This window comes from Haloplanus ruber, from assembly GCF_024494725.1.
GTDB classification, from domain to species: domain Archaea; phylum Halobacteriota; class Halobacteria; order Halobacteriales; family Haloferacaceae; genus Haloplanus; species Haloplanus ruber.
Genome location: NZ_JANHDK010000002.1, coordinates 221,901 through 337,243, shown reverse-complemented (window position 1 = coordinate 337,243; position 115,343 = coordinate 221,901). Strand labels below are relative to the sequence as shown.

The window sequence follows — 115,343 nt, the reverse complement described above, 5'->3', positions numbered from 1 at the left end:
GGTGTCCCCATCTCGTCCTGATATTGGGGTGCGGTCGTCAAAGTCATTCCGACGGTTGACGGGCCGTGACCACCCGTTTCGCCGGGGCGTGTTAGCCGTCCGTCTCGTCCAGGGCACGGCCCGGCCTGTCCCCGTCGGTCTCCGTCGGCTCGATCCCGCGGCGGCGGGCGTCGAGCGACGACAGGCCGTACACCAGGCCGGTGAGCGTGACGACGCCAACCGGAAGCAAGAGCCACGGGTTCACGCGGGTGACGCCCCAGACGAGCAACAGGGCCGCCGCGACGATGACGACGGTAACGGCGTAGTACAGTTGTGTGCGGACGTGATCCACCAGATCGGCCCCGGTGAAGGTCGCCGAGAGGACGGTCGTATCGGAGATGGGCGAGGCGTGATCGCCGAAGATGGCGCCGGAGAAGACGCTGCCGACGACTGCCGCCACCATGGCGTGGCCGCCGGTCAGGTCCCAGGCGACGGGGACGGCGATGGGCGTCACGATGCCCATCGTCCCCCAGGAACTCCCGGTCGAGAAGGCGATGAACGCGCCGGTGAAGAGTACGACGACGGGCAGAAGCGCGGGGTCGAGCACCTGTCCTGCGATCCGACCGACGTACTCCCCGGTGCCGAGTGCCTCGACGACGTTGCCGATGGACCACGCGAGCACGAGGATGGTCACCGCGGTGAGCATGAGACCGAACCCGTCGATGGTGGTGTCGACGCTCTCGCCGAGCGAGAGCCGACCGGTCGTGATCCCGATCCCGTACGTCGAAGCGACCATGCCGAAGGAGCCGAAGATGAGCGCCACCGCGTAGTCCGCGTCGACGATGGTGTCGTAGAGCGAAGCATCGGGGCTGTACCCGGTGTACAGTGCCGTCCCCAGCGTGACGGCGATCAACACGCCGATGGGGAGAAAGAAGGCGAGCAGCTTCGGGTTCTCGACGTTCGGCTCGCCGAGTTCGGCGGCGACATCCTGCATCGGCCGGGCGTCCTCACGGGTGACCTCCCCCGTCGTCGTCGCACGGCGCTCGGCGGTGAGCATCTCGCCGTAGTCTCGGCCGCTCAGGACGACGATGCCGACCATCGCCACCGCGAGGATGGCGTAGGTGTTGTACGGAATCGACCGGAGGAAGACGGCGAAGGCGTCGGGCACCTCGCTCGCCGCGAGGCCGGTCGCCTCGTAGCCCGACTCGATCATCGACAGTTGGAAGGCAACCCACGAGGAGATGCCGAGGGTCGCCACCGGGGCCGCCGTCGAGTCGACGAGATAGGAGAGTTTCTCCCGCGAGATGCGCAAGTGGTCGGAGACGTCACGCATCGTGCTCCCGACGACTGCCGTGTTGGCGTAGTCGTCGAAAAAGAGGAGTATCCCGAGCAGCCAGGTCACAATCCCGACCTTCCGCCGGGTGTCGAGGCGGGCGATGGCCCAGTCACGCACCGCGTGTGAGCCGCCGAGCTGCCAGATCATCGCCACCGCCGATCCAAGCAGGAGCGTGAAGATGAGAATCTGCGCGTGGAAGGTACTCTCGCCCACCGCGGCGGCGATCCAGTCGAAGGTCTGTCCCAGTCCCACGCCACCGGTGTAGATGACGCCGCCGGACCACACCCCGAGGAACAGCGACAGCACCGCCTTTCGTGTGATGATCGCTAGCCCGATGGCAAACAGCGGGGGAACGAGCGAGAGCGCGCCGAACTCGGCCATACTATCCGCTATGGCGGCACCCTGTTAGTAGTATACGGATCGGGATCGTTCTCCCCGCGCCCGTTCGTGGTTGGATTTATACCGGCAGCGGCCGTATCACAGGGTATGGTTTCTTCCGGCGACACCGCACCCACCTTCACGGCGACGCTCGGCACGGCCGATCACGAACCGTTCGACCTCGCGGACCACCTCGGCGACGGGCCTGTCGTTCTCGCCTTCTTCCCCGGGGCCTTCACGCCGCCCTGTCGTAACGAGCTGCTCGGCTTCCAGGAGCGTCTCGGTGACTTCCACGACGCCGGCGCCACCGTCCTCGGCGTGAGCGCCGACTCGCCGTTCTCACAGGGAGCGTTCCGCGAGGAGCACGGCCTGGAGTTCGACCTCGTGAGCGACATGGCCGGCGACGCCATCCGGGCGTACGACCTGGAGATGTCGATCCCTGATCTCGGCCTCCACGGCATCGCCAACCGCGCCGTGTTCGTCCTCGACGACGACGGCGCCGTCACCTTCAGCTGGGTGGCCGACGATCCGACGAACGAACCCGACTACGATGCCGTCCTCGACGCGGTCGAGGCGGCCTAAGCCAGCCGACTCACTCTGCCGACTGTTCGGACCGCGCGAGCACTCGCTGTGTCATCGCTAGCCCACCGACGACGGTCCCCTCCTCGTCCCGGACGGGGGCGACGTGGGCCTCGAACCGCCGTTCTCCGTACTCGAAGCCAAAACTCGTCTCCTCGCCGTCGAGTGCCGCCCGGTAGTGATCCAGAAACCGCTGTCTGAACGTCGCGGAGTGGGCCTCGGCGAGCGCCTCCCCTTCCAGCGCCGCCGGCGAAATGTCCAGGTCCTCGAACACCGCGCCGCCGACGACCGTATACCGAAGGTCGGTATCGAACAGTGCCACCGCGCCGTTAGGGAGCGCCTCCGCGAGCGTTCGGTAGTAGTGTTCCTTGCGCCGGCGGTCGGCCGCCTCGCGACTCTCCAGTCGCCGTTTGGTGTCGGCCGCGCCGAGGGCGCTGCTCGTCGTCTCGCCGAGCTCCGCGAGGACCGTCCGCTCTACCTCGCCGAAGGCGTCCGGCCGGTCGGCGTAGATGGCCAGTACCCCTCGGTCCCCGTCGCCGTATCCGAGCGGGACGACTGCCATCGACTCGAAGCCGTAGCGCTCGGCGGCGTCGTGCCAGGGTTCGATGTCGGGGTTCGAGACCAGATGCTGGACGACCTGGAGTTCGCCCGTACGGAGCGCCTCCCCAACCGGCCTCGCGCCCCCCGGCCGCTCGTCACATCGGACGGTCACCTCGTCGAGGTAGGCCGCGGCGTCGCCCGCCGAGGTCCGTGCCGTCACCGTCGACCCGTCCGGCTTGCCGATCCACGCGAAGCAGTAGGGATCGGCGTCGGTCAGCGACCCACAGACCGCGCGTTCGACCGCTGTGGTCGTCTCGGCCGCCACGAGCCGCCGGTTGACCTCCCTGATCAGCGTGTTGATGCGCTCCTGTCTGATTGCTCGCGCTCGCGCCCGCGAAGCCTCGACTGCGTTCTCGATCCGATTTGCCAGAATGGTGTAGCCGTCGGCACCCGCCCGCTTCCGGACATAGTCGGTGACGCCTGCGGAGATGGCCTCGCTCGCCACCTCCTCGCTCCCCTTGCCCGTAAACAGAATGAACGGAAGGTCGCCGTGTCGCTCGCGGACGGTCTCGAGGAATTCGACGCCATCCCGGCCGGGCATGTCGTAATCGGAGACGACACAGTCGATTTCGGTGGCGGCCAGTCGCTCTAACCCCTGGGCGGCCCCCATCGCCGTCTCCACGTCTAGTCGCTCCGACTCCCGTTCGAGAAACGTCGACGCCAGCGATAGGAAATCGGAGTCGTCGTCGACGTGTAACACCCGAATCGGGTTGGTCGTGGCACTCATCGAAGCTTCTACCCCTCTCTGGGGGGGTGGACGTATAAGTGTTTGACTGACTTGACCGTAGCAACAGTCATCGCTTCACGGCCGCCCGAAGCGTTCCGAGCAGCGTCGTTTCGGTTGGTTCGAACGCTCGGAGCTGGGCGGCGTCGGTGAACGCCGAGCGGGCGAGGAGGAGGCTCGTCGTCATGCTGGTCAGCCCGCCCGCGGCGAAGATCATCCCCATGATGACAAACTGGTACTCGGCGGCGTAGATCGGGTTGGCGCCGCCGAGGATCATCCCAGACATCATCCCGGGGATGTACACCAGGCCGAGCGTCCGCATCGCGTCGACGACGGGGATGAGAGAGGCCCGCACCGACTCCGTGACGAACTCGGAGATGGCCCGTTCCGGGGGCACCCCGAGCGCGAGGACGGCCTCGATTTCGGCGCGATTCGACGCCACCTCGCCCTGGAACCGATCCAGCGTCAGCGAGTTGGTCTTCATCGCGTTGGCGATGATCATGCCTCCCACGGGGACGAGATTGCGCACCGTCCGCTCGATGGCGCCCGCCGCGACCATCGTCACGATGACGACCGAGGAGCCGAGCGCGAGCGAGACCACGGAGATGCGGAAGGCGTTGGGAACGCCGTCGCCGCGCTTGCGCGACTCCCAGGCGGCATAACAGACCATCGCCGCGAGCAGGAGCGCGGAGTACGAGAGTGGGACCGCAAAGAGTGCGCCGATGAGGACGCCCATCGCGAGCACCTGGATGAACCCGCGGACGAACGAGCCGCCGAGTTCCCGTTCTAAGTCCAGATTTCGGAGCGAGGAGACGGCGACGACGACGGCCGCGAGCGCCGTCGCGGCGGCGACTTGGACGAGGCCGCGCACGACCACCGGATCGGTCACCCGGTCGGGGACGGCGATCACGCGATCACCTCCCGTGGGGTGCCCACGTCGACGATCCGTCCGTCGGCGACGCGGGCCACCCGGTCGGCCAGTCGCGCCGCCTGTCGCTCGTCGTGGGTGACGAGAATCGCCGTCCGCTTTCCGGCGGCGAGGAGGTCGGTCAGCAGCCGCTCGATGGCGGCTTCGGCCTCGCTATCGAGGCTCGCCGTCGGCTCGTCGAGCAGGAGCACGTCGGGGTCGTTGGCGACGGTCCGTGCGATGGCGACCCGCTGAGCCTCGCCGCCCGACAGGTCGCTCACGTCGCGGTCCGCGTAGCCGGCCAGCCCCACGTCGGCCAGCAACTCGGTGACTCGCTCCTCGGCGACGGACTCGCCGCGGAGCCGCGGCCCGATGGTCACGTTCTCGCGGACGGTGCCGTCCCGGAGTGCCGGCTGTTGGGGCACCAGTCCCACCCGCTTCCGGAGCGTCCCTGGGTCGAGGCTCCGGTAGTCGGTGCCATCGAGGGACACCGTCCCGCCAGTCGGCTCGTTGAGCCGGTTGAGCAGGCGGAGCAACGAGGATTTTCCGGCACCCGAGGGGCCGACCACGGCCACCGTCTCCCCGGCGTCGACGGCGAGGGAGACGCCGTCGAGGATGGTGTCGCCGTCGACTTCGTACCGTAGTTCGTCGGCGCGGAGTTTCGTCATTGGTGGATCGGCGCTGTATCGGAGTTATACGACACCGTCGCGCATGAACGTTCGGCCTCCCCCGACGGTCGAGTCCTGGGAGCGTCACCTGCCGGGAGCGGAACGATAACAAGCCGGAGGGTCCACGGGGTCTACGTGCTGGATCTCGACGAAGACCGCGGGCTGGCGCTGGTTCCGTGGCGGTCGAGTACGCTCTATGTCGTTCTCGCGTGTTCGCTGATGGGGGTGATGGGCGTCTCCCTCGTCAGCCCGGCCCTCCCGGATCTGCGTTCGGTGTTCGGCGTCTCTGACGCCCGGATCGGCCTGGTCATCACCGCCTACACCCTCCCCGGCGTCGTCGTCACACCTTTCGTCGGCCTCGTCGCCGACCGGTTCGGCCGTCGCCGGGTGGTCATCCCTCTTCTCTTCCTGTTTGCCGTCGCGGGGACGGGTGTCGCCTTCGCCCGCACCTTCACCGAGGTGGTGGCTCTCCGTCTGCTCCAAGGCGTGGGCGCGAGCGCGCTCGTCACGCTCGCCGTGACGCTGATCGGTGACGTCTACGACGGCCGCCGTCGTGACGCCGTCATGGGCCTGAACGGGAGCACCGTCGGCACCGGCGCCGCGTTCTACCCGCTTCTCGGGGGCGTGCTCGCGGGGATCCGCTGGAACGCCCCGTTTCTCTTTTTCGGCGTCGGTGCCCTCGTCGGCCTCCTCGCCCTCGTGGCGCTGACCGAGCCGACGAGGACGCCTGCGACCGACGTGCGCACCTACCTCGCCCGCCTGCGAACCGTCGCGGTCCTCCCGCGGGCGCTCGCCATCTTCGCCGCGCTCTTTGCTGCCTTCTTCATTTTCTACGGCGCCGTCCTCACCGTCCTGCCGCTGCTCCTGAGCGACGCGTTCGGCCTCGGAGCCGGTCGCATCGGTGCCACGCTGGCGGCCGTCGCGGCCGCGAGCGCCGCCGTCTCCTCGCAGTACGGCCGACTCGCCGAGTGGCGGTCGCCGCCGGAACTCGTCGCGCTCGGCTTCGTCGCCTACGGCGTGGGACTGCTCGCCGTCCGCCTCTCCCCCTCACCGCTGGCCGTCGGAGCGTCACTGCTGGTCTTTGGCGTCGGCTTCGGCGTCGTCATGCCCTCCGTCGACACCGCCGTCGTTACGCTCGTCGACGACGACCTCCGTGCCGGCGTCATGGGGATGCGGACCAGCGTGTTACGGCTCGGACAGACGCTCGGCCCCGTCGGCTTCACCGCCACCGCGGGGGTCGCCTTCGACTCGCCGCTTCGTGGCTACCGCGTCCTGCTTCTCGCCGCCGGCGTCGCCGCCGCCCTCGCCGGTACGGGCATCTACCTGTCTCTGCGACGCTGATCAGGCCTCGGCCCGCCGCTTCTGCTCGACGGTCACGACCGGCACCTCCGCGTTCGAGAGAATCAGCTTCGAGACGCTTCCGAGCAGAATCTTCCCCAACCCCGTGCGCTTGCGCGACCCGATGACGATGTAATCCGGGTCGATGTCCTCGGCCACCTGCAGGATGTGGTTCGCCGTCCGCCCGGTGGGCAGGTCACGGCGCGTTTGCTCGGGCATGATCCGGAGGTCGACCCCCTCTAGGTCACCGATGACAGAGCGGACGATGTCGCTCACCTCTTCGCGGGCCCCCTCCTCGTCACCGTCCTCGGGGACCACGTGGAGGATCACTAGCTCCATGTCCATGCTCGTCGCCAGGTCGTGTGCCGTCTCCACGACGCCCTTACACCCGGGATCTCTGTCTATCGCCGCCAGTATCACCATACCAACAGTAATTCCTCACAATAATTAAATCACTTTCGACCGCGTCATTCGTTACTACGCCCCAGCCCGTTGCCGGTTCGTGGTATCTCCCGTTCAACGGCGGCCGTCGACGCGCTGTCGGCCGATTCCGTCGGCCGCGCTGGATGGTTATATGACCTTAAGGAATATGGCTTTCATGATAAATCATGCAAAAAGTGCGCCATTCCGCGTTTATACTACCTTCACTATCTTTCATCGGATCGAACATGGGTCAGCGAGTTCATCGAGTTATCCGCGCGTCGACATGCGTCGACGCGTCCCGAGGCATCGACCGTCAGCGGCCCCGACTCCACCTCGACGCGGACGCCCCGACGGGGGGTGTGTGGCGGTGAGTACCGGGTCCGTGGACGCGGCGACGGAGTCGCGTATCTCCGAACCGCCGTCCACGCTGAAGGAGTTTCTGAGCTACATGGGACCGGCGTGGGTGTTCACCGCGTCACAGATCGGCGGCGGCGAGGTGCTGAGCGTCCCGCTCGGCGGCGCCTACCTCGGCATGGAAGGCATCTGGCTCATTCCCCTCATCACGTTCACGAAGATTTTCGGCCAGTACTACCTCGTCCGCTACGGCGTCATGACGGGCGATACGTTCCTCGACGCCCTCTACGAGAAGAGTTGGGCACTGAAGTGGATCTTCTACTACGTGTTCCTGGGCGGCCTGATCTACGCTATCGGGCTCTCGGGCCACCTCGGCGAGACGGCGGGTGCGTTCTTCGAACTGTACCCGGCCATCTCGACGAACCTGTGGATGGTGCTGACGGTGCTAGCCGGCCTCGGCATCGTCATGACGCGGTCCTACGATCTGATCGAGAAGATTGCCACCTCGCTTCTGTGGATCTTCCTCGTGTTGATCGCCTTTGTCTCGCTCAGCACCGCCAACCAGTGGATGAGTGGCCTCGCGGGCGGCCTCATTCCCTCGGTTCCCGGGCAGGTCTCCGGTCTCGGCGTCGGCGGCATGGCTTTCGTCCTCACGATGTTCGGCTGGATCGGTGCCGGCTTCGGCCCGACCGTCTCCTACGTCTGGTTCGCGAAGGACAAGGTGATGGGGATGTTCGAACCCATCGACGACGGCCACGATATCGACAAGTACGACCTCTCCGACGAGGAGATCGACCGTCTCAAGGGCTGGGGCGACATCGTCCTCTGGCAGAACCTACTCTCCTCGGTCATCCTGGCGGTCTTCTCCTTTTTCATGTGGACGGCCGCCGCCGCAACGCTGCACACCCAAGGGATCCAGCCAAGCGGCTTCACCGTCATCCCCGAGATGGCGGCTATCTTCACGACGCAGTTTGGCCAGTGGTCGGCGACCCTCTTCCTGCTGACGACCGTCGCCGCCCTGTTCTCGACGCTCATCGGCCCGCTCTACGGCATGTCGCGGCTCTGGGAGGACGCCTTCGCGCTCCACGGTCTCTTCGACAACTTCGATATCACCCGTGACACCGTCTTCCGCGGGACGGTCCTGCTGTTTGCGGCCATCCCGCTCTCGCTCAACCTGTTGTTCGAGGCGCCGCTCATCCTCTTTGCCCTCTCCGGTGCGCTGTTCGCCCCGGTCATCGGCCTCATGTACCTCTCGGTGATGTACATGTCGTTCGACATCGACATCGACTCGCTCTCGCCGACGCGGCGCTGGGCCGTCGCCCTCGCCATCTTCGCCGGCGTCGTCATGATCGTCTCCGGCGTCTGGGAGGCCCGCGGCTCCATCCAGACGCTGCTCGGACTCTAAGCCGTCTGGCGTCTCGTCGACTGCGCCCACGCGGGTCGGCAACTTTTACGGCATCGGTGGAATATCGTGCGCCATGCGCCAGTCCCCACCGAGTCGCCGACGCCTGTGGCTACGAGACGCGGGTCGACCGCCTCGCCGACGGAGGGCCCGATGACCGACCGCCGCCGGACGCCGGCCACCGAGTTTCGCGCCGACACCGAGGGGGCGGGCGTCGAGATGGCCTACGCCGGACACAACACGTTTCTCAAGGGCGATCCGCAAGATGTCGACGACCTCGCCGCAGACGTGGGCGTCCTCGGCGCCCCCTATGACGGCGCCCTGAGCAACCGCCCCGGCGCCCGGTACGGTCCCGAAGCCCTCCGGCGGGCGAGCGCCTGGTGGGCCTACCTCTCGAACTACAAGGGGGGGCTCACGAACGTCAACACCGGGGCCCAGGTGGACTTCTCCGATTTCTCGGTCGCCGACTGCGGCGACGTTCCCGTCTTTCCCATGGACCGCGAGCGGACGGCGGCGAGCATCGAGGCTCACGTCGCGACGGTGGCCGAGCGGGCGTTCCCGGTGTTGCTCGGCGGCGATCACTACTGCACCTACCCCGCCGTCCGTGGCTTCGCCGAGGGCGCCGGCCACGACACCGTCGGTCTCGTCCAGATCGATGCCCACAGCGACACCGTGACCGAGAGTCCCGTCTTCGGCCAGCACTACCACGGGTCGAGCACGCGACTCGTCGCCGAGAGTCCGTGGTGCGACTACGACCACGTCAGCCAGGTGGGTATCCGCGGCTACGAGGGTCCGAACTTTGCCGAGTTCGTCGCCGAGTCGGGGATCGACTGCTATACGATGCGTGACGTCCACGAACGCGGGATCGAGGACGTGATTACGGACGCCGTCGAGGCTGCCGCCGCGGACGCCGACGCGGTCTATGTCACCTTCGACATCGACGCTGTCGACCCGGGCGTCGCGCCGGGCACCGGCACGCCGGAACCCGACGGCCTCAGCGCCCACCAGGCGCTCCGGACGATGGAGGTCCTCGGCACCCACGACGCCGTCGGTGCCGCCGATCTGATGGAGGTCTCACCGACCCACGATCCGACCGAGGTGACCGGCATCCTCGGTGCCTTCCTCCTCGTGACGCTCCTCGAACGGCAGTTCGCCGAGGGTTAGTCGGCCGCCGCGCGCCGCGCACAGACCGCGGCGAAGTTGGTGATCGTCGCCGTCGCGTTCGCGTCCGCGAAGTCGTACTCGCCCCGCGCCCAGTCGCTCGGGTTGTCCTCGACGCGTTCGGTGAACTCCGGATGATACTGGACCGTCCAGATCGGCGCCGACTCGTGGCGGGTACAGAAGTAGTCGTTGTAGTCGGTCGTCGCGATTGGCTCCATTCCCCGGCCGGGTTCGACGACGAGATCGGCATGCAGGACGGGCACGACGCGCCCGACGCCGTCGAGGACCGGATCGTTCGGTGCCGTCACGTCCATCTCGACGAACGTCGCCCGCCGGTGGTCTTCGATCACTCGCCCGCCGAGGGCGTCGTTGACGAGTTGGTGGCCGAAACAGATTCCCAACAGCGGCACTCCGGCGTCGAGACACGCCGTCACCAGGTCGTGCTGTCGGTCGATGAACGGGTGCCCCTCCTCGTAGACGCTGGCGGTACTCCCGCTGATGATGACCCCGTCGTAGGCGTCCAGGTCGGGAGTCATCGGGTCTTCGGCGTACACGTGATACTCGCCGTCCGGGGTGAGACGGTCGATTTCCGGCCCGAGATACCGGTAATCCGGCTGTACCTCGTCGTCGAGGACGAGTATCGTCATCGTGGGATTCAGGACCCCCGGTATAATAAAGCGTTCCGTGATCGGCTCGTGTTCGAATCGAGCGCGGTACGTTGGACCTCCTCCACGCCGTGAGGAACATTCAAATACTCCGCGTCGCACACGGACAACGATGCAGGCTCATCGAGGGACCCATGACCGGTGACGACGGGACAGAGATGGAGCGGCGCATCGAGTCGGCGGACGTCGACCACGTGTTCGTCGAGTTCGGGGACATCAACGGCCTCTCCCGCTCGAAACAGATCCGGGCGGACTACTTCCTCGACAACTGGCGAGACGGCTTCCCGATGAACATGCTGCTGTTGGTCCAGACCCCCCGGAGCGAGGTGCCGACGGACAGCGGCTTCGGGAGCGAAATCGACTACGGCGACGGCACCGTCCACCCCGACCCCTCGACGTTCCGGCTCCTTCCGTGGCGAGACGACGCCGCCCGCGTTATCTGTGACCTCCACTACGACGGCGCCCCCGCCGCGGCGGCGCCGCGGACGGTCCTCGACACCGTCGTCTCGCGACTCGAAGACGCCTTCGACTACCGGTGGTATCTCGGGAGCGAACTGGAGTTTTACCTACTGAACCCGGCCGAGGGCGGCTACGAACCCGCGACCGACCACAAACACGAGTGTCTCACCTGGGCCACCGAGTCGGTCGCCCCCTTCTACGACCGACTGACCGACTACGCCGACGACTACGGCGTCGATCTGACCTCGCTTCAGCACGAACACGGTCCCGGGCAACTGGAGGTGCTCTTCGACTACGGTCGCCCCCTCGCTCAGGCCGATACCACCTTCGACTTCAAGCGACTGGTGAAACAGACCGCACGCCTCGTCGACCAGCGGGCAACGTTCATGGCGAAACCGTTCGGCGACTGTGAGGGGAGCGGCTACCATATTCACGTCTCCGCGTTCGACGGCGACGAGAACGCCTTCGCCTCCGACGACGGCGCCCTCTCGACGTTCGGCCGACAGTTCGTCGGCGGCATCCTCGAACACGCCGATGCCCTCACCGCGGTCGGGACGCCGACGCTCAACGCGTTCAAGCGGTTCGACCCGGACGGGTTCGCCCCGTACACGGCGTCCTGGGGAGCGGACAACCGCATGACCGGGGTGCGAGTCCCCCAGGGCACCCCGCGAATCGAGAACCGGATGCCGAGCGCCGGCGCGAACCCGTATCTCGTCGCCGCGGCGACCCTCGCGGCCGGCTACGACGGCCTGCGTCGCGAACTCGATCCGGGTGACCCCATCGCGGGCGACCCCATCGGCGAGGCGCCGCGACTGCCGCAGTCACCCGGGGCGGCCCTGCGTGCCCTCGAGACCGATGCGACGCTCACAGAACTGCTCGGCGAGGAACTCGTTCGGGCCTACACGGCGAGCAAGCGGCGAGAACTGGAATCCTTCCGCGAGACGGTGACCGACTGGGAGCGGACTCAGTACGTCGAGACGCTCTAATCCTGTTCTTCGGCGAGTCGCGGTGCGATCTCCTTGAACGCCTCCAGATGCTCGTCGATGTGGCGTTTCTCGTGTTGGACCGATATCGTCCACTGTTGGGACGCGTCGTGCGGGTGGGGGACGACCCCCTGATTGAGCATTCCGAACCAGAAGTTCTCGTGGAACTCCACGTCGACGTGATCGAGGAAGTCGCGGTAGTTCTCGATCCGGCGGTCGGTGAAGGAGACGATCCCCTGAGAGTTGACGTTCTCTACGTGGCCGGTGATGCCGGCGTCTGCCATGATGTCCTCGTAGCCCGCGACGAGTCGCTCCCCGAGGTCGTTGACGTGGTGGTAGGCGTCCTCGGTGAGGACGTCTTGGAGGACCGTCTTGACGACGCGTGCGACCAGCGGGTTCCCGTTGTAGGTGCCGTAGTGGGCGGTGTGATCCTCGATGACCGACATGACCTCCTCGCGGCCACCGAACGCACCCACGGGGAAGTTGCCGCCGATGCCCTTGGCCATCGTCACGAGGTCGGGGTCGACGTCGTAATACTCCGCGGCGCCGCCGGGGGCGATCTTCACGCCCGTCTTGACCTCGTCGAAGATGTAGACGACGCCGTACTCGTCACAGAGTTCCCGGAGACCCTGCAGGAACCCGTCGTACGGCTGCGTGACGCCCTTCGCGAGGACGACCGGTTCGACGATCAACGCTCCGATCTCGTTGACGTGTTCCTCGAGAATCTCCTCGACGGCGTCGAGGTCGTTGAATGGGGCGACCTCGACGGTCTCCGCGATTTCGTCGGGGACCCCGTCGCTCTCGACGACCTTGTTCGGGCGCTTCGGGTGACCGACCTGCCCCGCCGGGGTGGACTTGCTGATGAGGGCGTAGTCGTGGACACCGTGGTAGGCGCCCTCGATCTTCAGGAGTTTGTCCCGCCCAGAGTAGGCGCGAGCGACCCGGATGGCGTGCATCGTGCTCTCGGTGCCGCTGTTCGTGAACCGAACCTTATCCACCATCGACCACCGCTTTTTCAACTCCGCCGCGGCCTCGCCGAGGAGTTCGTGGGGGTGGGTGTACAGCGTGCCATCCGAGAGTTGATCGGCCGCGGCCTCGGTCACCGCAGGGTGGGCGTGGCCGACCATGCCGGCCCCGTTGTTCATATCGAAGTCGACGTAGGCGTTACCGTCGACGTCGTGGAGGTGGACGCCCTCGGCCCGGTCGACGACGAAGGGGTACGGGTCCCAGGCGCGGTAGGTACTCGCCACGCCCGCGGGGACGTCCTCTTTGAGGCGCTCGTAGGCCCTCTCGCTCTCGGCGGTCCGCTCGCGATACCGCGCCTCGTAGTCGCTCCAGAGATCCATACGTTCGGCTAGACCGCTCGAAATTTAAAATTTTGTATCGTGTACTATCTTCAGAGATATTATAGAACTCAGTACATTACTCGATCCGATAGTCGTACGCTGTGTAGAGAGGGCGTCAGTCGGTGAAGTAGTAGCTGACGAGCACCAGCGAGATGCTAAACAGGAGCACGAGGGTACTGATGGCGTTGATGACCGGACTCGTGCCGTGCTGGATCTTCGACCAGATGTAGATGGGGAGGGTGTTTTTCACGCCGCTGGTGAAAAACGCGATGAGGAAGTCGTCGAACGAGAGGGTAAAGGCAAAGAGCGCGCCGCTGACGATGCCGGGCATGAGGATCGGGAGGGTGACACGGCGGTACGTCTGCCACCGACTCGCGCCGAGGTCGCGTGCCGCCTCCTCCATCGCGGGATCGAACCCACGGAGCCGCGAGGTGACGGTAATGAGGACGAAGGGCGTAACGAACACCAACTGTCCGATCATGACCGTCTTCAGCGACGTCGAGATGCCGATGTAGTTGAACCAGTTGAGTAGCGCCACCCCGAGGATGAGACCGGGGATCGTCATCGGGGCGACCACGAGCAACCGATAGAGGCTCTTAAGTCGGAAGTCGTACCGGACGAGGGTAACGGCACCGAGGGTGCCGAGCACCGTCGCGACTGTCGTGACGACCGCCCCGACGTAGAGGCTGTTCACTGCGGCGTCGAGGAGTCGGCTGTTGGCCACAAGCTGACGGTACCACTGAAGCGTGAAGCCGTCCCAGGGGACCGTCGAGAAGTTCCCCTGTTCGAAGGAGAAGACGATGAGGACGACGATGGGCGCATAGAGGAACAGAAAGACCAGCGCCGACCAGGCGCGGATCCAGTTTCGTTCGACGAACCGGACGACCGACGCGACGGAGAACGAGGTTCCCCGCTCGTGTTCCGATTGGGTACTCATTGGAACATCTCCTCCAGGTTGACGTAGCCGAGCAGCGACCACAGGACCCCCACGACGACGATCATCAGAACGCTCCCGAGTGCGGCGCCCATCGGCCAGTCACCGCCGATGCCGAACTCGTAGGCGATCCGCGTCCCCATGAACAGTTCGCCGCCGCCGAGCATCGCGGGGACGATGTACGCCCCCATGCTGAAGATAAACACGAAGATGAAGCCGCCGACGAGCCCCGACAGCGACAGCGGAAGGACGATCCGGCGAAACACGGCGTACCGCGAGGCGCCCAAGTCGTAGGCGGCCTCGATGATCTCGCCGTCGATCTTTTCGAGACTGGAGTACAGCGGGAGGATCATAAATGGCAACCAGAGATACGTCAGCCCGAGCCAGATGGAGAAACTGGAGTTGATGATCCACTCGATGGGCTGGTTTACGACCCCGAGCGCCATCAGCGCGGAGTTGAGGACCCCCTGGGAGCCGAGGATGATCTTCCAGCCGTAGACGCGGACGATGAAGTTCGTCCAGAAGGGGATCATCACCAGCACCGCGAGTTGGTTCTTGTACCGGCCGCCGAACCGGGCGATGTAGTACGCGAGCGGATACGCGATGACGGCCGCCGTCACCGTCGTCAACACCGCGAGCGTCGTCGTGTTCACGAACGCGGTCCGGTTGACGAACTCCGTGAACACCGACAGGAAGTTCCCGATGCCGTAGTTCGGGATCAACACCAGGTCCTCCATGCGCATCGTCGCGATGTAGAACATGATGAGCACCGGGCCGATGAAAAAGAGCAACTCCAGCAACACTAGCGGCCCTGCGGTCACAAGGAGGTCCCGGGAGACCGGAGAGGATTCGAACAGAGACCAACCTCCCCCTGGTTCTTGAGACGTTTGTTCTGACATGGCTCAGGTTAGTGATACTCTGTCCAATATATGTTGTGGTGGCTTCCGACTGTTTGTCCTTCGAGGCCGCCGGTCGTGGTTCCGTCGGCGGCGGCGGCCGAAAGTAGACACGTGGTACGGTGAAACGAACAATACGTGGACTTCATTCATAATTCAGGTATATAATCAGATCTTGTCCGAAACAAGGAGTAAGTATAAGTCGTTAGATTTTGCAGTGTGTGTGTATGACGAACTCCCGGCGGAACACGGGCGAGGGTGATGCATCGAACAGATCGGGTCGTCGTGCCTTTCTGGTTGCGGCGGGTAGCGTCGGAGCCGCGGGGCTTGCCGGCTGTGCCGGGCGGCGAGACGTCGGCGGCAGCGACGGTGGCGACGGCGGCGAGAGCAGCGGTGACGGCGGCGAGGGCGGTTCCACGGGGACGACGACCGGGAACGCCTCCGGGGACGGAAACACGCTGAACATCCTGACCTGGGAGGGGTACGGCACCGACCAAATCGTCAGCGAGTTCGAGAGCGAACACGACGCGACGGTCAACATCAAACTCCTCTCGAGTGACCCCGAGGGGTTCAATACGCTCCAAAGCGGGGGGACCGACACCTTCGACCTCCTGACGCTGAACAACACGTGGGCACAGCGCCACGCACAAGCGGGCACCATCGAACCGCTCGACCCCGCCGACTACCCCGAGCGAGAGAACTTCCTGGAGCGGTTCCAGGAGCCGTTCAGTTCGTTCCGACACGACGGGGAGATGTACGCCCTCCCGACCCGGTGGGGCTGGGACACGCTCACGGTGAACACGGATCAGGTCCCCGAGGAGCATTACCAGTCGTACGAGACTCTCTGGACGGGCGGACCGAACGGGGAGTACGAGGGGAAAATCGGGATTATGGACTGGCCGACGTGGAATATCCCGAAGATTGCGCTCTCGCTCGGCTACCCCGCCTTCGAGCAGACCGAATCCCAGATCGAGGACATCCGGTCGAAGCTCGTCGACATGTTCTCGAATATGAACGCCGTCTACTCGGGAACCAGCGCCATCCGGCAGGCGTTCCTGCAGGAGGACATCGTGATGGCGCCCGTCGGTAACTTCGCGATGAGTCAGCTTCGCGCCGAGGGCAACGATTGGGTCAACGTCGTCATTCCGGAGCAAGGCGGGATGCAGTGGACCGAGGGCCTCTGTATCGTCAAGAACCCGTCCAACCGGGAGCTTGCCGTCGAGTTCCAGCGGAAGATCATCTCCGCGCAGGGACAGTACAACGTCTCTTGGAAGCCTTCCGCGAAGAGTCCGCCGGTCAACACCGACTCCTTCGACATGTTCGACGATAGCCAGCAGCAGGCGCTCATGTTCAACGAGGAAGGGTTCGACGCGGCCGCGGAGATTTCCCAGAACACGACGCCCTACGAGTTCTCACCGATCACCGACACGTGGACCGACCTCTGGACCGAGGCGAAAGCCCGGGCCGGAATCTGAGCGCGGAACCGAACGATCCATGAGTTCACCACAACTATCGGGCGATAGTGAGATGACCGAGGGTACTGTCCAGGGGACCGGCCGAATACAGCTCGAAGGGCTGCGAAAGGAGTACGGCGACGTCCTCGCAGTCGAGGGCATCGACCTCGAGATCAGGGCCGGGGAGTTCCTGACCCTGCTTGGACCGTCGGGGTGTGGCAAGTCGACGACGCTCCGCATGATCGCGGGCCTGGAGACGCCGACCGACGGCGACGTGTTCATCAGCGGGAACCGCTCGACCCCGCTCTCCGCGAACGAGCGCGACACCAGCATGGTGTTCCAGGAGTGGGCGCTGTTCCCGCACATGACCGTCAAGGAAAACGTCGCGTTCGGTCTCGAGATGGACGGCGTCCCGGCCGACGAGCGCGACCAGCGCATCGACGACATCCTCGAACTCGTCGAACTCCCGGACTACCACGACCGGCGGGCGACGGAGCTTTCGGGCGGCCAGAAACAGCGCGTGGCCATGGCTCGGGCGCTCGTCCGTGAACCCGACGTGCTCCTTCTCGACGAGCCGTTGGCGAGTCTCGACCGGAAGCTCCGCCAGCACATGGAGGTCGAACTGAAGAAGATCCAGGAGCAACTCGGCATCACCTTCCTCTATGTGACCCACGATCAGGAGGAGGCGCTGACGATGAGCGACCGGATCGCGGTCATGAACGACGGGCAAATCGAGCAGGTGGGCGAGGCCAGCGAGGTGTACGAACACCCTCAGACGACGTTCGTGGCGAACTTCCTCGGCGAGACGAACCTCTTCGAGGGAACCTACGAGGCCGGCGACGACACCGGCATCATCAGGACCGACGGCCTCGACGTCACGGTTACGGCTGCCGCCGACGCGGACGGCCGGTCTGCGGCGGTCGCCGTCCGTCCCGAACGGGTCCAGTTGGCCGACGGCGCCGAGACGCTGAACACGGTCAACGAGTGGACCGGCACCATCGAGGACGCCATCTACAAGGGGTCGATCCAGCAGTACCACGTCGACGTCGGTCCCCTCGAACTCCACGTCGAGCGACAGATCAACGAGACGACCCGTGCCTTCGACGAGGGTGAGACGGTAACCGTCGGCTTCCCCGCCACTTCCGGGGAACTCATCTTCGAATAAACGTCGTCTCACTCAGCCGCCGAAGGATGAACCTCGTCCAAGAATTGGAAACCTTGATGTCGGGAGGGGTCGATGTCGATTTCAGACGGACTGCGGTGAACGTGACGACGCCTCTTCGACAATGGACGAGAAAGACATTCGTATTCTGAAGACGGTGGCGGCGGAGGGCATCACGAGCCCGGATCGTATCCAAGAACACACGGGAATTCCGAAATCGACGGTTCACTACCGCCTCGACCAACTTCGCGAGCGGGGCGTCCTAGAAAATGACCTCGGCGACATGGATCTCTCGGAGCTTGGTCTCGATATCACGGTCATCAGTGAGGTGTACGCCGAGTTCGACGAGGGATACCACACGATTGTCGGCGAGAAACTCTCCGAAATCGAAGGGGTAAATCAGGTGTATTTCACCATGGGCGACACCGACTTCATCGTCGTCTCCCACGTCACGAGTCGGGAGATGGTCGAGACGCTGATCGAGGAGTACGAGGCCATCGACGCGATCCGACGAACGAGTTCGCGGTTCGTCATCGCGACGGTCAAACGCGAGCCGTATCCGATCAACGACTTCGGGACCGAGGCGCTGGTCGACACGCTTGTCGACGACTAATTGTATTTTGTTCTAACATCCGAACGTAATCTGAATAGCCTCCGTATCGGAAGCCTTCGAGGGGACACACAACAACATTTATTGATAGCACAGAACAGTCTCCAACCATGATACACGACACCGGCCCGCTACTGACGCTCGATGTCGGGGCACGCGAGACGACGACGGCCGACATCGACACGGTCCAAGAGCGGTACATCGGCGGTCGTGGCGTCGGGACGCGACTGGCTCACGAGCGCATCCCCTTCGACGTCGACCCACTCGGCCCGGAGAACCGACTCGTGTTCACCACGGGACCGATGCAGGCCTCGACGATGAGTTTCACCGGCCGGATGAACTGCACTGGCGTCTCGCCGCTGACTGACGGTCTGCTGTCGAGCAACGCCGGCGGGTTCATGTCGCGGAACTTCACGGCCACGGGCTACGGCGCCATCGAGATTGCGGGGGCGAGCGACGAACTGTTGGCGATTCACGTCCGTGACGACGGCGTCGAGTTCGAACCCGTCCCCGGTCTCGCGGGGGCGACCGTTCCGGAGACGGTCGACTATCTCGAAACCGAACACGGGATCACCGCCGATCAGACGGCGGTCATCGGCCCGGCGGGCGAACACGAGGTTCGCTTTGCGTCCATCATGACCTCCGAGGAACGCGCCTTCGGCCGCGGCGGTCTCGGTGCCGTCATGGGAGCGAAAAACGTCAAGGCGATCACCGTCGACGGCGACGCGAAACGAGACATCGACATCGACGCGACCCAAAACGAGGTACACCGCGAGGCGGCGACGGCCGACGACATCATGAAACGGCAGGGTACCGTCGCGGTGATGGAGTTGGCCAACGAAGTCGAGGGACTGCCCTCCTACTACTTCTCCGAGCGGCAGTTCGAGGGCGTCGACGGAATCGACGGCGCGGCCGTCGAGTCGAAAAAGTACAAGAAAGGAACCTGTTCGGCCTGTGCGTTCGCCTGCAAGCTCCCGACGAAAGACGAGGCACGCGGCGTCGAGACGGAAGGCCCGGAGTTCGAGGTGGCCATGGCCTTCGGGTCGAACTCCGGCGTCGACGACATCGTCGACGTGATGAAATCCAACGAGCTCTGTGACCGGTACGGATTGGACGCCATCTCCGCGGGCAACACGGTTGCGGCCTATCTGGCGGCGAACGACGCGTTCGGCGACACTGAGTTGATCCACGACACCGTCGAACAGATTGCCTACCGCGAGGGCGTCGGAGACACGCTCGCGGAGGGCATCGACCGGGTCCACGACGACCTGGGCGTCGAGAACTGGTCGGTCAAGGGGATGGACTTCGCCGCCCACGAAGGGCGCGTCCTCAACGGTCAGGGACTCTCCTACGCCGTCGCCAACCGCGGCGCCGACCACATGTACGCGACGTTTTACTCGGTGGAGTACCCGCTCGTCGACGAGGATCAGGCTCTGGAGCCGTCGGGGACGCTCGGCAAGGCCGACACGCTCGTCCACCGTGAGAACCTCATGGCGCTCAACGACAGCGGCGTCGTCTGTAAGTTCTCCCGGCAGTACATGAACCCCGACCGCTACGAACGGCTGTTCGACGCCGACTTCGCGGACCTCCTCGCGGTCGGGGGCCGCGTGGTCACCCTCGAACGTCACTTCAACAACCAGCGAGGGTTCGACCGCGAAGACGACCAACTCCCCTACGAACTGCCCGAGTTCGACCGGGCGCTCGACGAGTACTACGACCGCCGCGGGTGGGAAGATGGGATCGTTCCCGAGGAGGCGCTCCCGGCGGACTATCGCGCGACGACCGCCGAGGCCTGAACGCGAACAGGTTCGTACACGGTCCACTTTCGATCCGAATATTGGCGTAATATTCGAGAAAGTTTAATTTAGTAGGAAAGAGTTCACATAGGCACGGGTAACGAATGTCACAGGACTACACATCGAGGGCCACCAACGCGACGGTCCAAGCGCAGTACGAGGAGTACCTGATGCCGATCTGGAAGGAACTGAACGTTCCGATCCGGCGGGCGGACGACTGTACCGTCGAGGACTTCGACGGCAACGAGTATCTGGACGTCTTCTCGGGTATCTCCGTGACCAACGTCGGCCACGGCAACGACGCGGTCGTCGAGGCTGCCAAGGAGCAACTCGACGAGTTCGTCCACGGCTGTACGTACGTCCATCCCCACCAGCCGGCGGCGGACCTCGCCGAGAAACTCGCCGAGGTGACGCCGGGAGACCTTCAGAAGTCCTTTTTCTGTAACTCCGGGACCGAGGCCGTCGAGGGGGCGATCAAACTCGCTCGCAAGTACACGGGTAACAAGGAGGTGTTGGCCCTGGAGATGTCGTTCCACGGCCGGACCCTCGGGAGCCTCGCGCTGACCGGCAACAAGGCCTACAAGTCCGACATGGCGCCGACGATCAACGACGTCGCTCACGTCGCACCCCCCTACGCCTACCGGTGCCAGCTCTGTGACGGCGGCCCCTGTTCCTGTGCCTGTGCCGAGGACGTCGAGCGTGTCATCAACACTCACACTGCCGACAACCTCGCGGCGGTCGTCGTCGAGCCGGTGATGGGCGAGGGTGGCATCATCGTCCCGCCGGAGGGATGGCTCTCCCGCGTGCAGGAAATCGCCCACGACCACGGCGCCTTGCTGATCGTCGACGAGGTTCAGTCGGGCTACGGCCGCACCGGCGAACTGTGGGCGTCGGACCACTTCGATGTGGTCCCTGACATCATGCCCCAGGCAAAGGGAATCGCCAACGGCCTGCCGCTGGGGGCTTTCACTGCCCGCCCGGAGGTCGCGGACGCCTTCGAGTCCGGCGATCACCTCTCGACGTTCGGCGGCAACCCCGTCGCCTGCGCGGCGGCGCTCGCGACCATTGAGGAGCTACAGGACGGCATCGTCGACGACACCCGTGACCGAGGGGCGTGGCTGAGCGACCGCCTCGCGGATCTGGAAGCGTACGACGTCGTCGGCGAGACCCGCGGCCTCGGACTGATGCAGGGGGTCGAACTCATCGACCCCGCCGAGACCGGGCCGATGGACGTCGCCCCCGCGCCCGACCCAAAACTCGCGAAACACGTCGGCCACCACCTCCGTGAGTCGGGCATCGTCATCGGCGTCGGCGGCTTCCACTCCAACGTCCTCCGATTCCAGCCGCCGCTGACCATCCCACGCGACGACCTCGAACGCACCGTCACCGCCATCGAGGACGCCCTCGACGACTGGGACGGGCACTGACCGGTCTACACCGCCTCCTCGGTCGCCACGTAGACCGCCCCCAACACGGCGCCGTAGACAGCGTGCCACAGGAGCGACGGCAGCGCGAAGTTGGGGAACGGTGGCGACGCGGGCGATCCGACCGCACGTAGCCAGAGGGGCATGAGGAGGGCCGCGAAGCCCACCCACGCCGCGACACCCCACGCGATTCCCAGCCCCACCTGTGTTGTCGGCGTCCGCACGCCGCTCACGCCGACGAGCGCCGCGAAGACCACGCCCAGCACCGCCCCGTGAGAGACGTGGACGACCATCCCCAGCCCGAGGGTCGGGGGCGGTGCCAGCGCATACAGCGACGGAATGGCCACCGCCAGCGTCGGAGCGTTCATCGCCACGACGAGCGCTCCCATCACCAGTCCACCGGCGATACCGCCGAGAGTCCCCGCTCGCCAGTTGCCGTCCAGCTTGCCCGTTTCGGCCGCAGTTTGTGTTGACATACCACACCACACGACGAGTGGGAACAACCCCGTTCGGGAATCTGACGCCCGAGACACACGCCGCCGCCGGAGTTATACGGTCACATGCCTCAGTATAAGAGTTGGATCGTCGATTGCTGTGCGGGCGAGTCGGCGCGAGACCGACGGTCGCCGGTCAGTCGAGCAGTTCGACCAGCAGGCCGGCCTGGGCGTGCAGGCGGTTCTCCGCCTGTTGCCAGATCAACTCGCGGTCGCTCTCGATGACGTCGTCGGTGATTTCCTCCCCGCGGTGGGCGGGCAGGCAGTGCATCACCTTGGCGTCGCTCCCGTCAAGCAGGTCGGCGTTCACCTGGTAGCCCTCGAAGGCGGCCAGTTTCTCCTCGCGCACGTCTTCCTCGCCCATCGACACCCACACGTCGGTGTAGACCACGTCGGCGTCGCCGACGGCGTCGTGAGGGTCGTCGACCACGGTGGGTGCGGGCCCGAGTTCGGCCGCGCGGTCCATCACCGCCGGGTCGACGCCGTAGGACGGCGGGGTCGTGACCGTACACTCGAGGTCGGCGAGCGCCGCCCCGAGGACGAACGACTGCGCGACGTTGTTGCCGTCGCCGACCCACGCGACGGTCACGTCGTCGAAGCCGTCGAACGCCTCGCGGATCGTCAGCAGGTCCGCGAGCGTCTGACAGGGGTGGGCGTCGTCGGTCAGGCCGTTGACGACGGGGACGTCGGCGTACGCGGCCAACTCCTCGACGTCCGCGTGGTCGAACAGCCGCGCCATAACCGCGTCGGCGTATCCCGCGAGCGCGCGCGCAGTATCTTTCACCGGCTCTCCACGTCCGAGGTGGATATCGTCCGGGCCGAGGAAGATGGCGTGGCCGCCGAGCTGTGTCATCGCCGTCTCGAAGGAGGTGCGGGTGCGTGTGCTCGGCTTCTCGAACACCATCGCGAGCGTCTGTCGGTCGAGGTCGGTGTCGTCCTCGCCGGCTTTGATCGCTGCCGCGCGGTCGAGCACTGCCTCCAGTTCGGCGGCTGTGAGGTCGTCCACGTCCAGCAGGTCGGTCGTCTCGACGCTCATCCGTCCACCTCCGTGAGCCGCTCGCAGACGTCGGTCAACACGTTGATCGACCGGTCGTACTCGGTGAGCGGGAGGTGTTCGTCGGGGGCGTGATCCAAGTCGGAGTCGCCGGGGCCGTAGGTGACCATGGGGCAGTCCCACGCCGACGCGAAGACGTTCATGTCGGCCGTCCCGGTCTTGCGCAGGAGCCGCGGGTCGCCGCCGGCCTCCCGGATGGCCGCCCGGAACGCCCGCGCCGCGGCCGTCCGCGGACTCTCCATGACCGGCGGCACCCGGTCGTACCAGTGGACGGTGCCCGCATCGAGTTGGCCGTCGGCCACCTCGCGGACGTCCTCGACGGTGTATTTCGGGGGGACCCGGAGCTGTACCTCCATCGTCGCCTCGACGGAGAGACCGTCGACGCTACTGCCGCCCTCGAACGACGTGGGCTTGCAGGTGACCCGCTCGAAGACGGGGAGATACTCGTCGGGGTCGAACTCCGCTTCGACTCGCGACCACCAGTCCATCGCGTCCTGGATCGCGTTGTTCTCCGGACGCGAGGTGTGGCCCGACTCGCTGGTGGCGACGTACGTCCCCGCCAGAAGGCCACGGTAGCCGAGTGTGATGCCCGTCCACCCGCTCGGCTCGCCGTTGACGACGGCGCCGGGTTCGGCCCGGTCGCTCTCGATCACGTGTCGGGCGCCACGCGAGTCGACCTCCTCGCCGACGACGCCGAGGAAGCTCACGCCCGTCTCGACGGCCGCGACGGCCATCGCCGCCAGCGATCCGGTCGCGTCGACGCTTCCCCGACCCCACAGCGCCGGCTCGCCATCGGTCGATTCGATCTCGACCGGGATGTCGCCCGGCACCGTGTCCATGTGGGAGGTCAGGAGGACGGCGTCGTCGCCCGGCGCGTGGACGTTGCCCACCTCGTCGATCCAAGCCTCGCGGTCGTGGGTCTCGAAGAAGTCGACGAGGCGGTCGGCCGCGGCCCCCTCCTCGCCCGACGGCGACGGAATCTCGACCAGATCGACGAGGAGTCGACGGGCCTCGTTCAGTTCGCTTTCGGCCGTCTCCGCCGTCTCCTCGGACTCGCTCACCGTCACAGTACCGCCTCCAGTGCCTCCACCACGCGGTCGGCGTCGGCCTCGTCGACGATCAGCGGCGGCAACAGGCGAAGGACGGTCCGCCCGGCCGGTAACGCGAGAATCCCCTCTTCGAGCGCCAAGTCCCGCAGGAGGCGGTTCGACCCTCGCTTCACCTCGACGCCGATCATCAGTCCCTGGCCCCTGACGTCGCGGATCGGGAGGTCCGCGGCCTCAATCGACTCCATCAGGTAGTTGCCAACGTCCGCGGCGTGGGTCGGGAGGTCCTCCTCGACGATGACGTCGAGCGTGGCGTTGGCGGCCGCACAGACGACGGGACTCCCGCTGAACGTCGATCCGTGTTCCGGGTCGGCGTCGGCGATCCAGTCCGCACAGACGGTCGCGCCGAGTGGCAGGCCGCTGGCGATGCCCTTCGCGGTCGTGAGGATGTCGGGCGAGACGTCCGCGCGTTCGCAGGCCCACAGCGTCCCGGTGCGCCCGACGCCGGTCTGAATCTCGTCGAAGACCAGGGCCGCCCCCGCCTTCCGGGTGAGCGCGCGTGCCTCGTGGAGGTACGCGTCGTCGGCGGGGTGGATGCCGCCCTCGCCTTGGATGGGTTCGAGAAAGACCGCGGCCGTCTCCTCGTCGACCGCCTCGGCGAGTTCCTCGCTATCGCCGTAGGAGACGAACTCGATGCCGCCCGCAAGTGGCTCGAACGACTTCTTGTACTTGTCCTTCCACGTCATCGCGAGGGCGCCGAGCGTCCGGCCGTGGAACCCTCGGCGGGTGGCGACAATCTTCGACCGGCCGGTGGCGTTGCGTGCGAACTTCATCGCCGCTTCGTTGGCCTCGGTCCCCGAGTTACACAGCCAGACGTTGTCGAGGCCGGGTGGCGACACCGTCGCCAGTTTCTCGTACAGCGTCGTCCGCGCTTCGACGGGGTAGGACGCCTGGACGTACATGAGGTCCTCAGCCTGTGACTGCACGGCGTCGACCACCCGCGGGTGGCTGTGTCCTACGGCCGCGACGGCGTAACTCGCGCCGAAATCGAGGTATTCGGTTCCATCGTCGGCGTAGAGGGTCGCCCCCTCGCCGCGTTCGATCTGTATCGGCTTCTCTGAAAAGACGAATCCGCTCATGTGTCCTCCAGTGCGCTCGCGTGGATATGTGTACCGTCGTCGCCGAGCGCGTCCGTCACGGGCGCGTCGGCGTTGGCGTCGGCGACGACCACCTCGGACGCCCCCGACTCGAGGGCTTCCGTCGCGGCCATCACCTTCTTTGTCATGAATCCCTCCGCGGCGTCGGTCAGCGCGTCGTACTCCGCGGGGGTCGTTACCGAGTCGATCAGCGTCGACGGGTCGTCGGGGTCGGCGTACACGCCCGCCACGTCGGTGAGGACGACCAGCCGGGCGCCGAGCGCGCCCGCGACGGCCGCGGCCGCCCGGTCGGCGTCCGTGTTGACCGGTGTCCCGTCGTCGGCCAGCATCGGCGGCCCCGTGACGGGCACGTAGCCGTCTTCCAACAGCGTCTCCAGCAACTCGGCGTTCACCGACTCGAGCTTCCCCGAGTGGTCGCCGCGTTTGATCTTCTTCTTGCCGTCCTCGACCACCCGCACCGCGGACTTCCGGGCGCCCGTGAGCAGGCCGCCATCGACCCCCGAGAGGCCGACGGCGTCGACGCCAGCCCTGCGGAACGCCGCGACCAGATCCGTGTTGACCGTTCCCATCGCCATCGTGAACGCCTCCATCGTCGCCTCGTCGGTGAAGCGCCCGACCACGCCGCCCGGTGTCTCGACGTACGTCGGGTCGATGCCGAGCCGATCCAGTAGGTCGTCGACCGCCGTGGAGCCACCGTGGACGACGACGACGGGTTCGCCCGCCGCGACCAGATCGGCCACGTCGCCGACGGCGCCGGCTGGATCGACCGCCTTCGCGCCCCCAATCTTGACGACGACCGTCACCCGAGACACCTCCCGTGGCTCGCCAGACGCTGGCGGCCCGCGGCAAGCCCCTGCGTCCCCGTGCAGGAACGGCGTTCCGACGTCATCTCAGGGTGCCCCCACCGGGTGTAGCCCCTGGAACGAGAGGCCGGCCGTCTCCTTGACGCCGAGCGCGACGTTCGCGGCGTGGACTGCCTGTCCCGCCGAGCCTTTCATCATGTTGTCGATGGCGGAGAACACCACTACCCGCTCGTTTCCGGGGTCGATGTCGAACCCAACCTCGCCGTAGTTGGTGCCCGCGACCGCCTTCGGCTCGGGATAACGGTAGACACCGCCGCCGCCGGCGACGGTCCGCATGAACGGCTCGTCGTCGTAGCTCTCGCGGTAGGCGCTCCACATGTCCTTCTTTCCCACCGGGCCGTCCGGGAAGACGTGACAGGTCGCGGCCGCCCCACGCGTCATGTCGACCGCGTGGACGGTAAACGAGACTGAGAGGCCGAGGAACTCCTCGATCTCTGCCTCGTGGCGGTGGCCCGTCGGGGCGTAGGGACGGACGATTCCCGAGCGCTCGGGGTGGGAGGAGGCCGCGCCGCCGCCGGCGCCACCCTCCGAAGAGCCGACTTTCACGTCCACGACGACGTCCTCGTCGCCCGAGAGGATGCCGGCGTCGAAGAGGGGCTTCAGGCCCAGGATGGTCGCCGTCGCGTTACAGCCGCCGGAGGCGATCAGGTCGGCGCCGGCGAGATTCTCGCGGTTGAGCTCCGGCAGGGCGTACTCGGCGTCGGCGAGCAGTTCCGGCCGGTCGTGGCCGTCGTACCACTCGTCGTACTGCGCCTCGCTCCCCAGCCGGAAGTCCGCGCTCAGGTCGACGACCGTCTCGGCCGCCGCCTGGAAGGCGTCGATGCGCTCCATCGAGACGCCGTGTGGCGTCGCCGCGAAGAGCACGTCGACGGGTTCGAGTTCCGCCGGATCGGTAAAGCGGAGGTCCATCCCCCGCAGATTGGGGTGTTGGTGGCCCACGGTCTTGCGCTCGTAGCTCCGGCTGGTCGCCTGGACCACCTCGAACTCGGGGTGACCGTCGAGCAGGCGGAGGAGTTCCCCGCCGGTGAAGCCGCTGCCGCCGACGACGCTTGCGGTGTAGGTCACGCCGTCGCCTCCTGCCGGGCCTTCCCTTCGAGCCAGTCGACGATGGCCGCGGGGACGTCGAAGTCGACACAGGAGTCGAGCGCCTTGAACTCCACCGTGTGATTCACCTCGTGGACGGTGTAGGAGTCGCCCGTCTCCATGAGGTCGACGCCCAGTAACCCGCCGCCGACGGCGTCGGAGGCCCGTTCCACCAGGGACGCCACCTCGTCGTCGACCGGGAACTGATCCACCTCGCCGCCCTTCGCGGCGTTGGTCAGCCAGTGGTCGGAGCTACGGGTCATCGCCGCGACGGGGTCGCCGTCGGTGGCGACGACGCGGATGTCCCGTCCCGGCTTCTCGACGAACTCCTGGATGTAGAACACCTTGTGCTCGTAGTGACCGAGCGTGGCCTTGTGTTCGAGGATTGCCTCGGCGGCGCTCCGGGAGTCGACCTTGGCCATCAGCCGGCCCCACGAGCCGATGACGGGTTTGAGCACGCAGGGGTAGCCAAAGGCCTCGATGGATTCGAGGGCGCTGTCGGTGGTGAACGCAACGTCGGTGTTGGGCGTCGGCACGCCCGCGGCCTCCAGAGCGAGGCTATTTTTCACCTTATCGGCACACAACTCTGCGGTGTCGGCCGTGTTGACCACGGGCACGTCGTAGGCGTCGAGAAAGCGCGTCACGTAGCGACTCCGACTCGTCGCCAGACACCGGTCGACCGCGATGTCGATGTCCTCGAAGACGTCGGCGGTCTCACCGATGTTGAACCGCTCTTTCCGGACGTCGATTTTCGTCACCTCGTGGTCGCGGTCCCGAAGCTCCGAGAGCAGGAGCTTCTCGTCCCGCCTGATCCGCGAGTACAGCAGTCCGACGTGCATCACTCCTCGCTCCAGTCCGCGCCGTCGGTCACCGCTTCGGGTTCGTCACCCTTGACCTTCGCCAGTACCGTCGCGGCCATGCGCTCTTGGAACCCGTGGTATTTCGCCACGCCCGTCGCGTCCGCCTGCGTAATCGACCCCACGTCCTCGGTGTTGAACGAGGCGAAGGACTCGTCGTAGACGGCGTACTCGCTGTCACGGCCGACCGGACGGGCCTGCCCGCCCTCGAACCGAATCGTCACCGTGCCCGTGACGCGGGTCTGGGTCTCGTCGATGAAGCCCTCCAGCGCGCCCATCAGGGGGGCGTCGACCAGCCCCTCGTACCCCTTCTGGGACCACTCGTCGTCGACGAGTTTCTTGAAGTCCCGCTCCTCTTTCGTCAGCACCAGGCTCTCCAGCGTCTCGTGGGCGTTCAACAGCGCCGTCGCCGCCGGGTGCTCGTAGTTCTCGCGCACCTTCAGCCCGAGCATCCGGTCTTCCATCATGTCGGTACGGCCGACGCCGTACTCGCCGGCCACCTCGTTGAGGTGGTCGATGAGCGCGACAGGCGCCATCTCCTCGCCGTCGACGGCGACGGGGTAGCCGTCCTCGAAGGTGATCTCGATTTCCTCGCTGTCGCCCGCCGGCGAGCGGGTCCAGTCGTAAATCTCCTCGCCCGGGACGTGGCCGGGCTGTTCGAGGTCGCCACCTTCGATGGACCGACTCCAGAGGTTCGTGTCGATGCTCCAGACGCCCTCGTTGCCGCCCTCGACCGGCAGGTCCTGCTCGTCTGCGTACTCTATCTCCCACTCGCGGGTCAGGCCGAGTTCGCGCACGGGCGCGATGACCTCTAAGTCGGAGCTACGCCAGACGGCCTCGAAGCGCAACTGGTCGTTGCCCTTCCCCGTACAGCCGTGGGCAACGGCGTCACAGTCGTGTTCTTGGGCCACGTCGAGGATGGCCTCGGCGATGACCGGCCGCGCGAGCGCCGTCCCGAGCGGGTAGCCTTGGTACGTGGCGTTGGCCCGAACGGAGTCGAAACACAGCGACGCGAACTCCGCCTTGGCGTCGACGACGTGATGTTCCAGATCGAGCGCCTCGGCCGTCTCCGCGGCCTCGGCGAACTCCGATTCGGGCTGCCCGACGTCGACCGTGACGCCGACGACTTCGTCGTATCCCCACTCCTCCTCGAGGAGCGGAACGCATACTGTCGTGTCGAGTCCGCCGGAGAACGCGAGTGCCACACGTGTCATTACCGGCGACTTCGCCCTTGTCGGACTTATATTCTACGTTTTTATTATCGAAATTAAATTAGAAACGGGACGCTCACGGACACAAAAGCGGGAAATCGGCACGTGGAACTGGAGAAGTGTAGTAGGTGGGCCTAACGGCCCAGTCGTCGCGGTCGGCGGACTACGGGCATCGGTGAGACGAGTGCGGACGAGCGGAACACCGTCCGGTCCATTATCGGAATACAGCCCGTCTCGGTACTAATATCTTGCGAACCGCTGGCGTCACTCCGTCGGCACAGCCGGGTCGTCGGCTCCACCCGGGGGCCGCGCGGTACCGGCCGCCCGCAAGGCGTCGGCCACCCGGTCGCGGACCGACACCACGTCGCCGACGACGGTGACAGCCGGGGGGTCGATCCCCACCTCGCGGGCGCGGTCGGTGATCGTCTCGACCGTTCCGGTGACGGCGAACTCGTCGGGCCGGGAGGCGCGTTCGACCACCGCGACGGGCGTCTCGGGGTCGACGCCGCCCGCACGAAGCGCCCCCATGTTGTCCGGGAGTCGGCCGACACCCATGAGGATCACCAGCGTGCCGCCGGCGGTCACCGACCCAGCGAGGGCGTCCCAGTCGAGGGCGCCCTCTGTCTTAGTGGGGTCATCGTGGCCCGTCACGACCGTCAGGCTGGACGCGTGATCGCGGTGGGTCGCCGGCACCCCGATCAGTTCCGGCCCGGCGATAGCGCTGGTGATCCCTGGGACCACCTCGACCGGAATCCCCGCCGCCGCGAGGTGTTCGGCCTCCTCCCCGCCCCGACCGAACACGCAGGGATCGCCGCTTTTCAGCCGCACCAAGTCGTCGCCCGCGGCCGCCCGCCGGACCATCAGCCCGTTGATCGCCGCCTGTGTCGTCCGCTCGCCGTCGCCTCGCTTGCCAACGTCGATCCGCTCGACCGACGCCGGTGGTAGCTCTCGGATCGCCTCGCTCACGAGCGAGTCGTAGAGTACGGCGTCGGCCTCCTCCAGTAGCCGGCGGGCCTTTACCGTCAGGAGTTCGGGGTCGCCCGGTCCCGCGCCGACGAGCGACACCGTCCCGGGCCGCATCTCTCGTCCCCCGCCGACGTAGTCGGTCATCGCCCTCGGCCTCCGGGGACGTCCTCGCCGGCCTCGGCACTCGCCGCCTTGCGTTCCAGTTCGGCCGCCAGGCCACGGGCCTGCTCCGGCGACAGCGACAGGTGGTCGGCGTGAGGCGCGACGTGTTCCAGGTCCGAGCCGTCGAACTCCATCCGCAGCCTGACGGTTTCCGGCGCCTCGTCCGGACGGTCCACGTCGACGACGGCCGCCGACTCGTCGCTCCAGTCCGGGCCGACGGCCCGTCCCGATACGAAGTCGAACGTCGTGTACGCGGTCACATCGAGCAGTCTGATGGGCATCAGTCCGAGGTGATCGGCACGTCGTCGACGGTGGTCGGTGCTGGACTTTCCCCCTCCGCGAACGGGTACCACGTCTGCTTGGCGTCGTGCATGTACGGGTCCTCGTAGGTGGTCTCGGTTGGCTCACAGAGATCGACGACCGACTCGGTGCCGAACGACGCTACCCACTCGCGGAAGGTCTGGCCCGTCTCGCGGTGTGCGGCAAACGCGCCGATCAGGCTCTCGATGGCGCCCGGCACCTCGTCGGCGGGCACGCGCTGGCTAACCCACTCGACGAACTCGGGGTGTGGACCGAGACCACCGCCGACGCCGATGTCGAGTGCCTCGACGATGTCGCCGTCCTTCTGGGCGCGCATCCCCTGTAACCCGATGTCGGCAGTGTAGGCGTGCCCGCAGTCGGCGGTACAGCCGGAGTAGTGAATCTTGAGCGTCTCCACGTCGTCCGGCAGGTCGACGTTCGTGTTGAGCCAGCGGAGCATCCGCGTCAAGCGGAGTTTCGTCTCCGTCAGCGCGATATCACAGAACTCCGTCCCCGTACAGGCCATGCCGCCGCGGTCGAACGGCGTCGGGTTCGGCTGGTGGGTGTCGAGAAGTGGCTCGGCAAGCAGGTCGTTGAGCGCCGCCTCCTCGACGTCCATGATGATCGGGTTCTGGCGTCGGGTGAGGCGAATCTGGCCGGAGCCGTACGCCTTAGCCACGTCGGCGAGCGCGATGGCCTCCTTGGCGGTCATCCGGCCGACGGGGACGTTCAGGCCGACGTACTTCCGGCCGTCGGGCTGGTCGTGGACGCCCACGTGGTCGGTCTTCCCTTCCTCGGGGGGCCGGCCAGCGTTGTAGGTGTACTCCTCGCGGAAGCTCCGTCCGGCGCGGTGGAGGTCGACGTCAACGTACTCCGCTTGCAGGAGGTCCCGGATGGCCTCTGTCCCCTCGTCGTCGACGAAAAAGCGGCTCCGGTTTTTCTGTCTGTTGTCCCGCCGCCCGTGGTCGTGGTACAGTTCCACGAACCCGCGGATCACGTGGTAGGCGTTCTCTCGCGTGACGAACACGTCGAGGTCCCGCGCCTTACGGGGTTCGCGGCCGCCGAGGCCGCCACCGATCCGGACGTTGAACCCACGCACAACCTCGCCGTCTACCTCCTTCTCGGCGGGGTCGAGGCCGATTCCGTTGATCGCGTCCTGGGCACACCCCTCGCGACAGCCCGTGACGCTGATGTTGAACTTCCGGGGCATGTTCGCCAGGTCGTCGTCTCCGCGAAGGTCCGTCTGGAGGCGCTCTAAGAGTGACTCGGTCTCGATCAACTGCTCTTCGTCCTTGCCCGCGACCGGACAGCCGACGATGTTGCGCATCGTATCGCCGCCCGAGGACCGCGTCGTCACGCCGACGGACTCCAACTTCTCCCAGATGGCGGGCACGTCCGCCAAGCTAATCCAGTGCAGTTGGATCGACTGTCGGGTCGTGAAGTCGATCCAGGCGTCGCCGAACTCGGGGTTCTCGACCGGGCCGGTGGCGTAGTCGCGGGCCACCTCGCCGATGGCCCGGAGTTGGTCGGCGTTCAGTTGCCCGTTCGCGTTCGTCAGCCGCATCATGAAGTAGCTCTCCTGGCCGCTCCGCTGGTGGAAGACCCCCCAGAACTTGAACCGCGAGAACCACATGTCGCGTTCGTCCTCGGGGATGGACTCCCATCCCTTCTCGGCGAACTCCAGCAACTTCTCGCGGACTTCGTCGCCGTACATCCCTTCCTTCCACGTCTCTTTTTTGCTACTCATCTCGCCCACCGTCGTTTAGTGTACGTCCAGCTTTTGGCTGATTACGCCCCGCAGATTCAATATTTCGCATGAGAGAGTATCTATTGACAGCGATGTATAAGCATAACCGTTTACATTATTGTATTGCACGCTGTATCGCCGGATGGATGTCCGGTTTATTATGGAATATCCGGGATATAAGGTTGTATTCTGTTCACTAAACCGGATACGAATCGACGTTCGTTCACCGAATCCGTGACTGACGCGCGGTTCGCCCATCAGCGCAGGTGCCACAGCGCGCGGTTGTCGGGTCGACACGTCGGCGCATTGGGTGTCAACGGGCGAACTATTTTTGTCTTCGTGAGCGAGAGCGTTCGACGTGACCCGAGAGCCGACCCGCATGACGGCCGCCGCCATCGCTAGGGACGTCAAGGAGGGGACCCGTTCGCCGGTGGATGTCGTCGACGCGCACCTCGACCGGATTCACGAGCGCAACGACCGCACGAACGCCTTCGTTACGGTCACGGACGAACTCGCCCGTCGGATGGCCGCGGACGCCGAACGCGCCATCGCGGACGGCGAGCCGCTCGGACCACTCCACGGCGTTCCCGTCGCGATCAAGGACCTCGACGACGTCGAAGGCGTCCCGACGACCTCTGGATCGTTGCTATTCGAGGACCACATTGCCGACGCCGACACGCCCGTTGTCGAGCGCCTGCGGGCGGCCGGCGCCGTCGTCGTCGGGAAGACCAACACCCCGGAGTTCGGGCTTGGAACGACCACCGACAACCGGATCGTGGGGCCGACGGGCACCCCTTTCGACCCCGACCGAACGGCTGGCGGCTCCTCCGGCGGTGCCGGGGCGGCGCTCGGCGACTCGCTCGTTCCGCTCGCCCAGGGATCGGACGTCGGCGGATCGATCCGCACGCCGGCGAGTTTCTGTGGGGTCTTCGGCCTGAAGCCCACGTACGGCCTCGTGCCACAGGCCGCCCGGCCGAATGCCTTCGTCAGCCACACGCCCATGTCCCACAAGGGGCCGATGGCACGGACGGTCGAGGACGCGGCACTCGCCCTCGATGTCGTGGCCGGGACCCATTCCCGTGACCCCTTTTCTGTGCCGACCACGACGGCGTACCGAGCCGCCGTCGACCGCCCAATCGACGACCTCACGGTCGCGTACAGCCCGGATCTGGGCGTCTACCCCGTCGACCCGGCGGTCCGGGAGACGCTCGACGACGCCGTCTCCGCCCTCGAACGAGCCGGGGCGACCGTCGACGAGGTCGACCCCAACTTCGACCACGACCGGACGGAGATTCTCGATGCCTACTACACGATGGCGACCGTCCTGTGGCAGTCGCTGCTCGACGACCTCGAACGACAGGGGTTCGACCCCCGTGGCGACGACCGGGACCGCCTCCGCCCCTATCTCGTCGACCTCGTCATGGAGACGCCGGTCCCGTCGGCCCGGGAGTACAAGCGCGCCGATATCGTCCGCACCGACGTCTTCGACGGTCTTCAGGACTGTTTCGACCGATACGACCTGATCGTCTCCGCGACGCTCGGGACGCTTCCCTTCCCACACGGCGCGGAGCCGACGACGGTCGACGGACAGGAGGTCGAACCGTACCGCGGGTGGGTGCTCACGCAACCGTACAACTTCACGGGGCATCCCGCGGCGTCCGTCCCGGCGGGGTTCGTCGACGGGCTTCCGGTCGGGATGCAGGTCGCCGGCCGACGACACGCGGACGACGACGTGCTCGCGGCCAGCGCCGCCCTCGAACGGCGACGCCCGTGGGCGGACCGCTATCCGACGTAGTTCGGTATCGTCGTCGACGCTCAGCCCCCGACGCGCAAGACGACCCAGATTCCCAGGCAGGCGACCGGGGGAATGGTGATGTTGTCGTCGACTACGTAGCCGGCGACGACGGGCGTGTAGCCGTCGGCAACGGTGGCGCCCGCGGCGCCGACGGCCGCGGCCAACACCGCCCTCGGGAGCGTCACGGCCGGGAGCAACACGACCGCGCCGAGCGCGAAGCAGACGGCGAACATGGCGGCGACGACGCCGGCGCGCTTGGCCCGTCCCGCCTCGTTCGAGCCGAGGAGACCGCTCACGGGGTCACCGAGCGCGAGCATGAGCATCCCGGGGACCGCGACCACCGGGTCGAACACCCACGCGACGGCGGTCATGCTGAACATATAGAGCGCGTAGCCGGCGACGCTGTCCCGTTCGTACTCTCGGGTGAGCGTCTCGTAGACGGCCCAGTCCAGTCCGATCAGAAGCCGTACCGCCTCGAGAGCCGCGGCGGCGACGGAGCCGGCGACGAGGAGGTAGCCGACGGTCCGCCACGCCGTGAGATCCAGCAGGTACAGCGCCGGGAAGCCGACGCCGCTGGCGTGGACGGCGCGCCGCCGGAGTTCCCCGCCCATCCTTCAGGAGCGCGTGACGTCCGTCTCGACGCGGTCGTAGCCCGCGAGTAGCGTCTCGAAGCTCCCACCGCTCTCCAGCACACCCTCCAGTTCCGCCGCGAGTTCGTCGACTGGGACCCGCACCTGGGCGGTGGTGTCCCGGTCGCGAACCGTCACCGTCGTCGGCGTCTCCTCGACGCTCTCGTGGTCGACGGTCACCGACAGCGGCGTGCCCACCTCGTCCTGCCGGCGGTAGCGCCGCCCGATGTTGCCGGAGTCGTCGTGGGCGACCGAGAGTCCCGCCGCCCGCAGGTCGGCCACGATGTCGTCGGCTACCTCCTCCAGTGCCGCGTCGCTCACGAGCGGGAAGACGGCCACGTCCGTCGGCGCCACCTCCGGCGACAGCGAGAGGTAGGTTCGCTCCTCGCCGTCGATCAGGTCGTGGCCGTAGCCGTGAGCGATCAGGGTGTAGACCGTCCGGTCGACGCCGAAGGAGGGTTCGACCACGTGGGGTGTGACGTGTTCGCCCGCCTCCGTCCGCTCCTCGATCCGGAAGTTCGCCACGTCGGTGTCGACGGTGACGGCCTCGCCGTCGACTTCGACGGTCACAGTCTCGCCCTCGAACGCCGACGGATCGCGCTCGGCGAGGGCGCGGAGCGCGTCCGCCACGTCACCGGCCCGCCCGCCGAACTCGGGGCCGAGGACGCTCATGTCGGGATCGGCGACCGCCCGCTCGACGGTTCTGGGTTCGTCGTACTGCTCGAAGACGGTGAAGTCGTCGTCGCCGTGGGCGGCGTGTTTCGAGAGGTCGTAGTCGCCGCGGTAGGCAAAGCCCGCAATCTCGATCCAGTCGCCCGCCGTGGGGTCCGCACTCGCGACCCCGCTCACCTCGCTCTCGGCGTCCCAGCAGTCCGCGGCGTAGTGGGCGCGCTCACCGGGCAGGTGCTGGCGGAAGCGAAAGCGGTCGCCGTCGACGCCGATCCGGTCGTACCACTCGCGGGCGACTCCCAGATAGTAGGCGACCCACTCGCTCGCGACGATTCCCTCCTCGACGGCCTCCGCGACCGTCGCCTCAACGTACTCGCCGTCGGGATCCTCCTGTTGGTCGGCGGGGTAGAGGCGCAGCGACACGTCCGCGACGCGGTCGAGTGGCGGGTCGTCGTCGTCGGGGTCGACGAACTGCTCCAGCTCCGCCTGTGTGAACTCGCGCGTGCGAACGATCCCTTTGCGGGGGCTGATCTCGTTGCGGTATGCCCGGCCGATCTGGGTCACCCCGAACGGGAGCTTGTTTCGCGCGTATTCCTTCAGCCGGGGGAACTCGACGAAGATGCCCTGGGCGGTCTCGGGGCGGAGATATCCCTGCTGACCCGACCCCGGCCCGATGGTCGTCGCGAACATGAGGTTGAACTCCTCGATGGACCGGCCGGCGAGCGCCGCCCCACAGGAGGGACAGGCGATTTCGTACTCGGCGACGAGTTCCTCGACCTCGGGGATCGGCAGGCTCTCGGCCTCCTCGACGTCGCTCGCGTCCTCGACTAAGTGGTCGGCGCGGTGGCTCTCACCGCACTCGCCACACTCGACGAGCATGTCGTCGAAGCCGTCGAGGTGACCCGAGGCCTCGAAGACGGGTTCGGGCATGATCGTCGGCGCCTCGATTTCGTCGTTGCCCTCGCGGACGGTAAAGCGGTCCCGCCACGCCGCCTCGACGTTGCGCTTGAGGGCGGCCCCCTCGGGTCCGAACGTGTAGAACCCGGCGACGCCGCCGTACGCCTCGTTCGAGCCGAAGAAGAAGCCGCGGCGCTTCGCGAGTTCGGTGATGGCGCGCGCGTCGCTCATACACCCTCCAGCAGGTCGACGTCCCGGACGATGCCGGCGAGCGTGCCGCCGTCGACCAGCGGCACCTGTTCGACGTCGTTCGAGAGCAGGACGCGAGCCACCTCCTTGGCCGTCCGGTGGCCCGACACCGTCACCAGTTCGTCGGTCATGAAGGTGCTGACGGGTTCGCGCGGGATTTCGACGTTCCGCGTGGGATAGTAGCGGTTCCCCACGGCCTTGATCCCCTCCCACATCCACTCGTCGTCCTGGTTGGCGATGCTCTCGCCGGTGTCGTCCTCGCCCTCGACGACACGGGCCACCTCGATGATGTCCACTTCGGTCAGCATCCCCGACATCTTGCCGTCGTCGTCGAGGACGACCGCGTAGGGGACGTTCGCGTAGTTGATCTCTCGCTCGGCGACCGGCAGCGGCGTCTCGTGGTAGACGGCGTTCACGTCGCGGGACGCCAGGGCACCCACCTCGGTCTCGCCGTCCACGTCGCCTCGGGCGATGGCCCGGACCACGTCCGTCACGGTGAGGATGCCCTCCAGTGTCCCGTCGACGACGGGGACTCGACGAGCGCCCTCGGCGGCCATCATGTGGGCCACCTCGACGAGGTCGGCGTCGGCCGTCGTCGTCGGCACCTCGCGCATCAACAGCGCGAGCTGGTCCTCGTCGGGATTTTCGATGAGGTCGTCCCGCGAGACCAGCCCGCGGTACACCTCGCCGTCGTCCGTCGGCTTGACGACGGGGATCGACGAGAAGCCCCGCTCCTGCAGATACTCGAGGGCGTCGTCCCGGGTTCCCGGGAGTTCGACCGTGACGACGTCCGCGCGGGGCGTCATCGCGTCGGCTACGTGCATGCTCCCCGTTCCGCCGCCCACCCTCTAATACTCTGCGAACACCGTCCCGCCGCCGCTCCCGTCTCGATCCCGCCCCCTGCCGTCGTATCGACGTGTTTATATGAGGGTGTGACCATGTGTCACACATGACGCCCGACGTGACGGCAGCAGGCGGGCAGGGTTCGGATGTCATGGCCGCGGTCGACGAGGGGACCGGGCTTCCGGAGTTCGTCATCGCCGACGTCTCCCGGGACGACGCCTGGATGTCCGTCCAACTCGCCGACGCCCCCGGACTCGACGACTGGCGGTAGCCGGCGCTTTACGGGCCACGATCCGGGACCGCGGGCTTTATTCGCTCGACCCACCCACGGAGAGACATGTCGCGTGACGCCCCCGGGAACGTCCTCTTCGTCGTCATGGACACCGTTCGGGCCGACCACCTGACGCCGTACGGCTACGACCGGCCGACCACGCCCGGCCTCGCGGAGTTCGCGACCGAGGCGGCCGTCTTCGAGGAAGCCGTCGCGCCCGCGCCTTGGACGCTTCCCGTCCACGCCTCCCTCTTTACCGGCCTCTACCCCAGTCAGCACGGCGCCGATCAGGAGAACCCCTATCTGGAGGGCGCGACCACGCTCGCCCAGACGCTCTCGGCCGCCGGCTACGACACCGCCTGTTACTCCTCGAACGCCTGGATCACCCCCTACACCCACCTCACCGACGGCTTCGACGCCCAGGATAACTTCTTCGAGGTGATGCCCGGCGACTTGCTCTCCGGCCCCCTCGCCCGCGCCTGGAAGACGATGAACGACAGTGACCGTCTCCGGACCCTCGCGGACAAACTCGTCTCCCTCGGCAACGTCGCTCACGAGTATCTGGCGGGCGGCGAGGGCGCCGACTCCAAGACCCCCGCCGTGATCGACCGGACGATGGAGTTCGTCGCGGACTCCGAGGACTGGTTCGCGTTCGTCAACCTGATGGACGCTCACCTCCCCTACCACCCGCCCGACGAGTTCGCCGACGAGTTCGCGCCCGGCGTCGACTCGACCGCCGTCTGCCAGAACTCCAAGGAGTTCAACGCGGGCGCTCGCGCCATCGACGACGACGAGTGGGCGGACATCCGCGACCTATACGACGCCGAGATTGCCCACATCGACGCTCAACTCACCCGTCTGTTCGACTGGCTCAAGGAGCGCGGCGAGTGGGAAGATACCACGGTGATCGTTGCGGCCGACCACGGCGAACTCCACGGTGAACACGACCTCTACGGCCACGAGTTCTGCCTCTACGACCCGCTGGTGAACGTCCCGCTCATGGTGAAACACCCCGACCTGTCCCCCGACCGACGGACGGACACCGTCGAACTCGTCGACCTGTATCACACCGTGCTCGACGCCCTCGATGTCGCGGGCGGTGAGCCTGCCGCCCCCGGCGAGACGGCCGTCGCCCGCGACCAGACCCGCTCGCTGCTCGCCGACGACTACCGCGCCTTCGACACCGTCGCCGACCCCGACCCCGGACAGGCGGCCGCGCCCGAGGGGGCGTTCGGCTTCGTCGAGTACTCCCGGCCGGTGGTCGAACTCAAGCAACTGGAGGAGAAGGCCGCGGCCGCCGGGATCGAAATCTCCGAGGACTCCCGGTTCTACGCCCGGATGCGCGCCGCGCGCCGGCCCGACGCGAAGTACGTCCGGATCGACCGTATCCCCGACGAGGCCTACCGCCTCGACTCCGATCCCGAGGAAACCACGGACCACGCCGCCGCTGTCGACGACGATTCCGCGATCCGTGCCGCCGAAAACACCCTCGCGGACTTCGAGTCGGCGGTCGGCGGCGCGTGGACCGGCACCGCCGACGCCGACGTGACCGACGACGCCGTCGCCGACATGGACGACGACGCCCAAGAGCGCCTGCGCGACCTGGGCTATCTAGAGTAGCGCCCGGCCGGTTCCGTCGGGATCACCGAGCGGTCACGCCTTGGTGGCGTGATCGTCGCCTTCGCGACGGTCGCTTCTCACTCCTCTCTGGCCTCGGACAGCCGACGGATCGCCGCGTCTGCGGCGTCGCTCACCGCCCGGTCCGGTTCGAGACGGAGGTCACGGAGGCGGAACTCCACTTCGGTCCCCGCGATCAACTCCGGCCGCTCGCCGGCGATGGCCGCCAATCCGCGGACTGCGTCCACCACGGCGTCCGGGTCGTCGCGGCCGAGTTCCGCGGTGAGCGTCGACACCTCCGCCGTCCCGACCTCGTCTATCGACGCCACCCCCAGGTGGTCGGTCACGTCGAACGCCGGGGCTGAATCGTCGTCGATCCGTGTGTCGGCGTCGGTCCCGTCGGGATCGGTGCCTGTCTCGCCGCCGTCCTCGGGAGTCATCTCCCCGTCGACCTCCGTCGTCCCCGCTTCGTCGGCCGGGCTGTCGGCGTCGGTTCCGTCGGAATCGGGATCGGTCTCGACACCGTCCTCAGAGGTACCGTCCTCGTCGCCCTCTGCCGTCCCCGGCCCCTCCGCCGGGTCGTCGGCGTCGGTTCCGTCGGGTGCGGTATCTGTCTCGACACCGTCCTCGGGCGCAACATCCTCGTCGACTTCTGGCGGTTCTGTCCCGTCCCCCAGGCTGTCGACGTCGGGACCGTCGGAATCGGCGCCGGTCTCGACATCACCGTTCGGAGGCATATCCTCGTCCACCTCCGGCGGCTCTGCCCCCTCCGCCGGACCGTCGACATCGGGTCCGCCGCGATCCGTGTTGGTCACTCCGTCGTCAACCGGCGGTGACTCTCGCTCGTCCTCGCCGCTGGGGTGGCGAGACACAGGGTCGCTCTCCCCGCCGACAGCCGACGCGACGTCGTCCGGCCGGTCGGCCGACGGATCCTCGTCGGTTCGACCTCTCGCCCCGTCGTCGGAGTCCGTGGCCGCCGCGTGCCCACCCGATCCACTCCTCGCGTTCGTCACGAGGCCGATGACGAGGGCAAGGCCGAGGACCAAGATGGCCACAACGATGGAGAGCGGCGACGAAAGCGGGACCAACCAGTCGACCCCTGCCCCGGACGAGGCTGTCGCCGTGGCACGGTCCACGTCGGCCGCGGCCGTCGTCGCCGTCGTCGCCGGAGTGCTCGCCGCGGGTGTCGACGTGGCGGCGGTGGTCGACGGCGCACTCGTCGCCGTCGGCGTCCCCCCCGCGTCTAGGGTCAGCGTCCGCTCGTGTTCCTGCCCGTCGACGTCGACGGCGCGGACGACGACGGTCGTTTCCCCCTCGGCGCGGCCGAGGCGTGCTCGTACGTCGACCCGTTCGGTCACCTCGCCGTCGTAGGCGGTGGCCGTCGAGACGGTGTTCCCGTCGGCGTCGAGCGTCTCGACGACGACCCGCCGGACCTGGCCGTCGGTGACCGTCCCCTCGACGGCGACGGCGTCGCCGTCGACCCGGGTCGCCTCGTCGTCGATGTCGATGGTCGGCACGATGTGGCCCCGGTAATCGAGCGGGACCGTCCACTCCCGGGTGTTGCCGGCCACGTCCGTCGCGACGAACGTAACCTCCTGTACGTCGCCTGTGAGACGGACGCGATCCTCGAAGGCCACCGAGAGCCGTTCGCGGGTCGGCTCCCGCGACGTTTCGGTCACCACCGACTTGCGGTCCCGGTCGACCCGCACGTCGAGCGACCGTACCTTCACCTCGTCCTCGACGACGCCCGCGATTTCGAGCGTGTTCCCGTTCCGCTCGAATCGGTCGAGGTCGATCGACGGCTGCGAGATGTCCTCGACTCTGATGGTGATGTCGTGCGTGGTTCGCTGTCCGTGGACGTCGCGGGTCTCGACGGTCAGATCGTTCTCTCCGAGACCAAACAGCATCGGCCGGGAGAAGTTGTCCCCGGGATCCGAGATGCGGTAGGTCTGCCGGTCACGCCGTGACCGGCCGCCGAACGTCCACTCGTAGTCTCGCTCGATCCGGACCAGTTGGACGCCGCTCTCGTCCGCGAGGTCGGCGGCGAGCGTCGTGTCCGCGTGATCGAGCACCACCGCCTCGGACGGCCGTCCTCGCTCGGTGGTGAACGGCGACGTGTAACTCACGCGCGGGCCGTCCGAGTCTTTCCGAATCGTCGCCGTCCACTCGGTCGTCCCCGATCCCTCGGCGACGACTCGTACCTCGTGTTCCCCGTCGTCGATGTCGAGTGTCACCTGTTCCGAGACCGACTCGGCGTCCGGCTGGAACGAGTGGCGGGTCTCGCCATCGACCTCGACCGCTATCGACGCGACGGCCGACTCGCCGCTTGCCTCGACGCGGAGCCGCGGGTCGTCGGTGACGGTGACCGTCGCCCCGTCGTCGACGCTTGCCCCATCCACCCTGACATCGAGCGTGGGTGCGGCCGCGACTGTCGACGCCATCCCCGAGATGACGAGCAACACGATCACTCCCGTCGCTACGACGCGTCTCCGGGTCCCTCTCCCCATACCATATCGGTGTAGAATTGACTACGGTAAGTGTTCCGGAGACGTGAACCTCACGGCCCGAGGCGAGTGAGTCTCCGGAAGCCGTGGTCGGGCGACACCGAGTCGAGCGTGTCCCGACGTACTCCCCGAACGAACAGATTGCAAGAACCGGTACGGCTTTGACGCTGCCGAAACTTGTCCAGGCTATGAGAGGAAAGCGAGTCCTCGTGACGGGCGGGGCGGGGTTCATCGGCTCGAATCTGGCGAATCATCTCGCCGCCGACAACGACGTAATCGCGCTCGACGACTGTCACCTCGGGACGCCGGAGAATCTCGACGGCGTCGACGCCGAAGGCAACGCCAGTGGGCCGGTCGAGTTTGTCGACGGGAGCGTCCTCGACGACGACCTGCCGACGGACGTCGACGTCGTCTTTCACCTCGCGGCCTACTCCTCGTATACGATGGTCGAGGAGCACAAACGCGAGGCCACGCGGGTCAACGTCGAGGGGTTCGTCAACACGGTCGAACAGGCCCGCCGCGACGGCTGTGACACCGTCGTCTACGCCACCACTTCCTCCATCTACGGGTCTCGAACCGAACCGTCGCCCGAGGATATGGACATCGAGGCACGCACCTGCTACGAGGCGTCGAAGCTCGCGCGCGAGCAGTACGGTGAGTACTTCGGCAACCACTACGACATGACCCTCGCTGGCCTGCGATTTTTCTCGGTCTACCAGGGCTACGGCGGCGCGGAGGAACACAAAGGCGAGTACGCGAACACGGTGGCGCAGTTCGCCGACGCCATCGCCTCGGGCGAGTCGCCCGAACTGTTCGGCGACGGCACGCAGACCCGCGATTTCACCCACGTCGACGACGTGGTGCGGGCCACCGAACTCGCCGCCGACCACGAACTCGACGGTATCTACAACGTCGGCACCGGCGAGAGCTACACGTTCAACTCGATGGTCGAGATGATCAACGACGAACTCGGGACCGATATCGACCCCCAGTACATCGAGAATCCGCTCGACGTCTACGTCCACGATACGATGGCAGACGCCACGAAGCTTCACGAGGCGACCGGCTGGGAGCCCGCTGTCGACTTCGAGGACGGCGTCGCGCGTGTGTGCGCGGCGTACAAGGAATAGAGAACGCTCACGTAATAGAGAACGCTCACGTTTCGGTCCCCCGAACACCTCAAGACCTATGTTGTTTGACTGTTTCGACATAGACGACCACCGATGCCAGATGAGGCCCGGAGAGAACGCCGAGACTCGCGCTCGGAACGAGCGACGTCCGAGTCCCGAAGTCGCTCGACGCGTCGGCTCGTTGCGACGCTGATCGCCTCGCTGTTGGTGCTTTCCGCTGGCTGTGCCGGCATCGCTTCCGACGACCAGCCGGGGACGGAGACGTCGACTGCGACTCCAAGCGGTACCTCATCGACCTCCCAGTCCGGCAGTTCGACGTCGGCGCCGACCGAGTCCATGTCGGGTGCTGGGGGACAGTCCGGTTCCGGGGCCGAATCGACGGGACAACTTGACGACGACGGGCTCTCCGCGGAACGCGAACGGCTCGTCGGCACCGACCCGACCAATCCCGACACGGACGGTGACGGTCTCAACGACGGCAAAGAGGTGGAACTCGGCACCGATCCGCTGGTCGCCGATACGGACGGCGACGGACTCGAGGACGGTCGAGAGCGGGAACTCGGTACCGACCCCCTACTGGTCGATACCGACGATGACAAACTCGACGACGCGGCCGAACTCGACGGTCGGACCGATCCGCTGGTCGCGGACACGGACGGCGACGGCGTCCTCGACGGGCGGGAAATCGAAGCGGGATTGAACCCCACCCTCGCCGACACCGATGAGGACGGCCTCAACGACAGCGCCGAACTACAGCGGGGAACCGATCCGCTGTCCGTCGACACGGACGACGACGGAATTCGTGACGGGCGCGAAGTGACGCTGGGAACGGATCCGCTGACTGTCGATACGGATGGGGACGGCCTCGACGATAACACCGAAATCACGGGACCGACCAACGCGACGATGAACGACACCGACGAGGACGCGCTCGACGACGGGCGCGAACTCGAACTCGGCACGAACGCCACCAACCCCGACACGGACGGCGACTCGCTGTTGGACGGCTGGGAGGTGCGGGGCGAGACGCCGGGCGGCGCCGACCTGCCCGGCGCGGACCCCCTGGCGATGGATCTCTACGTTCTCGTCTCTCACTCCGAGGAGGCGTGGCGGTTCCGGGACAGCGAACGGACGACCATCCGCGCGGCGTTCAAGAACATGAACGTCGAGAATCCAGACGGAACGACGGGTATCGACGTGCACTTCGCTAGTGGTGGGTCAGTCCCGATGGAGCGTGAGTTTTCTCATGGAGTCACAGCGCAGTGGGCTGCTCGGCTGAACTCAACGACTGACACGATGGGTTCCCGCAAGGAAGTCTATCACCACGTGATACTCGCGCGACTACACGATGAAGAGATCAACTACGATGGATGGGCCGAGACGCCCGGACGCGTGGTGTTAGTCGACGAGGACCAGAGGGCTCCGCGGGGAGGAACCATCCCATACCGTGACCGACTCATTATCCGCGGACTCCTGCAGAATATTCTGGGAGAACCGGACCCACAGTACAAGCCTCCTGATCCGGAAGACGATATTTCGGACAGGTCTACGAAAAGTGGGTGGACCCGCTACGAACCGGATGACCCTCGGGCCCACGAGTACCTCCCGCAGCACTTCGCGGACCAACTCGAACGAGAGGGGTACGCGACCTCACCAGTTCGCTCTCGATAATCGGAGCTGTCCTCGGCATCAGAACCGCTGGCTTATCTTCTAATCTCGGCTCGCTAACGTCTATCTCAGCAGTACTCCTCCTTATCATTATCTTGATTCACGCGGACGCCACAAAATTCTCTGTTGATAATTGCGCCCGCGAGCATATATTTCGGGACCGTTGAGTCCGTCGTGATTCCAAATGGTGGACATCTACGCCGTGGCGAGCGGAAAACGCGGTGTCGGGAAAACCGTCACCGTCGCGGCGCTCGGCGACGCACTCGCCGATGCCGGGCACGCCGTCCTGTTAGTCGATTTTGACCTCACGAGTCCCGATCTGGGAGCGTATCTCGGCCTTGACGCGGACGAACCGACGGTTCACGACGTCCTCGCCGGGGACGTATCCCTCGACGACGCCGTGTGTTCGACGCCGACGGGCGTTTCACTCCTGTCGGGTTCACGAACGGCGGACGCGTTCGCGACCGTCGATCCGTCGGGATTGCACGAACTCGCCGAACGAGTCGAAACGTTCGACGTCGTCCTTCTCGATACAGGTCGCCCGACTGCGCCGGATACGAGCGTGGCACTCGACGCCGCCGACGGAACTCTCGTCGTCTCGACGCCGGGACGTATCGCCCGACAGGACTCCGCGATCCTCCTCGAACACCTAGACGACCGGGGCAACGAACCCATCGGGACCGTCTTGACGCGTGTCGAGGATGGGTCCGATCCCGAACCGCTCGACCGTGACGCCCCGGAAATCGGTCGGATCCCGGAGATAGACGGCGATCAGTCGGATCTCTCCTTCCTGAGTAACGCGCCCGAACACCCGCTGTCGCTGGCTGCCGAGGACCTTGCGACGAGCCTGATCGATTCTCCCAAGACGGCGCTCGGAACCGACGACGGAGCGGTCGCCGAGGGCGAGACGCCCGTCCACGAACTCGAAGCGTCGCTCGCCGGGGACGCGGTGACGGATGGATCGGGCGGCGACTCGTCGGACGGAGCCGACGCCGATACGGCACCTGCCGGGCGGGGTACCGCGTCCACAGACGGCGAGCCGTCCGCGGGGCCAGACGAGGACTCCGCGCCCCTCCTGACTACCCGTCGCGCCCTCGTAACGCTCGTCATGGGGATCGTGGGTGCGTTCTCGACCGGTCTTCTCGGCCCGAGCGACGTCGAGAACGCGGCGCCGACCGAATCGGTTCCCGACGTCGAGGGCTTCGGATACGGAGGGACGCCGCTCACGAACAACGGCGGGACGGCAACGACCGAATCGCCGACCGCGACGGCGACCCGGACCGCCACCTCCATCGCGGCGAACGACGAAACCGCGACCCCGACGGCGACTGCGACCGAATCCGCGGCGACGACGCCAACCGACACGGTGACCGCGATACCAACCGACACGTCGACGGCGACGCCAACCAAAACGCCAACGCCAACACCTACGCCCGATTCGCCGTCCCCCGCCGCTGCAGTCGGTGGTGGTGGCGGTGGTGGTGGCTCGTCACAGACCACCTCGACTCCTACACCTACTAGTACGCCGACAGAGACTCCTACTAGTACGCCGACGGAGACTCCTACCAGTACACCGACGGAGACACCCACCAGCACGCCGACGGAGACTCCTACCAGCACCCCAACGCCGACGCCAACAGAGACTCCTACCAGTACACCAACGGAGACTCCTACCAGTACACCAACGGAGACTCCTACCAGTACACCAACGCCGACGCCAACAGAGACTCCTACCAGCACCCCAACGCCGACGCCAACAGAGACTCCTACCAGCACCCCAACGCCGACGCCAACAGAGACTCCTACCAGCACCCCAACGCCGACGCCAACAGAGACTCCTACCAGCACCCCAACGCCAACGCCGACGCCGACGGAGACCCCTACCAGCACGCCAACGCCGACAGAGACTCCTACCAGCACTCCAACACCAACAGAGACACCCACCAGCACGCCAACTCCGGTTCCGGACGACGATGTGGACGACTACGGCGAGTTCGGGTACGGCGAGGGCGGATACGGCGGCACAGTTTAGTCGCTCAGATCCCGTTCCAACAACCGGACGAGTTCGGGGAGTCGATCCAGCGACCGAGGCCGCCGAAGTCGCCGAATCCTTGCCGTACCCGCGAGCGTCCCGCAGGCGCTCAGGTGGCTGGCCGCCCTGTCCGCGTTCGTGTCGTCGTACAGGGAGTACGAGGCCCGCAACAGTGCGAACACGGCGGCCCCGTTCGGTAGCGGATCGACGCCGAACGCCTCGTCGTCCGCCAGCAGGTAGACCCGCTCGATCCGCCGTGCTCCGTCCGAGAAGCGGTCGTCGTCGACCGCGATTCTTCCTTCAACCTCGTCGCCCCCCAGCGACAGCGAGTTGGCGACCACGGGAGCCACCCCGAGCGACGGAACTCCCGGCGGGACACACGGCCCGCAGTCACCGGAGTCGACCGCCACGGTGTCGTCGGCGTGAACGACGTGCCCCGCGGCAGAACACGCCGCGGCCACCGTCGACTTCCCCCGCCCGGACGGGCCGGCCACCGCGACGAGGCTATCCCCGATCACGACCGCGCTGGCGTGCAATACTAGGTGTTCCCGCTGGACGAGCACCGACTGCATCCCCGGTCCGAGGAGCAGTCGCTCGACTGCCGCTCGCGCGGCGGCCGGTGCCGGGTCGACGACGATGTCACGTCCCTCTCGAATCCGAAGCGTGCCGACACCCTCGTAGAACCAGTAGAGTGCATCGGGTGTTCGGAGGGTGGTGAATCCTCGGTCGTCGTCCGCGTGGATCGTCGTCGACTCCTCCGTGACGCCTTCGGGGCGCTGGGGTAACGCTCCGGTTTCGACGATCACGTCCGGCTCGGCGGACTGTCCCTCGACGGGCGAAAGCTGCGAGAGCGGCCACGCCGACGCGACCGAGAGCCCGAACGCCTCGTATCTGTCTCGCCCGGGGTTCGTCACGACCGCGTCCTCGTTTCGCTCTTACCGGCCCCAGTCGTCGTCATCGTCGTCCCCCCAACCCCAGTCCCAGTCGTCGTGGTCGTCATCTCCCCAGCCCCAGTCCCAGCCGTCGTCATCCCATTTCGTCGTGTGATCGTTTCCCGCTGGTGACTGGTTCCACGTGTCGGTCACCTCATCGATGTCGCCGAGTTCGACGACCTCCGGCGACTCGTATTGCTTCATGCTCGCGTGTTTTCGTGAAGTCAGTGATGTACCTTTTCGCCCATCTATCACTGCTGATTGCCAACCCGAGTCGCGGACAGATGGATATGACACCCCGATAGATTGTCGAACAGGCGTCACGTTCAAATCGGTGGGTGTCGTGGCTGATCGTATGCCCGTCACGAAACGCCGTCGGTTCGTTCATATCCACGTCGCGTGGATGCTGGCCGCGGCGCTCGTGCTCACACTCTTGGAGTCGCTTACGTACGAACTATTTTTTATCGTCTCGCTCATCGGCCTGTTGATCGCCGTCGAACTGACCGCGCCGTTCAGGGTGACACCCCGCTGGCGCCGACGGTTGCGCTGGGTGGTCCTGCTCGGGCTTGCCGGCTTCGGCTACATTCTCCTCCGGCGCCTGCTGGCCTTGCTCCCGCCCGAGGTGTTCTGATGGTCCGACTTCAGGGCGTTCCGGGCATGCTCGCGGTTGGACTGGCCGTTGCCCTCCTCGTCACCGGCGGGTGGGCGGTGTCCGTCTCCGACGACGCCTTCGGCGCGTACAACCCGGGCTGGTCGGGTACGTCGGAGCTTCGGAGCGAGGTCGGTGCGGCCGAGACGTCGCTCTTGCTCGCTCCCCGGATGACAGCCTACGACGGCGTCGCGCCTGAGGGCACTGTCGCCATCGTCCTCTCGCCCGACGAGCCGTACAGTGACGCGGAGGCGACACGACTCCGACGGTTCGTTCGTGCGGGCGGGACGCTCGTCGTCGCGGAGGACTTCGGCCCGCAGACGAACCCGCTGCTCCAGCGAATCGGCGCCAGCGCCCGCGTCGACGGCCGGCCGGTGCGCGACGAGCGACACTACTACCGATCGCCGAATATCACGGCCGCGACCGGTGTCAGGGATGCCGGCCCGACGGCTGGCGTCGACGAACTCGTCTTGAATCACGGCACCGCTCTCCGCCCCGGCGACGCGAACGTTCTCGTCGAAACATCGCCGTTCGCGTACGTCGACGCGAACGGGAACGAACGACTCGACGGCACCGAGTCGCTGCGGCGCTACCCCGTCGTCACCGTCGAACAGGTCGGGGAGGGGCAGGCTATCGTCGTCGCCGACTCCAGTCTCTTCATCAACGCCATGCTCGAACACGAGGGAAACCGACGTTTCGTTCGTGGACTCGTCGACGGTGCCAGGACGACGGTCCTCGATTACTCGCACACGAGCGGGCTTCCCTTGCTCGCCAGCGCGACGCTCGCGCTCCAGCAGAGCCCTGGCCTGTTGGTTCTCGTCGGGGTCGGTCTCCTGGTGATTCTGCTGGCCGTGAACACACGGTTCGTCAGGGATCGCCTGTCGAGGTCGCGGTCGAAATCGAGAGACCCGACGGCTGCCTCACGCGACCGCCTCCGCCGTGGGCTCGCCCGTCGACATCCCGACTGGAATAACGAGGTTCTGACACGTCTGGTGGCAGGAGTTATCACTGATGGTGAACAAGAGACACTTGAGTCGACCAATGACAACAGAGGAGACAATGGGTGACCCCGCTGCGTTGTTCGACGGGATACGAACCGAAGCGGGGCAGGTGCTCGTCGGCAACAGGGAGATCCTGGAGGGGCTCACTATCGCGCTGTTCACGCGGGGACACGTCCTGCTCGAAGGCGTCCCGGGGGTGGCCAAGACGACGATAGCGACCCTCTTTGCGCGCACGCTCGGGTTCGACTATCGCCGCATCCAGATGACCCCAGACCTTCTTCCGGCGGACATCACGGGGACCCGGATCTATCGCGCCGAAACGGGGGAGTTCGATCTGCAGAAGGGGCCGATCTTCTCGAATCTCGTCGTCGTCGACGAGATCAACCGCGCGACGCCGAAGACACAGAGCGCGCTGCTCGAAGCCATGCAGGAGGGACAGGTGACCATCGAGGGCGAGACTCACGACCTCCCGGAGCCGTTCATGGTCGTGGCGACCCAGAACCCAATCGAGATGGAGGGCACGTTCGGCCTGCCGGAGGCCCAGCGCGACCGCTTTCTGGCGAAGCTCCGGGTCGGAATTCCGGATCGATCGCTCGAAACCGAACTGCTCGACGCGTTCGACGCCGACCCCGCCCAAGACTCCGACGACGTCACGCCCGTCGTCGACGCCGACGGCATCCTCGCCGCCCAGCGAGCCGTCGACGACGTGTTTCTGAACGCGGAGGTCCGGGACTACGTTCTCGACATCGTCGAGCGGACACGAGAGAGCGCCGACGTCGCCTACGGGGCCTCTCCCCGTGCTGCCATCGCCCTGCTCCAGGCCTCGAAGGCCCGCGCCGCGATCCGAGGGCGCAGTTACGCCATCCCCGACGATCCGAAGGCCTTGGCCGAGCCGGTGTTGGCCCACCGACTCGTCCTCTCGACGGACGCGGAACTGAGCGACGTCGCGCCCCGGGCGGTCATCCGGAACGTTCTCGCCGACGTGACGCCGCCGGATGCGAGTGCGGACTACACGCACGCTAGCGCGGAAACCACCGCTGCGACCCCCGTCGGCGACGGCGGCGACGCCCCCGACGACGCCGACGGGACCGACGACTGATCCTCGTGTCACCCAGCCGACCCCCATCCCGATCGGCATCCGACCGCTCCGGTAGTGACACGAACGACCGATGACCGACACGCGCCAGAGGGCGGCCGTCGTGATCGGGGTACTGTTGCTCGTCACGCCGGTCGTGATGCCCGCGACGACACCTGTGACCGCCGAGACTACCGAGCCAGCCGCCGACCCGACGGCGGCACAGATGCAGTCGACGAACAACTCGACGACGGTGCATCAGAACCCAGACAACGTGCGTGCGCGTGGCAACCTCACGGCCGTCCAATCTTGGCTCGGCGACCGGATCGGGACGACGCTTGCGGACTGCGCCCGCCGGACTGACCCTGCGGCCAACGGTACCTGTGCCGCTCTCACCGAGGGCGGCGCGTATTCGTCTCTCGCGGCGCGATACTCCAACGTGGCGCGACTGACCGGCGATCCCGGCGATGACGCGGCGAGTCGCGTACTGAACCGGACGGCCGAACACCAGTTCGCGTTCGTCCGGGCGGTCGTTCGCTACCGTTCGACGCTCGAAACCTACCGTCGGGTGCGCCAGCAGGGTCGGGTTCGGCGGGCACAGGCGCTCGCCCGCCGCGTCTCACAGCAGGGTGACGCCGTCGTGGCCGCGGGCGACCGGGTTATATCCGACTATCGGATCCTCGCCGGCAACAGCACCATCCCCGTTTCCCGTGCCCGTTCGATCACGTCGTCGACGATGTCGAACGCCTCCGCGACGACCGAGGAGGTCCGAACCGCGTCGTTCAACCCGCCCCGACTCGTTCTCTCCCGGAACGTGACCCCGGCGTCGTTCGACGATCCGGCCGTCGTCCGTGGACGACTGTCCGACCCCGACGACGGACGCCCGCTGTCGGACCGCTCCATCGTCGTTCAGACCCCCGAGATGACCCTTCGAACCGAAACGAACGCGAACGGAACGTTCAACGTCACCTACCGGCCGACCGCGGCACCCGTCGGGAACGCGACGGTCGTCGTCCGGTACCGTCCCCGCGACGACTCCGAATACACGCCGGTCGAGAACCGAACCAACGTCTCGGTCCGGCCGACCGAGGCGACCCTGCAGTTGAACGAGACGACCTCCACGGTCGGGTTCGGCGACGAACTGCGGGTCCGCGGGCGACTCGGCGCTGGCGGCGTCGGCGCGCCGAACGCCTCCGTGATCGTCTCGGTCGACGGGACTCCCTTGGCCACGACGGAAACCAACGAGACGGGGAGATTCGTGGCGACGGGACAAGTTCCCGCGGCCGTCCCCTCCGGATCGTCGTCACTCACCGTCTCGCTGGCGCCGGGCGACCGCGCGCTCCGGGCCGATCCGGTATCCCGTTCCGTCGAGGTGGAGCGGACGACTCCGCGACTCTTCGCCGGTACCGAACGCCTCGACGCCGATACTGCTCGGATCTTTGGCGCCATGCGAGTCGGGACGACGCGCGTCTCCAATGCGAGTCTGGAGATTCGCCGCGACGGGAACCCCATCACGACTGTCTCGCTCTCCGACGAAGGCACCTTCGAGCGCAACGTCTCGCTTCTCGATCTCCCTGCGAACGGGACGGCGGTACTGACGGTCGTCTACGATCCCCCGGGCGGCAATCTCGAACCGGTCGAACTTCGGGCGGGCGTCGGACCCGTCTCGACGGGCTTACCGGAGATACCCCCCGCTAGTGAGGTCGTCGCCGACCGCATCCAACCGCTGTTGCGCCTCGATCCCGTGCCCTTCGCCGTCGGCTCGCTCGCTGTCCTCCTCATCTTTCTCGTCGCGTCGGGGGCGGCCCTCCGGGGCCGTGGTCGTCTCCGATTTGGCGGCATGAGCCGACGTATCGGCGCCGTAGGATCGTTGCTCGGACACGACTCCGGTAGTGCTGGGACGGACTGGCCGGCCGAGATGCCGTCTCCCGCGACGGAGCGCGGAGGCGACGGCGACACCGCTGACGCCGACGTAGACCAGGAGGAAACATTCATGCAGGCGGCTCACTCCCGGTTCAACGACGGACGGACGGACGACGCCGTCATCGTCGCTTACGGTGCGGTCAGGCACCACTTGCAGTCGCGACTCGGCGTCGACCCGTCACTCACACACTGGGAACTTCTGACCGTCCACCGAGACGCGCTCGCCGACGACCAGCGCGAGGCGCTCGAACGACTCACCGCGGCCTATGAGAGTGCGGCGTTCTCACCCGCTCGGAGCACGGTTGAGACAGCTCATGCTGCCCTCGATAGCGCAGCACACGTTCTCGGGCGGGAACGTGTCTCTGATCGAACGTCCCATGCGGATGATTGATATCGATCACGGGACAGTGTCGAGCTGTCTCGATCACGGGCGACCAATTTTTGTCGCTCGTCTGAATAGTGGGCGTTGATGAGTGCAGATCACGACGCCGACCGTCGAGCCCCTCCGGTCGATCTTGTGGGTCTTGTGATCTTCGTCGTTCTCGCTGTTGCCCTCTCATTGCTTCCGGGAATACGTGGAACGACGCTAAGCACTTTGATCACTCTCCCGATCATGCTGTTCGCCCCCGGTTACGTCGTTGTCGCGGTGCTCTTTCCCGCGGCCAGTAGTCACGCTGGAGAGAGCGCACCGGATGTCGACGAAACGACGACCGATCTCGGCAGTCGTGGGATGAGCGGCTCCAAGCGGGCCGCCCTTTCATTCGGCGCGAGTCTCGCTATCGTTGTCGCCACCGATCTGATACTGAGCCTCATCCCAGGAGCAAGCCGTCTCGTTTCAACCGTGGCTCCGATCGGTGCGCTCACACTTGCGTTGGCGTATCTCGCAGCCCGCCGCCGAACCGCTCTCGACCCTTCGGACAGATTGCACATCCCGTACGAGCGATGGATCGAGCGGGCCCGTTCGACGCTACTTGAACCGGACACGCGAACCGACCTCGCACTTAATATCCTGGTGGTGGTGAGTGTCATCTTGGCCCTCGGAAGCGTCGGCTACGCGGTCGGCGCCCCACGACAGGCCGGGACATTCTCCGAGTTCTACATCTTAACAGAAGACGAGAGCGGCGAGCTTGTTGCCGACGACTACCCGACGGAGTTCACTGCCGGCGAGTCTCAGCAGTTGATCGTCGGCGTCGGCAACTACGAGTACGAAACGGTTACCTACACCGTGGTCAGCGAACTTCAACGCGTCCGCATCGAAGACAACTCGACGCGTGTGCTTGAAGTCGAACCGTTAGAGCAGTTTTCGTCGACGGTGCCCCATAACAAAAGTTGGCACTACCGACACCGCTTCACCCCGACGATGACGGGCGAACGTCTCCGGTTGACCTACATGTTGTACAGAGGCGATCTGCCCGCTGAGCCGACGACCGACAACGCGTACCGCGAGGTCCACCTCTGGGTGAACGTGACCGCGCCGACGAACGGGACGGCCGAGCCCTCGGTCCGTCCCGAGGGGCTGTCACCGGCTGTGGCATCGACGACACGGGAGCCACGAACGACGGCGTGACGACACCTGATTCCCTCTGTATCTCCCGATAGACTCCATTCCCACCACAATTATCAACTATCACGTCGACCAACACGTCACCGTCGACCACGCACCTATGGATCTGCCAGAACAGTCGTTGACTCGACGTGAATATGTCGCCATCGCGGTCGCAGCGGCTTCCGTCGCCGCCTACACGAGCGTCTCCGAGCCGTCGGAGTCCGGATTGTCGGCTTTCAGTGGAGAGACAGGGACCTACGGCGTCGACGGCTACGGTACGGGAGGATACGGCGAGTGACGGCGCTGCTCGGGCGTCTCACCACCGGCAGGTGACGAGCGTCCGCCCCCCGTCCTCGGTCGTTTCGACGGTGACCGGTCGGTCGAGGCTGTAGGCGATTCCCGTCCCGAGAAACGACGCGACCGGGTGATCGAACGCGGCGACGTCGTCGTAGGCGCTTCCCCGGATCACGAGTGTGATCCGCCCGCCGTCGGCGTCGATCTCCGGCTCCGCCCCGTCGACGACTTCGAACTGTTCGACGAGCGCGTCGGCCAACTGCGCCCCGAGATCAGCCGGCGTCTCGGCGATGCCCCCGACTGCAGTCTCGAACTCCTGGACTATGCGAGCGGCGGTCGGCCGCACCGCGATCCCTCGCCGCGTCCGCGACTCGGGCAGGACAAACAGCGAGGTCAACTCCTCGCTCGCCGGGAGCTCGTAACTCGACGACTGCGGAACGAACAGCCGGACCGGAACCCCATCGCCCGCCCCGCCATCGACGGGCACGTAGACGTTCGTCTCCCGGAGTCCGAGTTCGGCCCGTAAGCGTTCGCCCGTGTCGGCGACCGACCCGTAGACCGAGCGCCCGACCGTCGTGGTGACGAGTCGCTCGGGCGTGAGAAACCACGTCATCGCGCCGCCGAAGAGTCCGATCGCCCCCAAAATGAAGAGGAGTTCGGTCCCGATGGGCAACACGAGTCCTCCGAGGACCGCGAGGACGCCGAGCGCGAGTAGTGCCGCCGCAGAACGCCGGTACTCCGCCTGCTGTGCGCGGGCGTACTCCTCCCGGAGCCGTCGATTCTCGGCCCGAAGTTCCTCCACGAGTGCCGTCAGTTCCGCCTCGTCGAACTCCGAGAGCGAGGGCTTCTGATCCGGGCGACGCTCCCCCGGGTCGCGGGCCGACGCGTTCCCGTCTCCCCGCTCGCGTGTCGTCTCCTCTTGACTACTCATTGACGGACACCTCGACTGAGTCGTTCATGGTTCATCCTCCGGAGTTCCCGTGTCGCGGTCGGCGCCCGGCCAGTCGCTCTCCCCGACGGGACCGGTATCGCCGGCCGTCGCGGTGTCGATCGTCCCGAAACGAAAGCGCTCGTACCGGTGGAGGGCGTACGCCAGCCCCGCGAGGAGGGCGGCCGCGCCGAGTCCAAGCCCCCGTACGGCGACGACTTGAGTCGCGGCGAGTATTCCCCCGGCGACGACGAACAGGGCCAAGAACAGGGCGACGGCGCCAATCGAGTCCCAGGTGCGAGCCAAGTCGACGGCCAGCAAGCCGCCAAGCCCCGAGAGCGTCAGGACCGTCCCGAGTGAGAGCGGATCACCGAGGCCGGCGACGGCGAGGACGCCCGTCGCGAACACGAACTCCACTCGGAGGAACAGCCAGAGGACGACGAGGACGACGCCGGCGAGGACGCCGAGACGCTCGCCTTGAAGCAGAAGGCCGGCGAGGGCGACGAGCACGGCGAGCAGTTCCGGTACCCGCTGTGAACGCTCCTCCAGTCGGCTGATCGGGCTGTAGTGATCGGTTGACCGCGCCGTCTCACTCATCGACATCTCCTCCCTCGTTCGAACGCATCGGATCGTCGCCGTACGCGAGCCCCTGCCGTGGGTTCTCGCCGTACTCCTGGTATCGGCGGCTCGCGCGTGCGACGTCGCGGCTCCGCTCCCGGCGGGTCAGCGCGCCGTGTCGGTCGATTACCGCGTCAAGACGGTCGCCGGGCGCCACCTCGAACGCCGAGACGCGGTCCATCCGGGCGAGCGACGCACGGAACTCCTCGAACGTCAGGTAGCGGTCGTACGCCTGATCTAGGTCGTCGAGCCCTCCCGGCTCGTAGAGCACCGACGGGGCGAGAAAGACGAGCACTTGACCGCCGTTCCGGCGGGCGAGTTTGATCGCTTCGCGGACCTCCGTGGGGTTGGAGTCGTCGGTGAGCAGAACCGTCCAAGCGCCGCCCCCGAGACGGGAGTGGGCGAGTTGCATCGTCCGAAAGAGCGGACGCTCGCGCAGTCGGCGCACGTACGTCGTCGTCGTCTCGAAGTACGGCCGAAGCGTGGTGCCGAGCGCCGACCCGTCGTCGAGGCGCGAGGCCCTGTTCCGCGCCCGACTCGGCGAGACGTCGTCGCTCCCGCTCCGCTCGGCGTTCGACTCGGTCGGTTCGATGTTCTCGACGAGCCCTCGGATCGGATCGTAGGACTCGATGCCTGCTGTCGGCTTCCGGGTCGTCGTCGTCCCCTCGTCGCCGACGGTGTACAGCCCCAGCGGGTCGCCGAAGCTCGCGGCGGCGTTGATAAACGAGTGGGCGATACCGCGCAGGTAGTCGAGTTTGCTCTCGTCGTTCAGCCCCACTCCCATCGTCGCCCGGTGGTCGACCACGAGCACCGTCTCGTGGGTCGTCGTGAGTTCGAACTCCCGGATGTGCGGGTGGTTGAGACGCGCCGTCGCCTTCCAGTCGATGCGTGCCAGTTCGTCGCCTGGGGCGTACTCCCGCACCTCGTACGGTTCCAGTCCCGAGCCGGTGGTGTCGGAGCGGTGCTCGCCGTAGCGGCTGGTGAGTGGACTGCCACCCTCGCCGACGTGGAGGTTCCGCGGAGCACGGGGGCGGACGGTCACTTCGGCCGCCGTCGAGGTCCAGATGGTGGTATCGAAAAGACCGCCGGCGGCCCGGATTGCGACGCGTGGCGGGCCGAGCATCAGGTCACCCACCAGTGGACTCGTCACCTCGAACGTCGTGTCGACGGATCGGTCGCCCGCCTCGAGTGACACCGTCGGTGACGGCTCGGAACACTCGGCGCTCGGTGGGAGGGTCGGATCGACGCTCACGCCGAACGGAAGCGCTTCGTCGAGATGCGCCTGCAGGCGGACGAGAACGGGTTCGCCCACGGCGACGCGCTCCCGGAGTGTCCCGACCGAGAGGTCACTCGCGGCGAGCGTTCGAAGCGTTCGGAGAAACGCGACTTGGTTAGCGAGGAGCCACACGCCGAGCGTGACGCCGCCGGCGAGGAGAATCGGATTGGAGGCGGCGACGCCGAGAGCGGTGAGGCCGCCGGTAAGGGTAACGGTACTCCAGTACCGGCGCGTAGCTCGCATGTAATCGTATCATACCCCCGACCATTATAAAACACCGCGACGGGCGCCAGAAGACTGTCCAAAGGCCATCCTCAGATGGCGGAGATTTCGCACAATTGTTCGCCAATCAAGTCAGTCGTGAACCGCGGCACAAATCATTTTTCTACCCGATAGTCTTACACACCCGGATCACGGCTCGAACTGGACGCTTTCCGTCGATCTGTGGGGGTCGCGAACAGTCACCGTTGAGTCGAAGCAATACAAGAAGGACTGTGTGGGCCAACATGGACCGAGTGTGATACTGTGCGTTGCTGAGCGAACAAGAAACGTCATTCATAGGCGGCACGTGGGAACCGTCTTCAACGCAGTTCGTCCCGCACAATCATACCTCCGAACCACCAAATCCGACTAAAGCAGGAATGATCGTGGCAGATAGTTCAAAGTGAGGCCCCGATGGCGATAATAAAGCTGAACTAGTTATGTATAACCAATCTTCATGCATAGAAGTAGTTGATGTTAGGAGAACTCCATGACCCATCGATATCCGTGTTCTAATTTGTTATGACATTAAGAACAATCGTGGAATGGAGTCTCTGACTATCCCAAGATAGGCTAACCAACGGGATACACAAGTGTCTGTGGCTTAATAAGTTAATCTAAATATCCTAGTGCTTCCAGCTGCTCCTCAGAAACCTCCTGAGCCGCTTCAACTCCATTCAATTTGATACTGGGGTTAACTGTGTTCGTATCTGTTGCTTCAGTTTGAACCCATGGCACCCGTTTTAATCTTGGATGGGGCAATCCTGGTATGTGTGAATAGATTCCCTGCCTTCCAAATAGTTCTCCATGATCTGCAGTTATCACAACATCTCCGTCTGCATTTTTCAATAGCCTCTCAACATGGTCAAGCACGTATCGAAGATTGTCGATATAGGATTCCCAAACTTTCTCTTTTTCAGACTTAGTCTTTAGGAAACGAAACGGATATTTCTCATATTCGTTCAATTCAGGATACTCTTTTGATGTGGAAAAATACGGTGCGTGTGGTTGCATATAGTGTGCGACGACCCGGTCAAAGTCGCTGTTTCTGGCTGCCTTCACAGTATGGTCTGTCACAGTACCAGGCTTCTGTGTTGACTGAAACTTATCATTTGAGTCCGCGTCAGCCCAGAGTGGCTCAATATGTGCAAAGTCTTCTGCCCGGACAGTTCCGTAATTGATTAGTCTATCTCCCAAGCTTGATTGCTGTATACGTGTGTTCTTAATTGCTCCATATTGAAGCTTCTCTCGGTCTCCTGTGAGCACATTAGAAAATGTATTAGCGGTTATATACGCGGTGTTCGATATCTCCTCCTCGTATTCCCGGACGAACGTCTTTTGCATCCACTCCATTGAAGTACTTCCTACTGACCATATTTGATCAACATCCTGCAAGAACTCGTATTCTGATTCAACCTCGCGTAGTGCGTCCGTCCGACACGCATCAAGTATTATCAAAATATCCCAGTCCGATTCGAAAATATTAGTTCCAATTGTCTGTCTTGAAGTAATTGATAGCCATGCAATCAAATAGGCGGCGTATAGTTCCCTTAATTTTTCTTTCATTTTGTAAGTAAAGTGCTGCTTGTTTGATCGTTCGGTGGCGAGGCCGTCTGACACTCGCTATAGTACATCAACAAAGTAAGTACACTACAAACAAATAAATTTGTAGTTAAAGTATCCCATCTAGGCTATTCAAGCGGATTGCTTCTGCCATCTGAAACTTACTTCACTTCCCATGAAATATATCTGCGCCCACATAGGTCAATTGGCTCACGAGTAAGTAAGTTAAAGATAACCAAGGTCCGCCAATCGATCTTTTATTTCTTTTTCTTTCAAACTGTCATCAATATTGTACTTGTCTGTCTGATGTGTCTTGTTATCAGTTGCTGTTGCTGTTGTCCACGGGACCTTTCGTAGGTTTGGGTGCATAACTCCTACCGGATGTGTCTTGAGATATTTTCCAAATAACTCGCCGTGATCCGAGGTAATTACAACTTTTTTGGCGTTGAGATTATCAAGTAATGTGCTGACGTAATCTAATACGAACCGGAGATTTTCAATATATGCATTCCAGACTTTATTTCGCGCATCTTGACTATCGAGATATTGGAATGGATTTTGATGCAGGTCATCCAACTGATCTTTATATATAAATGGGTGATGGGGCTGCATATAGTGAACAATCAGACGATCGCAGTCCGTGTTCCGACCAGCATCAATCGCTCTATCGGTTACTACCTTTGGATGAATCTCGTGATGACTTGATTCACCTACCATCCTGTCCCATAACGAATCGAAGTATAAAAAATCAGAGGCACTTAACTGATCAGATTTTACTAGACCCTCGAGAAAGTTGCTGCTAGCGAGTGTGGAACCCGAACATAAAACATAATCCAGCCGGTCAAGTTTATCCCACTGTAACTTGCGTGCAAACGAATTAGCCGTCACATATGCTGTTTGAGCCACCTTGCTTCGGTGTTTTTCCACGAATGTATTGTCAAGCCATTCTTTCGAGGTACTCCCGCGTGACCACTTAGACCCGATGGTGTCGAGAAAATCAAACTCGTTCGCGACTTGACGAAGAGCATCGACCCGACATGCATCGAGGATAACGAGAGCATCCCATTCGTAATCGTAGATGTTGAAACCGAAGCGTAAATGTGACTGTGCTATTGCCCACCCGACACCCCATACGCCCGCCAACTCGCGCTTTACCATATTGATCACACGATAAAACGGTAGTTCAATTAGTATAATCTTAACGAGTATATTCAAAGCCTGCAGGCCGATACTACAGAGCTGATTGATCAAGTCAACACCGGGATATCTATTACTTGTGTATGAATTAAAGTTACCATATGCGAATACCTTTTGTCATTTGAGCGACAGTTTCACCCGCCCGAGCGAAAAACATCTTTAGATTGATTTAGATATAAATATAAATTTTGAGTGTGTAGTAAAATAATCAAATATAACGAATTTGACGGCTTTTCATCGTAGCGATTCAACATAATTCATAAGGGTATCAACGGTGATAGCGGGGCCCAAGAAAACATTAGTAGCGACACGACATACTAAAGTATGGTAGCCGCTTTCCGCCGAGAACTCACGTACCGACACATCACCCATATCTTATTCCCGTCCGCGCCTTGGGGGGTCATTAATGACTGATACGCCCAACCACGGCTACAATCGGCCAAAGAAGGGTGCGACAGACTGGCATCTCGCGCTGAACGAGAACTTCGAGAATATCGACGCTGACATCGAGATTCGCGGCACCGAGGCTGACAAGAGTGACTACAAGCCGAAACAAGGGGCTAAATACGAGGCGACCGATTCAGGCGCGGTGTATTACGGGAATGGCGATACGTGGGTGCTGGCCGATCGGAAGGTAGAATCGATGAACGCAGGAAGAGTGTCGGCGGGTGAGTTATTGAAAGCAGGGGAGTCGTCAACAGCGGTCGTTGCACCGTCAGTGAGTAGTGCCTTCGATTCAATTCAGGGTGCACTTGATCAAGGTTTTGATGATATAATATTGGCAGAGGAAATCACTGAAGGTAACATACTCTTAGAAAGAGATAATATATCAATTACAGGATATGGTTCGGGGACGTTCTCTGTAATTAACGATCCACAGGATGGAAATCCTGTGTTCCATACTGGTGATAATCGAGTTGCTCATATCACTCTTGAGGGCCTCAAAGTAGTTGGCGGTAATGATAGCGGCCCCGCGATATACACCAATCGAGACGGGTTTCAGGATGAATCGGGCGCTGTCAACTGGGAGGTCTATAATTGCCGATTCCGTGCGGGTCCAATTGTAATGAACGGACCACGAAACACGCTTCGCAATGTCACCTGCGCTAGTTTCCACACAACCCCTATCACAATTCCGTGGAACAAACAGTACACGTATCAAACTACTGCGGCGCTCTGCATGACCGGAGCAACGTTTGCTATTGTTGGAGGTACATATTCAAATAAAGCTGGCTCGGAATACGCAAATGAAGCGGCATACATTTCAACGGGGTCTGGTAGTATTACAGGGGGTGTAACGTTCACCAACGTCGGTGGATCCGGTGGTGGAAACCGTGATATACTGTTTAACGGAACCAGCCGACTGTTGGTCGGGCCATGCTCATACGAGTCAAGCAAAGAGTACAATATGCAATTTGGACTTACTCAAAGTACAGGCACAGGGTGCAACCACGCGGTTATCCTTGGAGCAAGCATGAACGAGCGTGAACAGGGAAAACCGGACGAGGGATTCGCTGTGATCAAAGTGGAAAATGCAATAGATGATGTGACGTTTATGAACCCACTTAATGACATAATCTTTGAGATTGAAGAAGTGGATTCTTCACCAAAAGCCCATGTAACTGTTTGGGGAGGGAACAAAGTACGTGCCCGGGGAAACTTACCCCATACTGTTACGCATATTAATCCACAGAGTCAGAGTGGCGGATTTCAGATTGGTGGCGATGATGAGGCACCCCAAACACAAACGTATTTTCAGGTTCATAAGTCAGAACCAAACTTCTATCAAACAGGAGCAATGGCATTAGCAGATGGAACCAATTGGGACCCAGATAATGATGGAAATGCCGAGATCGTTATCTGGAATGGTTCAAAGTGGGTAGAGATGGTTGACCTAGAAGCGAGTATTTAATTTTGGTATTGACTTATCTCATTGGAAGCGAATACAGCTGAAACCCAAATAGTTTTAAGAGAACTGATTCCTGAAAATATCTACTTCAGTCAGATAATGGTTGAATTTGTAGCTAGATTTCTGCTTAACTCAACCAGATACCGCTCTAATTAATACAACCACTGTGACGCTGAAGTTGTCGAAACGGTCATAGGCGGTGTTCAAATAAGTGTCAAGAATAAAACAGTATGATTTCTAAGGGGTCCATGCCCGAAGTTACACACCTCAGCGGTGCTAGCGATCGTTTTGAGTTAGGATTTGTAGAGCGAGGGTCAACATCCGAGCCAGCGATGAAGCTTGGTATTCGACTCCATTTGGATAAATTAACATTTTTAAATACTATCTCCATTTTTTAGTTGATTGTCAAACGCTACCGATCAATCGTTCATAATTGGGTTCGGAAGGCTGACTTACATCCCCCAGGCGGTGTCGATCTGGATCACGTTGTGGTTGATGAAACCGTGATCCAACTCAGTGACGAGCGATATTGGCGGTACGCCGCGGTTGATTCCAACACCAACTCCCTGCTCTATGTGCGGTACTGTTCCATGAGAATATAGGCGTTGAGCGAGATACTCCTTTCTGAACTCCGCGAAAGGTATCTCGTTGATAATGGTTTTCTCGCCGACGGCGCATCGTGATTGCAGGCGGCCTGTCACCGTCTGGGACTCCAATCCCAGCATGTTACACATGGGAACCAGAATGCCATCGAACGTATCTTATGAGAATTAAAATGAATGAAATATCAGATCTAAACATATTTAGTCACAACGAACCGAGTACCGCTGAAAGTTAGGTGCAAGTGTTCGCCTTCGCATGGAACCACTTGACTACCTACTCAGTGTGTCTAATGATATATTTATATGAAAGAATATGACACTGGACCTCTGTGAGGTCCTCTATTATAGAAACGGTTATGTGGAAAGAATTACCATTTGTTAATATGGCCACCTCCGATGGTGTTGTTTTATTCACGCCTACTTTGTCGGGGGCGGGAGGAGTTGAAAGATATGCCGTCAATTTGTCTAATGGCCTGAGTAAAAATAAACAAGTGACGGTACTTACTCCAGAAGGTGCCTCTCAAGGTCCCTTAGTAAGCGACATTTCTCAAACCGTAGCTGTACAAGAGCTTTCAAAAGGTATGAGTCTTGGACCCGGTGTTTTGGCTACGGTACCAGCGTTATGTGAATATATTAATGAACAAAATCCTGGGACCATGATTAGTGCGATGCGTCATGCTAATCTGTCAGTACTGTTGGCAGCGAAATTTTCTTACCAGTCTCCAAAAACGATTCTGACATTTCATAATAACGCATCAAGATTAACTCAAAAAAGAGACCTATTTCGGCGTATCCGATCTAGGGCAATATATCGTGGTATAAAACACTCCATTGATTCAAACACTGACTTAATAGGAGTTTCGAAAGGTGTGTCCAAGAGTGTAGCCGACCAATTAGGGTGTTCACAAGATAGGGTATCAACTATTTACAATCCCGTCGTTACTGAAGAATTGCTTAATACCGACTTTCCGCCACCAGATCACGCGTGGCTGAGTTCCAGCAGAGAAATGCCTGTCATCCTTGCAGCGAAACCGCAACCACAGAAGAATCTGTCGCTGTTGCTTGAATCTGTCACCCAATTGGAGAGAGAGGTACGAATTATAATTGTTGGACAAGGGAATGAGGAAAATAAGCTCAAAAAGAAAGCGAATCGATTAAATATTTCTGATAATGTAGATATAATTGGATTAGTTGAAGATATTTATCCATATCTCTATCATACGGATGTCTTCGCTCTCACAAGTAGTTGGGAGGGTCTTTCATACATCCTTATCGAGGCGATGGCTTGTGGAACCCAAGTAGTTTCGACGGACTGCCCGAGTGGTCCAAGTGAGGTCTTATTGGACGGAGAAATCGGGTACTTAGTTGAGGAAGATAATCCTACGGCTGTTGCTGAGGGACTGAAATCTGCACTTGCCGACCCATATGAACCACGTTTGTTAAAAGAAAGGGCAAGAAAATTCTCTACTAACGCTGCTGCAGAACAATATATCTCAATTTTATAGAATCAATAGAGTTAAAATAATGCATTGGGTGACAACTACGCGAGTAGTTCTCATAGAATGAATTTGGCGAAATCAAGTATACTAATATTTTCGGCACGTGTTTGCAAAGCTGCTATTGGATTTTTAGCAGTGACTGTGTTTTCCAGAGAGTTAGGCGCTTCACCGTTAGGAACATACTATCCGTTTCTAGCATTACTCGGAATAATTGGGCTTCCCGCAAACCTCGGGATAAGACAGGCTACTAAAAAGCGCATTAGTGAAGGCAACGACAAAAGTGCGTATCTCGGGACTGGTCTAATACTTAAGTCGGCAATAGTTTTTGCTATCTCGGGCATACTTTGGTTCTCTGGGACCTATATAAATAAATTTCTCGGGGCGAATCTTGCTCAGTTAGTTGTTATAACATTAATAATTGATCAGCTGGGAAGATTTTCAATAAGTATTCTTCATGGGGAACTTCGTGTGGGTGAAACTGCTATTCTAGAAGTCATCCGTCCGTTAAGCTGGCTTGTCGTGGGGTATTTCCTCTACCTCCGGGGATACGGAGTTTACGCTCTCGTTTACGGTTACCTTGTTGGAACAATACTTGCATCGATGGTAGGTTGGTGGAAGGTTTCAGTATCAATTGGTCGACCGACAGTCGAACACGCACGATCTCTCTTCGACTACGCCCGTTTCAGTGCAATCTCTTCGGTCGGTGGCTACTTTTATAGCTGGACCGATGTAGGTATATTGACACTATTTGTCGTCTGGGGAATTGGTGTAACTCGAGCAGATATCGGTGCCTACGAGAACGCCTGGCGCTTGTCGCTCGTCACCATGTTGTTCGGTAAGTCAATAGCGACTGCTCTTTTCCCGCAGATAAGCCGATGGGACGCAGACGATGCGACCGACCGGATCGAGTCTGCTATCCCGACGGCGCTTCTTCCCTCGTTATTACTCGTCATCCCTGCATTCGTCGGTACGCTGATCCTCTCGAAAGACCTTCTCCGAATTCTGTTCGGCCCGGAATTCACCGTTGCGTGGCTTGCGCTGATCGTTCTCGCTGCAGGGAAGATTCCGCAGTCACTCCACACTCTACTCAGCAGATCACTCAATGCGATTGACTATCCAGACTTGGCCGCCTACGCGGCGATATCTTCGGCGTTACTCAACATGATTTTCAACATCGTGTTGATTTGGCAGTTCGGAATCGTCGGTGCTGCCATTGCGACGGTCGGCTCGTTTATGATAAACACCATTCTTCATGCACATTATCTGAATCAGTTCTTGGATATCGAACTCCCCTTGCGTGAAGCAATCTGGAGTGTCGTTGCTTCCGCTGCTATGGGGATCGGAGTGTACGGTGCTCGATTGATGATCGAACTCAATAGCATCATTCAGCTACTTGCGATAATTGTACTTGGTGTGATCATTTATACAGTAGCAATTCTTACATATAGCCCGATCCGACTGGAGGCACAGCGGACTTTGAGACCATTGTTGACAGAATTAGTATCTTAAGTTGTTAGGGAAGGTAGTGTTCAGGTGAGTTCCATGGAGAGTGAGTGCTTGTCCCCGACTTTCAGCGGTACTCAGTTCAACGTGGCTAAAACGGTTTGAGAACCAACTTGTTCTGCGTTTTGATTCTCAGAAGCCACGTTCGACGTCGTTCCCATTACCATGTTTTTCGTATTTGTAATCAAAGCCATTTCGGTGGAGCGCAGCTTGCAACCACGGTGCAGAATTAACGAAAAAGATCTCACCGTCAATAGGATGTATTAGTCACGTTCCCTATTTTTATTTTTTATGTGCATACATAACTTCCTAAGGGGTGTTCAAGTAGCTTTTGCTGCGGTCATTGAAGAAATCAAAAATGGAAATACACTGCTTTTGAACTTATAGACTGGTTATTCGAATGGGGGAAGTTTATTGTAAAAATACCTCTAGTACGATACTGTCGGGTTACAAATATCCTAAGGCCTCGAGCTGCTCATCGGTCATCCTTTCTACCGACTTTCCCCGAAATTCAACATCAGATTCGTACGTTCTTCTATCGTTGGTTTCAATTTTCACCCAAGGCACCTTCCTAAGATGGGGATGGATATTTCCAGCGTGGTGATAGAACATACCGCATTCTCCAAATAGTTCACCATGATCTGCCGTTATGATAACCTCCCCATCTACGTTGTCTACTATCAACTGTATGTCGTTCAAGACATATCGCAGGTTATCTATGTAGGCCTCCCATACTTCATTTTTGTTTTTATCACCTCTTCTGATGGCTCTAAATGGGTATTTTTCATATTCTGCCAGTTCATCGTATATTTTTGAAGACGAATAGTATGGTGTATGTGGCTGCATGTAGTGGGCTATAATTCGGTCAAAATCGTTAGATCTAGCGGCTTTTATAACATGGTCTGTGATTGGGCGTGGCTTAACCGTCTTTGAATCCCCGGGCTGGAGAAACTCAACGTGCCCAATATGCGTATCAGATACGATATTGGATTTCACCAGACCCGCTAATCTCTCTGCGTTTTCGATCCAGGCGCCTCTAGTTGTTGCTCCATAGTCGAATTGGTTCCTATCGCCGGCTAGGGTATCAGAAAATGGATTTCCGGTAATGTAGGCAGTATTTGATATTCCTTGGTGAAACTTATCAATGAACGTCTGTTCGACCCACTCCTTCGATGTACTACCGACAGACCAGATACTACCGATATTACCCAGGAAATCGTACTCATCTTCCACCTCTTGAAGAGCATCTACACGACATGTATCAAGTACTAACAGTACGTCCCAGTCTTCTTCGTACACATTAGTTCCTAAGGGATACCGTGAGGTGACGATTAACCATAATAAAAGATATCCAGCATAAACCTCTCTCATTAACTGGTTCTTTTTCACACATTTGAGCTTGTCTCTGTTTTTATATATTTTTTGATGGCGGTGTTCAGATAAGCAGCAAAGATGTGGTGGTACGATTTTTGAGTACATATGCTCGAAATCGCACTCCTCAGCGACGGTAGCGACCGCTTCAAATTAGGATTTGAGGAACGAGAGTCGACACCCGAGCCAGCGATGAAGCTTGGTATTCGACTCCATTTGGCTGGACTATCACTTTCAAATACCATCTCAATTCTTGATAGTTTGGGTGTCGAGCGCTGCCGTTCCACTATTCACAACTGGGTGCAGAAGGCCGATCCACAGCCTACAGACGGTGCCGACTCGGATCACGTTGCGGTTGATGAAACGTGATCTAACCCAATGACGAGCGATATTGGCTGTATGCCGCTGTTGATCTCGGCACCAACCGCCTGCTCCATGTACGGCTCTATCCGACGAGAAACATCGCGATCACCTCGATGTTTCTCTCAGAATTGCGCGAAAAAATCAGGCCGACGACACAGTCTTTCCCGTCAACGGCGCACCGTGGCTGCAGGCAGTCTATCACCGACACGGGCTCCGAGTTCAGCATATTACACGTGGAAATCGGAATGCCATTGACCGTGTCTTTCGTGAAGTAAAACGACTGACCAATCCTCAATATATTTAGTCACGTTGAACCGAATACAGCCGAAAACTGGTTGTGAGTATTTTCTTTCGCATGGAACCAGCTTATCTATACACTACCGAGATTTTTCATCAATCGATTACAGCCCTGAGAAGAGACCCGATCAAATAACTATATACCAGCGCGTAGATACCGAACCCCTGAGTGAATAGTGCGTACCCGACTACCAACTAGCTGAGTGGGCGCACAACCTCTATGATCGCTGTCTCGCCTACCCTTCCTTATTTTGGCCTTTACTGATTCTCTTTGCCCCGCTCATTCCCATATTTGAACGAATAGTAATGATTCTGAACAAAGGTATAAACAGATAATATGCTTCAAGCGGAGCGGATCTCAATGTACGGGAAACATTCTGATAGCGACGAAACTTATCATCGAGTTAAATATTTGTGAAAAGAAGAGTATTTATGGATGAACTTGTGATATTCACAGAATCAGCTCTTTGCTGAGATGGCGTCTTTCTGGGTAACACTCTTGGCAAATCTTCTAATTCATAACGAATCACGACAGGTATTAATCAAAGAACGAGCGATAAATCCGAATGTGTTCATCAGCTACCTCTTTCATACTATTATTTTTTGCGAATTCCTGTGCTGAATTGGACATTCGAGTTCGGAGCTTTTCATTATCGAAGTATGATCGGATTTCAGGGATGACACCCTCGGGACTAATCCCCACTATCTTTACTGCTTCCGTACTCTCTGATAATTCCCGAAAATATTTTATTTCACTCCCAAATACGGGAAGTCCACTAGCGAGTGACCAATTAACAATCCCACTCTGACTCACGTCTTGGTACGGTAGATAACAGAGGTCTGCCGCAATGAACGCTGCTTCGAATTCTTCGTCGTTGAGTACGCCAGTTATTTCTACATTCTCAGAAGATTTGGATCGTAACTTCTCTGAGTACTGTTCAAATTTATTATTTCTTACTCCACCCGCAATAACATACTGCCGAGACTTATCCTCTTCTGCCAAACTAAGGAATGATTCGTGATTCTTCTGAGGGCGGATATATCCTGGTAAAATTACTATCTCGGCTTCGACATCCCATCCTAGGATATCTCTAGCTTCATTCCTTGTTAAGTCTACTTTCTGTGCCTGCACCCCATGGGGGACTCTAGTCGTGCTTTTCACATTGAAATTGTTGATAAAGTACTCTTCGACGTTCTCTGAGAGGAAAATCATATGATCAGCACACCACACTAACAATTGGTTATTCAGCCAAATGTAGAATCTTCCTAGGAGATTAAGCGGGAATACAAATCGCTCCAGTGTTTCGCTTTCCCAAGCAGTATGAAGCGTAATCACGATCCTCTTTCTGGCGAATATTTTCGATAGAATTAATAAGAATATGACCGGCCAGCTACAGATAGAACCAGGACCGAACATATTGTACTCGTGTTGAAGATGTATTATATCAGAGTCATTGGTTACTGCTGACCACGTTCTCCTTATATAATGTAGAAAGTCTAGTGAATAGGACTTAATTCCTATCCTCTCGTACTGAACGCTTAGTACAGACTCCAAGCTAGTGGTATAGTGATTGATCCCACACTCTTCATCGTATGCACTCGAAATTATACTTATTTTCATCTTGATGAGTCGCTGTATAGGTCTGATCTGCGCTTAATCATGGAAGACTAAAGTCATTTGGAAGCAGCAGCATATCTCCCTAAGATGAGGATTGATAGTATTATTTTAGAAGTCAAATAGAAGTGGAACCGTGGACCATTCTACCTCATAAAATTTTTGTAAAAATTGTGGCACCCCTACATAAACGATTGAATCGTGATACCGAAGTGGCCGTATTCTCAGAGGAGTGGGGTAATCTACTAATTCCTGATAACGACTATTCTATAGGGATCATGTACCGTTTGGCGCACCTCCTCATAGGGCGATACAGTCCTACTACCCGCTGTAATATGCGGAGGTGGCGGCCAAATCAACTTGTTTCTCATGCTTTTTTAATCTTGAGAGCAGATATGTCAATAAATCCAGATACTCCCCACATGAATAACCGCTACTCCACAATGGCGGATTTTGTGAATGCACTCCCCGAAACCATCTATTCGGTTGCAATCTGCGCCACCTCCTATACTGACACTGGCGGCGTTGCCCGAGTTGTCGAACAGCAGGCCATCGATCTCTCCAGCGAGGGCTACGATGTCGAGATCCACACTCTGACGGCGACCAAGGACCCCCCAGACGGCGTCACACTATATGAGTATGGCCGGTTCGAGACCACGCCCTACAAAGAACTGGATAAACTCCTTGTTCCGGTCACGCCTCCAGGGTGGCGCTCGCTCTCGCGACTCGGCGACGCCGACCTCGTCATCGCCCATCGGTTCCCGTTCTCTGTGTTGGGGTATTTGTCGTCAACTCTCTACGGGACGACCTATGTCTTCTGGTCGCACCCCTCGCAGTCTTCGGACGACCTCTTCGATGGCGTGGCGAAGATCTGGGCGAAACTCCAGCACCACTTGGAGACGAAGCACCTGACCGTCGGGCGGGCAGACTACGTCTGTGCCGTGAGTGAGGGCTCCAGAGCGTACATTGAGTCCAAGACAGGCCGGGACGCCATCCTCGTCCCGAACAGCGTCCCCGAGTCGCGGTTCGAAAGCGTTGCGTCAAGAGAGGAGATCGAAGACCAGTATGACATCGACCCGTCGGACACGGTCGTCCTCCACGTCGGGCGGATCACGCCCCGGAAGAACATCCACGAACTGGTGGCGTCCTTCGAACGAGTCACCGACTGCGAGGCGGGGTACAAGCTCGTCCTCGTCGGCAAGGAGAACATGAACGAGTACTCCGCCACCGTCCGAGACCGTGCCAGCGACGACGTGATCCTCACCGGATTCGTCGACGACGAGACGTTGGCCGGGCTGTACGACCGGAGTGATGTCTACGCCACCTGCTCGCACTCCGAAGGGTGGGGGCTCCCGCTGTCAGAGGCTAACCGATTCGGAACGCCTATCATCGCTTACGACTCGATTCCCGCAGCCGACGCAATCGAGGACGCCCGCCTAGCGGCAGACGGAGACCGGCGGGAGTTCGAGGCAGAACTCGAAGCGGTCATCAAGGAGAAATAAATATGTATCCCAGCCGAGACGTTAATACAAGTCGATAACATGAGCACGTCGTTTCCGACCACGCGGCTGATTTTCGACCGGGAGTTGCCGCCCATGCCCCACTCCGTCCGCCTCTCGCTGTTCGTGCTGTTCGTCTATTCGGTGGTGTTTCTCGCCGATGGCGGACTGGGATTCTCGCTCGTCCGCGACGTGACCGGGTTCGTGCTCCTCTCGTTCGTGCCCGGCTACCTGGTCGTCGACGCGATCAAAGACGAGTTCCACGCGGTTGACGTGCTGTACGCGGTCGGACTCAGCGTCACCCTCTCCATGTTCGTCGGCTGGGTTCCGAACTCCGTCTACCTGCAACTGGAAGCCGGGCCGAGACCCCTGTCACAGCCCACCATTTCGTTCGTCTACGTCGGCGCGTACGGGCTCCTGACCGCCGCTGTGTGGTACTTCGGTGATCGGACACCACGACACCCGTTGGGTTACCTCCTCAACGACTACGATCCCAGAATCCTGCTCGTCCTGCTGACCGTGCCGACGCTGTCAATCACCGGCGCGGTGTTGATCAACCGGACTGGATTCAACGGGCTGACGCTCTTCACAATCTTCCTCGTCGGGCTGGTCCCCGTGTGTGTTTACACGTTCGACACGGCTCGGAAGTATTACCCAGCCGCCATCGCGGCGATCTCGCTCGCACTCGTCCTGCAGAACACGATTATCGTGACGTATCTCGGTCGAGGCGACGGGCTAGTCGAGTACGAAATCGGGCGGCAGGTGCTCCAGAACGGGTTTTGGGTTCCTCTCGGCGGCAAAGCCGGGATGCCCCGGATTGGGGTTCTCCACCCTGTCTACGCGCTGATCATGGATCTAAACCTGTTCTGGGAGTACAAACTTATTCACCCGCTCCTGTTTGCGCTGGTGCCTGTCATCACCTACGAGATCACGTCCCGGTACTTCTGCAAAGACATCGCGTTTCTGAGTGCGACGCTTTATATATTCCTGCCACGGACATACCAGCTCCTCGGGCGGAACACGCGGACCGGCTCCGCGATCATGTTCACGGCGTTCCTTCTGTTAGTCCTCCTTGATGACGACTTTCCCCAGCGGTACAAGTCCTTCTTAGCGTTCGCGTTCTTCTGGTCGGTAATCACCTCGCACTACGGGATCGGCCCGCTGGTGCTCTTCGCGATCGTCTCCGCGTTCGGGCTGAATTTCCTCTCGTCGGTCGTGTTGGAGGACAAGCGCCCAACGGAACTCCCCTTTGAGCGGATCACACTATACGCGATGCTCACCATCATCTGGTACATGTATCTCACGTCCGGAACGTTCGGGTTCGTGACAAACGTGATCGCCGAAAGCTTCACCGGCGAAGTATTGATGACCAGTTCGAGTACCGCAACGAGATCGATCAGCTTCGCAATGCCGTCGTTCTCGTATCAGGTGATGTTATTCAGCCACCTGCTTGTCGGCGTCCTGACGTCGCTGGGACTCGGTCTAGTCTACCTCCGCTATCTCGGTGACGGGTTCCCGTATGGACAGCAAGTCACGGATTGGCTACGACGGACCATCTACTCGGGGCTGTCCGAACGCACGCTCACGGACTCAAACTACCTCCACCTCGCGGCGGGCATCTACCTATTTTTCCCGTTGTCGTTCGGCCCACAGGTCCTGAGCGCCGGTCGTACGTTTGGGCTCGTCATGATGCTGCTGGCCCCGTTCCCGATCCTGCTGTTACGCTCGACACGGTTCGAACGGATCGGGGCCAAACCGGCGCTAGCGTCCCTCTTTGCCCTGCTGCTGGTGACATCCGGGTTCGTTTCCGCGACCGTGACCCACGACGTCTCACCTCAACCAGAGATCGACGGGGAGGACATCGTCGAATCGGGATCGACGCTGGAGCGATTCACCTACTACCAGGTCTCGACCCATCGGAACACTGTCGTCGCCTCGACCTTCGTCCTCGATCACGTGCCGGACAGATCGACTCTCGGCACGACCACGTTGGGGAAGTTCGTCCAGCAGTTCCACAGCGGCCCAAGACCGAACCTTGGTTTCACACAACTGGGTGCCATCGGCGAACCCCGTCCCGAATACGTGTATCTGTCCGAGGCGGATACTGTGACCGGGACGAATACTGACGGATTAATAGGATTCACGTACTTTACGTACCAACCTCTCCCGTCGTTCCACGAGTCGAATCGTGTCTACACCACTGGACGTGACGAACTCTACTACAACGCCATGGACGGTTCGTCCCCTATCGACGACTGATCGCGTACGCTTCTTCGATCTGGATAGCGATCTCGCTCCAGTCGTGCGCCTCGGCGCGGGCACGCGCCTGTCTCGACATCCGCTCGTACTGTCCGGGGTCGATCAAAAGAGCGGCCATCCGATCCGCTAGGTCCTCGATCCTACCGCGAGAAACCAGATACCCCGTCTCTCCCTCATTAACGGCCGTCGGAATCCCACCCACGTCCGTCCCAATCACTGGCGTTCCACACGCCATCGCCTCGATGAACACGATGCCGAACCCCTCGTACTCCGAGGGTAACACGAAGAGATCGACGGAGGAGTACAGCGACGGAAGTTCCTCGTCGGGCACGAAGCCGAGGAACCGTACGTCCTCACGAACACCCAACTCTTCGGCCAGTTCCTTCAGCGACGCTTCCAGCCGCCCGGTCCCAGCGATCAACAACTCCGCATCAGGCCGGTCCAACTCCGCGAACCCTCGGATCGCCGTGTCGATCCCCTTTCGCGGATCGAGGCGACTCAACACGAGTATCGACTCGCGATCCGGATCAACCGCGGAGTGGCGCTCCTCGACCGGCCTGAACCGCTCTGTATCGATCCCGGGCGGAATCGTCACCAACCGATCCTCGTCGAACCGATACAGTTCGCGCAGCTGTTCGCGCGTGTGATCGCTCACGGCGATGATCCGGTCGGCCGACCGTCCTGCAACTGCGTCCATAATAATATTGAGCGGGTGGAAGAAGTACCGAAACACGTAGTCGACCGGACGCTGTGGAGCCACTGACCGCGCCTCGTCGTACGACGTGCCGTGACTCGTCAACACCAGCGGCGCGTCGAGCGAGCGCAAGAGAACGGGATCGAACGCAATCGTCGATGCCGGCATCAGCGTCCCGTGGATCACGTCGTACGCTTCGAAGTCGATCCGGAAGCGACAGGCGATACTGAAATACAGCGTCGAGAAGACGACGAGCGGTCGGGCCTTCGTGATCCGCGTCACGTCCACGTTCGGGTGGATATCCCCTGCCATCTCCTCGCCGGGCACGGCCTGCGTGTAGACGTCGACCTCGTGGCCTCGTTCGCCGAGGGCGTTCGCCAGTTCGTAGGCGTACGTTGCCCCCCCACCCGTTCGCGGAGGGTACATTTTCGTCACGAAACAGATGTTCAACCCGTCGCTCACAGCGATCCCCTCTCGGCGGTAACAAGGTCGGCCGTCGCCGTCTCGGTCGCCCCCTTCTCGGCTTGGGTCGCTTCGTGCCGGTCGCGGAGGTCGGCCAGCGCGGACGCGACGGCCGGATAGTCGGTCCGAACGTCAGCGGTTTCGTCGGGATCAGCCTGGAGGTCGTAGAGTCGTGTGCCCTCCTGGCGTGTGACGAGTTTCCAGCGCGTCGTCCGGACCGCGGTCGCCCGGTTGTCTTCGATCTGTGAGACGGCGAACGGCCGCGTGTGTCGCCGCGGGTCGAACGTCCCGGGCTCCGTCAGTTCGGTCAGTAGTTCCGGCAACCCCCGCAAGGGGAGTTGCTCGCGGACCGTCGCCGACGCGTCGGTGCCGTGGACGAAACACGGCACTCGGAGGTTCTCCTCGTAGAGCGTCTGTTCGTGGCCGAAGTTGCCGTGTTCGCCCAGGGCCTCCCCGTGATCGGAGCAGAACACGGTCACGGGATCGTACGGTGCGGTCGCTTCGTGGACGGCGTCGACGAAGGCGTCGACGGAGCGCACCGCGTCGCGGTAGGTCGCTGCGATCATCTTCCGGGCGTGGGGTGGGATCGCCTCGTCGGCGGTCTCACCGTGCCAGTACCGAAGGATCGAGTAGTACATCTCCCACGCCGCACACTCCTCGCGGAAGCGACGGGGGGTGATGTACGGCTGGTGGGAGTCGAGGACGAACACCCAGAGGAAGAAGGGTTCGGAGAGGTCGGCCAGTCGCTCCTGAAGCAACTCGAAGTAGCCCGTCCACTGGGAGAACCACTCCTTCTTATCGGCCCAGCCAACGGGGTCGACGGGGAGCGTCTCCAAACCTGCGTCGGCGAGTTTGAACAGTGTCGAATCCGAGAGGTAGCTCGATTGAACGTCGTCGCTGTCGGCGCTCACCTCGTTGAAGTCGTCGAAGCCGAGGTGGAAGTTGCTCTCCCGCGTCGTCCACGGGTTCGCGGTGAACGTCGCCGTCTCGTAGCCACGGCGTTGTAACCGCTCGCTCAGGTGGGTGAACCGTGCCATGTGCCGGCCGATCCGTCCCTGTCGACCCTGCCAATCCGCCATCGTCCAGTCCGGGTCGTCCGACATGAACTCCCCTGTAAAAAAGACCGGCACCGACGACGGCGTCCGGGGGCCCGGTGCGACCGCTTGCGTGAACGCCACGCCCTCGTCGGCGAGTCGGTCTATCGTCGGGGTGAGGTCGTCGGTCGGTCCAGTTCCCGCGTCGACGTATCCACAGTGATCGGCCCGCAAGCTGTCGACCGTCACGAAGACAAGATTCGGGGCCGGGTCGGTCGCCACAGTCACTCCTCCAGATAGCCGAGCGACTGGAGGCGGTTCTGCACCTGCTCGCGCGACGCCGTCTCCTCCTGCGACTCGGCGGCGTCGTGTTCGACCCGTGCGAGTACCTCTCCAAGGACGAACTCGGCATACTCGTCGACGCCGTCGAACTCGGTGCCGTCGATCCGTCCCTCGATACGTTCCGCGAGGTCGTCCGAGAGTGAAATCTCCGTCATCGGCAATCCTGTTTTTTCGTCCTCATCGGTTCGACGTGGTTCGTCGTGTGCATGTTACTCTTTGTACCCCAGCGCGCTCAGCCGCCGTTCGATCTCCTCGTCGACCGCGTCATCCTCGCCGGCCGCGTCGTTCGTCTCTCCCCCTTCGCGCACCCGTGCCTCAACGTGCGCGTCGAGTTCCTCCCGAAGCTCGCGCCCCGAACACTCCCCGAACTCCACCGTCTCGGTCTCCCGATCCCGTTCACAGAAACACGCCCCGTCGCTCCGCCGGGCGGCGTACCGCCGTAGGTGGCTGTGTTCGTCCTCGCCGCGAGCCTGCACGAACACCGTCCGTTCCGCGGGCAGTTCACCGAGCAACGACACCCGCCCCTCGCCTACCTCTCGATCCAGCCCGGCCCGGATCGTCGCCGCGATATCCAGCGTACTCACCGGTGTCGACACCGTTTCCCCGTCGACGCCGCCGGGCGGCCGCACTAACAGCGGCACGCGCGTGATCTCCTCATGGAGGTAGCGCGGGTGTTCGTAGTAGCCGTGTTCGCCGAACGCGTCGCCGTGATCCGACGTGAACACCAGCAGTGATCGCTCTAGCAGTCCCCGATCCCGCAGCGCCGTCAGCATCTCGCCGAGTTTCGCGTCGTTGTACCGGATCTCAGCGTCGTAGAGGTCGATCAACAGCGCCCGTTCGTCCTCGCTGATCGACTCGGGGTCGCGGATCGCCCGCCGATACAGCGATTGGGCCTCCCGATCCGACACCGTCGACGCGCGATACTCGGTCGCGTACTCCGACGGTGGCTCGTAGGGTCCGTGCGTATCGAGGTAGTGGTTCCAGAGGAACAACGGCTCGTCACCCCGCGAATCGAGCCAGTCGAGCGACCGCTCGTTGATCTCCGTGGCGCGGGCGTAGTGGCGGTTGCGGAGCTTATCCAGCGCCCGCTGGGCGAGCGCGAGAAGTTTGTTCGACCCGAAATGCATGTCGTCGTCGAAGGTATCGAATCCGCGGTCGAAGCCGTAGGCTCGGGAAATAAACGGGTTCGAGTGGAAGCCGGCCGTCGCGTATCCCGCCGACGAGAGCGTCGAAGCGACCGTCTCCGTCGCGAGTCGGAAGTCGTCCCCGACAGCTGTGTCCGGATATTCGCCGGTGAGCAACGCCGGCACCGCCTCGCGGGTGTGGGAACTCGCGCTGTAGGCGTTCGTGAACCGAATGCTCTCCGTTGCGAGTTCGTCGAGGATCGGCGACGTATCACGGTGGTACCCGTAACACGAGAGGTGATCCGCCCTGAGAGCGTCGGCCGAGAGGAGGATCACGTGATCCCAGTCAGCGGGCATTACGAATGCAGGACGACTCCGGATACATATATTTCTTTACCAGACGCGGATCGCCGCCGGGCTGTCGATTCCGTGTTACGCTCTCGGCGTACCGACTGTTGTCCCCCGTTATTCGGATTCAGCGTCTGACACCGAAACACGACGACGATGCACCATCCAGACCACGGCCGCGACGACTCCGGTCACGACCATCGGCCCCGGTTGCGTGCTCAAATACAACCCCGGGCTCAGCGTCCGGACCTGTGACAGTGGCCACAGGAGTTGCGTGCTGTACCCTGTCGGTGTCAAGAGGAGGCTGTCGGCGAGGAGATGGCTCCCGGCGCCGATTCCCAGGGCGACCCCGACGGGTCGACGAACCTCCGAAGCGGCGAGTACGACGCCGATCAGGACGCTCACCAGTACGCCGCCGCCGGTGCCCAGACTGTACCACGAGAAGGGGGTTCCTAGGAGCCGTTCCATCGCGTGATTCGGGACGACGAGATAGACTTTCGTGATGTCCGGAATCAACGCCCCGACCATCCCGACGGTGACGTACTCCGTCGTGAGCCACTCCCAGCGCCACGACAGGACACGACAGACAGCGTACGCGATGAAGGCGTGTGCCAGTAAATCCGGCATCAGTCCAGTCCCTCCGCTCCCGGCGTGATTCGTTCAAGCAACGCCCGAATCGTTGCTGGCGTCTCCCGAGGGACGAACCCCAGCGTCGCGGCCTTCACTCGCCAGTGTACGACGAGTCGGTAGAGAACCCAGAGGCCGGCCAGAAAAGAGATTCCCCAGGCGTACCACCGTCCGCGCTGAGGGACGACGAACCCGTCGGTCGCACGGAGTTCGCCTGCCGCGGTGAGCGTTCCGAAGACGCGGACCTTCGCGCCGCGTTCCGGCGAGAGGCCGTGATTGGCGACTCTGATCGCCATCGATCCCTCCATCGTCTCGACCCGAACGACGAGTGGCGCCGTCCGCTGTACGATTCCGGTTATTTCGACGCGTTCGCCGATGTACGCCGCCGGATCGCTAGCGACGTCTGGGCCCTCCGGATAGACGTGTGCCGCCGGATCTATCGGCTGTTGTGCGTACAGTGGAAATAGCGAGGCCTGTACGGCGAGCAGACAGAGGACTGCGAGGAGCCGACCGCGCGTCGAATCGATCATGTCCGGGGATACTTCGACGCACTGACTAATATCGTTCGGGCGGACGAACGTCCCCGGTCACACCAGGCCGGAGTCCGCTCACGGTGGGCCGTCGGACTCGACACCCGGAGGTTCGGCGGAAACCTCCGGCCGAATATCGGGTTGAGGTGGTCGTCAACTCCCCTGGATATGAGCGATTTACTCGGGACTGGCTGGAAATGGTCCCGGTCAATCGGTTTAATACTATGACCTGTGGCCGGCATCGAAAGATAAGAGCATCATGAACCGACGCAAGTTCCTGGCGGGGTTCGGATCGCTGGCCGCCGCCTCGGCGACGGCGATGGGAACCGGTGCGTTCACCAGCGTCGACGCCGAACGAACGGTGAACGTTGCGGTGGCTAGCGACGAAAACGCGTTTCTTGGCCTCGACACGCTCGATAGCTCCAACAGCGACGAGTTCGTCAGCCTCAACGGCGGCACGCTCGGTATCGACATCTCGGAGACGACCGCCGGCGGCGCCGGCGTGAACATGAACGCGCGGACGGCGTTCGACGACATGTTTCAGATCACGAACCAAGGGACGCAGCGGGCAGTCATCTATATCGCATACGATCCCGAGGACGCACAGTCGGGATTCATGCCCGACGTGGACTCCGACCGCCTCGATCCGAACGCGAGCAATCCCACGCCCGAACTCGGCCTCGAATTCTACGAGCAGGACGACGATCCGATGCCGATCAATCATCCAGAAGGCCGAGACCGGATCAATCGAAGTGTGATTCTCGACTCGGGTGACAGCCAGCCGATGGGTATCGCCATCGATACCCGTGATTTCGACGCGAATCCGGACGAACCCCTCTTCGACGGAAGCGTCACCGTGACCACCCTCGGGCTCAAGTAGCGCGACTCGGCCTCTGTGAAGTGGGGGCTCCTCTGGATGCCCCCGAACTTCCTTTTCCTCTGTCGGGCGCGTCGGCGAAACGACTGCAGCCCCGTTTTCGTCCTCTTGAGTGCTGGTTTAGGTGTCAGCATACTCGGACGGCCGCCCGCCATCCACTATCCTACTTAGTGTCACATTTCGTTCGTGTCCGCGGCGCGATTGACCGGCAGAGCTGCGGAGCGGTTGGACCTACGGAATATCGTCACCTTCTTTCCGTTCGTTCGAGGGTCCCCCCGACTCCGACACCTCACGCGTGTCGTACGTCCACAGGCACACCCCGAACCCTGCTCTATCGCTCCTGTCGACTACACCCTCGTGTCCGATTCGGGTACACCCCTACTGAGTCGATACTGCGGCAGTCACATCAGCCACCCAGCGCTCTCCACAGTTCCGTCAGTCCCGAGGCGAGCCGAGGGAGATGACCGTGTTCAATCACGTCGGCGGCGATATGCGTCCACACCGCCAATAACAGCGGTATACGCCAGTGCCACCGCCAAATCGAATCGGTTGAACCACCGCGGCCCGTCGATGAGGTGCCGGACGATGCCAAACAGATCAACAGCCACGCCAGCAATCCCACAGCACCCGAAGACAAGAAGTGGTATAATCCACGTAGGTACACGTCGAACATTCACGTAGCCACGTACTCCTTGGGCGGTAATGAAGCCAACTCTGGTGACCGGCCACGCCTCTACTCCCCTTCGTTGGTAACGACACGATGATCCCCCTCAGAGCTCTTGCTCGGTCGCTGTTTTTCCTTCTCACAGTCTTGACCGCTCCATAGCGCCTCGTAAGCGCTCGGATCTCTCTACCCGCGTCGCCTACGCCGCTCGGTCACCCGCGTCGATAGCGGCCGCGTTCAATCTCAATATTAAGCCCGATAATTCTCCCTGTTCGTGATGTTGTCGCCGTTACAGTTGGTACCGATCCAACCGAGTAGCCACGCGTGGAAGCGCGGTCTCGCCATCGTCGGCTTCGCGTGGCCGACTGCATTCAAACGGTCCCGAGCCGCTGAAGGCGGAGGTTCGTTGCGTCCCCCGATCCCCGGCTCGCCGTGCTCACTCCGCCCACCGCTCTCCGAAAAGGCACCGCGTGATTTCGGGGGGAGTTCCAGTTGTACCCGCATAACGGAACGCGATCGGCTCGTTGTACGACGGAGTGAGTCCCAGCCCAAACGTCCCACAGCTGGGAGCGCGATCCGTTTCGGTCCCCACACTCTGCCCACCTCTATACCGCTGATTGCCTGCGACGGTTGCTTCGTCTTGCGGGGGTCGCTCCCGGTACCGACGACCTCCGACGGACGTAATGACATGATTTCATCCCAACGGTCCCTCGTATCTCAATCGGAGATTTATACTATTCGACAGTATATCGATAGAAACCCTACGGATGGCTCAGAACCCAACTTCCCCGATATCAACACCGACTGTAGCGCACCGTGGCTGTCGATCCCGAGTATCGCGGCAACGGTTCATCGATCCCCTGAGTCGTCCTAGTGGTAGTGGTCACGCGACGACGGGACGTACTCTGTGGCGACGATTCAGTACTCTCATCCCCCCGATACTCGAACGACCCCAAACGTCCGCGATCGGATCGACACGTATCGCCAAGCCCCGGCCCGGGAGCTGGACGGACCACTTCCTGATCGGACACTCGACCCCTCTCCCGGTTCGGCGATCGAGTTGAGACCCATGCTACGCATCACACGATTTTTGTCTCTCTCTTCGGGCGATAAGTTCAGAGTGCTCTGTTCGGCGCTTTTGTTGCTGCTTACCTCTTTCTGTATCGTCCTCCTGCCATTTTCGAAGGTCCGCGCGGGACTGCTGCGTATCTCGACACCTGATAACCGACGTGTTCCCGGGACGCCTCCCCCTTCGCGCATCGTGTGGGCAGTCAACGTGACAGAGTATTACCTCCCCGGCAGTCGATCCTGTCTCGTTCGATCACTAGCAGGCGAGACGCTTCTCCGACTGTACGGATACGCACCCACTCATCGAATCGGTGTCAACCCACATTCCGAGGACGGCTTCATCGCACACAGCTGGCTCGAATACGACGGGGATGTCCTGATCGGGGATCTCGACGATCTGTCGCAATACGAGCCTCTCCCACCGTTAGATGGCGGGGGCAACCCGTGAGCAGTATCGCCGTTCTCTCTGAGCGACATCGGGGAGAGTTCACACCCGTCGCTACTTCGGCGATACCAAACTCACCTGAGGGTCGCTGTCCGAGCGGGCGCAGTGTGTGGACGGGTCGGACTCGGCCCCCGGTAACGCCAGTCGACGCCAGAATCTCGGTTCGACGATCAGCCACCGCCGCGACGGCCCTTACCCGAATCGATAGCCGGTACGGGCGACGCGGTCTGTTTCCGTAGCGGGTGGCGGGATCGCGGATAGCGAACTCGTCGGTCGGAGATACCAATCGCTGGGATCTGTGCCGTGGCGGTCTCGATTCGTCGCCGGTCAGCACCGTAGCCCGCGCGTAGTTTCCCGACGCTGATTCTCCGGCGCGCTGTCGCACCCCGGTTTCTCCTGTTTGGTCCCTGGTTTTATACCACGAAGCGTACAATATGATGTGGGGTGTATAATGAGCAAGACGTACGAAACGCCCGTGATCGAGGAGTACGGCACCGTGAGTTCTCGGACCGAACGAGACGAGAAGATCGGAAGTGCGATGGACTCGGAAGTCACGACGACGAGTGATATAATCCTGAGCGGCGATGTCGAATCAGACTGACAACCCCGTCGTCATCTGCGAGTCACGGCAGTTGAATTAGCGTCGACGGCTGGATACTCCCCCCGGGCGCTACCTATTTATGATGACGGTGGCGGACAATCATCCCGAACCTGCTCGACGACCGTTGGCAGCGTTTCGGCGTCCTTTGGTCGCCGCAGCCGTCGGCAGGGTACCTTCGTGAGGACGTCCGAGCACAGCTGAAAGTGAGTAGATACTGTTCCCGTATCTGAAAGGATCGCCGTGGCGTAACTATTGTCGAGCAGAGCTAAAAACGACTCTCTCCCCGATAGCGTTCGAAGCGAAACAGACTCCCCGCCTTCGAGGTGATATATCCGGCACAGGGGTACCGCCGCCGAGACACCTTCGGCTCGATACTGCTCCTTTCGTGCCGTACCCTCTGTCGCAGAGTGAGCGACGTCAAGAAGGCCGGCCGCATCCGCCGTCAGATGGAGATGTGCAACCCCGGGCACGACGGTTGGCTCACCATCTTTGAGGGTGATGCCAACGACATCGTCCGCGATTATCGGAAACCCTCGCAGGTGAAGTGCTGCGGCAGTCGTTGATTTTCCGGCACCCCGTTCCCCGAGAAACACAACTGCCTGTCCGTCGATCGACACGGCACTAGCGTGCAACACGAGGGTTCCCCGCTGATGAAGAAGCAGCCCGAGCCCTTGATTCAACAGTATCTTTCGGAACGCCCCCGTCTGTGTTGCCCGAGCCGCGGCCGGATCGTACTGGATTCGCTCACCGGATTCGATCAGAAACGACCCGACCCCGTCATACGTAAGGTGACACTTCTCTGGGCCAGCTTGAAACCGCTCGCCAGCGTTTCCCCTCGCTGATTCCGGGACCGATGAGAGCTGATCGCGCTGGATGACGACATCGGCCGTGGCATCCTCGGGATCGACGGACCGGAGTTCCGGTAGTTCGATATCCGACCGAACTACCAGCCCGTATACTCTATAGTAGATAATCAGTCACCGTCGTTGGTGTATAAACGGTACGTGAACATATACTTTGCTGACATTCGGTGTTTCGACTCCCATAGCTCCACCTGCTAAGAGCGCAGGCCGAGAGCTCGTATCCGCTTGTCTCCGCCGTCGCGGTACAACGGTGAATCGTGCGCGAGAGTCACGAACCGCGTTCAGTGACGCGATTACCGGAAACATACCACGATGCTGTGCGCGAAGGGTACGCCCACCCGAAACCACTGTCATCATGTCTCCACCGTCGAAAAGCAGGCGACCAGTAGTAACTCACGTCCGACGGGTCGAAGACCGTGTGAGGATGTGACGCTTTATATACGGACTCTCCGGGAACCAGCAGAATTTATATCCTATGATAGTATATTGATACCTGACCGTGAATGTCTTCGAATCCTAATCTCTCGGACTCGACGACAATCGTCGCCAGTGAGGACTGTCTTTCGACAGAGATCGACGACGAATCGGTGATCCTTCATATTGAAGGCGGAACGTACTATGGCTTCAACCGGGTCGGGGCGGATATCTGGAATATCGTCCAAGAACCGCACACCGTTGAGGAGATATATGAGACCATCTTCGAAGCGTACGACGTTGATAAAGACCGGTGCAAGATGGACGTTCGAACGTTGGTTTCGGAACTCCTCGAACTAGATTTGGTTCACACTCCCGACCCTCAGGATGAGGTATGAGTCCATCTGCGAGCGAGGCGTTACCAGTTCAACACAGAACACTATCGCTCCACTCGCTACGTGTGTCATCTGGCCTCGTTCCGACTACCCCGACGCGATCCGCGAGCACCCGGCAATCATCTCGCCGCCAGTCACCCGCCGGTGGTGAGAGTTTTTGCGCCTCTTACCCCGATTTGGTCCGTCGAACCACCGTAACGACTGAGCACTCCTTCCCCGGCCGTGGTGACTTCGGAGATTCACCCTTCTATGTCGGAACCATATATACGCCGCTTGAACGCTTCCCGAGATCTCGAACGGGTGCCGAACTACGCGTTCATGCTCCGTCCGAGAGACTCGGCGCTATCGGGCACGGTGCGAATTCCGCCGCCGATACCCGCTTTTCGTCTCCCTCTCTGCCTCTCGCTTTCGGCACAGGTGATGACCTGTGAGCGGGATCGTCGCACTCTTCGACCGGAATCGAGCGTTCGACAGCCGGAACAATATTCGACGGATGCTGGAGGCGATCGACCACCGTGGCCCGGACGGGTGTGCTTCGTGGTGCGACGATCACGTTGCCCTTGGTCACCAACAGTTCCAGACCACCCCGCAGTCTGCGCTCGACGATCAACCCTATCGCGATGGCGACACGGTCGTGAGCGCGGATGCCAGGATAGACAACCGTCACGAACTCCTCTCGAAGCTCACGATCTCCGAACCTGCGGAACAGATCTCGGATAGCGAACTCATCGCTGCGGCGTACCGCAGGTGGGGCAACCAGTGCGCCGAACACCTGGTCGGTGCGTTCGCGTTCGTCATCTTCGATCTCGACGCAGGCACGTTGTTCTGTGCGCGGGATCACGTTGGGGTTCGGCCGCTGTACTACTACCGGGCTGACGACGTGTTCGCCGCCGCCTCGGAAATCAAAGCGCTCCTCTCGTTACCGTTCATCCCGACGGAATCTGATCCGGAACGCATCGGCGACTTTCTCGTTGGACGATTCGGTGATAAGCAGAATACGATCCACCAATCGGTGCGCCGACTTCCCCCCGCGCACACACTACAGCTATCGGCCACCGGGCGGTCGATGGAACGATACTGGAAACCCGCTCTCGACACTCCGCTCCGTCTCGAATCCGATGCAGCGTACGAAACCCGGTTTCGAGAACTGTTCACCGAGGCCGTGCGGTGTCGCCTCCGCACCTCCGGAGATGCCGGCGTTGAGCTCAGCGGCGGTCTCGATTCGTCGTCGGTTACTGCCGTCGCCCGAGAGCTAGTCCCCGACCACGAGACCCTTCACTCCATTTCGAACGTCTTTGACGACACGCCCGGGAGCGACGAGCGGGCGTATATCGACGTCATGGCCGATCAGGACGGGATCTCTCCGTGGTACGTCCAGACCGACGGTGTCAGTATACTCGTTGACCGTGACGATCTCGTATCTTGTTTCGACCAACCGCTACATCATCCAGCACACTTTACAGGGTGGGAACGAGCGAAGCAAGCCGACGAGATCGGCCTCGATGTGTTGTTGACTGGTCTCATGGGGGATGCAGCGGGCGGTCAGGGACTCGGCGTATTTTTGTACCTCTTCCGAACCGGCCACTGGCTGCAACTGTACGACGAACTCAAGACAACGAGTGAGACGTGGAACGGCAAAAAAACGGACATATTCTACAATCAAGTTATCAAGCGACTCGTTCCGGACGGACTCGTTCGGACGCTGCAACAGATTCGGGGTAATCCCGTACTCGAGGAACGGGCGAACCCGGCGATAGATCCGGACTTCGCGGAACGGATTGCACTTCGTAGTAGGTACAAAACGCTAAACGTGGCCGACCGATCGTTACGTCCGAACTACAGACGGCAGCATTACACGTCGATAATGATCGGTATGTTCACCGAAGCACTCGAAGTGTGTAACCAGCGTGACGCAGCGTTCGGTATCGAATCCCGACATCCGTACACCGATAGGCGACTCCTCGAGTTCCTGATCAAGCTTCCGCCGACCCAGCAGTTTTCCGAGGGGCGCCCGCGCTCTATCGTCCGCCGCTCCCTTCACGACGTTCTTCCCGAGGAAATCCGGTCACGGCTACAGAAAACGACGATGGATGACGCGGTTCGTAATGCGCTAGCACGGGAAGACGAGGCGATCTCGCGGATGCTCGACGCCCCCGGGGTCATCGCGCAGTATCACGACATGGACGTACTCCGGTCCACCTACGAACGATTCAATACGGAACGAGACGGTGGAGACGTTCGGGTTCTCTGGCGAGCACTTGCCTTGTGGACGTGGTTGAACACTCAGTAGTTCGTTCGCGTTTCGCGTGGCGTCACCCCATCTCGACGAACACAGGCCCACAGGCTCTCGGACGACAGCCTTCGTATCGTGTCCGGCCGTTGTGGGGCCTCAGATCGCCGTCCGCAATCTATCGCTAGGATAGTGTTCACCCCGCGACCAAACTTTTATGTTATCTCGGTATAGTTACTGAATTGATGACAAGAAAACGAACGTACCAGACCCCCACGGTGGAATCGTACGGTGCTGTCGGCGCGGTGACCGAGAACAGTCAAGACAAGATCGGTTCAGCCGTCGACGGCTTCACCGACACGAACGATCCGAACCCGCTGGACGGCGACTTCGTCCAAGACTCATAACGGCCGGCCATTCGCGATTTTTCAGTCTACCGTTCCAGCCCGTACTGGTGACCCTTCGACCGAGAAACGGCCGTTGTCGGCCTTCAGGAGGCGACTCCCCCTGATCAGTGCGAAGCTCTCTTACCGAAACAGTCCGACCGGATTCTACGGCTTCGGTTCGACCATCGCATAATCCCTCAGCACCCGCGAATGTCGGCTATAACACGGTTTCGGATGTTCTGTGCGTCGAGTTGTCGTCCCCACGTCCGAGGTTTCCGACTGTAGCACAGCGTCTCACCGGTTTACGATTGCGTCGTGTATAAGTCCGCGTAGTCTCCTTCGCTGTCGAGAAGTTGCGTATGTGTGCCGACTTCGGTAATGCGGCCGTTCACGAACGTGTAGATTCGGTCGGCATCGCTAACGGTCGACAGCCGATGCGCGATACTGATCGTTGCGAATCGATTTTCGAGTTCTCTGATGCCACGGTACACGTCCCGTTCGATGTTGGTGTCGAGTTCGCTCGTTGCTTCGTCGAGAACGAGTATATCGGCTTCCTTGAGGAGTGCCCGGGCGATTGCTACTCGCTGCTTTTGCCCTCCCGATAGACGGACGCCGTTTTCGCCCAACTCCGTTTCGTACCTGTCGGGCAACCCGGAGAGGAACTCCGTCACCTGTGCCACCTCACAAACTCGCTCTATCTCCCGCTGGGAGGCATCTCGGTTGCCGATAGTGACGTTCTCCCGAAGCGTCCCGTTGAATATGAACGGGCTTTGCCGAACGATTGCGATACAATCCCGCCACTCGTCGGTATCGAATTCGCTGATCGGCGTTCCGTCGGCGAGAATCCGTCCGGCGTTGGGGTTCCGTAACCGGCCGAGCAGCGAGACGACGGTCGACTTACCTGCTCCGGACGGTCCCACGAGAGCAATCTCTTCACCCCGGCCAACTTCGAACGAGATGTCCTGAAGCACCGTACTGTCGCCTTCGTAGGCGAACGATACCCCCTCGAATCGGATGGTCTCCACCGAGTTAACGGGAGCTCCGTCGGTAGACATCGCCGACTTTCGTTCAGATATCTCTCGCAGTCGAGCGTGAATGCGTACCACGTGCGGTAACTGTCCATCCAAGCCGTATATCTGCGTGTTGAGTTGGTTTAGAACGGGAGACAGCCGGAATACAGCGAAAAGAAACACCCCGAGTCTCGACACCGAAAGCCCAGTGTAGGTGAATCCGACGTACACTAACCCGAACACGACGAGCGCGTTCGTGAACTTGTTGAGGTTGTTTAGCGCGGCCTGATTTCGCCGGAGCCGAACGTTGATGTTCAGATAGTCGTCGAGCGCATCGGTCATTCGCCCGGACAACTCCTCTTGCATGTTGAACAGTCGGATATCGCGTACTCCCTGAAAACTAGTCTGTGAGATAGCCTGAATCCTATCATTCACGTTGGCTGACTTGTCTCCCACACCGTATGCCGGCTCGAGGCCGTACCTGACCACTATCGTACTAACCCCCAGGCTGACCAGTGCGACTGCGGTCAGCGTTGGCGAGAGTACGGCTGCCAGACAGAGATAGACAACACCCCGCAGACCAGTCCCGACAATACTGAACGTCATCATCAGAACCCCTCCACCCTTGTTCGTCTCGGTGATGAGGCTGTTCAGGAGTTCGTCGGACCCAACTTCGTCGATATATTCGATTGGTCCGTACATGACCGAATCGAAAAGTTCCTTCCGTAACTCGCGCTGATAGCCCAGTCCGAACACCGAGCGGAGCCACGCAGTAAGAAACGTCAACGCGAATCGAACGGTCATAACGGCTGCAATCCCAATAATCAGATATTCGAGCTGAAACGGAACCCCCAATAAGGCGTACGCACGGGTGAAAAAGCCGAAGATCCCATCGGCTTCTGCGGGTGATGACGGCGACTGCGCGATCTCGAGTATCGGAAGCAGGAAGCTGAGTCCGATTCCTTCTAGCAACGCGGTGACAAAGCTCAGTACGACAATCGTGGTTCCGAGCCAGGGGCGGAATCGTGCTGCTTTATAAACAGCCTGTAGTTTCTCGCGCAGATCTGTCATGTTTCAGGGGGCGCCGGCTCGTCCCGATTATATCAACTAAAAGATATACACTTTGGGGTGGTCCGTCTCCGTATTTGACTTCCACCTGCCGATCCGAGGTGGTTCCCGGCTACTGTCTATCGTATACTGAGCATCTCTACTTCCGCGCGGCTAACTGGTATCATAGCCGATCACGTTCCTGCTGCTACGTCTGTCCCCCGTACGTCCTCAAATCGCTGCGGTTGAGTGGCTGTGGATGTCCCCAAGCGGTATTGCTTTCAATTGACCTCACTCTCCGGAAGGTTTTATAGACAATCGAGTGACGTGTTGGGTGATGGCCGTAGACGACCGGAAATACTGCCCCGAGTGTGAGGAGCGAACGGAGGTACACCAAGACGAACCGTGGATCGGCGCACTCTGTAATGCCTGCCTGGCGATCATCGAGTGAGACACGTCCCGAGACGTGGTTAGTCCTCGATGCCTTCGCCGGTGAGCAACGCTCGCGTCGCCGCCCGAACCGCCTCGTCGCTCGCATACGCCGGCTCCCACCCCAGCGCGCTCAGTTTCTCGATGGAGAGACGCATCTTCGGGACGTCCCCCGTCCAGCCCCGGTCCCCGCCCGTGTACTCGTAGGTCGGGTCGAGGTCCATCTCCTCGCTCACGATGTCGGCGATGCGGCGAACCGACGTTGTCGTCCGGGTGCCGAGGTTGTAGGTGTTCACCGGGCGGTCGGTTTCCTCGATGATGTGCTCCATCGCGTCGAGACAGTCCTCGATGTGGAGATACGACTTCTCCTGCCGCCCGTCGCCGAGGATTTCGAGTTCGGTCGGATCCGCCCGCAACTTCTCGATGAAGTCCGGAACGACGGCGCCGAGTTGCAGGCGCTCCCCGACGACGTTGGCGAACCGAAAGATCCAGGCCGTGCAGTCGTAGCTGTGTGCGTACACGGAGAGGAGGCTCTCGTTTGCGAGTTTCGACGCCCCGTACATGCTGATCGGCTCCAAGGGAGCGTAATCCTCCGGCGTCGGCCGGGGCGCCTCGCCGTAGACCGTCGACGACGAGGCGAAGGCGATGGCGTCGACGCCGACGGCCTGCATGCGGTTGAGGAGATTCTCGGTGATCGTGTTGTTGAGGCGAAACTGCGAGAGGGGGTCGTCGCTGTCGACGGCCTTGTCGGCCGCGAGGTGGACGACGAGGTCGACGTCCGGCGTGAGCGCCTCCTCGACGACGGCCGCGTCGGTCAGGTCGCCCTCGACTAGTTCCGCCTCGTCGGGGATCCAGTCGCGTCGACCGTTCGAGAACCGGTCGACCGTGATCACGTCGTTGTCGGCGACGAGTCGATCACAGAGATGTGAGCCGATGAACCCCGCCCCACCCGTCACGAGAATCCGCTGTCCGGAGAGTTCCATACTTCAGATTTAGTGTGTGAAAAATAGCGTTTTCGGTGTGGGTAGCGCCCGGCCGCGTTCCGACCACCGAAACAGGCATCAACTCCCCCCGACACTGACGGAACGATGGACATCGGGTACGTCTCGAACGTGGTCTATCCGTTCGTCAAGGGGGGCGCCGAAAAGCGCATCCACGAGATCGGGACACGCCTCGCGGCCGACGGCCACGACGTGACGGTGTACGGCCGCCACTTCTGGGACGGCCCACCGGAGACAACACACGAGGGGCTTACCCTCCGCGCTGTCGCGCCCGGCACGGAACTTTACACCGACGACCGGCGGTCGATCACCGAAGCACTCGACTTTAGCGCTCGGTTGGTCGCTCCCTTCGGTGAGCGCCTGCGAGCGGCCGATCACGATCTCCTCGTCGTCTCCGTGTTCCCCTACTTTCCGGTGTTTTCAGCGAAACTCGCCGGCGCCGTCGGCGACACGCCCGTGGTGACGACGTGGCACGAGGTGTGGCGGTCCTACTGGGACGAGTATCTGGGACCGCTCGCGTTCGGCGGCAAAATCGTCGAACGCGCCGCGGCCCGCGTCCCCCAGCATCCCGTCGCCGTCTCCGGCGTGACCGCCGACCGCCTCGCACAGATTGGTCCTGATCGCGAGTCGATCACGGTGATCCCGAACGGGATCGACGTCGGGCGGATCGAGCGGGCGACTCTGCCGGCCGACGCCGACGGCTACGATGTGCTCTTCGCCGGTCGCCTGATCGCCGACAAGAACGTCTCCCTGTTGCTCGAGGCCTTCGACGCGGTCGCCGAGGAGCACGACGCTACCCTCGGAATCGTCGGTGACGGCCCCGAACGTGACCGCCTCCGGCGGCAGGCCGAGGGACTGACAAACGCCGGCCGCGTCGACATGCTCGGGTTTCTCGACGAGTACGAACACGTTCTCGGTCACATGGCCGCCGCGCGCGTGTTTGCCTCGCCCTCCACCCGCGAGGGGTTCGGCATCACGTTCGCGGAGGCGATGGCCGCCGACTGCACCGTCGTCGCCGCCGACCATCCCGACTCCGCCGCCGACGAGGTCATCGGCGACGCCGGGTTCGTCGTCGAGCCGACGGTCGAGAGGCTACGCGAGACGCTCGATGCGGTACTCGGTGGGCGGGCGCCGCCGCGTGACCCTGTCGAGCGTGCACGACAGTACGACTGGGACAACGTCGCGTCCGCGGCGGCCGAACGGTACGCACGGGTGGTCCGTCAGGGCTGACGATCAGCCCAGCACCCGATCCGCCAGCGTCCCCCGGTATTCGTAGAGCAACCTGAACGGCCGGATCACCCTGTACAGCGGTGATAGTGACGCCGGAAGCGGCACGGCCTCCTCGTCCTCGGGGCGTGGGTTGGTGAGGGCGGCGGCCCAGAACCGCGCCTTGTCGGCCCGTCCCGACATCAGGCGGGAACGAAAGCGGAAATCCGCGAGATGGGTTCGTTTGACGTTCCTGTTCGACCAGTCAGTGTCAGCCAGCCAGTGGATCACCCTGTCTGCGGCTGTTCGGACGACGCGCAGCGACTTGGACTCCCGGTCGAGCATCCGCTGTACCCTCTCGGGGAACCGAGCGTCGAACAGCCGCTGTGATAGCAACATCGCCAGCAGGACCATCCGCTCGCAGCCGAGCGTCTCCGCCCGGTCGAGGAGTGACGCCAGATCCCGATGCTGTTGCATCAGCAGTGCGACGGCGAGAATCCACTCCAGCCGATACCAGTGGTGTTTCGCCCCGTGAATCGAGTGGACGAGTATCGCGTCGGACAGAGAGAGACCCTGCACGGATCGTCCGCCGACGTCGATACGTGTTCGGCGGGCGTAGAGTTCCTCGAAGGGAAGTTCGAGTGGAAAGAAATCTGGGACGACGTGTGTGTGGAGGTCGACCGGCGACTGCCGATCCGGGTGTCCCAACACGGATTGAAACACCGCATGGTTGACCTGTTTCACTTCGTAACCCTCGGCTTCGAGGAGGCGTTTCGCTCGCCGCTGATCCGTGGGGGAGATCAGGATGTCGATGTCGGCGTATCGACGAACCGTCGCGCTCCCGTACGCCCGACTCGAGACGGCCGGTCCCTTGTACGCCAGACACTCCACGCCCGCCGAGTCAAGACGCTCGGTGAGGGTGACCAGATGGGCTATGGTGCCGAGGTTCTGTCGCCGCAGCCTGTCGTACTTCTCGTCGTACCGGCTTTCGTCGGAGGGACACCCCTCGAACGACCCCGCCCGACACCATCTGAGGAACAACAGTTCCATCCCGTGCTGTCGGGCCAACTCGAGAGTTCGGCGCCAGTCGGCTGTCCTGTCCACCGAGCGTTGCGACGGGGTGTCCTCGCCGTCGAGGATGTCGCGACCGCACTGGAGGAGTACCTCCAGCTCCGCGCCGGTACTGACAGGTCGCTGTGGATCGATTGCGGTTGTCATTTCGTCACCGTCCCACGTCTCCGTCGGGGGCGCGGGCGGCACGGAGCGGTCCCCGCGGGAGATCGGTCCAAGTTCGCTCGCCCTCGTACGGACTCAATCGTCTCACAGTATCAATCCTCGCACGGCGAACTGACGGGTCCTGCCGGCGCAGCGGTCCGTCCCCTCTCGTGCGAGTCGGTGACTGGTGGGTGTCGCCACGTCTCCGATCCCGTTCGGAGCCGAGACGCTTAGTATCCTCGCGCCGTACCGCCGATACGATATGTTGCCTTGGGGTCATCTCGCCGTCGGCTACCTCGTCTACACCGTCTTGGTGCGCGTGCGCGGTCAGCGAGCCCCTGCAGGCGTCCCGACGCTCGTCTTGGCGCTCGGCACACAACTTCCCGACCTCGTCGACAAGCCCCTCAACTGGTGGTTCGGAATCTTCGACGGTCGCGGCATCGGGCACTCGCTGTTCGCCGTCACCGCCGTCTGCCTGCTCGTCGCGTTCGTGGCGTACCGGGCCGACCGGCTGGACGCCGCGGGGGCACTCTCGGTCGGCCTGTACACGCATCTGCTGGGTGACTCGTATCAAGCCTTGCTGTCGGGCGAGTTTGGCCGTGCGGCCTTCCTCCTCTGGCCGCTGGTTCCGGCGCCGACCTACCCCAAGGATAGTCTGTTCGAACATCTCGATGCGTGGATGACGTATCTCCAAGCGTTGCCTCGTCTCTCCCCCTCTCAGATCATGGCGAGTGGCTTCGGCTTCCAGCTCGTACTCCTGCTCGTTCTCTTCGGGATCTGGGCGCTCGACGGCTTTCCGGGTGTCGGCACTCTCTGGCGATTCGTCACCCGCCGGCCGGCCGACGCGACGCGGATATCCGACTGACACTCACTCGGCGGGGGCGCGGTCGATCGGCGAGCCACCACACTCGACACAGACGAACTCCCCGTCGACGGTCTTGGTTACCGGTGCGTTACACGGAATGCACTTGATTTGTGCGTCCCGAACTTCCCGTGGGTAACGTCCCATGCCCGATGGATCGGCGCAATATGGTATAAGTATTGACTGGTTACAGAGGTGTCAGTCACTCATTTACACGGTTCGGGGCCGCTTCGGAGTCGGGTATCGGAGACTGGCAGCTCGTCGCGATCAGTGTCGAAACGAGGGGGCGGTCGTGGGGTTTCAGGCCTCCCCGACGGACGTCCCGAGCAGGCTGAGGAAAAAGGAGTGAAACACCGTCTGCGCGCCGAGCACGAGTGCGGTGAACGCGAGCAGGTTCATCGGGACGATGGGGAGTTCGGTGTAGCCGCTCTGCACCCACCGGGCGACGAGATAGGTCGTATAGAGCCCGCCGGCGGCGAACACCGCCAGCCCGAGGGTCGTCCCGTGCTCGAGTTGGAACCGACTTAGCACCCACTCCGTCACCGGATCTCGCGGCGAGCGGATCGGCTCCGCCGCGACGGCACTGAACAGGCCGAGACTCCCGATCTGGTAGCCGAGGATCACCGAGAGACTGCCGGCGATCATCGTATGCTGTCCGAAGAACACGCCCGCGAAGGGGCGATTCAGCAGTGACAGCGTCATCATGACGACGCCAACGATGCCCAGTCCGATGGCCGGCCCGGTGAACAGATAGCCCGGAGCGTTCTGCAACATGAACCGCACGTGACGCCAGCCGTCGCGGAAACTGTCGAGTGTCGCCTCTCCCTCGCGTTCGTGATAGACGATGGGGACTTCCTCGATGTCCAAGTCGCGCTCCGCGGCCTGCATGATCATCTCGCTGGCGAACTCCATCCCGTCGGAGTGGAGGTTGAGGTGGTTCAGCGCGTCGCGTTCGATCACCCGGAAGCCGCTGTGGGCGTCGCTGACCCCCGCCTCGTAGAAGACGTTGAGGAACTGCGTCAACAGCGGATTTCCGACGTACTGGTGGAGGGGGGGCATCGCGCCCGATTTGATCTCGCCGTCCAGCCGGCTTCCCATCACCATGTCCGCGTCGGTCCGTTGTAAGCGCTCGAACAGCTTCGGTAACTCCTCGAAGTCGTAGGTCGTGTCCGCGTCGCCGATGACGATGTACTCTCCCCGCGCCCGTTCGAACGCGTAGCGGTACGCGTACCCGTAGCCCGCGGCGTCCGGCGTCACGACGTGTGCGCCCAACTCCGCCGCGAGTTCGGGCGTTCGGTCCTCGGAGCTGTCGCTCACGATGATTTCGCCGGTCAACCCGAGCATCTCCAGGGCAGATTTCCCCCGCTCGATGCACTCCTGAATGCCCTCCTCCTCGTTCATCGTCGGCATGACGAACGAGACGATCGGATCGGCGTCGCTCCGCCGAGGGACGAGGAAGGGACTGTCCGCGGCCACCTGTTCGCTCTGTCGGAACAGGTCGACCGACTTGATCCCGCTGTCCTCCTCGGGGGCCGCCACACCGTCCGGCGCCGACTTCGTGGCGCCGTTGTCGACGGCGCTCCCGGCTCCGCTCACGACACCGGTTCCGTTGGTCTCGGCGGCACGTGACATCGCCGGCGCGTCACCGTCGGTCGCCAGCCCGTCGCTCTCGATTCCCGGGTCTGGTGCCGGATCGAGAGGTCGAACCTCCGTGATCGTCGTCGCCCCGACCAGCGCCGCCTCGCTGACGGCGTCCGTATGTAACACGTAGCTCACCGTCACCGAGCCGTCCGCGGGCACGACGGCGTGGCAGGTGACCGCTTCCGTGTCCAGCGTCCACGTCTCGTCACGATCCCTCTTGGGGGGGAGCGCGACGTTCGGCGGTCCGAGGTCCGACGGTAACCGGTCGGCAATCGAGACGTCGACCGGGAAGTCGTGATCGGAGGACACCATCAAGGTGACACACAGTTCGCGGGCGAACCCTGACCCCTCGCGGTCGGTCCGTTCGACGCTCTTCTCGACGCTTACCCCGTCACGGATGACCGTCTGTACGCTCATCCCCCTTGCACCGCCCGCCGGCGTCGTACGTTTCGGACTCGGCTCTGCGTGCCGACCGCCGGTGTCACGGAACGTCCTCGTTTCGGCGCGGTTCTCACAGTCATCATTCGTCTCCATCCTTACGCCTATCAGACATAGTTAGTGACTGCTTACCGGAACGATACGGGATTCAACGAGTGCGGTAACCAGCCGTTACCAGACACAACCCCCCGATTGAAACCGGGGATTTCGGCGGTTCGAGCCGGCGTTCACGGGGAAACAGCATATAGGTGTATTAATCAGGGTAACGACAATATATGTCTTTGAATGCGTGATAGATCCACTCGGCTACATAAAGTCGTCCAGCCGTGACGGCTTGTTTCGGTCGTTCTGGAAGATGCTCTCCAGACTCTTTTCGAGCACCTCCAGTCGCTGTTTGGTGTACGGCCGACAGTCGAACTCCTCGGCGACCGTAATCGCGGTGTCCATGTACTTGTTCACCGATCCCTCGTGGACGGTCAGGTTTACGCGCCCGCCACACACCCGACACTCGCCCGACAGCGGCATTCTCCGGTAGGACTCCCCACAGTCCAGACACCGGGTTTCCTGGCGCGAAAACGCCCGGAGGTTCCCGATCAGATCCGGGAGGAAGTGGTACTCGATGACCCGCTCGGCGACGTCCGTTTCGTCGACTGCGCGGAGCTTCCGTGCCAGATTCAACTGCGCGTTCATCTTCTCCATCATCGAGCCCAGCGTCTTGTACGCCGAGAGGTCCGGTCCGAGCGCGATGTCGGTGGTGTCGTGGGTGTGATCGAAGCCGTGGTACTGGCCGTCGGTCCCCAGCGACGCCTCCGCGATTTCGACGTTGACCTCCTCCGGATCGGCCATCTCCCGCGTCGCCTCGTAGAACTCGCGCGGATACTGCCGCACCACGTCCATATTGTGGGCCTCGTCGTCGATTTCGGTGGGATCGATCCGCGAGGACATGACCAGCGGCGCGTCCATCCGCCCCCCTCGCTGGTCCGGCAGGAACTCCCGGCTGAAGTTGAGCAGGCCGTCCATCAAGAGCATGACGCAGTCCTCGTCGCCGTCGCATTGCTTCTGGGACGTCCCGTTCGCTATCAGCGAGTGCGTGTCCGCGACGGTGAGACAGTACGTGTGGTCCACGTCGGCTTCGGCACACGAAACGTCGGTAACTTCGTCGACAGCGTACTCTCCGCTGCCCCCGTCGAAGACGCGCCGCCCTCTCGGCTCGATTTCCTCGATATGCGTTTCCAGTCGCTCCTGTTTCCGCGACAGATGCAGTTCCACCTTCTCTGCGAACCGCACAGCGTCCGACGACGTTACCTGGAGGACGAACGTCTCCGCAGACATCGAATCGTCGGTGTCGTAGAATTCCGGGAACTTCTCGACGAGGGGAACGGGGTCGACGGTATCGACACGTGCCGTAATACCGAGGCGTGTGAGTAACGCCAGTAGATCCTCTTTCAGTTCCCGGCTGATTGTCGTCGCCGACACCGTCAGCGTGTTCTTGTCAACCGTTCCATCCCCACTGAAATAGCCCCCGAGGTACGCGGCGACGATGTCGTCCGGTGCGTCGAAGATACAGTCGGGGACACGCTTGTCTTCGGAGCTGACGCCACAGTCGAGTACGGACGCAACGAAGGCGCGTGGCAACCGGCCTGAAGCGGTGACCTTCTCGTCGTTCTCTCGGTACGCATCGACGCCGAGTACGGCATCGAACGCCTCGACGAAGAAGTTGCGTGCTTCCGTTTCAACACCCGAGATAGTTGTCTGGTGAATCGTTCCCTTCGGCGTGGACTGTTCGCGGGCGAAGCCTTCAGCAGTGTAGTAGCCGAGGAGGGTAGCGAACTCCTCGTCCAAGTCGACGAACCGGTCGACCTCGACGGTGTCTCGCTTCATTCCGAGAGCGATGTCGTCGGGCACTCGTTCGACGACGGCATCGGCCGAGCCGAGCAACTCGACGACGAGGGACGCTGGAACGCTATTGCGATAGATATAGTTGCTCAACGCTTTCTTCGTCAGTCCGAGATACTCCGCCGTACTTTTTAGCGGATAGAACTGGCCGTCCCAGTCTGCTTCGAGCGTCTCAGTGAAGAGGTCGTAGAGTTCGCCCTTGTCCAATCCCTTCAGCATCAGCGACTCGTTCGGAACATCGTCACTATCGAGGAACTCTCCGAGGAGATCGAACCGCGTCGCGGATCCAGCTACGTCCATCCGGGTGGGAACCACGAGGGAGTCCGATTCCGTGACTTCGCAGGCTCGCTTCGGGGTTATCCCGTCGTCGAAGACGTGGACTTCGTGGTCCGGTGTCACGGTGAGTTCCCTGCCTCCGCGTGTTTCGAGGCCGACGAGATGATCGGGCGCCCGATGTTTCGACACTGCTTCAACCGGCTTCAGCACCTGCTCTCCCTCGTCGTTGATACTGGGCACGTGCACATCGCCGTTGAGTTCCTGGACGAGCGTGCCGAAGTCGTCCCGCTCCGCGGTGGCCGGATCGAGCCGTTCCTCCACCAGCCGCTCGATCCGTTCGTGATGCCACGCTCCGTCCTCGTCCCGATACCACACTTTCGTCTCGGGATGGAAGCAGTTCCGTCGTTTCGCCGCGTGGAAGTACGGATGGGCGTATCCGACCGCCGCCGAGGTGAAGCCGACGACGCGGCCGACCACCGCTGCCGAGGTGTGTGGCGCCATCCCGAAGACGAGTTCGCCGATCAGGTCGTTGCGCTCGTCTACCTCGTAGAAGGCCGGCAGGTCGTAGAACTCCGTCAGGAGGTCGTCGACGAAGTCGGCGGTCTGGATGAGGTGTTGGGCGGCGCCGTCCGAGAGCACGATGTCCTGAACCTTGAGTTCGACCAGTTGGTCGTCGAAGCGGAGCGGGTCGCCGTCGATGTCGGTCTCGTAGCCGAGTTCGCGGAAGTCGGCGGCGGTTACGTCGAGTTCCTCCGGGCGGACCGCCGTCACCGGGAGGTCCGTCATGTCGTACCGGACCGTGCCGTCCTTGAACGCGCTCACATCGTGTTTGGCGCGCAACACGCCTTTCTCCATCGGTTCTGGGGTCTTGTTCGCGGAGGTGAGTCCTTTCACCCCCTTCAGGATCTCGAAGGCGGCTTCCCGCTCTCCGACCGTCTCTAAGGCCTCGTGGTAGCGGTCACCGACGTTCAGGTGTCGTCGCTCGACGCTCGTCACCTCCCGGTCACACCGCTCGCAGTGGACCCGTCCCGACTCGTCCGGGTCGATCAACTGTTCACAGGAGTCACACTCGTAGACCGGTTCGGTGTGGGCCCGACAGTCCGGGCATCGCGTTCGGTGGGTGTCGGTCCCGCAGTCCGGGCACGCCCGCCGGCCCACCTGGACGTCCACGACGCCGCGCCCCTCGTCGGTGCGGGCCGTGGCCGCGGCACCGACGTCGCGCTGACTGCCCCCTGCCTCGCCGATGGGATAGAGCGTGTGTACCGCCGGCGAGAGGTCCCGCCGCTCCGATTTCTCCGGGCGACCCATCCGGTTGCCGATCCGCGTCGGCGCCCGTTCCCGCACCGTGAACGGCGCCACCTCGTTGACCGCGCGGATGGCGTTGTCGCCGTCGCCGTACTCGCGGGCCGCGGCCGACAGATCCGCCGTCGTCCACGCCTCGTCGTCCTCCGGCGAGACTCCCAGCGACCGGGCCAGCGGCCGCCAGTCGGGGATCCGAATCCCACCTTCGGTCGCGACGTGCTCGACGAGGAGGGTCTCTAAGGTCCGCTGGAGCGGGTCGCGCCGCTCGATCACGAGGACGTCGCCGTCGCCCTCGTCCCGTGGGTGGATCGCGCCGTAGCCGCCATCACCCTCCGCGACGCGGGGATCACCGTCGACGACCGCTGCGGCGAGCGTCGCGACGGCGTCGACGCTCACGTCGTGCCACATGTAGGTGTAGGCGGGGTGAAGCGGGCAGTCGAACTCGGTGGCCCACTCGATTGCCTCCGCGGCCGTCGGCGCCGCCAGGTCGACGCGCGGGTCGTCCCGCAAGGCCTGGACGTCCGCGTCCGTCGCCTCGAACTCCTGTTCCCACCACTCGACGGTGTAGGACGCCGGCGCGAGCGGGTGGTTGTTCTCGACGAACTCGCCGTAGTTGACGAGATACTCGCCCAGATCCAGGATCTCCTCGACGCCGTTGCGCACCTCGAGGGCCTCCGCGGGGTCGTCGATGCGGCGGACCTCGCCGTTCGCGAGGCGAACGGTCGGCCCCTCGATGGTGTCGACCGGCACCACGCCCGCGGCCTTCCCCGGGCGCTCGGTCTTGATCTGTGTCCCCGTCGCGAGGAAGTCGTCGACGAGGTGCATCGTCGCCGGGTGGACGCCCGCCGTCGCGAACCCGTGGTTTCGGGCGCGGCCGTACCGGAGGCGAAAGCCTCCCGACTCCGAGGGGTGGCCGAACACCGGTCGCCCCGCGATCAGATCCCGGAGGTACTTCCCCGAGGGATCGACCCGGGGTGGCCCCGCCTCGGCCGCCTCCTCGCGCCCGCCGTCGTCGCCGTCCGCCCTGTCCTCGGCCCCCTCCGTCTCGCTCGCGTCGTCGCCGCCGTCCGAACCGATGGTGCCGTCGATGAGGTCCTGGAGCCAGGGCCAGGCCACCTCGTCGAGGTCACGGGTGTAGCGCTGGATCTTCGGCGCCTTCAGCGCGATGCCCTCCGCGAGGACGAGACACATCCCGCCCCGAGCGGCGTTGGTATCGATCCGCTCTAGGTCGCGAAAGCCCGAGACCTCCTCGTCACCCGTTGCCTCGCCGTCCAGCATGATCGGCATGTGCTCGGCGATGAACTTCGTCTCCTTGTCCTTGGGCGTATACTGGAGTCCTGTCTCGGAGTCGTAGAGGCCGACCTCCTCGGCGTACCGTTCGATTTCGTCGTCCCGAGGGCGGAACTCCTCGATCCCGAGCAGCGACCGGGCGTAGTCTGCCACCAGCACCGAGAGCGCCTGGGCGGTCCCGCCAGCCGAGCGGATCGGCCCCGCGTAGTACACGTTGACGAAGCGGCTTCCGTCGTCGTTCTCCAGCAACTCGACGCGGTCGATCCCTTCGATGGGCGCCGCGACGACCCCCTCGGTTAGCAGGGCGACGGCCGTCCGGACCGCGCCCTCGATTTTGCCGGCGTCGCTCTCGTAATCGCCGACGGTCCCCTCGACGAAGTCGGTGACGAGCGCCAGCGCGGCCTCTTCGCGGCTCATCTGCCCGTCGAGTTCCCGCACCCGCTCGGCGACGCCGTCGATGCCGAGGATGTTCTCGACCCGGTCGGCCATGTCGCGGGCGACCGGAATCTCGACCTCGCACTTTGGATCCGCGCCCATCGATTTGGCCCGCTCTGCGTGGTCGAACGCCTCGCCGAGTCGATCCTCGATCTGCTCGAAGTACCGCTCGTCTGCCGGGGTCACGGCTCCGCCCGTCCGCCGCCGAAGCCCGTTTCGAACGCCCGAAGATACACCTGCCCCGTCTCCGTCTCGGCGGCGTTGAGATAACCGCCGACGGCCTGGCCGCTCGGCCGCGTCAGGACGACGTATGGTCGCGCCGTCGGCCCGCCGTCGTCGGTCGACACCTCGCCCGTACAGGCCGCCACCGACAGCGGTTCGTCGAATCGGACCGCGCGATGCTCCCCGGCGTCGGGGTCGTAGTGCCACACGTCGGCGTCCCGGACCGTCCCCGTGCCGGTGAACCACGCCGACGCGACGCTCTCGTCGGCGGCGACGGCCTCGATCGCTCCCCGCCAGTCGTCGCCCGCCTCGATGGCGACGCGGTACTCCGCGCTCACGGCGAGTTCGCGAACGTCCATGGACGGGGGACGAACCGCCGCCGATTAAACCTTACTCGGTCCGCCGACGGCCCTGGGCGAGACGTGGCCGTAGCTCGGAACGGGAAAAAGTCGCCGCGGCGAGCGGGGCGTTAGAACGGGGCCTGCGGGCCTTCGTCGCGGCCCTCGCCGTCGTCTGCGTCGGTCGTCTCGCCGGGGAACGAGGGTTCCATGCCGCCGTGGCCGCCCTCGCCACCCATGCCCTCCATGCCCGTGTCGGCGTGAACCTTCGTGATCTCCGGAATCTCTTTGACCATTCGGCTCTTGATGGCTTGGATGGTCATCGGGGAGATGCCACAGCCCGAACAGGCACCGCCGAGTTGGATGCTCACCTCACCCGTCTCGAGGTCGATGTGCTGGATGGCCGCGCTCCCGCCGTGCATCTGAATCTGCGGGAAGTTCCGCCGCAGAAAGTTGGTCACGCGCTCCCGAAGGTCGTCCTCGCCGTCGGCGTCCTGAGCGTCAGTACTCATAGGAGAACCAACGACACCGACGGGCTTAGGCCTTTGGTTCATCACGGTCGTCAAGGCCAAACACCGACCGGAGTTCGGCCTCGATCTCCGCCACGTACCGCTCCAGCGTCGCCTCCAACTTCTCCTCGTCGACGACCACGGCCGTCACGCGCTCAGTCGGATTCTCCGGGAGTTCGATCCGGAACTCGCCGTCCTCGTAGAACGGCTCGGACTCGTTGAGCACCTGCTGGTCGATGGCGTGGATGAGGTCGGAGTCGAACCCTTCGTTCATCGTCTCGAAGGCGTCCTTGTACGCCCGCTGGAGTTCGGTAAAGTAGTTGGCGTACTTATCCTCGAACTTCTCGGGATCGAAGTCAGCCATGCACGACCTTTCGCGGGCGCGGGCAAAAGTCGGACGATTAGCCCTCCTCGACTCGGATCTCGTCGACTAGTGATCGCGAGTCGCGAGACGCCGAGGTCACGCCTCGAACAGGTCCGTCGAGAGATACCGTTCGCCCGTGTCGGGGAGGATCACGACCGTCGTCTCCGCGGGATGGTGGGTCGCGTAGTCGGCCGCGGCGGCGAGCGCCGCCCCCGAGGAGATACCGACCAGTAGTCCCGCTTCCCGGCCGAGTCGCCGGGCGGCGTCCCGCGCTGTGTCGCCCGTGACCCCCCGCACCTCGTCGACCAACTCCGTCCGCAACACCTCCGGCTCGAACCCCGGGCCGATCCCCTGGATGTCGTGGCCGTCGGCGCTGGTCTCCGAGAGGGTCGGCGACGACGCCGGTTCGACGGCGACGGTCGTCACGTCGCGATCCCGTTCGGCGAAGTACGCGCCGATCCCCGTGATGGTGCCGCCCGTCCCGACGCCCGCGACGACGGCATCAACGTCGCCGTCGGTGGCTCGGTCGATTTCCGGCCCCGTCGCCCGCCGGTGGGCACGCGGGTTCGCTTCGTTCTCGAACTGCCGGGCGAGGACGGCGTCCGCTGCCGTCGCCAACTCCGCGGCCCGACGCTTCGCCCCACTCATTCCCTCCTCGGCGGGCGTCAACTCCAGGTTCGCGCCGAGTGCCGACAGCATCGCTCGGCGTTCCTCGGACATCGAGGCCGGCATCGTCAGGACACACTCGTACCCGCGGGCGGCCGCCACCGTCGCCAGGCCGATGCCGGTGTTCCCGCTCGTAGCTGCTACGACGGTCCCGGCCGGTTGGAGGTCGCCCGACGCCTCCGCGGCGTCGATCATCGCCCGGGCGATCCGATCCTTGACCGAGTAGGGGTTGGCCGCCTCCACCTTTCCGAGGAGGTTCTCGGCGACCCCGTCGAGGCGGACCAGCGGCGTGTCGCCGATCAACGCCTCGACCGAGTCGACCACGCCATCCTTGCGCGACCGGTCGGCGGTCACTCGTTCGCTCATACTCGCGCTACCCCGGTGTCTCGGGTAAGGCTTGACCCGAATCGATTCGTCAGCCGAGTTGTTCGCCAACGAGACGGTCGACAGCGTCGACGAACGCCGCCCGCTCGTCGGCGGGGATGGTCGCCCCCGCCGCGACGTCGTGACCGCCGCCGTCGCCCCCCACCGACCGCGCGGCCTCGCGCATGACCGCCGAGAGGTCGAGGCCGCGCCGCACCAGCGTGTGTGAGCCACGAGCCGAGACCTTCAGCTCACTGTCGGCGGCGTCGGCCTCCGACTCCGGGGCCACGCTGGCGAAGGCGACGATTGGCCGGTCGCGGCGGATCCCGTCGGCCCCGAGCGCCATCCCGGCGACGATGCCGACGATGGTCTCTCTGATCTGCCCGCCCGCGTCGAACCACTGGACGTTCTCCTCGACGGTGACTCCCTCCGATTTCACCAGCTCCAACCCGTTGGAGAGGTTTCGACGGTGGTTCCGGAGGAGCGTCCGGGCTCGATCCAGCGCCGCCGCACGGTCGCCGAGACAGACCGCGAGTCCCACGTCCGCACGCTCGTACCGCGCCGTCGCGTTCAGAAGCGTCGAGAACTCGCTTACGTCCCGCAGTTCGGTCCCCGTCGGCTCCGCCGTGAGTGTGTAGGTCGTCCCGATCAGGTCGTCGACGCGGTCCGCGGGCACGCCGCTCGCGACCGCCCGCTTGAGGAGGGCGCTCGCAACCGTCCGCCGGTCGTCGTCGGAGAGGTCGACCCACCGCTTCCACTCGCCGTCTTCCCGGAGGTCGGCGTCCAGCCCGGTGAGAACGTCGATAGCGCCGGCCTCGTCGCCCGTGATTCCCGGGATCCGTACGTCGCTCGCGTACTGGAGCAGTTTCGGGAGCGGGCGGGTCTGTCGACCGTACATCGCCAGGTCCGTGCGCTCGGCGAGGACACCCGCCGCGACCCCCTCGGCGACGATTCCCTCGTTGGCGCCGGTCAACCCGTCGACTCCGCCCTGCATGTCACCGACCGCGCCGACGACCGAAAGCGCCGCGAGGTCGCGGTTGTCGACACCCTCGCCGTCGAGGGCGCGCGCGAGAACGTACGCCGCTCCCGCCCCCGATAGCTCGCTCGCGCCGTCGATTCCCTCCAGCAGGGGGTTCAGGTGATAGGTCGTCGTCGCGTCCGCCGGCTGGTGGTGGTCGGCGATCACGGGGACGAACGCTCCGCGCTCCTCGAAGCCGGCAATCACGTCGAGTTGACCGCTCCCGAAGTCGGTAAAGAGGATCGTGTCGTGGTCGGTCGCGGCCATCCGCCGGATCGCCGCCTCGTCGAGTTGTTTCTCGAATACCGTCTCGAAGGGGACGCCCGCCCGCGAGAGCGCTGTCGCCGCGACGGCGGCGCTCGTCAGTCCGTCCGCGTCGATGTGGGAGGCAAGCAGCACCGAGTCGGCCGCCCGGAGTCGGTCGGCACACGCCGCCGCACGCTCGGCGAGTTCCGGTACGGGACCCGTCATCGTCGGTTCCTGGGGCGCCATCGTGAATAAACCCTCAGCCCGATTCGAGGTGGGCGACCGTCTCGCGAGCCAGCGCCTCGAAGGTCGCCTCCGCGGGCACCACGTCGACCGCGATGCCCTCGCTCTCGGCTGTCTCCCGGGTCGGCTCGCCGATGACGCCGACGACGGCGGCGTTCAGTCCCTGGATCGCGTCCGCGCGAACCCCACGCTCGGCGGCGGCGTCGAGGAAGTGCTCGACCGTCAGCGACGAGGTGAAACAGGCGGCATCGAGGGCGCCGTCGGCGGCGAGAGTCGCCGACTCGCCTGCGCCAGACGGGCGAACCAGCCGGTAGAGCACCGTTTCGTTGACCGACGCCCCCGCGTCGCGCAGGCCGTCGAGTAGGACCGGACTGCCGTGGTCGCTCCGGGCTACCTCCACCGTCGCCGCCCCAACCCGGGGGGCAAGGAGGTCGACCAGCCCGGTCGAGGAGAACGCCTCGGGAACGAGGTCGACGGCGTAGCCAGCCGCCTCCAGCGCGTCGGCGGTCTTCGGCCCGATAGCGACGACCGTCGCCTGTCCCGGGTCCCAGTCCGCCTCGGCGACGAGTTCGGCGCCCGTCTTGCTCGTGAACACGACGTAGTCGGCGTCCTGCGGCCGCGCGTCCGTCGGCTCGACCGCGAGCATCGGATCGGCGACCGCCTCGGCGCCGAGATCAGCCAAGAGTGACTGGGCCGTAGCCAGGCGGTCGTCGTCCGGGCGAAAGACCGCCACGCGTGGCCGGTCGTCGGTCGACGGTCCGGTCACTCCTCGGCCTCCGTTCGGGCGCGCTCGATCAGATCGGCGGCCCCCGCCTCGCGTAGTTCGGCGGCCAGCGACGCCGCCGCGTCCGCGTGGTCCGTGACCGGCAGGTCGGCGCTTCGCTCGACTGCCTCCTCGCCGTCGAGCGAGAGCACCTGCACGGTCACGTGGACGTACTCCCCTTGCACGACGGCGTGGACGCCAATTGGGGCGATACAGCCGCCGCCGAGTTCCGCGAGCACCGTCCGCTCGACGGTCGTCTCGACGCGGGTCACCGGATCGTCCACCCGGTCGTTGATCGTCGCCGTCGCCTCGCCCTCCGCGAGCGCCGTCACCGCGATGGCGCCCTGGCCCGGCGCGGGGACGAACCGCGCCTTCGGTAACCGAGTCGTCTCGACGGTCCCCAGTAGCCCGCTTCGCTCCAGCCCTGCCTCCGCGAGGACGATTGCATCGTACTCGTGGTCGACGCTTCGCTCCATCGCCTGCCGTTCCAGTTCCGAGAGGTCGTCGAACCACGCCTCGGCGGACTGGTCGAAGGCGTCCGGATGCTCTCCCTCGTCCTCGTCTTCGGCGTCAAGCCGTCGCTGGTGTTCGCGCTGGAGGGTCGGTGCGAGGAGTTTCTCCAGTCGGGTGTCGACGTTGCCTCGGAGCGGCACCACCTCCAGATCCGGCCGCTCGCGGCGCAGTTGGGCGCCGCGCCGGAGCGACGAGGTACCGACCACCGCGCCCTCGGAGAGGCCCGCTACGTCCGTGCCGTCGGGGGTCACGAGTACGTCCCCTGCGGGGGCACGCTCCGGCACGCCGGCGACCACGAGTTCCGGCGGCGACTCCGTGGGCATGTCCTTCATCGAGTGGACCGCGGCGTCGACGTCGCCGTCGAGCACCTGTTCGTCGAGCGCGCGAGCGAACGCCCCCGTCTTGCCGAGGCGGTGGATGAGTTCGTCCCTGATCTCGTCGCCGCGAGTCGACACCGTCACCGTCTCGACGGTGCGACGCCGCCCGTCGAGGCGGTCGCGGACGCTCGCCGTCTGTCGGCGGGCGAGGTCGGACCCGCGTGTCGCTAGCCGGATGGTCCCGCCTGTGTTCATGTCCGTTCGGTCGCTCCCGAGGGTGAAAAGCCCACCAGTTCCCGCCGCCGGCACAAACGATATCCGTCGGACCCGAGACCCCCCGACGCATGTCGAAGATTCCGCAGTACAACGCTGTCGGCCTCTCCCCGACCGTGTGGGGAGCCAACGAACGGAGCGACATCGAGCAGAACTTAGAGCACATTCACGAGGCGCTCTCGGCGGCCACGTGGCTCAGCGGCCTCGAACTCCCCGTCCGCCTCGCCGTCCTCCCCGAGGGCGCACTCCAGGGGTTCACCGACGAGGTGTTCGACATGGATCACGCGACCTACCGCGAGGAGATTGCGGTCGAGATTCCCGGCCCAGAGACCGAGACCCTCGGCGAGTACGCAAAGGAGTTCGACACCTACATCGTCGCCTCGGCCAAGGAGAAGGCCCCGGAGTACGACGAGAAGTTCTACAACACCGCCTTCGTCATCGACCCCGACGGCGACGTGATCCACACCCACCGGAAGGTGACCCCCTTGCTTCCCGTCGAGCGCTCGGTCTCCCCTCACGACGTGTGGGACGACTGGACCGACCACCACGGCGACGACCTGGACGACATCTTCCCCGTCGTCGACACCGACATCGGTCGCATCGGCATCTCGCTCGCCATCGAGGGTGCCTACCCCGAGTACGTCCGCGGTCTCGCGATGAACGGCGCCGAGGTGATCTGCCGGATCGCCTGCCCCGAACCCCTCGTGGCGAACGATAGCTGGGAGATCCAGAACCGCGCCCGCGCCCTCGACAACACCTGCTACGTCGTCGCGCCCAATCTGGGAACGTACTACGTCTCTCCCGACGCCGACACGCCGGTCGACACCTTCGGCGGCGGGTCGATGATCGTCGACCACCGTGGAGAGATCCTCGCCGAACACGCCTACGGTGCCGGGTCGTCGTACTGTGCCGCGCCAATCGACGTGGAGGGACTGCGCGAACACCGCACCTCGTCGCCGCTGACCAACTGGATCAAGGACCTCCGGACCGAGTTGATCCGCCCCATCTACGACCGGGAGATCTACCCGAAGAACCTGTGGCTCGACCGTCAGCCCGTCGATCACGACACCTACGCCGAGGAGGTGACCGAGCGACAGATCGAGAAGATGGTCGAGGCGGACGTGTTCGTGCCGCCCTACCACGAGCGCAACGAAGACGAGAACGGCCAGGGGGACGCGGACGGGTAGTCTACAGCGTCTCCTGGTACGCGTCTAGGGTCCGCTGGACGTCTGCCTCCGTGTGGGCGTAGCTGACGAACTGTGCCTCGTACTGGTTGGCGGTGAGGAAGATTCCGCGCTCTTTCATCTCCTGCCAGAACACTCGCTCCCAGCGGTTGGTCTCGGCCGCGGCGACGTCCGCCCCCGTCTTGGGACAGGCGTCGTAGTTCGGGCAGTCCGTACGCTGACGACAGCCGGCCTCACACCGATCCTCGCCGCCACGGCCTTCGCGGGTGAAGATGGTCTTGAAGATGCTGCCGGTGCCGACGACGGTGTACTCCGGCGCCCGCTCCTCGAGGATATCGGTAATTCCCGCGCGCAACTGCTCGCCGAGCCCGTTCACGTGGTCGTAGACGTCGTTCTCGGCGGCGTACCGCAGGGTCTCCAGACCGGCGGCCATCGTCACGGGGTGGCCCGAGAAGGTGCCCGACTGGAACACGTCGCCGCCGGGCGTGAGGTGTTCGACGATTTCGGCGCGGCCGCCGACGGCGCCGACCGGGAAGCCGCCGCCGACGATTTTGCCGAGCGTCGTCAGGTCGGGCGTGACGCCGAACTCGCTCTGTGCACAGCCGAGGCCGCCGACCCGGAACCCCGTGATGACCTCGTCGAAGATCAACAGTGAGCCGTACTCGTCACACAGGTCGCGCAGCGACTCGTGGAAGCCGTCGACCGGCATGACCACGCCCATGTTGCCCAGCATGGGTTCCGTGAGGACGGCCGCGATGTCGTCGCCGTGGGCTTCGAACACGTCGGCGACGGTGTCGGTGTCGTTGAACGGCACGGGGATCGTATGTTCGGCGAAGCTGTCCGGAATGCCCGGAGAGGAGGGCACGGCGCCCTCGGGGTCGCCCTCGACGAGCGTCGACTCCTGGGCGCCGTGGTAGCCACCCTGCATGACGACGATTTTGTCCCGCCCGGTGTAGGCTCTGGCGAGACGAACCGCGGAGACCGTCGCCTCGGTCCCCGAGTTGACGAACCGAAGCATCTCCACGGAGGGGACGTGTCGGGCCACGAACTCCGCGAGTTCGACCTCCACCTCGGTGGGCGCACCGTACATCGGCCCGGCGCTGGCGTGTGACTGGATCGCCGCCTCGACGGAGTCGGGGAGGTCGTGGCCGTACAGCAACGGGCCATAGCCCATCACGTAGTCGAGATAGCGGTTGCCGTCGGCGTCGACGACGTGTGCGCCGTCGCCGTCCTCGACGAAGAAGGGATACGGCATCGTCGCCCGCACCGACGAGTTGACGCCGCCGGGCAGGACCGACAGCGCCCGGTCGTACAGCTCCCGCGAGTTCTCGTGGGTCATACCTATCGCTGTGTACGGCGGCGGAAAGAATGTACTGGGTTGGAGAAGGGGTGCTCGCCGCAGAGGCCTCGGTGACGGAACTGTACCCACGGAGACCGTCTGCCGGGGCCGAGATAGTCGCAGTCGGGGTCGCGTTCAGCCGCGAAATCTCAGACCGCGTCGGGACCCTCCTTGCCGGTCCGGACCTGGACCGCATTGTCGACGGGCAGGATGAAGATTTTGCCGTCGCCGGGTTCGCCCGTGTTCGCGCTCTCGCGGATCGCCTCCGCGACGTCCGCCGCGGGCACGTCCGCGACCACGCACTCGACTTTCACCTTCTGGTGGAGGTCGACGGTGTACTCCTCGCCGCGCCACTGGCCCTTCTTGGCGGGCTGGGAGCCGCGGCCGGAGACGTTCGTCACGGTGATCGAGGGGGCGCCCACCTCGGCGATGGCCTGTTTCACGTCGCCCAGCATCTCCGGGCGGAGGATGGCGGTGACCATCTTGATGTCGCGTTCGGCCTCGCCGCCGTCGGTCCGAATCTCCGTGCCGCCGTCGGTCCGGAGGTCCTCGCCGCCGTCCGGCACCGCGTCGGGCTGGTCGCCGAACTCGGGGTAGGTGTCGACACCGTGTTCGGCGACGTCAAGGCCCTCACGCTCGTGGGAGGGGTCGACGCGAGCCTGACCGATGGCCTTCAGGGCACCGAACACCACCGCGGTCGCGACGATGGTCCAGGCGCCGATGACGGTGACGCTGACGATCTGTGCCAGCAGCACCTGCGTCGAGAAGCCGTTGATGGAGACGAACGGCAGCAGCACCGCACCGAGAGCGCCGGCGCTCCCGTGAACGGGGTAGACCGCACAGACGTCGTCGATCTTGAGCTTCCGCTCGACGAATTTGAAGACGAGGGGGAGCTGACCGCCGGCCAGCAGGCCGACCAGCAGGGCGCCCCACCACGTCGACAGGTTGGTGATGCTCGTGATGCCGACGAGACCGGCGAGCATCCCGTTGGCGACGTACAGCGTGTCGACTTTCTTCGTCTGGAGCAGCGAGACGCCGGCAGCCCCGATGGCGCCTGCACCCATCGCGAGCGTCGTCGTCAGCGCCACGCGGCCGACGGTTTCGGCGAACGAGCCCAGCGCGACGGAGCCTTCCTCGACGACGAACACCGTCGCCGCCGTGCCGACGTTGAAGCCGTACCAGCCGAAACAGAGGATGAGCGTCCCCAGTACGGCGAAGGTCATCGAGTGACCGGGGATGACGTTCGCGCTTCCGTCTTCGTTGTAGCGATCCATCCGCGGGCCGAGGACCCACGCCGCCGTGAGCCCGGCGACGCCGCCCATTCCGTGGACGATCATGCCGCCCGCGAAATCACTGAACCCGACGCCGAGCACCGACGAGAGGTAGCCGCCCCCCCACGTCAGGCCCGTCACGACGGGGTAGATGACCGCCGATAGCAACACCGTGTACGTGACGTACGCACGGAGCTTTGCGCGGCCGGCGACGGCCCCGCTGACGATGGTCGCCGCCGTCATGGCGAACACCGCGCCGAACAGCCAGCCGATCCACGCATCGGAGCCACCGGCGATGTAGCCGAACGGACTGGCAGCTCCGCCGACCATCCCTGAGACAGCGGCGCCGATCAGGAAGTAGACGATGACGCCGATACTCCAGGTCAGCATGTTCTTCGTCAACTGGTTGGCGACGTTCTTCGAGCGTACCTGCCCCGCCTCCAGCATGGCGAAGCCAGCGTGCATGAAGAAAATCAGGAAGGTGACGGTCAACACCCAGACGTTGTTGACGCCGGACGCCAACGCCGAGGGGTCAACCTGCAGCGGCGTCAGCATTCGGCTTCCTCCGCGGACGGTGCTTCGTGATCAGTGCTTGGACAGACGTTCGCGTTTTGAGGTTTCCGTGCCATGTTCGTTCTCCGAATTGCGATAGAAGATACTGTTACGACATAGTATAAGGGTTAGCGTTTACAAATGAAGATATAGCAGGGGTTTCGTGGATGTTCGTCCGGTTTAATAGCAGATAAGGGGTGTATAAGGTCGTAAGGTGTACACTCTCAAAACGAGAACCGGCGAATATTTTGACGTATGTAGTGTAAAACGAACTACTCGTCTCGCCCGGTCGGTTACGCGTCGCGGCAGTCGGGCGCGACGTCCTCGGCGAAGTACGTCACGATCAGATCGGCCCCCGCACGCTTGAGCGAGAGCAGCGACTCCCGGGCGACGGCGTCTAGGTCGAGCCATCCCTTTTCAGCGGCGGCGTGAAGCATCGCGTACTCGCCGCTGACGTTGTAGGCGGCGACGGGCCGGTCGAACTCGCGCCGGACGGCGTTCACCACGTCGAGGTAGGGGAGACCCGGTTTCACCATCAGCACGTCCGCGCCCTGTTCGACATCTAGGTGCACCTCGCGAAGCGCCTCCCGCGTGTTCGCGGGGTCCATCTGGTAATGCCGCCGGTCACCGAAGGCGGGGGCGCCATCGGCGGCGTCGCGGAAGGGACCGTAGAAGGCGCTCTCGTATTTGGCCGCGTAGGACATGATCGCCACGTCGCTGAAGCCGGCGTCGTCGAGCGCCGTTCGGATGGCGCCGACCATCCCGTCGGTCATGCTCGACGGCGCGACCATCTCCGCCCCTGCTTCGGCGTGAGAGACGGCTGTCCGTGCCAGCAGGTCCAGGGTCGCGTCGTTGTCGACGGTCAGGGTCGGATCGTCGCGGGCGTCGGCCTCCAGCACCCCACAGTGGCCGTGGTCGGTGTACTCACAGAGACATACGTCGGTAACCACCGTCGCGTCCGTCGCGTCGGTGATGGCGCGGGTCGCCCGCTGGACGACGCCGTCCGATGCCCAAGCGCGCGAGCCTTCGTGATCCTTCGACTCCGGGATGCCAAAGAGCATGACGGCCTCGACACCCGTCGCCAACACCTCCTCGACGCGGGCGACTGCCTCGTCGACGGGGACCCGTTCGTGGCCGGGCATCGACTCGATGGGCACCCGTTCGTCGGTCGTCGCGTCGACGAACACGGGGGCCACCAGGTCGGTTGCGCGAAGGTGGGTCTCGCTGACCAGCGAGCGGACGCCGTCCCGGCGGAGTCGCCGCGGGCGGTCTGTCTGGTCCATACCGGCACCTCGTCCGGGACGTCAAAAACCCCGTCGTTCCCGCGTACTCGCGGGCGAACCCGCTGGCCTCACGCCCACGGCGGAGACGCAACCGATTAGTCTCTCGGTGGCCCAAGGCGAGGTGTGTTCGCGTCGCCGCTTCAGATCGCGCAACTCCCCGATGCCCTCCGCGAGTTGCTCGCCGCCGACTACGGCCTGCTGGTTCTGTTCGGCGTGTTCGTCCTCGAAGGGGCGATGTTGCTCTACGTCGTCCCGAGCGAACTCGTCGTTCCCGGCGCCCTCGCGCTTCTCGGAGGGTCCGTGGGGACGGCTGCCGTCGTCGTCGGCGTCGCTGTCGCCGGCGCGACGGTGGGGCAGTTCGCCCTGTTCACGCTGGCCAAGCGGGTCGGGCGGGAACGGCTCCTCGGCTCCCGGTGGTTCCGCGTCAGTGACGACACGCTCGCCCGCTTCGAGGGCTGGTTCGACCGGTGGGGACCGGTGGTCGTCCCCGTGAGTAACACCCTCCTGTTCACGCGGGGCATGGTGACGGTGCCCGCCGGCCTCGCCGGAATGGACGACCGACGGTTCGTGCTCCTCTCGGCGCTCGGCACCCTCTCCTTCGAGGCGATACTGGCCGGACTCTACCTCTGGTTCGGGACGGTGTTGTGAGACGCCTCGCGCCGGCGATTCCATGCGCGGGGACGGGGGGACCAGTGGGGCCGGTGCGGGACGCGAGAAAGACTACTCGGTGCGGTCGATGTCGATCCGTTCGCGGAGTGCGGCAAGGTCGTCGGACTCCGCGAGCTCCTCCAACCGCTCGCGAAAGTGATTCTCGCAGAGGCCGACGCGAATACCCTCCTTCTCTGCCGCGTAGGCGGCCTCGCGATCACAGTAGTGGCACTTCATACCCAGGGTAGGGACTCCCGCCGGTTTAAGCCTGCGAATCCGGCAGACACGACGTGATCCGGGCGGCCGCGGCGGTATCGAGGCCAGCGCGACCCAGTCGGTCGTCGTGGGCGTCACTCCCCCCGGTCGCCAGCAGGTCGTGGCGCGCTATCACCGCGTCGAGACGCTCCGTCTCGACCCGATGATCGTACGGATAGTACCGCTCGATTGCGTCGAGTTCGGGCGCGAGTTCGAGCGCGGCCGCCGGGTCGGCGTACCGAAACGGATGGGCCAGCGAGACGACCGGACAGGCCGCGGTCAGCAGGGAGAGAGCGCGGTCGACCGGTGGCACCTTGCGGGGGAGATAACAGGGGCCGTCGTCGCCGATGAGTCGCTCGAACGCGCCCGCGTAGTCGCAGTCGGCGTCGCTCTCCGCAACCGCCCGGGCGACGTGTGGGCGCCCGACGCCGGGTTCGAACGCCACGTCTAGGTCGACGCCGAGGTGCTCTTCGACCCGCGCCGTCATCCGGCGGGCGCGCTCGATCCGGTCGCGTTGGAGGCGATCCAACTCCGCCCGCAGCGCCGCCGTCTCCTCGACCCCGTAGCCGAGCAGGTCGATCCGCCCCGTCGCCGTCTCCACCTGGAGTTCGATCCCCCGGATCACCGTGATTCCGTCGCGGACGGTCACGGGGGCATCGAGGTCCGGGTGGAGGCGGTCGTGGTCGGTGATCGCAACCGTCTCGACGCCCGCCGCACGCGCCGCAGACGGGAGAGCATCGAGAGACAGTCGCCCGTCGGAGACGGGCGTGTGTACGTGCAGATCGGCGACCACGTCCATACCTTCTCCTTGCCAGCCCCGCCGATAGGCCTTGCGACGGTAGCATGACACTCCCACACACGTCACTGATCGACAATTAAGGATGATTAAAGACTTGTCTCTCTCTAAGGTCGTGCATGGAAAACCATTATAGTTCTCCGGTGTCTCCACTCTGTTGATGAAGTTCAACGGCACTGGCGAAATGATCGACGCCCTCGAATTCCCCACAACCACCGACGAGATCATCGCCGAACACGGCGACCACGAACTCGAACTCCAGCGCGGAACCGAGCAGGTCGGCGAGGTGCTCGACCGACTGGCGACCGAGGAGTTCACCACGCCCGAGGAGGTCCGCCTCTCGGTTCGCTCGGCGGTCGGACACAAGGCCATCGGCCGACGCTTCTACAGCGACCGAGACCCGACGGCGCTCGGCGAGTCGGGACCGACGCCGCTGTCGCTCTAGTCGAAGACCGACTCCAATTCTAGCGGTACCGATCCCTTCGTATAGCCTGTCGTCCGTCCGTCGGGTCGCGTCCGGTAGACAACCGCCGGGCGGTGTCCCACGTCCGGCCGCGCTTGGCTGACCGCCAGCCAGTCGTCATCGGGGAACGACGAGCAGTCGACGAACAACACGACGCCGCCGGCGTGTGCCGACAGCTGTCCGTTCGTCTTCGTCTTCGCGGTGTCCCGAACGGCGGCGGCGGGGGTTCCCGCCGAGCGCTGGTTCGGCGGCAACGGCCGTGTCACCTCGACCAGCGGCTGTTCACCCTCGTCGGTTCGGGCCTGGAAGTCGATGGAGTGGCCCGTCGTCACTTCGATTTCCGGTCGAGGCTCGTAGCCGGCGTCGACGAGTAGCTTCGCGGCGTGAAACTCACCCATGGTCGCCGCCATACGCGTCAGATCCAGGTGTTCCGAGGTGCCGAGTTTGCCCGCCATCGTCTCGCGGTCCTCGTCGAGGACGCCCGTCGACAGGAACCGTTCGTAGAAGCCCAGCGCGTCGTCGCGGTCGGCGTCGGGAAACCCCGCCGCGTGTTCGTCGAAGAACTCGCGGGTCGTCCACCGGCCGTCCTTCGAGAGGAACACGGGAAGGAAAAACCACGAGAGATGGGGATAGGGTTCGAGCCACGGCGACTGCTCGTGTAGCTCCGCCCGGAGTTCACGCTCTGCCCAGTCGGCGACGCCCGACGGCACCTCGGTAAAGCCGTACTTCTCGGTGCGCCAGAGGCTCGACGGCGTTTCCGTGTTGCCGAGCCAGTAGGCGCCGTCGTCGTTCCAGCAGAAAAGCGCAGTGTCGCCGTTGTCCACGTCGAACCGCCGGGCTTCGTAGCCCTCGGGGGGTTTGAACCAGGGGCGGCGACTCGTCGCACCCAGGTTGCCGTCCAGCGGTTCGAACACCTCGGCGCGGACGCGGCCGTCCGTCCAGCGGCCGGGAGCGTGTCGAAAACGAAGAGGTCGTGCCACGGGGACGCTACGTCCCCGGACGATTTACGCGTTCCGCGTCGCTTCCCCCGGATCGTCCGTTACATATATATCTGGACGTGTCCAAGTCAGCATCTACCATGTCAATGGGTGCCTATGACGAGGCCGAACACGAGCGTCGCGCGCAGAAGACGGGGCAGGTCGACCTCTCCGACGACGACCGGTCGGAGTTCCGAGGGACCCTCTCGTACGAGTCCGGTGATTCCACCGAAGCGCTCCTCGATCAGTTCAAGCAACTCCAGGGCGAGTGACTCTTCGGCTCGCCCCAGCAGACCCATCGCTGTCGTCGACGCCGTCGCGACGGCGGTGGCAGTAACCGAGCCACCCCGACGACGGGCGCTGATCCATAGGGCTTTGCCGTCCCGGCCCGTCCTCCGAGTATGAGCTCCGATCCCTGTGACGGCTGTGGGGCGGACGTCCCCGTCGCGGGCGGCGCCGGGAACTTCTGGACGTTCGAGGCCGAGACCACCGGCGGCGTCACACTCGAACTCGCGGACGGCACCGAACACTTCCTCTGTTTCGACTGCATCGAACGCCTCCCGGACGACCGTGAGGTGACCGCTGA

99 protein-coding genes and 3 pseudogenes (2 of these 102 cut by a window edge) are annotated in these 115,343 nt (G+C 63.1%); 42 read left to right on the top strand and 60 right to left on the bottom strand.

The features are described 5' to 3' along the window. On the bottom strand, positions 1 to 11 hold the beginning of the coding sequence (locus NO878_RS09785; RefSeq protein WP_256405803.1) for a hybrid sensor histidine kinase/response regulator. The gene continues 2,128 nt to the left of window position 1, outside the view; 11 of the gene's 2,139 nt are visible here — the first part of the coding sequence; it begins with the start codon at positions 9 to 11; its stop codon lies beyond the left edge, outside the window. 80 nt (positions 12 to 91) lie between these two features. Continuing rightward, a complete protein-coding gene (locus NO878_RS09780; RefSeq protein ID WP_256405802.1) occupies positions 92 to 1,696 on the bottom strand; it encodes a Na+/H+ antiporter NhaC family protein in 1,605 nt (534 codons plus the stop codon). 105 nt (positions 1,697 to 1,801) lie between these two features. Between NO878_RS09780 and NO878_RS09775 the strand changes: the two genes are divergently transcribed. Next, complete coding sequence (locus NO878_RS09775) at positions 1,802 to 2,275, top strand: redoxin domain-containing protein (protein ID WP_256405801.1); 474 nt, start codon at positions 1,802 to 1,804, stop codon at positions 2,273 to 2,275. A gap of 10 nt (positions 2,276 to 2,285) precedes the next feature. Here the strand turns inward: NO878_RS09775 and NO878_RS09770 are convergent, their stop codons facing one another. From NO878_RS09770 to NO878_RS09755, 3 genes are all read right to left on the bottom strand, one after another. After that, positions 2,286 to 3,599, bottom strand: a complete 1,314-nt coding sequence (locus tag NO878_RS09770) for a response regulator (protein ID WP_343218057.1) — start codon at positions 3,597 to 3,599, stop codon at positions 2,286 to 2,288. Between the two features lie 67 nt (positions 3,600 to 3,666). Further along, entirely contained in the window at positions 3,667 to 4,506 is an 840-nt protein-coding gene (locus tag NO878_RS09760; RefSeq protein ID WP_256405800.1) for an ABC transporter permease, read from the bottom strand. Further along, positions 4,503 to 5,171, bottom strand: coding sequence for an ABC transporter ATP-binding protein (locus NO878_RS09755; protein ID WP_256405799.1), 669 nt, complete (start codon positions 5,169 to 5,171; stop codon positions 4,503 to 4,505). The genes NO878_RS09760 and NO878_RS09755 overlap by 4 nt, the downstream gene beginning before the upstream one ends. 135 nt (positions 5,172 to 5,306) lie before the next feature. On the opposite strand from NO878_RS09755, the gene NO878_RS09750 reads away from it, so the two are divergent. Further along, positions 5,307 to 6,512 carry an MFS transporter gene (locus NO878_RS09750; RefSeq protein ID WP_256405798.1) on the top strand — a complete coding sequence of 402 codons (1,206 nt, stop codon included), beginning with the start codon at positions 5,307 to 5,309 and terminating at the stop codon, positions 6,510 to 6,512. Here the strand turns inward: NO878_RS09750 and NO878_RS09745 are convergent, their stop codons facing one another. After that, positions 6,513 to 6,932, bottom strand: coding sequence for a universal stress protein (locus NO878_RS09745; RefSeq protein WP_256405797.1), 420 nt, complete (start codon positions 6,930 to 6,932; stop codon positions 6,513 to 6,515). A gap of 367 nt (positions 6,933 to 7,299) precedes the next feature. Here NO878_RS09745 and NO878_RS09740 point away from each other — a divergent pair, with 367 nt between their 5' ends. Further along, complete coding sequence (locus tag NO878_RS09740; protein ID WP_256405796.1) at positions 7,300 to 8,691, top strand: Nramp family divalent metal transporter; 1,392 nt, start codon at positions 7,300 to 7,302, stop codon at positions 8,689 to 8,691. Between the two features lie 150 nt (positions 8,692 to 8,841). Then, the gene (locus NO878_RS09735; RefSeq protein WP_256405795.1) at positions 8,842 to 9,852 is read left to right on the top strand and encodes an agmatinase family protein; all 1,011 of its coding nucleotides are present in this window, start codon (positions 8,842 to 8,844) and stop codon (positions 9,850 to 9,852) included. Here NO878_RS09735 and NO878_RS09730 read toward each other — a convergent pair. Continuing rightward, on the bottom strand, positions 9,849 to 10,496 hold the full coding sequence (locus NO878_RS09730) for a type 1 glutamine amidotransferase (RefSeq protein ID WP_256405794.1): 648 nt from the start codon (positions 10,494 to 10,496) through the stop codon (positions 9,849 to 9,851). The two genes, NO878_RS09735 and NO878_RS09730, sit on opposite strands and share 4 nt — an antisense overlap. Before the next feature lie 152 nt (positions 10,497 to 10,648). Here NO878_RS09730 and NO878_RS09725 point away from each other — a divergent pair, with 152 nt between their 5' ends. Then, the gene (locus NO878_RS09725; RefSeq protein ID WP_256405793.1) at positions 10,649 to 11,959 is read left to right on the top strand and encodes a glutamine synthetase family protein; all 1,311 of its coding nucleotides are present in this window, start codon (positions 10,649 to 10,651) and stop codon (positions 11,957 to 11,959) included. Here the strand turns inward: NO878_RS09725 and NO878_RS09720 are convergent. The 3 genes from NO878_RS09720 to NO878_RS09710 all read right to left on the bottom strand — a co-directional run bounded on the left by NO878_RS09720 (position 11,956) and on the right by NO878_RS09710 (position 15,135). Continuing rightward, positions 11,956 to 13,302: an aspartate aminotransferase family protein gene (locus NO878_RS09720; protein ID WP_256405792.1), complete on the bottom strand. Its 1,347-nt coding sequence runs from the start codon at positions 13,300 to 13,302 to the stop codon at positions 11,956 to 11,958. The two genes, NO878_RS09725 and NO878_RS09720, sit on opposite strands and share 4 nt — an antisense overlap. Positions 13,303 to 13,417: 115 nt before the next feature. Next, positions 13,418 to 14,239 carry an ABC transporter permease gene (locus NO878_RS09715; protein WP_256405791.1) on the bottom strand — a complete coding sequence of 274 codons (822 nt, stop codon included), beginning with the start codon at positions 14,237 to 14,239 and terminating at the stop codon, positions 13,418 to 13,420. Then, complete coding sequence (locus tag NO878_RS09710) at positions 14,236 to 15,135, bottom strand: ABC transporter permease (protein WP_256405790.1); 900 nt, start codon at positions 15,133 to 15,135, stop codon at positions 14,236 to 14,238. The genes NO878_RS09715 and NO878_RS09710 overlap by 4 nt, the downstream gene beginning before the upstream one ends. Before the next feature lie 224 nt (positions 15,136 to 15,359). Between NO878_RS09710 and NO878_RS09700 the strand changes: the two genes are divergently transcribed. The 5 genes from NO878_RS09700 to NO878_RS09680 all read left to right on the top strand — a co-directional run bounded on the left by NO878_RS09700 (position 15,360) and on the right by NO878_RS09680 (position 21,581). Continuing rightward, the gene (locus NO878_RS09700) at positions 15,360 to 16,607 is read left to right on the top strand and encodes an ABC transporter substrate-binding protein (RefSeq protein WP_305882669.1); all 1,248 of its coding nucleotides are present in this window, start codon (positions 15,360 to 15,362) and stop codon (positions 16,605 to 16,607) included. 52 nt (positions 16,608 to 16,659) lie between these two features. After that, positions 16,660 to 17,751, top strand: a complete 1,092-nt coding sequence (locus NO878_RS09695; RefSeq protein ID WP_256405789.1) for an ABC transporter ATP-binding protein — start codon at positions 16,660 to 16,662, stop codon at positions 17,749 to 17,751. 121 nt (positions 17,752 to 17,872) lie between these two features. Then, positions 17,873 to 18,361 (top strand): Lrp/AsnC family transcriptional regulator, encoded by a 489-nt coding sequence (locus NO878_RS09690; RefSeq protein WP_256405788.1) that lies wholly within the window; start codon positions 17,873 to 17,875, stop codon positions 18,359 to 18,361. 107 nt (positions 18,362 to 18,468) lie between these two features. Beyond that, positions 18,469 to 20,154, top strand: coding sequence for an aldehyde ferredoxin oxidoreductase family protein (locus NO878_RS09685; RefSeq protein ID WP_256405787.1), 1,686 nt, complete (start codon positions 18,469 to 18,471; stop codon positions 20,152 to 20,154). Positions 20,155 to 20,258: 104 nt separating this feature from the next. After that, complete coding sequence (locus tag NO878_RS09680) at positions 20,259 to 21,581, top strand: aspartate aminotransferase family protein (RefSeq protein ID WP_256405786.1); 1,323 nt, start codon at positions 20,259 to 20,261, stop codon at positions 21,579 to 21,581. 5 nt (positions 21,582 to 21,586) lie between these two features. On the opposite strand, the gene NO878_RS09675 is transcribed toward NO878_RS09680, so the two are convergent. The 11 genes from NO878_RS09675 to NO878_RS09625 form a co-directional block, all read right to left on the bottom strand. Next, on the bottom strand, positions 21,587 to 22,054 hold the full coding sequence (locus NO878_RS09675) for a histidine kinase (RefSeq protein WP_256405785.1): 468 nt from the start codon (positions 22,052 to 22,054) through the stop codon (positions 21,587 to 21,589). A gap of 154 nt (positions 22,055 to 22,208) precedes the next feature. Then, positions 22,209 to 23,108 carry an ornithine carbamoyltransferase gene (argF, locus tag NO878_RS09670; protein WP_256405784.1) on the bottom strand — a complete coding sequence of 300 codons (900 nt, stop codon included), beginning with the start codon at positions 23,106 to 23,108 and terminating at the stop codon, positions 22,209 to 22,211. After that, positions 23,105 to 24,187 (bottom strand): [LysW]-lysine hydrolase, encoded by a 1,083-nt coding sequence (locus NO878_RS09665; protein ID WP_343218056.1) that lies wholly within the window; start codon positions 24,185 to 24,187, stop codon positions 23,105 to 23,107. The genes argF and NO878_RS09665 overlap by 4 nt, the downstream gene beginning before the upstream one ends. Before the next feature lie 2 nt (positions 24,188 to 24,189). After that, the gene (locus tag NO878_RS09660; RefSeq protein ID WP_256405782.1) at positions 24,190 to 25,311 is read right to left on the bottom strand and encodes an aspartate aminotransferase family protein; all 1,122 of its coding nucleotides are present in this window, start codon (positions 25,309 to 25,311) and stop codon (positions 24,190 to 24,192) included. Beyond that, positions 25,308 to 26,141, bottom strand: coding sequence for an acetylglutamate/acetylaminoadipate kinase (locus NO878_RS09655; RefSeq protein ID WP_256405781.1), 834 nt, complete (start codon positions 26,139 to 26,141; stop codon positions 25,308 to 25,310). Before NO878_RS09655 ends, NO878_RS09660 begins: the two co-directional genes overlap by 4 nt. A 78-nt stretch (positions 26,142 to 26,219) precedes the next feature. Then, positions 26,220 to 27,257, bottom strand: a complete 1,038-nt coding sequence (gene argC, locus NO878_RS09650; RefSeq protein WP_256405780.1) for an N-acetyl-gamma-glutamyl-phosphate reductase — start codon at positions 27,255 to 27,257, stop codon at positions 26,220 to 26,222. Further along, positions 27,254 to 28,114: a lysine biosynthesis protein LysX gene (gene lysX, locus NO878_RS09645; protein WP_256405779.1), complete on the bottom strand. Its 861-nt coding sequence runs from the start codon at positions 28,112 to 28,114 to the stop codon at positions 27,254 to 27,256. The genes argC and lysX overlap by 4 nt, the downstream gene beginning before the upstream one ends. Then, on the bottom strand, positions 28,114 to 29,346 hold the full coding sequence (locus tag NO878_RS09640) for an argininosuccinate synthase (protein ID WP_256405778.1): 1,233 nt from the start codon (positions 29,344 to 29,346) through the stop codon (positions 28,114 to 28,116). Before NO878_RS09640 ends, lysX begins: the two co-directional genes overlap by 1 nt. 261 nt (positions 29,347 to 29,607) lie before the next feature. Continuing rightward, complete coding sequence (cobA, locus tag NO878_RS09635) at positions 29,608 to 30,453, bottom strand: uroporphyrinogen-III C-methyltransferase (RefSeq protein ID WP_256405777.1); 846 nt, start codon at positions 30,451 to 30,453, stop codon at positions 29,608 to 29,610. Then, on the bottom strand, positions 30,450 to 30,752 hold the full coding sequence (locus NO878_RS09630; RefSeq protein WP_256405776.1) for a DUF6360 family protein: 303 nt from the start codon (positions 30,750 to 30,752) through the stop codon (positions 30,450 to 30,452). Before NO878_RS09630 ends, cobA begins: the two co-directional genes overlap by 4 nt. Continuing rightward, entirely contained in the window at positions 30,752 to 32,518 is a 1,767-nt protein-coding gene (locus NO878_RS09625; protein WP_256405775.1) for a nitrite/sulfite reductase, read from the bottom strand. Before NO878_RS09625 ends, NO878_RS09630 begins: the two co-directional genes overlap by 1 nt. A 379-nt stretch (positions 32,519 to 32,897) precedes the next feature. On the opposite strand from NO878_RS09625, the gene NO878_RS09620 reads away from it, so the two are divergent. Further along, on the top strand, positions 32,898 to 34,313 hold the full coding sequence (locus NO878_RS09620) for an amidase (RefSeq protein ID WP_305882691.1): 1,416 nt from the start codon (positions 32,898 to 32,900) through the stop codon (positions 34,311 to 34,313). 20 nt (positions 34,314 to 34,333) lie between these two features. Here the strand turns inward: NO878_RS09620 and NO878_RS09615 are convergent, their stop codons facing one another. From NO878_RS09615 to NO878_RS09605, 3 genes are read right to left on the bottom strand one after another with little or no spacing between them, the layout of a single operon-like run. After that, complete coding sequence (locus NO878_RS09615) at positions 34,334 to 34,924, bottom strand: diacylglycerol/polyprenol kinase family protein (protein ID WP_256405773.1); 591 nt, start codon at positions 34,922 to 34,924, stop codon at positions 34,334 to 34,336. Between the two features lie 3 nt (positions 34,925 to 34,927). Beyond that, complete coding sequence (gene glyS, locus NO878_RS09610) at positions 34,928 to 36,739, bottom strand: glycine--tRNA ligase (RefSeq protein WP_256405772.1); 1,812 nt, start codon at positions 36,737 to 36,739, stop codon at positions 34,928 to 34,930. Further along, complete coding sequence (locus tag NO878_RS09605; RefSeq protein ID WP_256405771.1) at positions 36,736 to 37,581, bottom strand: CBS domain-containing protein; 846 nt, start codon at positions 37,579 to 37,581, stop codon at positions 36,736 to 36,738. Before NO878_RS09605 ends, glyS begins: the two co-directional genes overlap by 4 nt. A 125-nt stretch (positions 37,582 to 37,706) precedes the next feature. Here NO878_RS09605 and NO878_RS09600 point away from each other — a divergent pair, with 125 nt between their 5' ends. Together NO878_RS09600 and NO878_RS09595 are read left to right on the top strand one after the other, a co-directional pair. After that, positions 37,707 to 37,871: a DUF7556 family protein gene (locus NO878_RS09600; protein ID WP_256405770.1), complete on the top strand. Its 165-nt coding sequence runs from the start codon at positions 37,707 to 37,709 to the stop codon at positions 37,869 to 37,871. A gap of 66 nt (positions 37,872 to 37,937) precedes the next feature. Next, positions 37,938 to 39,491, top strand: a complete 1,554-nt coding sequence (locus NO878_RS09595; RefSeq protein ID WP_256405769.1) for a sulfatase — start codon at positions 37,938 to 37,940, stop codon at positions 39,489 to 39,491. A 77-nt stretch (positions 39,492 to 39,568) separates the two neighbouring features. Here NO878_RS09595 and NO878_RS09590 read toward each other — a convergent pair whose 3' ends face one another. Further along, the gene (locus NO878_RS09590; protein ID WP_256405768.1) at positions 39,569 to 41,995 is read right to left on the bottom strand and encodes an MSCRAMM family adhesin SdrC; all 2,427 of its coding nucleotides are present in this window, start codon (positions 41,993 to 41,995) and stop codon (positions 39,569 to 39,571) included. A gap of 185 nt (positions 41,996 to 42,180) precedes the next feature. Here NO878_RS09590 and NO878_RS09585 point away from each other — a divergent pair, with 185 nt between their 5' ends. From NO878_RS09585 to NO878_RS09575, 3 genes are all read left to right on the top strand, one after another. Then, a complete protein-coding gene (locus tag NO878_RS09585) occupies positions 42,181 to 43,122 on the top strand; it encodes an NAD-dependent epimerase/dehydratase family protein (RefSeq protein ID WP_256405767.1) in 942 nt (313 codons plus the stop codon). Positions 43,123 to 43,215: 93 nt separating this feature from the next. Beyond that, a complete protein-coding gene (locus tag NO878_RS09580; protein ID WP_256405766.1) occupies positions 43,216 to 44,793 on the top strand; it encodes a thrombospondin type 3 repeat-containing protein in 1,578 nt (525 codons plus the stop codon). A 181-nt stretch (positions 44,794 to 44,974) separates the two neighbouring features. Next, positions 44,975 to 46,822, top strand: coding sequence for a MinD/ParA family ATP-binding protein (locus tag NO878_RS09575; protein ID WP_256405765.1), 1,848 nt, complete (start codon positions 44,975 to 44,977; stop codon positions 46,820 to 46,822). Here NO878_RS09575 and NO878_RS09570 read toward each other — a convergent pair. Further along, positions 46,819 to 47,736: a phosphoenolpyruvate carboxykinase (ATP) gene (locus tag NO878_RS09570; RefSeq protein ID WP_256405764.1), complete on the bottom strand. Its 918-nt coding sequence runs from the start codon at positions 47,734 to 47,736 to the stop codon at positions 46,819 to 46,821. The two genes, NO878_RS09575 and NO878_RS09570, sit on opposite strands and share 4 nt — an antisense overlap. Positions 47,737 to 47,757: 21 nt before the next feature. After that, positions 47,758 to 47,958 carry a lasso RiPP family leader peptide-containing protein gene (locus tag NO878_RS09565; RefSeq protein WP_256405763.1) on the bottom strand — a complete coding sequence of 67 codons (201 nt, stop codon included), beginning with the start codon at positions 47,956 to 47,958 and terminating at the stop codon, positions 47,758 to 47,760. A 151-nt stretch (positions 47,959 to 48,109) separates the two neighbouring features. Here NO878_RS09565 and NO878_RS09560 point away from each other — a divergent pair, with 151 nt between their 5' ends. The 6 genes from NO878_RS09560 to NO878_RS09535 all read left to right on the top strand — a co-directional run bounded on the left by NO878_RS09560 (position 48,110) and on the right by NO878_RS09535 (position 54,246). Next, positions 48,110 to 48,385: a DUF8044 family membrane protein gene (locus NO878_RS09560; protein ID WP_256405762.1), complete on the top strand. Its 276-nt coding sequence runs from the start codon at positions 48,110 to 48,112 to the stop codon at positions 48,383 to 48,385. After that, entirely contained in the window at positions 48,385 to 49,470 is a 1,086-nt protein-coding gene (locus tag NO878_RS09555; RefSeq protein ID WP_256405761.1) for a DUF4350 domain-containing protein, read from the top strand. Before NO878_RS09560 ends, NO878_RS09555 begins: the two co-directional genes overlap by 1 nt. Next, complete coding sequence (locus NO878_RS09550; protein ID WP_256405760.1) at positions 49,463 to 50,503, top strand: AAA family ATPase; 1,041 nt, start codon at positions 49,463 to 49,465, stop codon at positions 50,501 to 50,503. The genes NO878_RS09555 and NO878_RS09550 overlap by 8 nt, the downstream gene beginning before the upstream one ends. 70 nt (positions 50,504 to 50,573) lie before the next feature. Continuing rightward, the gene (locus NO878_RS09545; protein ID WP_256405759.1) at positions 50,574 to 52,793 is read left to right on the top strand and encodes a carboxypeptidase-like regulatory domain-containing protein; all 2,220 of its coding nucleotides are present in this window, start codon (positions 50,574 to 50,576) and stop codon (positions 52,791 to 52,793) included. 78 nt (positions 52,794 to 52,871) lie between these two features. Then, a complete protein-coding gene (locus tag NO878_RS09540) occupies positions 52,872 to 53,969 on the top strand; it encodes a DUF1616 domain-containing protein (RefSeq protein ID WP_256405758.1) in 1,098 nt (365 codons plus the stop codon). A gap of 97 nt (positions 53,970 to 54,066) precedes the next feature. Then, entirely contained in the window at positions 54,067 to 54,246 is a 180-nt protein-coding gene (locus NO878_RS09535) for a hypothetical protein (protein ID WP_256405757.1), read from the top strand. 18 nt (positions 54,247 to 54,264) lie between these two features. Here the strand turns inward: NO878_RS09535 and NO878_RS09530 are convergent, their stop codons facing one another. The 5 genes from NO878_RS09530 to NO878_RS09510 form a co-directional block, all read right to left on the bottom strand. Next, a complete protein-coding gene (locus NO878_RS09530; RefSeq protein WP_256405756.1) occupies positions 54,265 to 55,173 on the bottom strand; it encodes a DUF7982 domain-containing protein in 909 nt (302 codons plus the stop codon). A gap of 24 nt (positions 55,174 to 55,197) precedes the next feature. Continuing rightward, the gene (locus NO878_RS09525; protein WP_256405755.1) at positions 55,198 to 55,767 is read right to left on the bottom strand and encodes a DUF8163 family membrane protein; all 570 of its coding nucleotides are present in this window, start codon (positions 55,765 to 55,767) and stop codon (positions 55,198 to 55,200) included. Beyond that, entirely contained in the window at positions 55,760 to 57,307 is a 1,548-nt protein-coding gene (locus NO878_RS09520) for a DUF58 domain-containing protein (RefSeq protein ID WP_256405754.1), read from the bottom strand. Before NO878_RS09520 ends, NO878_RS09525 begins: the two co-directional genes overlap by 8 nt. A gap of 630 nt (positions 57,308 to 57,937) precedes the next feature. Beyond that, positions 57,938 to 58,945 carry an LTA synthase family protein gene (locus NO878_RS09515; protein WP_256405753.1) on the bottom strand — a complete coding sequence of 336 codons (1,008 nt, stop codon included), beginning with the start codon at positions 58,943 to 58,945 and terminating at the stop codon, positions 57,938 to 57,940. A 168-nt stretch (positions 58,946 to 59,113) separates the two neighbouring features. Then, a complete protein-coding gene (locus NO878_RS09510) occupies positions 59,114 to 60,046 on the bottom strand; it encodes a sulfatase-like hydrolase/transferase (RefSeq protein WP_256405938.1) in 933 nt (310 codons plus the stop codon). Positions 60,047 to 60,491: 445 nt separating this feature from the next. On the opposite strand from NO878_RS09510, the gene NO878_RS09505 reads away from it, so the two are divergent. The 4 genes and pseudogenes from NO878_RS09505 to NO878_RS09490 all read left to right on the top strand — a co-directional run bounded on the left by NO878_RS09505 (position 60,492) and on the right by NO878_RS09490 (position 65,604). Further along, entirely contained in the window at positions 60,492 to 61,997 is a 1,506-nt protein-coding gene (locus tag NO878_RS09505) for a hypothetical protein (protein WP_256405752.1), read from the top strand. A gap of 245 nt (positions 61,998 to 62,242) precedes the next feature. After that, positions 62,243 to 62,832, top strand: a pseudogene (locus NO878_RS09500) (transposase domain-containing protein). Between the two features lie 147 nt (positions 62,833 to 62,979). Then, positions 62,980 to 64,101 (top strand): glycosyltransferase, encoded by a 1,122-nt coding sequence (locus tag NO878_RS09495; RefSeq protein ID WP_256405751.1) that lies wholly within the window; start codon positions 62,980 to 62,982, stop codon positions 64,099 to 64,101. A gap of 57 nt (positions 64,102 to 64,158) precedes the next feature. Then, positions 64,159 to 65,604: a flippase gene (locus tag NO878_RS09490; RefSeq protein WP_256405750.1), complete on the top strand. Its 1,446-nt coding sequence runs from the start codon at positions 64,159 to 64,161 to the stop codon at positions 65,602 to 65,604. On the opposite strand, the pseudogene NO878_RS09485 reads toward NO878_RS09490, so the two are convergent. Next, positions 65,593 to 65,817 (bottom strand): annotated as a pseudogene (locus tag NO878_RS09485) (hypothetical protein); the annotation flags it as partial. The gene NO878_RS09490 and the pseudogene NO878_RS09485 sit on opposite strands and share 12 nt — an antisense overlap. 228 nt (positions 65,818 to 66,045) lie before the next feature. After that, a complete protein-coding gene (locus NO878_RS09480) occupies positions 66,046 to 66,987 on the bottom strand; it encodes an alkaline phosphatase family protein (RefSeq protein ID WP_256405749.1) in 942 nt (313 codons plus the stop codon). 90 nt (positions 66,988 to 67,077) lie between these two features. On the opposite strand from NO878_RS09480, the pseudogene NO878_RS09475 reads away from it, so the two are divergent. Then, a pseudogene (locus tag NO878_RS09475) lies at positions 67,078 to 67,673 on the top strand (IS6 family transposase). Between the two features lie 494 nt (positions 67,674 to 68,167). Here the strand turns inward: NO878_RS09475 and NO878_RS09470 are convergent. Continuing rightward, the gene (locus NO878_RS09470; protein WP_256405748.1) at positions 68,168 to 69,250 is read right to left on the bottom strand and encodes a glycosyltransferase; all 1,083 of its coding nucleotides are present in this window, start codon (positions 69,248 to 69,250) and stop codon (positions 68,168 to 68,170) included. Between the two features lie 377 nt (positions 69,251 to 69,627). Between NO878_RS09470 and NO878_RS09465 the strand changes: the two genes are divergently transcribed. Both NO878_RS09465 and NO878_RS09460 read left to right on the top strand, forming a co-directional pair. Beyond that, on the top strand, positions 69,628 to 70,746 hold the full coding sequence (locus NO878_RS09465) for a glycosyltransferase family 4 protein (RefSeq protein WP_256405747.1): 1,119 nt from the start codon (positions 69,628 to 69,630) through the stop codon (positions 70,744 to 70,746). 39 nt (positions 70,747 to 70,785) lie between these two features. Next, positions 70,786 to 73,002 (top strand): DUF2206 domain-containing protein, encoded by a 2,217-nt coding sequence (locus NO878_RS09460; RefSeq protein ID WP_256405746.1) that lies wholly within the window; start codon positions 70,786 to 70,788, stop codon positions 73,000 to 73,002. On the opposite strand, the gene NO878_RS09455 is transcribed toward NO878_RS09460, so the two are convergent. The 6 genes from NO878_RS09455 to NO878_RS09430 all read right to left on the bottom strand — a co-directional run bounded on the left by NO878_RS09455 (position 72,989) and on the right by NO878_RS09430 (position 78,163). Beyond that, positions 72,989 to 74,122, bottom strand: a complete 1,134-nt coding sequence (locus NO878_RS09455; protein ID WP_256405745.1) for a glycosyltransferase family 4 protein — start codon at positions 74,120 to 74,122, stop codon at positions 72,989 to 72,991. The two genes, NO878_RS09460 and NO878_RS09455, sit on opposite strands and share 14 nt — an antisense overlap. Before the next feature lie 32 nt (positions 74,123 to 74,154). Beyond that, positions 74,155 to 75,474: a sulfatase-like hydrolase/transferase gene (locus NO878_RS09450; protein WP_256405744.1), complete on the bottom strand. Its 1,320-nt coding sequence runs from the start codon at positions 75,472 to 75,474 to the stop codon at positions 74,155 to 74,157. Between the two features lie 2 nt (positions 75,475 to 75,476). After that, complete coding sequence (locus tag NO878_RS09445) at positions 75,477 to 75,689, bottom strand: hypothetical protein (RefSeq protein WP_256405743.1); 213 nt, start codon at positions 75,687 to 75,689, stop codon at positions 75,477 to 75,479. Positions 75,690 to 75,743: 54 nt separating this feature from the next. Further along, positions 75,744 to 77,015, bottom strand: a complete 1,272-nt coding sequence (locus NO878_RS09440) for a sulfatase (protein ID WP_256405742.1) — start codon at positions 77,013 to 77,015, stop codon at positions 75,744 to 75,746. A 108-nt stretch (positions 77,016 to 77,123) separates the two neighbouring features. After that, a complete protein-coding gene (locus NO878_RS09435; RefSeq protein ID WP_256405741.1) occupies positions 77,124 to 77,633 on the bottom strand; it encodes a metal-dependent hydrolase in 510 nt (169 codons plus the stop codon). Beyond that, a complete protein-coding gene (locus tag NO878_RS09430; protein ID WP_256405740.1) occupies positions 77,633 to 78,163 on the bottom strand; it encodes an OB-like fold-containing membrane protein in 531 nt (176 codons plus the stop codon). Before NO878_RS09430 ends, NO878_RS09435 begins: the two co-directional genes overlap by 1 nt. 259 nt (positions 78,164 to 78,422) lie before the next feature. Here NO878_RS09430 and NO878_RS09425 point away from each other — a divergent pair, with 259 nt between their 5' ends. The 6 genes from NO878_RS09425 to NO878_RS09400 all read left to right on the top strand — a co-directional run bounded on the left by NO878_RS09425 (position 78,423) and on the right by NO878_RS09400 (position 86,127). Beyond that, complete coding sequence (locus tag NO878_RS09425; protein ID WP_256405739.1) at positions 78,423 to 79,043, top strand: hypothetical protein; 621 nt, start codon at positions 78,423 to 78,425, stop codon at positions 79,041 to 79,043. 1,730 nt (positions 79,044 to 80,773) lie between these two features. Beyond that, positions 80,774 to 81,220 (top strand): lasso peptide biosynthesis B2 protein, encoded by a 447-nt coding sequence (locus tag NO878_RS09420; protein WP_256405937.1) that lies wholly within the window; start codon positions 80,774 to 80,776, stop codon positions 81,218 to 81,220. A gap of 448 nt (positions 81,221 to 81,668) precedes the next feature. Then, on the top strand, positions 81,669 to 81,818 hold the full coding sequence (locus NO878_RS09415) for a hypothetical protein (protein WP_256405738.1): 150 nt from the start codon (positions 81,669 to 81,671) through the stop codon (positions 81,816 to 81,818). A gap of 1,366 nt (positions 81,819 to 83,184) precedes the next feature. Next, positions 83,185 to 83,493, top strand: a complete 309-nt coding sequence (locus NO878_RS09410; RefSeq protein WP_256405737.1) for a PqqD family protein — start codon at positions 83,185 to 83,187, stop codon at positions 83,491 to 83,493. 424 nt (positions 83,494 to 83,917) lie between these two features. Beyond that, positions 83,918 to 85,780, top strand: a complete 1,863-nt coding sequence (locus tag NO878_RS09405) for an asparagine synthase-related protein (protein ID WP_256405736.1) — start codon at positions 83,918 to 83,920, stop codon at positions 85,778 to 85,780. Between the two features lie 185 nt (positions 85,781 to 85,965). Next, positions 85,966 to 86,127, top strand: a complete 162-nt coding sequence (locus NO878_RS09400; RefSeq protein WP_256405735.1) for a hypothetical protein — start codon at positions 85,966 to 85,968, stop codon at positions 86,125 to 86,127. Between the two features lie 281 nt (positions 86,128 to 86,408). On the opposite strand, the gene NO878_RS09395 is transcribed toward NO878_RS09400, so the two are convergent. Together NO878_RS09395 and NO878_RS09390 are read right to left on the bottom strand one after the other, a co-directional pair. Beyond that, positions 86,409 to 88,187 (bottom strand): ABC transporter ATP-binding protein, encoded by a 1,779-nt coding sequence (locus NO878_RS09395; protein ID WP_256405734.1) that lies wholly within the window; start codon positions 88,185 to 88,187, stop codon positions 86,409 to 86,411. 446 nt (positions 88,188 to 88,633) lie between these two features. Then, positions 88,634 to 89,575 (bottom strand): NAD-dependent epimerase/dehydratase family protein, encoded by a 942-nt coding sequence (locus NO878_RS09390; RefSeq protein WP_256405733.1) that lies wholly within the window; start codon positions 89,573 to 89,575, stop codon positions 88,634 to 88,636. A gap of 105 nt (positions 89,576 to 89,680) precedes the next feature. On the opposite strand from NO878_RS09390, the gene NO878_RS09385 reads away from it, so the two are divergent. After that, positions 89,681 to 90,823 (top strand): glycosyltransferase family 4 protein, encoded by a 1,143-nt coding sequence (locus tag NO878_RS09385; protein ID WP_256405732.1) that lies wholly within the window; start codon positions 89,681 to 89,683, stop codon positions 90,821 to 90,823. Between the two features lie 3 nt (positions 90,824 to 90,826). On the opposite strand, the gene NO878_RS09380 is transcribed toward NO878_RS09385, so the two are convergent. Continuing rightward, a complete protein-coding gene (locus NO878_RS09380; protein WP_256405731.1) occupies positions 90,827 to 92,017 on the bottom strand; it encodes a nucleotidyltransferase domain-containing protein in 1,191 nt (396 codons plus the stop codon). Between the two features lie 259 nt (positions 92,018 to 92,276). On the opposite strand from NO878_RS09380, the gene NO878_RS09375 reads away from it, so the two are divergent. Next, a complete protein-coding gene (locus NO878_RS09375; RefSeq protein ID WP_256405730.1) occupies positions 92,277 to 92,879 on the top strand; it encodes a metal-dependent hydrolase in 603 nt (200 codons plus the stop codon). A 3-nt stretch (positions 92,880 to 92,882) separates the two neighbouring features. Here NO878_RS09375 and NO878_RS09370 read toward each other — a convergent pair whose 3' ends face one another. The 10 genes from NO878_RS09370 to hemC all read right to left on the bottom strand — a co-directional run bounded on the left by NO878_RS09370 (position 92,883) and on the right by hemC (position 105,971). Further along, positions 92,883 to 93,023, bottom strand: coding sequence for a hypothetical protein (locus NO878_RS09370; protein WP_256405729.1), 141 nt, complete (start codon positions 93,021 to 93,023; stop codon positions 92,883 to 92,885). Between the two features lie 153 nt (positions 93,024 to 93,176). After that, positions 93,177 to 94,286 carry a glycosyltransferase family 2 protein gene (locus NO878_RS17300; RefSeq protein WP_379823623.1) on the bottom strand — a complete coding sequence of 370 codons (1,110 nt, stop codon included), beginning with the start codon at positions 94,284 to 94,286 and terminating at the stop codon, positions 93,177 to 93,179. A 975-nt stretch (positions 94,287 to 95,261) separates the two neighbouring features. Continuing rightward, a complete protein-coding gene (gene polC / locus NO878_RS09360) occupies positions 95,262 to 100,340 on the bottom strand; it encodes a DNA polymerase II large subunit (RefSeq protein ID WP_256405727.1) in 5,079 nt (1,692 codons plus the stop codon). Then, a complete protein-coding gene (locus NO878_RS09355; protein WP_256405726.1) occupies positions 100,337 to 100,735 on the bottom strand; it encodes a PPC domain-containing DNA-binding protein in 399 nt (132 codons plus the stop codon). Before NO878_RS09355 ends, polC begins: the two co-directional genes overlap by 4 nt. A gap of 110 nt (positions 100,736 to 100,845) precedes the next feature. Next, the gene (locus tag NO878_RS09350; RefSeq protein ID WP_256405725.1) at positions 100,846 to 101,226 is read right to left on the bottom strand and encodes a NifU family protein; all 381 of its coding nucleotides are present in this window, start codon (positions 101,224 to 101,226) and stop codon (positions 100,846 to 100,848) included. 25 nt (positions 101,227 to 101,251) lie between these two features. Beyond that, positions 101,252 to 101,587: a DUF5783 family protein gene (locus tag NO878_RS09345; protein ID WP_256405724.1), complete on the bottom strand. Its 336-nt coding sequence runs from the start codon at positions 101,585 to 101,587 to the stop codon at positions 101,252 to 101,254. 96 nt (positions 101,588 to 101,683) lie between these two features. Continuing rightward, entirely contained in the window at positions 101,684 to 102,619 is a 936-nt protein-coding gene (cysK, locus tag NO878_RS09340; RefSeq protein WP_256405723.1) for a cysteine synthase A, read from the bottom strand. 49 nt (positions 102,620 to 102,668) lie between these two features. Further along, the gene (gene recJ, locus NO878_RS09335; RefSeq protein ID WP_256405722.1) at positions 102,669 to 104,105 is read right to left on the bottom strand and encodes a RecJ family nuclease; all 1,437 of its coding nucleotides are present in this window, start codon (positions 104,103 to 104,105) and stop codon (positions 102,669 to 102,671) included. Positions 104,106 to 104,139: 34 nt separating this feature from the next. Further along, positions 104,140 to 104,889, bottom strand: coding sequence for a uroporphyrinogen-III synthase (locus NO878_RS09330; protein ID WP_256405721.1), 750 nt, complete (start codon positions 104,887 to 104,889; stop codon positions 104,140 to 104,142). Next, entirely contained in the window at positions 104,886 to 105,971 is a 1,086-nt protein-coding gene (gene hemC / locus NO878_RS09325) for a hydroxymethylbilane synthase (protein ID WP_256405720.1), read from the bottom strand. Before hemC ends, NO878_RS09330 begins: the two co-directional genes overlap by 4 nt. An 89-nt stretch (positions 105,972 to 106,060) precedes the next feature. Here hemC and NO878_RS09320 point away from each other — a divergent pair, with 89 nt between their 5' ends. Beyond that, positions 106,061 to 107,176, top strand: coding sequence for a nitrilase-related carbon-nitrogen hydrolase (locus NO878_RS09320; RefSeq protein ID WP_256405719.1), 1,116 nt, complete (start codon positions 106,061 to 106,063; stop codon positions 107,174 to 107,176). 1 nt (position 107,177) lies between these two features. Here NO878_RS09320 and hemL read toward each other — a convergent pair whose 3' ends face one another. The 3 genes from hemL to hemB all read right to left on the bottom strand — a co-directional run bounded on the left by hemL (position 107,178) and on the right by hemB (position 111,618). After that, on the bottom strand, positions 107,178 to 108,512 hold the full coding sequence (gene hemL, locus NO878_RS09315; protein ID WP_256405718.1) for a glutamate-1-semialdehyde 2,1-aminomutase: 1,335 nt from the start codon (positions 108,510 to 108,512) through the stop codon (positions 107,178 to 107,180). Positions 108,513 to 108,661: 149 nt separating this feature from the next. Next, positions 108,662 to 110,338, bottom strand: a complete 1,677-nt coding sequence (locus NO878_RS09310) for an ammonium transporter (protein WP_256405717.1) — start codon at positions 110,336 to 110,338, stop codon at positions 108,662 to 108,664. Positions 110,339 to 110,628: 290 nt separating this feature from the next. Continuing rightward, positions 110,629 to 111,618 (bottom strand): porphobilinogen synthase, encoded by a 990-nt coding sequence (gene hemB, locus NO878_RS09305; RefSeq protein WP_256405716.1) that lies wholly within the window; start codon positions 111,616 to 111,618, stop codon positions 110,629 to 110,631. Between the two features lie 123 nt (positions 111,619 to 111,741). Between hemB and NO878_RS09300 the strand changes: the two genes are divergently transcribed. Beyond that, positions 111,742 to 112,266 (top strand): DedA family protein, encoded by a 525-nt coding sequence (locus NO878_RS09300; RefSeq protein ID WP_256405715.1) that lies wholly within the window; start codon positions 111,742 to 111,744, stop codon positions 112,264 to 112,266. 72 nt (positions 112,267 to 112,338) lie between these two features. On the opposite strand, the gene NO878_RS09295 is transcribed toward NO878_RS09300, so the two are convergent. Both NO878_RS09295 and NO878_RS09290 read right to left on the bottom strand, forming a co-directional pair. Next, positions 112,339 to 112,503, bottom strand: a complete 165-nt coding sequence (locus NO878_RS09295) for a DUF6757 family protein (RefSeq protein WP_256405714.1) — start codon at positions 112,501 to 112,503, stop codon at positions 112,339 to 112,341. Between the two features lie 25 nt (positions 112,504 to 112,528). After that, positions 112,529 to 113,320, bottom strand: a complete 792-nt coding sequence (locus NO878_RS09290; protein ID WP_256405713.1) for a PHP domain-containing protein — start codon at positions 113,318 to 113,320, stop codon at positions 112,529 to 112,531. Between the two features lie 157 nt (positions 113,321 to 113,477). On the opposite strand from NO878_RS09290, the gene NO878_RS09285 reads away from it, so the two are divergent. Continuing rightward, complete coding sequence (locus tag NO878_RS09285; RefSeq protein WP_256405712.1) at positions 113,478 to 113,762, top strand: DUF5789 family protein; 285 nt, start codon at positions 113,478 to 113,480, stop codon at positions 113,760 to 113,762. Here NO878_RS09285 and NO878_RS09280 read toward each other — a convergent pair. Beyond that, entirely contained in the window at positions 113,759 to 114,760 is a 1,002-nt protein-coding gene (locus NO878_RS09280) for a DUF5784 family protein (RefSeq protein ID WP_256405711.1), read from the bottom strand. The genes NO878_RS09285 and NO878_RS09280 overlap by 4 nt on opposite strands. A 104-nt stretch (positions 114,761 to 114,864) precedes the next feature. On the opposite strand from NO878_RS09280, the gene NO878_RS09275 reads away from it, so the two are divergent. Then, positions 114,865 to 115,029, top strand: coding sequence for a DUF5786 family protein (locus NO878_RS09275; RefSeq protein ID WP_256405936.1), 165 nt, complete (start codon positions 114,865 to 114,867; stop codon positions 115,027 to 115,029). Between the two features lie 129 nt (positions 115,030 to 115,158). After that, on the top strand, positions 115,159 to 115,343 hold the 5' portion of the coding sequence (locus tag NO878_RS09270) for a DUF7561 family protein (protein ID WP_256405710.1). 25 nt of this gene lie beyond the right edge of the window; only the first 185 of its 210 coding nucleotides appear in the window; it begins with the start codon at positions 115,159 to 115,161; the stop codon falls past the right edge of the window.

What these genes read in the sequence shown, in the direction of transcription:
- NO878_RS09780 (WP_256405802.1), bottom strand. Translation starts at nt 1,696, where the DNA reads ATGGCCGAGTTCGGCGCGCTCTCGCTCGTTCCCCCGCTGTTTGCCATC.
- NO878_RS09775 (WP_256405801.1), top strand. Translation starts at nt 1,802, where the DNA reads ATGGTTTCTTCCGGCGACACCGCACCCACCTTCACGGCGACGCTCGGC.
- NO878_RS09770 (WP_343218057.1), bottom strand. Translation starts at nt 3,599, where the DNA reads ATGAGTGCCACGACCAACCCGATTCGGGTGTTACACGTCGACGACGAC.
- NO878_RS09755 (WP_256405799.1), bottom strand. Translation starts at nt 5,171, where the DNA reads ATGACGAAACTCCGCGCCGACGAACTACGGTACGAAGTCGACGGCGAC.
- NO878_RS09745 (WP_256405797.1), bottom strand. Translation starts at nt 6,932, where the DNA reads ATGGTGATACTGGCGGCGATAGACAGAGATCCCGGGTGTAAGGGCGTC.
- NO878_RS09735 (WP_256405795.1), top strand. Translation starts at nt 8,842, where the DNA reads ATGACCGACCGCCGCCGGACGCCGGCCACCGAGTTTCGCGCCGACACC.
- NO878_RS09730 (WP_256405794.1), bottom strand. Translation starts at nt 10,496, where the DNA reads ATGACGATACTCGTCCTCGACGACGAGGTACAGCCGGATTACCGGTAT.
- NO878_RS09725 (WP_256405793.1), top strand. Translation starts at nt 10,649, where the DNA reads ATGACCGGTGACGACGGGACAGAGATGGAGCGGCGCATCGAGTCGGCG.
- NO878_RS09720 (WP_256405792.1), bottom strand. Translation starts at nt 13,302, where the DNA reads ATGGATCTCTGGAGCGACTACGAGGCGCGGTATCGCGAGCGGACCGCC.
- NO878_RS09715 (WP_256405791.1), bottom strand. Translation starts at nt 14,239, where the DNA reads ATGAGTACCCAATCGGAACACGAGCGGGGAACCTCGTTCTCCGTCGCG.
- NO878_RS09710 (WP_256405790.1), bottom strand. Translation starts at nt 15,135, where the DNA reads ATGTCAGAACAAACGTCTCAAGAACCAGGGGGAGGTTGGTCTCTGTTC.
- NO878_RS09700 (WP_305882669.1), top strand. Translation starts at nt 15,360, where the DNA reads ATGACGAACTCCCGGCGGAACACGGGCGAGGGTGATGCATCGAACAGA.
- NO878_RS09695 (WP_256405789.1), top strand. Translation starts at nt 16,660, where the DNA reads ATGACCGAGGGTACTGTCCAGGGGACCGGCCGAATACAGCTCGAAGGG.
- NO878_RS09690 (WP_256405788.1), top strand. Translation starts at nt 17,873, where the DNA reads ATGGACGAGAAAGACATTCGTATTCTGAAGACGGTGGCGGCGGAGGGC.
- NO878_RS09685 (WP_256405787.1), top strand. Translation starts at nt 18,469, where the DNA reads ATGATACACGACACCGGCCCGCTACTGACGCTCGATGTCGGGGCACGC.
- NO878_RS09680 (WP_256405786.1), top strand. Translation starts at nt 20,259, where the DNA reads ATGTCACAGGACTACACATCGAGGGCCACCAACGCGACGGTCCAAGCG.
- NO878_RS09675 (WP_256405785.1), bottom strand. Translation starts at nt 22,054, where the DNA reads ATGTCAACACAAACTGCGGCCGAAACGGGCAAGCTGGACGGCAACTGG.
- argF (WP_256405784.1), bottom strand. Translation starts at nt 23,108, where the DNA reads ATGAGCGTCGAGACGACCGACCTGCTGGACGTGGACGACCTCACAGCC.
- NO878_RS09660 (WP_256405782.1), bottom strand. Translation starts at nt 25,311, where the DNA reads ATGAGCGGATTCGTCTTTTCAGAGAAGCCGATACAGATCGAACGCGGC.
- lysX (WP_256405779.1), bottom strand. Translation starts at nt 28,114, where the DNA reads ATGCACGTCGGACTGCTGTACTCGCGGATCAGGCGGGACGAGAAGCTC.
- NO878_RS09640 (WP_256405778.1), bottom strand. Translation starts at nt 29,346, where the DNA reads ATGACACGTGTGGCACTCGCGTTCTCCGGCGGACTCGACACGACAGTA.
- cobA (WP_256405777.1), bottom strand. Translation starts at nt 30,453, where the DNA reads ATGACCGACTACGTCGGCGGGGGACGAGAGATGCGGCCCGGGACGGTG.
- NO878_RS09630 (WP_256405776.1), bottom strand. Translation starts at nt 30,752, where the DNA reads ATGCCCATCAGACTGCTCGATGTGACCGCGTACACGACGTTCGACTTC.
- NO878_RS09625 (WP_256405775.1), bottom strand. Translation starts at nt 32,518, where the DNA reads ATGAGTAGCAAAAAAGAGACGTGGAAGGAAGGGATGTACGGCGACGAA.
- NO878_RS09620 (WP_305882691.1), top strand. Translation starts at nt 32,898, where the DNA reads ATGACGGCCGCCGCCATCGCTAGGGACGTCAAGGAGGGGACCCGTTCG.
- NO878_RS09615 (WP_256405773.1), bottom strand. Translation starts at nt 34,924, where the DNA reads ATGGGCGGGGAACTCCGGCGGCGCGCCGTCCACGCCAGCGGCGTCGGC.
- glyS (WP_256405772.1), bottom strand. Translation starts at nt 36,739, where the DNA reads ATGAGCGACGCGCGCGCCATCACCGAACTCGCGAAGCGCCGCGGCTTC.
- NO878_RS09605 (WP_256405771.1), bottom strand. Translation starts at nt 37,581, where the DNA reads ATGCACGTAGCCGACGCGATGACGCCCCGCGCGGACGTCGTCACGGTC.
- NO878_RS09600 (WP_256405770.1), top strand. Translation starts at nt 37,707, where the DNA reads ATGACGCCCGACGTGACGGCAGCAGGCGGGCAGGGTTCGGATGTCATG.
- NO878_RS09595 (WP_256405769.1), top strand. Translation starts at nt 37,938, where the DNA reads ATGTCGCGTGACGCCCCCGGGAACGTCCTCTTCGTCGTCATGGACACC.
- NO878_RS09590 (WP_256405768.1), bottom strand. Translation starts at nt 41,995, where the DNA reads ATGGGGAGAGGGACCCGGAGACGCGTCGTAGCGACGGGAGTGATCGTG.
- NO878_RS09585 (WP_256405767.1), top strand. Translation starts at nt 42,181, where the DNA reads ATGAGAGGAAAGCGAGTCCTCGTGACGGGCGGGGCGGGGTTCATCGGC.
- NO878_RS09580 (WP_256405766.1), top strand. Translation starts at nt 43,216, where the DNA reads ATGCCAGATGAGGCCCGGAGAGAACGCCGAGACTCGCGCTCGGAACGA.
- NO878_RS09575 (WP_256405765.1), top strand. Translation starts at nt 44,975, where the DNA reads ATGGTGGACATCTACGCCGTGGCGAGCGGAAAACGCGGTGTCGGGAAA.
- NO878_RS09565 (WP_256405763.1), bottom strand. Translation starts at nt 47,958, where the DNA reads ATGAAGCAATACGAGTCGCCGGAGGTCGTCGAACTCGGCGACATCGAT.
- NO878_RS09560 (WP_256405762.1), top strand. Translation starts at nt 48,110, where the DNA reads ATGCCCGTCACGAAACGCCGTCGGTTCGTTCATATCCACGTCGCGTGG.
- NO878_RS09555 (WP_256405761.1), top strand. Translation starts at nt 48,385, where the DNA reads ATGGTCCGACTTCAGGGCGTTCCGGGCATGCTCGCGGTTGGACTGGCC.
- NO878_RS09550 (WP_256405760.1), top strand. Translation starts at nt 49,463, where the DNA reads ATGGGTGACCCCGCTGCGTTGTTCGACGGGATACGAACCGAAGCGGGG.
- NO878_RS09545 (WP_256405759.1), top strand. Translation starts at nt 50,574, where the DNA reads ATGACCGACACGCGCCAGAGGGCGGCCGTCGTGATCGGGGTACTGTTG.
- NO878_RS09540 (WP_256405758.1), top strand. Translation starts at nt 52,872, where the DNA reads ATGAGTGCAGATCACGACGCCGACCGTCGAGCCCCTCCGGTCGATCTT.
- NO878_RS09535 (WP_256405757.1), top strand. Translation starts at nt 54,067, where the DNA reads ATGGATCTGCCAGAACAGTCGTTGACTCGACGTGAATATGTCGCCATC.
- NO878_RS09530 (WP_256405756.1), bottom strand. Translation starts at nt 55,173, where the DNA reads ATGAGTAGTCAAGAGGAGACGACACGCGAGCGGGGAGACGGGAACGCG.
- NO878_RS09525 (WP_256405755.1), bottom strand. Translation starts at nt 55,767, where the DNA reads ATGAGTGAGACGGCGCGGTCAACCGATCACTACAGCCCGATCAGCCGA.
- NO878_RS09520 (WP_256405754.1), bottom strand. Translation starts at nt 57,307, where the DNA reads ATGCGAGCTACGCGCCGGTACTGGAGTACCGTTACCCTTACCGGCGGC.
- NO878_RS09510 (WP_256405938.1), bottom strand. Translation starts at nt 60,046, where the DNA reads ATGGTAAAGCGCGAGTTGGCGGGCGTATGGGGTGTCGGGTGGGCAATA.
- NO878_RS09505 (WP_256405752.1), top strand. Translation starts at nt 60,492, where the DNA reads ATGACTGATACGCCCAACCACGGCTACAATCGGCCAAAGAAGGGTGCG.
- NO878_RS09495 (WP_256405751.1), top strand. Translation starts at nt 62,980, where the DNA reads ATGGCCACCTCCGATGGTGTTGTTTTATTCACGCCTACTTTGTCGGGG.
- NO878_RS09490 (WP_256405750.1), top strand. Translation starts at nt 64,159, where the DNA reads ATGAATTTGGCGAAATCAAGTATACTAATATTTTCGGCACGTGTTTGC.
- NO878_RS09470 (WP_256405748.1), bottom strand. Translation starts at nt 69,250, where the DNA reads ATGAAAATAAGTATAATTTCGAGTGCATACGATGAAGAGTGTGGGATC.
- NO878_RS09460 (WP_256405746.1), top strand. Translation starts at nt 70,786, where the DNA reads ATGAGCACGTCGTTTCCGACCACGCGGCTGATTTTCGACCGGGAGTTG.
- NO878_RS09455 (WP_256405745.1), bottom strand. Translation starts at nt 74,122, where the DNA reads ATGTACCCTCCGCGAACGGGTGGGGGGGCAACGTACGCCTACGAACTG.
- NO878_RS09445 (WP_256405743.1), bottom strand. Translation starts at nt 75,689, where the DNA reads ATGACGGAGATTTCACTCTCGGACGACCTCGCGGAACGTATCGAGGGA.
- NO878_RS09440 (WP_256405742.1), bottom strand. Translation starts at nt 77,015, where the DNA reads ATGCCCGCTGACTGGGATCACGTGATCCTCCTCTCGGCCGACGCTCTC.
- NO878_RS09435 (WP_256405741.1), bottom strand. Translation starts at nt 77,633, where the DNA reads ATGCCGGATTTACTGGCACACGCCTTCATCGCGTACGCTGTCTGTCGT.
- NO878_RS09430 (WP_256405740.1), bottom strand. Translation starts at nt 78,163, where the DNA reads ATGATCGATTCGACGCGCGGTCGGCTCCTCGCAGTCCTCTGTCTGCTC.
- NO878_RS09425 (WP_256405739.1), top strand. Translation starts at nt 78,423, where the DNA reads ATGAACCGACGCAAGTTCCTGGCGGGGTTCGGATCGCTGGCCGCCGCC.
- NO878_RS09420 (WP_256405937.1), top strand. Translation starts at nt 80,774, where the DNA reads ATGCTACGCATCACACGATTTTTGTCTCTCTCTTCGGGCGATAAGTTC.
- NO878_RS09415 (WP_256405738.1), top strand. Translation starts at nt 81,669, where the DNA reads ATGAGCAAGACGTACGAAACGCCCGTGATCGAGGAGTACGGCACCGTG.
- NO878_RS09410 (WP_256405737.1), top strand. Translation starts at nt 83,185, where the DNA reads ATGTCTTCGAATCCTAATCTCTCGGACTCGACGACAATCGTCGCCAGT.
- NO878_RS09400 (WP_256405735.1), top strand. Translation starts at nt 85,966, where the DNA reads ATGACAAGAAAACGAACGTACCAGACCCCCACGGTGGAATCGTACGGT.
- NO878_RS09395 (WP_256405734.1), bottom strand. Translation starts at nt 88,187, where the DNA reads ATGACAGATCTGCGCGAGAAACTACAGGCTGTTTATAAAGCAGCACGA.
- NO878_RS09390 (WP_256405733.1), bottom strand. Translation starts at nt 89,575, where the DNA reads ATGGAACTCTCCGGACAGCGGATTCTCGTGACGGGTGGGGCGGGGTTC.
- NO878_RS09385 (WP_256405732.1), top strand. Translation starts at nt 89,681, where the DNA reads ATGGACATCGGGTACGTCTCGAACGTGGTCTATCCGTTCGTCAAGGGG.
- NO878_RS09380 (WP_256405731.1), bottom strand. Translation starts at nt 92,017, where the DNA reads ATGACAACCGCAATCGATCCACAGCGACCTGTCAGTACCGGCGCGGAG.
- NO878_RS09375 (WP_256405730.1), top strand. Translation starts at nt 92,277, where the DNA reads ATGTTGCCTTGGGGTCATCTCGCCGTCGGCTACCTCGTCTACACCGTC.
- NO878_RS09370 (WP_256405729.1), bottom strand. Translation starts at nt 93,023, where the DNA reads ATGGGACGTTACCCACGGGAAGTTCGGGACGCACAAATCAAGTGCATT.
- NO878_RS17300 (WP_379823623.1), bottom strand. Translation starts at nt 94,286, where the DNA reads ATGCCGACGATGAACGAGGAGGAGGGCATTCAGGAGTGCATCGAGCGG.
- NO878_RS09355 (WP_256405726.1), bottom strand. Translation starts at nt 100,735, where the DNA reads ATGGACGTTCGCGAACTCGCCGTGAGCGCGGAGTACCGCGTCGCCATC.
- NO878_RS09350 (WP_256405725.1), bottom strand. Translation starts at nt 101,226, where the DNA reads ATGAGTACTGACGCTCAGGACGCCGACGGCGAGGACGACCTTCGGGAG.
- NO878_RS09345 (WP_256405724.1), bottom strand. Translation starts at nt 101,587, where the DNA reads ATGGCTGACTTCGATCCCGAGAAGTTCGAGGATAAGTACGCCAACTAC.
- cysK (WP_256405723.1), bottom strand. Translation starts at nt 102,619, where the DNA reads ATGAGCGAACGAGTGACCGCCGACCGGTCGCGCAAGGATGGCGTGGTC.
- recJ (WP_256405722.1), bottom strand. Translation starts at nt 104,105, where the DNA reads ATGACGGGTCCCGTACCGGAACTCGCCGAGCGTGCGGCGGCGTGTGCC.
- hemC (WP_256405720.1), bottom strand. Translation starts at nt 105,971, where the DNA reads ATGAACACAGGCGGGACCATCCGGCTAGCGACACGCGGGTCCGACCTC.
- NO878_RS09320 (WP_256405719.1), top strand. Translation starts at nt 106,061, where the DNA reads ATGTCGAAGATTCCGCAGTACAACGCTGTCGGCCTCTCCCCGACCGTG.
- hemL (WP_256405718.1), bottom strand. Translation starts at nt 108,512, where the DNA reads ATGACCCACGAGAACTCGCGGGAGCTGTACGACCGGGCGCTGTCGGTC.
- NO878_RS09310 (WP_256405717.1), bottom strand. Translation starts at nt 110,338, where the DNA reads ATGCTGACGCCGCTGCAGGTTGACCCCTCGGCGTTGGCGTCCGGCGTC.
- hemB (WP_256405716.1), bottom strand. Translation starts at nt 111,618, where the DNA reads ATGGACCAGACAGACCGCCCGCGGCGACTCCGCCGGGACGGCGTCCGC.
- NO878_RS09295 (WP_256405714.1), bottom strand. Translation starts at nt 112,503, where the DNA reads ATGAAGTGCCACTACTGTGATCGCGAGGCCGCCTACGCGGCAGAGAAG.
- NO878_RS09290 (WP_256405713.1), bottom strand. Translation starts at nt 113,320, where the DNA reads ATGGACGTGGTCGCCGATCTGCACGTACACACGCCCGTCTCCGACGGG.
- NO878_RS09285 (WP_256405712.1), top strand. Translation starts at nt 113,478, where the DNA reads ATGAAGTTCAACGGCACTGGCGAAATGATCGACGCCCTCGAATTCCCC.
- NO878_RS09275 (WP_256405936.1), top strand. Translation starts at nt 114,865, where the DNA reads ATGGGTGCCTATGACGAGGCCGAACACGAGCGTCGCGCGCAGAAGACG.